The 115,343-nt window shown below is 42.4% G+C and carries 79 protein-coding genes (2 of these 79 only partly in view); 32 read left to right on the forward strand and 47 right to left on the reverse strand.

The genetic code is table 11. The annotated features are described in order from the left end of the window. On the reverse strand, positions 1–549 hold the start of the coding sequence (locus tag HMPREF9448_RS10835; protein ID WP_008862612.1) for a DUF4876 domain-containing protein. The gene continues 741 nt to the left of window position 1, outside the view; only the first 549 of its 1,290 coding nucleotides appear in the window; the start codon lies at positions 547–549; its stop codon lies beyond the left edge, outside the window. A gap of 18 nt (positions 550–567) precedes the next feature. After that, a complete protein-coding gene (locus tag HMPREF9448_RS10840) occupies positions 568–3,348 on the reverse strand; it encodes a TonB-dependent receptor (protein WP_008862613.1) in 2,781 nt (926 codons plus the stop codon). 192 nt (positions 3,349–3,540) lie between these two features. On the opposite strand from HMPREF9448_RS10840, the gene HMPREF9448_RS10845 reads away from it, so the two are divergent. Beyond that, positions 3,541–5,325: a T9SS type A sorting domain-containing protein gene (locus HMPREF9448_RS10845; protein ID WP_008862614.1), complete on the forward strand. Its 1,785-nt coding sequence runs from the start codon at positions 3,541–3,543 to the stop codon at positions 5,323–5,325. Positions 5,326–5,468: 143 nt separating this feature from the next. Here HMPREF9448_RS10845 and HMPREF9448_RS10850 read toward each other — a convergent pair whose 3' ends face one another. The 5 genes from HMPREF9448_RS10850 to HMPREF9448_RS10870 all read right to left on the reverse strand — a co-directional run bounded on the left by HMPREF9448_RS10850 (position 5,469) and on the right by HMPREF9448_RS10870 (position 13,086). Continuing rightward, positions 5,469–6,671 (reverse strand): glycoside hydrolase family 76 protein, encoded by a 1,203-nt coding sequence (locus HMPREF9448_RS10850; RefSeq protein ID WP_232297246.1) that lies wholly within the window; start codon positions 6,669–6,671, stop codon positions 5,469–5,471. Between the two features lie 124 nt (positions 6,672–6,795). Then, positions 6,796–8,160, reverse strand: a complete 1,365-nt coding sequence (locus HMPREF9448_RS10855) for a SusF/SusE family outer membrane protein (protein ID WP_008862616.1) — start codon at positions 8,158–8,160, stop codon at positions 6,796–6,798. Between the two features lie 35 nt (positions 8,161–8,195). Next, positions 8,196–10,694: a glycoside hydrolase family 97 catalytic domain-containing protein gene (locus HMPREF9448_RS10860; protein WP_008862617.1), complete on the reverse strand. Its 2,499-nt coding sequence runs from the start codon at positions 10,692–10,694 to the stop codon at positions 8,196–8,198. 33 nt (positions 10,695–10,727) lie between these two features. After that, a complete protein-coding gene (locus HMPREF9448_RS10865; protein WP_008862618.1) occupies positions 10,728–12,311 on the reverse strand; it encodes a carbohydrate-binding protein in 1,584 nt (527 codons plus the stop codon). Between the two features lie 223 nt (positions 12,312–12,534). Then, a complete protein-coding gene (locus HMPREF9448_RS10870) occupies positions 12,535–13,086 on the reverse strand; it encodes an RNA polymerase sigma-70 factor (protein ID WP_008862619.1) in 552 nt (183 codons plus the stop codon). A gap of 235 nt (positions 13,087–13,321) precedes the next feature. Here HMPREF9448_RS10870 and HMPREF9448_RS10875 point away from each other — a divergent pair, with 235 nt between their 5' ends. From HMPREF9448_RS10875 to HMPREF9448_RS10910, 8 genes are all read left to right on the forward strand, one after another. Then, a complete protein-coding gene (locus tag HMPREF9448_RS10875) occupies positions 13,322–14,347 on the forward strand; it encodes a FecR family protein (protein WP_008862620.1) in 1,026 nt (341 codons plus the stop codon). Between the two features lie 134 nt (positions 14,348–14,481). Further along, positions 14,482–17,814 (forward strand): TonB-dependent receptor, encoded by a 3,333-nt coding sequence (locus HMPREF9448_RS10880; RefSeq protein WP_008862621.1) that lies wholly within the window; start codon positions 14,482–14,484, stop codon positions 17,812–17,814. Positions 17,815–17,833: 19 nt separating this feature from the next. Beyond that, on the forward strand, positions 17,834–19,786 hold the full coding sequence (locus HMPREF9448_RS10885) for a RagB/SusD family nutrient uptake outer membrane protein (RefSeq protein WP_008862622.1): 1,953 nt from the start codon (positions 17,834–17,836) through the stop codon (positions 19,784–19,786). Between the two features lie 31 nt (positions 19,787–19,817). After that, a complete protein-coding gene (locus HMPREF9448_RS10890) occupies positions 19,818–20,918 on the forward strand; it encodes a SusF/SusE family outer membrane protein (protein ID WP_008862623.1) in 1,101 nt (366 codons plus the stop codon). An 89-nt stretch (positions 20,919–21,007) separates the two neighbouring features. Then, complete coding sequence (locus tag HMPREF9448_RS10895) at positions 21,008–22,210, forward strand: glycoside hydrolase family 76 protein (protein WP_008862624.1); 1,203 nt, start codon at positions 21,008–21,010, stop codon at positions 22,208–22,210. Positions 22,211–22,228: 18 nt separating this feature from the next. Next, positions 22,229–24,388, forward strand: a complete 2,160-nt coding sequence (locus tag HMPREF9448_RS10900) for a TIM-barrel domain-containing protein (protein WP_008862625.1) — start codon at positions 22,229–22,231, stop codon at positions 24,386–24,388. A 56-nt stretch (positions 24,389–24,444) separates the two neighbouring features. After that, on the forward strand, positions 24,445–26,508 hold the full coding sequence (locus HMPREF9448_RS14260) for a T9SS type A sorting domain-containing protein (protein ID WP_008862626.1): 2,064 nt from the start codon (positions 24,445–24,447) through the stop codon (positions 26,506–26,508). Between the two features lie 10 nt (positions 26,509–26,518). Then, positions 26,519–29,251 carry a glycoside hydrolase family 3 C-terminal domain-containing protein gene (locus HMPREF9448_RS10910; protein ID WP_008862627.1) on the forward strand — a complete coding sequence of 911 codons (2,733 nt, stop codon included), beginning with the start codon at positions 26,519–26,521 and terminating at the stop codon, positions 29,249–29,251. 108 nt (positions 29,252–29,359) lie between these two features. Here the strand turns inward: HMPREF9448_RS10910 and purT are convergent, their stop codons facing one another. The 5 genes from purT to rpsA form a co-directional block, all read right to left on the reverse strand. After that, positions 29,360–30,550: a formate-dependent phosphoribosylglycinamide formyltransferase gene (gene purT / locus HMPREF9448_RS10915; protein WP_008862628.1), complete on the reverse strand. Its 1,191-nt coding sequence runs from the start codon at positions 30,548–30,550 to the stop codon at positions 29,360–29,362. 220 nt (positions 30,551–30,770) lie between these two features. Then, complete coding sequence (locus tag HMPREF9448_RS14470; protein WP_008862629.1) at positions 30,771–30,965, reverse strand: CDGSH iron-sulfur domain-containing protein; 195 nt, start codon at positions 30,963–30,965, stop codon at positions 30,771–30,773. A 130-nt stretch (positions 30,966–31,095) separates the two neighbouring features. Continuing rightward, complete coding sequence (locus tag HMPREF9448_RS10925; RefSeq protein ID WP_008862630.1) at positions 31,096–31,296, reverse strand: winged helix-turn-helix domain-containing protein; 201 nt, start codon at positions 31,294–31,296, stop codon at positions 31,096–31,098. Positions 31,297–31,475: 179 nt separating this feature from the next. Then, a complete protein-coding gene (locus HMPREF9448_RS10930; protein WP_008862631.1) occupies positions 31,476–32,396 on the reverse strand; it encodes a ribonuclease Z in 921 nt (306 codons plus the stop codon). 124 nt (positions 32,397–32,520) lie between these two features. After that, a complete protein-coding gene (gene rpsA / locus HMPREF9448_RS10935; protein WP_008862632.1) occupies positions 32,521–34,314 on the reverse strand; it encodes a 30S ribosomal protein S1 in 1,794 nt (597 codons plus the stop codon). Between the two features lie 221 nt (positions 34,315–34,535). On the opposite strand from rpsA, the gene HMPREF9448_RS10940 reads away from it, so the two are divergent. Then, a complete protein-coding gene (locus HMPREF9448_RS10940; protein WP_008862633.1) occupies positions 34,536–35,519 on the forward strand; it encodes an acyltransferase family protein in 984 nt (327 codons plus the stop codon). A gap of 2 nt (positions 35,520–35,521) precedes the next feature. On the opposite strand, the gene HMPREF9448_RS10945 is transcribed toward HMPREF9448_RS10940, so the two are convergent. Together HMPREF9448_RS10945 and HMPREF9448_RS10950 are read right to left on the reverse strand one after the other, a co-directional pair. Then, positions 35,522–35,965, reverse strand: a complete 444-nt coding sequence (locus HMPREF9448_RS10945; RefSeq protein WP_008862634.1) for a nucleoside deaminase — start codon at positions 35,963–35,965, stop codon at positions 35,522–35,524. 281 nt (positions 35,966–36,246) lie between these two features. Next, on the reverse strand, positions 36,247–36,951 hold the full coding sequence (locus HMPREF9448_RS10950; RefSeq protein WP_008862635.1) for an SIMPL domain-containing protein: 705 nt from the start codon (positions 36,949–36,951) through the stop codon (positions 36,247–36,249). Between the two features lie 212 nt (positions 36,952–37,163). Between HMPREF9448_RS10950 and HMPREF9448_RS10955 the strand changes: the two genes are divergently transcribed. The 3 genes from HMPREF9448_RS10955 to HMPREF9448_RS10965 are packed head-to-tail and all read left to right on the forward strand — an operon-like array spanning position 37,164 to position 38,649. Continuing rightward, a complete protein-coding gene (locus tag HMPREF9448_RS10955) occupies positions 37,164–37,535 on the forward strand; it encodes a YraN family protein (RefSeq protein ID WP_008862636.1) in 372 nt (123 codons plus the stop codon). A gap of 2 nt (positions 37,536–37,537) precedes the next feature. After that, complete coding sequence (locus tag HMPREF9448_RS10960; RefSeq protein ID WP_008862637.1) at positions 37,538–37,918, forward strand: MmcQ/YjbR family DNA-binding protein; 381 nt, start codon at positions 37,538–37,540, stop codon at positions 37,916–37,918. Continuing rightward, positions 37,900–38,649: a biotin--[acetyl-CoA-carboxylase] ligase gene (locus tag HMPREF9448_RS10965; RefSeq protein ID WP_008862638.1), complete on the forward strand. Its 750-nt coding sequence runs from the start codon at positions 37,900–37,902 to the stop codon at positions 38,647–38,649. Before HMPREF9448_RS10960 ends, HMPREF9448_RS10965 begins: the two co-directional genes overlap by 19 nt. Here the strand turns inward: HMPREF9448_RS10965 and HMPREF9448_RS10970 are convergent. Next, complete coding sequence (locus tag HMPREF9448_RS10970) at positions 38,635–39,528, reverse strand: tetratricopeptide repeat protein (protein WP_008862639.1); 894 nt, start codon at positions 39,526–39,528, stop codon at positions 38,635–38,637. The genes HMPREF9448_RS10965 and HMPREF9448_RS10970 overlap by 15 nt on opposite strands. A gap of 403 nt (positions 39,529–39,931) precedes the next feature. On the opposite strand from HMPREF9448_RS10970, the gene HMPREF9448_RS10980 reads away from it, so the two are divergent. The 5 genes from HMPREF9448_RS10980 to HMPREF9448_RS14265 all read left to right on the forward strand — a co-directional run bounded on the left by HMPREF9448_RS10980 (position 39,932) and on the right by HMPREF9448_RS14265 (position 45,677). Continuing rightward, positions 39,932–41,776 (forward strand): T9SS type A sorting domain-containing protein, encoded by a 1,845-nt coding sequence (locus HMPREF9448_RS10980; protein ID WP_008862641.1) that lies wholly within the window; start codon positions 39,932–39,934, stop codon positions 41,774–41,776. 182 nt (positions 41,777–41,958) lie between these two features. Beyond that, positions 41,959–42,669, forward strand: a complete 711-nt coding sequence (pyrH, locus tag HMPREF9448_RS10985; RefSeq protein ID WP_008862642.1) for a UMP kinase — start codon at positions 41,959–41,961, stop codon at positions 42,667–42,669. 86 nt (positions 42,670–42,755) lie between these two features. Next, positions 42,756–43,316: a ribosome recycling factor gene (frr, locus tag HMPREF9448_RS10990; RefSeq protein ID WP_008862643.1), complete on the forward strand. Its 561-nt coding sequence runs from the start codon at positions 42,756–42,758 to the stop codon at positions 43,314–43,316. Positions 43,317–44,031: 715 nt separating this feature from the next. Next, positions 44,032–44,964: a ribosome small subunit-dependent GTPase A gene (gene rsgA / locus HMPREF9448_RS10995; protein WP_008862644.1), complete on the forward strand. Its 933-nt coding sequence runs from the start codon at positions 44,032–44,034 to the stop codon at positions 44,962–44,964. 56 nt (positions 44,965–45,020) lie between these two features. Continuing rightward, positions 45,021–45,677, forward strand: coding sequence for a C40 family peptidase (locus tag HMPREF9448_RS14265; protein ID WP_157260372.1), 657 nt, complete (start codon positions 45,021–45,023; stop codon positions 45,675–45,677). Here HMPREF9448_RS14265 and HMPREF9448_RS11005 read toward each other — a convergent pair. From HMPREF9448_RS11005 to HMPREF9448_RS11020, 4 genes are read right to left on the reverse strand one after another with little or no spacing between them, the layout of a single operon-like run. Continuing rightward, the gene (locus tag HMPREF9448_RS11005; RefSeq protein ID WP_008862646.1) at positions 45,637–47,106 is read right to left on the reverse strand and encodes a lytic transglycosylase domain-containing protein; all 1,470 of its coding nucleotides are present in this window, start codon (positions 47,104–47,106) and stop codon (positions 45,637–45,639) included. The two genes, HMPREF9448_RS14265 and HMPREF9448_RS11005, sit on opposite strands and share 41 nt — an antisense overlap. Before the next feature lie 12 nt (positions 47,107–47,118). After that, entirely contained in the window at positions 47,119–47,925 is an 807-nt protein-coding gene (locus HMPREF9448_RS11010; protein ID WP_087879926.1) for a DUF5683 domain-containing protein, read from the reverse strand. Positions 47,926–47,947: 22 nt separating this feature from the next. Then, a complete protein-coding gene (locus HMPREF9448_RS11015) occupies positions 47,948–48,826 on the reverse strand; it encodes a ParB/RepB/Spo0J family partition protein (protein ID WP_008862648.1) in 879 nt (292 codons plus the stop codon). Positions 48,827–48,846: 20 nt separating this feature from the next. Then, on the reverse strand, positions 48,847–49,611 hold the full coding sequence (locus HMPREF9448_RS11020; RefSeq protein ID WP_008862649.1) for a ParA family protein: 765 nt from the start codon (positions 49,609–49,611) through the stop codon (positions 48,847–48,849). A gap of 430 nt (positions 49,612–50,041) precedes the next feature. Between HMPREF9448_RS11020 and surE the strand changes: the two genes are divergently transcribed. The 11 genes from surE to HMPREF9448_RS11075 all read left to right on the forward strand — a co-directional run bounded on the left by surE (position 50,042) and on the right by HMPREF9448_RS11075 (position 59,754). Next, positions 50,042–50,827: a 5'/3'-nucleotidase SurE gene (surE, locus tag HMPREF9448_RS11025; protein WP_008862650.1), complete on the forward strand. Its 786-nt coding sequence runs from the start codon at positions 50,042–50,044 to the stop codon at positions 50,825–50,827. A 195-nt stretch (positions 50,828–51,022) separates the two neighbouring features. Further along, a complete protein-coding gene (locus HMPREF9448_RS11030; RefSeq protein ID WP_008862651.1) occupies positions 51,023–51,508 on the forward strand; it encodes an arginine repressor in 486 nt (161 codons plus the stop codon). Between the two features lie 64 nt (positions 51,509–51,572). Next, the gene (locus HMPREF9448_RS11035; RefSeq protein ID WP_008862652.1) at positions 51,573–52,136 is read left to right on the forward strand and encodes a GNAT family N-acetyltransferase; all 564 of its coding nucleotides are present in this window, start codon (positions 51,573–51,575) and stop codon (positions 52,134–52,136) included. Between the two features lie 10 nt (positions 52,137–52,146). Beyond that, positions 52,147–53,349 (forward strand): argininosuccinate synthase, encoded by a 1,203-nt coding sequence (locus tag HMPREF9448_RS11040; protein WP_008862653.1) that lies wholly within the window; start codon positions 52,147–52,149, stop codon positions 53,347–53,349. Between the two features lie 42 nt (positions 53,350–53,391). Further along, positions 53,392–54,360, forward strand: a complete 969-nt coding sequence (gene argC, locus HMPREF9448_RS11045; protein ID WP_008862654.1) for an N-acetyl-gamma-glutamyl-phosphate reductase — start codon at positions 53,392–53,394, stop codon at positions 54,358–54,360. A gap of 9 nt (positions 54,361–54,369) precedes the next feature. Continuing rightward, complete coding sequence (locus HMPREF9448_RS11050; protein ID WP_008862655.1) at positions 54,370–55,494, forward strand: aspartate aminotransferase family protein; 1,125 nt, start codon at positions 54,370–54,372, stop codon at positions 55,492–55,494. After that, positions 55,491–56,279 carry a pyrroline-5-carboxylate reductase gene (gene proC / locus HMPREF9448_RS11055; RefSeq protein WP_008862656.1) on the forward strand — a complete coding sequence of 263 codons (789 nt, stop codon included), beginning with the start codon at positions 55,491–55,493 and terminating at the stop codon, positions 56,277–56,279. Before HMPREF9448_RS11050 ends, proC begins: the two co-directional genes overlap by 4 nt. A gap of 310 nt (positions 56,280–56,589) precedes the next feature. Beyond that, positions 56,590–57,045 (forward strand): single-stranded DNA-binding protein, encoded by a 456-nt coding sequence (locus HMPREF9448_RS11060; RefSeq protein ID WP_008862657.1) that lies wholly within the window; start codon positions 56,590–56,592, stop codon positions 57,043–57,045. 119 nt (positions 57,046–57,164) lie between these two features. Then, positions 57,165–58,484 carry a gliding motility-associated protein GldE gene (gene gldE, locus HMPREF9448_RS11065; RefSeq protein ID WP_008862658.1) on the forward strand — a complete coding sequence of 440 codons (1,320 nt, stop codon included), beginning with the start codon at positions 57,165–57,167 and terminating at the stop codon, positions 58,482–58,484. Positions 58,485–58,516: 32 nt separating this feature from the next. Continuing rightward, the gene (gldD, locus tag HMPREF9448_RS11070; protein ID WP_008862659.1) at positions 58,517–59,119 is read left to right on the forward strand and encodes a gliding motility lipoprotein GldD; all 603 of its coding nucleotides are present in this window, start codon (positions 58,517–58,519) and stop codon (positions 59,117–59,119) included. After that, positions 59,119–59,754 carry a 4'-phosphopantetheinyl transferase family protein gene (locus HMPREF9448_RS11075; protein ID WP_008862660.1) on the forward strand — a complete coding sequence of 212 codons (636 nt, stop codon included), beginning with the start codon at positions 59,119–59,121 and terminating at the stop codon, positions 59,752–59,754. The genes gldD and HMPREF9448_RS11075 overlap by 1 nt, the downstream gene beginning before the upstream one ends. Here the strand turns inward: HMPREF9448_RS11075 and HMPREF9448_RS11080 are convergent. From HMPREF9448_RS11080 to HMPREF9448_RS11145, 14 genes are all read right to left on the reverse strand, one after another. Continuing rightward, positions 59,746–59,946 (reverse strand): heavy-metal-associated domain-containing protein, encoded by a 201-nt coding sequence (locus HMPREF9448_RS11080; RefSeq protein WP_008862661.1) that lies wholly within the window; start codon positions 59,944–59,946, stop codon positions 59,746–59,748. The two genes, HMPREF9448_RS11075 and HMPREF9448_RS11080, sit on opposite strands and share 9 nt — an antisense overlap. 24 nt (positions 59,947–59,970) lie before the next feature. Next, positions 59,971–62,121 carry a heavy metal translocating P-type ATPase gene (locus HMPREF9448_RS11085; protein WP_008862662.1) on the reverse strand — a complete coding sequence of 717 codons (2,151 nt, stop codon included), beginning with the start codon at positions 62,119–62,121 and terminating at the stop codon, positions 59,971–59,973. A gap of 71 nt (positions 62,122–62,192) precedes the next feature. Continuing rightward, positions 62,193–62,558, reverse strand: coding sequence for a bactofilin family protein (locus HMPREF9448_RS11090; protein WP_008862663.1), 366 nt, complete (start codon positions 62,556–62,558; stop codon positions 62,193–62,195). A gap of 173 nt (positions 62,559–62,731) precedes the next feature. Then, entirely contained in the window at positions 62,732–63,745 is a 1,014-nt protein-coding gene (locus HMPREF9448_RS11095) for an aldose epimerase family protein (protein WP_008862664.1), read from the reverse strand. A gap of 10 nt (positions 63,746–63,755) precedes the next feature. Beyond that, positions 63,756–65,744 carry an alpha-galactosidase gene (locus HMPREF9448_RS11100; protein WP_008862665.1) on the reverse strand — a complete coding sequence of 663 codons (1,989 nt, stop codon included), beginning with the start codon at positions 65,742–65,744 and terminating at the stop codon, positions 63,756–63,758. 18 nt (positions 65,745–65,762) lie between these two features. Further along, the gene (locus tag HMPREF9448_RS11105; protein WP_008862666.1) at positions 65,763–67,199 is read right to left on the reverse strand and encodes an arylsulfatase; all 1,437 of its coding nucleotides are present in this window, start codon (positions 67,197–67,199) and stop codon (positions 65,763–65,765) included. A 22-nt stretch (positions 67,200–67,221) separates the two neighbouring features. Beyond that, positions 67,222–69,651, reverse strand: coding sequence for a glycoside hydrolase family 2 TIM barrel-domain containing protein (locus tag HMPREF9448_RS11110; protein ID WP_008862667.1), 2,430 nt, complete (start codon positions 69,649–69,651; stop codon positions 67,222–67,224). A 38-nt stretch (positions 69,652–69,689) separates the two neighbouring features. Continuing rightward, on the reverse strand, positions 69,690–72,047 hold the full coding sequence (locus HMPREF9448_RS11115) for a T9SS type A sorting domain-containing protein (protein WP_008862668.1): 2,358 nt from the start codon (positions 72,045–72,047) through the stop codon (positions 69,690–69,692). Positions 72,048–72,149: 102 nt separating this feature from the next. Continuing rightward, complete coding sequence (locus HMPREF9448_RS11120; RefSeq protein ID WP_008862669.1) at positions 72,150–74,033, reverse strand: T9SS type A sorting domain-containing protein; 1,884 nt, start codon at positions 74,031–74,033, stop codon at positions 72,150–72,152. A gap of 93 nt (positions 74,034–74,126) precedes the next feature. Continuing rightward, positions 74,127–75,686, reverse strand: a complete 1,560-nt coding sequence (locus HMPREF9448_RS11125; protein ID WP_008862670.1) for a RagB/SusD family nutrient uptake outer membrane protein — start codon at positions 75,684–75,686, stop codon at positions 74,127–74,129. Positions 75,687–75,705: 19 nt separating this feature from the next. After that, positions 75,706–78,765 carry a SusC/RagA family TonB-linked outer membrane protein gene (locus HMPREF9448_RS11130; protein ID WP_008862671.1) on the reverse strand — a complete coding sequence of 1,020 codons (3,060 nt, stop codon included), beginning with the start codon at positions 78,763–78,765 and terminating at the stop codon, positions 75,706–75,708. 41 nt (positions 78,766–78,806) lie between these two features. Then, complete coding sequence (locus tag HMPREF9448_RS11135) at positions 78,807–80,984, reverse strand: alpha-galactosidase (RefSeq protein WP_008862672.1); 2,178 nt, start codon at positions 80,982–80,984, stop codon at positions 78,807–78,809. Positions 80,985–81,004: 20 nt separating this feature from the next. Further along, entirely contained in the window at positions 81,005–82,399 is a 1,395-nt protein-coding gene (locus HMPREF9448_RS11140) for a sugar porter family MFS transporter (protein ID WP_008862673.1), read from the reverse strand. 28 nt (positions 82,400–82,427) lie between these two features. Then, complete coding sequence (locus tag HMPREF9448_RS11145; RefSeq protein ID WP_008862674.1) at positions 82,428–85,763, reverse strand: DUF5107 domain-containing protein; 3,336 nt, start codon at positions 85,761–85,763, stop codon at positions 82,428–82,430. A 93-nt stretch (positions 85,764–85,856) separates the two neighbouring features. On the opposite strand from HMPREF9448_RS11145, the gene HMPREF9448_RS11150 reads away from it, so the two are divergent. Together HMPREF9448_RS11150 and folB are read left to right on the forward strand one after the other, a co-directional pair. Beyond that, a complete protein-coding gene (locus HMPREF9448_RS11150) occupies positions 85,857–86,813 on the forward strand; it encodes an AraC family transcriptional regulator (protein ID WP_232297247.1) in 957 nt (318 codons plus the stop codon). A gap of 20 nt (positions 86,814–86,833) precedes the next feature. Beyond that, complete coding sequence (folB, locus tag HMPREF9448_RS11155; RefSeq protein ID WP_008862676.1) at positions 86,834–87,187, forward strand: dihydroneopterin aldolase; 354 nt, start codon at positions 86,834–86,836, stop codon at positions 87,185–87,187. A 14-nt stretch (positions 87,188–87,201) separates the two neighbouring features. Here the strand turns inward: folB and rpiB are convergent, their stop codons facing one another. The 14 genes from rpiB to HMPREF9448_RS11225 all read right to left on the reverse strand — a co-directional run bounded on the left by rpiB (position 87,202) and on the right by HMPREF9448_RS11225 (position 113,867). Further along, positions 87,202–87,657, reverse strand: a complete 456-nt coding sequence (gene rpiB / locus HMPREF9448_RS11160) for a ribose 5-phosphate isomerase B (protein WP_008862677.1) — start codon at positions 87,655–87,657, stop codon at positions 87,202–87,204. A 360-nt stretch (positions 87,658–88,017) separates the two neighbouring features. Next, positions 88,018–89,901 (reverse strand): GxGYxYP domain-containing protein, encoded by a 1,884-nt coding sequence (locus tag HMPREF9448_RS11165; protein WP_008862679.1) that lies wholly within the window; start codon positions 89,899–89,901, stop codon positions 88,018–88,020. Positions 89,902–89,928: 27 nt separating this feature from the next. After that, the gene (locus HMPREF9448_RS11170; protein ID WP_229033613.1) at positions 89,929–92,409 is read right to left on the reverse strand and encodes an alpha-L-arabinofuranosidase C-terminal domain-containing protein; all 2,481 of its coding nucleotides are present in this window, start codon (positions 92,407–92,409) and stop codon (positions 89,929–89,931) included. A 54-nt stretch (positions 92,410–92,463) separates the two neighbouring features. Next, complete coding sequence (locus HMPREF9448_RS11175; RefSeq protein WP_008862681.1) at positions 92,464–94,983, reverse strand: glutaminase family protein; 2,520 nt, start codon at positions 94,981–94,983, stop codon at positions 92,464–92,466. A gap of 19 nt (positions 94,984–95,002) precedes the next feature. Continuing rightward, positions 95,003–95,884, reverse strand: coding sequence for a T9SS type A sorting domain-containing protein (locus HMPREF9448_RS11180; RefSeq protein ID WP_008862682.1), 882 nt, complete (start codon positions 95,882–95,884; stop codon positions 95,003–95,005). Continuing rightward, positions 95,871–97,850 carry a GxGYxYP domain-containing protein gene (locus HMPREF9448_RS11185; RefSeq protein WP_008862683.1) on the reverse strand — a complete coding sequence of 660 codons (1,980 nt, stop codon included), beginning with the start codon at positions 97,848–97,850 and terminating at the stop codon, positions 95,871–95,873. Before HMPREF9448_RS11185 ends, HMPREF9448_RS11180 begins: the two co-directional genes overlap by 14 nt. Before the next feature lie 11 nt (positions 97,851–97,861). Continuing rightward, a complete protein-coding gene (locus tag HMPREF9448_RS11190) occupies positions 97,862–98,644 on the reverse strand; it encodes a DUF3823 domain-containing protein (protein WP_008862684.1) in 783 nt (260 codons plus the stop codon). Positions 98,645–98,658: 14 nt separating this feature from the next. Continuing rightward, positions 98,659–100,458: a RagB/SusD family nutrient uptake outer membrane protein gene (locus HMPREF9448_RS11195; protein WP_008862685.1), complete on the reverse strand. Its 1,800-nt coding sequence runs from the start codon at positions 100,456–100,458 to the stop codon at positions 98,659–98,661. Between the two features lie 11 nt (positions 100,459–100,469). Further along, a complete protein-coding gene (locus HMPREF9448_RS11200) occupies positions 100,470–103,598 on the reverse strand; it encodes a SusC/RagA family TonB-linked outer membrane protein (protein ID WP_229042501.1) in 3,129 nt (1,042 codons plus the stop codon). 142 nt (positions 103,599–103,740) lie between these two features. Then, positions 103,741–105,027: a T9SS type A sorting domain-containing protein gene (locus HMPREF9448_RS11205; RefSeq protein WP_008862687.1), complete on the reverse strand. Its 1,287-nt coding sequence runs from the start codon at positions 105,025–105,027 to the stop codon at positions 103,741–103,743. Positions 105,028–105,058: 31 nt separating this feature from the next. Further along, complete coding sequence (locus HMPREF9448_RS11210; RefSeq protein ID WP_008862688.1) at positions 105,059–107,326, reverse strand: GH92 family glycosyl hydrolase; 2,268 nt, start codon at positions 107,324–107,326, stop codon at positions 105,059–105,061. A gap of 153 nt (positions 107,327–107,479) precedes the next feature. Further along, positions 107,480–109,996, reverse strand: coding sequence for a GxGYxYP domain-containing protein (locus tag HMPREF9448_RS11215; RefSeq protein ID WP_008862689.1), 2,517 nt, complete (start codon positions 109,994–109,996; stop codon positions 107,480–107,482). A 171-nt stretch (positions 109,997–110,167) separates the two neighbouring features. Continuing rightward, positions 110,168–112,462: a GH92 family glycosyl hydrolase gene (locus HMPREF9448_RS11220; protein ID WP_008862690.1), complete on the reverse strand. Its 2,295-nt coding sequence runs from the start codon at positions 112,460–112,462 to the stop codon at positions 110,168–110,170. A gap of 364 nt (positions 112,463–112,826) precedes the next feature. After that, the gene (locus HMPREF9448_RS11225; protein WP_008862692.1) at positions 112,827–113,867 is read right to left on the reverse strand and encodes a glycoside hydrolase family 43 protein; all 1,041 of its coding nucleotides are present in this window, start codon (positions 113,865–113,867) and stop codon (positions 112,827–112,829) included. Between the two features lie 221 nt (positions 113,868–114,088). Between HMPREF9448_RS11225 and HMPREF9448_RS11230 the strand changes: the two genes are divergently transcribed. Continuing rightward, a protein-coding gene (locus HMPREF9448_RS11230) for a hypothetical protein (RefSeq protein WP_008862693.1) crosses the window boundary here: on the forward strand, positions 114,089–115,343 show its start. It continues 1,319 nt past the right edge of the window; the window shows 1,255 of its 2,574 coding nt (coding positions 1–1,255); its start codon is at positions 114,089–114,091; the stop codon falls past the right edge of the window.

The following is a 115,343-nucleotide window of genomic DNA, read 5'->3' on the forward strand; positions in this document are numbered from 1 at the left end:
ATAATCGAATTTTTGGGTCGTAACAAATTTCGACTCCATCAAAGCGACCCCATCGGCATATAGCATGTGATCGGTATTGTTATAGATTTTCACATAACCATCTCCATAGTATTGTTTTCCAGAAGACTGCAATGTCCCGGTAAAAAATATTTCCTCTATAATGAAGTCGTCTTTATTCTCTACCTGATAACTACCGATAGAAACACTTCCTTGTGCTCCCATAAGCTCCAATGACCTAGCATACCCGGATAACGAAGTATGAATTGTGCTATCGGCAGTCTGATAAGTTATCGCAGCTTCATAAGAACAATCGTATAATCCCTCGGGCAATGTAATTCCTTTACGGGTCGTAAAACTGGTAACCATACCCGACGTAATATTTCGAAATTCAAAGGTTTCACTTTCCACAGAAATCCCCGACAAATCCGACGGATACTGGACATCGATTTCGACAGTCGTCCAACGTATATCCCGTTCCTCGTCGCAACTGCAAAACAAAGCCAACATGCATAAGGAAACATAGAGTGTAATTCTATTCATATATTTCATAATCAAAAATTTAATCTATCATAACGTAAAATTAAGTTCCATACCGAAATAAGGATCCACATTGCGCCGTATGAGCAGACCATTCATCTTATATGAAGGAAGATAATCTAGAATACGATTAGCGAACAATGACAATCTCAACCATTTGCCTATCGTTTTGGTCGCTTTCAGGTTTACATAAACGGCCGTGGGTATTGTCTGTTTTTTATACAAATCGTCGTTATATGTCTTTATAAGAAACTGCAATTTAGGATCGGCAGCTGACTCCTCGGTATAGGGATATAACTTTCCGTCGCTTGCTGCCATATAGCTCACCGGGACTCCATTTTTCCACATTACCCGAGTCGAAACAAACCACATGCACTGTACCGATGTGGAAAAAATCAACCCCCATTCGGGTATTTGAGTATCTAACTGAAAATTAGTATTAAACTGTTCGTTTACTCGACCGTCGTTCCAATCGTACAAACCCACGTATTCTTCCGAAACCGGACGATTGTCCACTACATCGGCCACAGTCTCGAACATAGGACGACTATTCGTATATACCGAACGGAACCAAGCTCCGTTTATAACGACGGCAGTCCTCAGTGCCGATATACGTTGTGAAGTAAATTGAAACTCGATACCCTGTTTATCGATGCGGCTCCCATTGGCCGACTGTCTATAACCGTTCAACGCCTTCATATCGGTATAAGGAATGTCTTCCAAAGCAGGAGGCCCTTGTAACCCAGAGGCATCGACTGCCGAATGGTCATACTTCCGATAACTGAACGGAGCATAAAAAGAGGAAGTCCGAAATCCCGATGTAAGATTTTCATGAAAATAAGTTACCGACAACCGGTTTCCCTCAAATGAAATATCGCCTCGTACTTCCCACTTATGATTACGAGCCGGTTTCAAATCATAATTGGTTATATCTTCGATATAAGTAATTATATTTACCCGACTATATTCGAGCGGTTTATTCACATCGTAATAATTGAGTTGCACTATGTCGTTATACCACAAATCGGGATAAAGATAGTCGAGCGTAGGCATCTTGGTCGTCACACCATAACCTCCCGAAATCGAAATGTGCAAGTCTTTCCCAGCGACGGGAATCGCAGGGAAGCTCCATTGTGCATTCGCACGAGGATCTATATAAGGCTTTCCTTGTAACAAATATCGCTCGCTCATTCCTATCTGTGTCACAGAACGAGCTCCTACTTGCAGTTCCAATTTATTCTTCCCCAGCAAGAACAATGTATTTCCTTCCAAAAAGAACGACAGATTCTGCAAGGCCGGAATATCGCTATAAGCCCGAGGGCGAGCCCCCCAGCTCGTCGAAATAGGGTGGGATAAATCATAAACTTGCCCCTTCCCGAAATTTTTGGAATAATTCCATTCTCCACCGGCTTTGGCGTTCAACCGATATTTTGCGCCTTCCCAGCCGAACTCCCCTTTGGCTTTCAGAAAAGCATTCACCGGTTTCCCATCGCATAAATAATCTGCCACATACTCCGAAAAAAGATAAGTACCGTCATGAACCCCGGGCTCTTTACCGGTAGGTGCAACCGTCGCTCGCTGAGGACTAATAAGCTTCGTCCTTTTCAACTGATCGGACTGAGCGCTCACCGACGCATCGAGATTTACCGTTTTTATCCATTTTAACCAAGGAAACGTCCATTTGAAATTGTTTGTCAAAGAAGCTCTGTTATACGACGATTTATATTTGTCTATTTTTTGATAGCTCAAATTGGGATCTGTCTTCACGTTATCGAAAGATCCCGTATAATCCGCACTCGGTGTCCATGTCATCTCCCACTTATCCCGCCTCCATAACTTCGAAATGCGAACAGAAAAATTCACTCGCTTATAATTTTCAAGATTATTCCGGGGATCTACTTTCGAGTCCAAAAAAACGCCGTCGACATTCAATGTGAAATCATGGTTGGGAACTGTAAAACCTTTCCCCACCGAAAACAATTTGCTATATTCATCGGCTTTAAAACGAGCTGTAAGGGGTGTCGCCTTTCTCACTCTCTTTATATTTACCATACCACTGGTAAGATTTCCGTATTCGGCCGAAGGTATACCCCGCACAATCTCGACACTTTCTATATCGTCTGTTGTCAGCGTGCGCATATCTACCCCTTTGTTCGTCATGTTTCTGAGCGATTCCGGCGAGGTCCCGTCCGAAGAAGTTCCCCCGGGAATATATTGCAGATTCGCATCACCGTTAAGAGGAGCCCCATCTACTAAAAAAAGAGTACCCAACGATGTAATGGCATAATCGGGATTGGAATATTGTTCTCCCGATGAGTTCAATGTTCCCGTTTCTCTCAACTGTATGGAATTGACCTGTCCCATCGAAGGGGTCTTGGATATATTCCCCGGAAGCAGCTCCAATAAATCGCTAAAACTGGTAGGCTGCAAATGGGTCATCATTTCGCGATTTATCTTCGACGAGCTTACCAGCCCCTGCGACTCCCGCGCCGTCACGACAATTTCGTTCAACGAATTTCCCGAAGGGGCCATTTTTACGGTCAGCTTCGTATCCCGTTTCAGTGTAACCCGTTTTTCATAACGATCGTATCCCACATAAGTAATACGCAGTATATAGTCGCCCGGATGCACAGAGGGAAAAGAAAATACTCCATTATCTTTGGACAATACCGAATGGACCTCATCTCCATGCAGTAATTGTACCGTTGCAAACGATAACGGGTCTTTCGAACCTATATCCGAAATTACCCCCTCGAAAGAAACCGTAGCTACTTGCGATACATTCACAGAGTACATAGTCTCTATTCCCACATAACTTATTAATATAATGAAAAATAATCGAAGTCGCATGTCTTAATTTTTGTGGACAAAAATACAAAATGCATAAATCTCGCACCCTCACCAAAAATGGCTATTCTATGTCTAAAAAATACCTATATATTATTATTGTAGCCCAATTATGCAGAAAATAACTTTGCGGTGTCGAATTAAAAAAAATTTGTTATGAAAAAATTCTTACTTTCTACACTCCTCTTTATCGGAGGAATTTTAGGATCGATACAGGCAGAGGGTCCTGTATTTCAATGGGCGAAATCCTTAGATGGAAATCCCGGGAACGGAGGTGACAATGCTCACAGTTTGATAAAGAGCAGCGACGGAAAAATTCTGGCGCTCGCACAATTCGGGTCGATGAAAGACAACGATCCTGTTTACTATGGAGATGACATTGTCGGCTACGGTTGTGCTACTCAGGCAAACTCCGACAATTGTAATATCGTTCTTCTCAAATTAGATTCGGACGGGTCTAAAATATGGAGCCTATATAGCTTCTCCGGCGATGTAAGCATCTCTTCGAGTTCCATTGCCGCCACTTCTGACGGAGGTGCTGTCTTAGCATTAAAAATGAGATATGCATCCGGTATGACCGATAAAACCCCAGCATTCAAGGATGCCAAAAACAACACCGTGACCATACAAAACTGGAATACCGGTTACCGTACATACTATGCGGTTCTACTAAAAGTCAGCTCGGAAGGAGTTATCGAATGGAACAAATACATCGAAATAGACAACAGCCCCGAAGCCGCCGCTACTTATTACACAGAAGGTACACCAGACGGCATTTACCCTTATGCTACCACCACCGACGAGAACGGGAACATCTATTTAGCCGGGAATTATCGTAAAACCATGACTTTTTACACGGCAGAAAATTCGCCTGTACAACTAATCCCTCACAACACCGTAAACTGGAACGGTGATTCTCAAAAGACAGTAGGAGACTTGTTTATCGTAAAACTCGACGACAAAGGGAATTATTTGGGCCACTTTACAACCACAGTCTCCGGCACAATCGAAAGAGAACAAATAACCCATCTCATCTACGACAACGGTAAACTCTATTTCTACGGAACTGTAAAAAACAGTAACGAAGGCTCGATCAATTTAGGCTCGATCAACCTCATGCCTTCGTCGTTCGACGACATTCTCATCGGGGAAATCGATACCAACTTAGACGTGAAATGGGCAAAATTAATAACAGCATTCGGAGCCAGCGACAGCAAGCACACAACCCAGACCAAGAACATGGACTATATAAACGGAAGTCTTTACCTTTCGGGAATGATGAAAGGAGGGTTCGCCCCTTATGGAGAAGAGAAAGCCCGAATAGCCTCTAAATCTACTCCGCTCAATGGGTTTGTAATCAAATGCGATGCTTCAAACGGAGAATGGTTAGGAGGTGTCTCTGCCGACGAACAAGGTATCGGTGGTTATTTCGGAGTAGCCAAAGGGAAAGAAAACAATCTCTATGCCTACGGGTATAGCTGGGCAACCCCTAATAAAGGTATTTGCCTAACCACGATAGATGAATCCAGTTGGGAAAAAACAGAAAAGATAGCCCTCATAACCGAAACCGGTATGGGTACAGCTTGGAGCTGTTTGGCAGACGGTACAAATTTCTACTCCTTTTCAAGAGGTAATAAAGCCGTCAATTTCTATAATTCCGAATTTACCTTACCTGCACCCACTGGTTGGGGAATGTTCATATCGAGCTGGAAACTCGACGATATAGCCACAGGGATAGAAACTCCAAATTTAGCCGGAAACGATACACGAATATACGGAGTGCAAGGAGGAGTAGTCGTCAATACCGAAGAACCTATCGATGTGTATATCTACAACATCACCGGCGCACTGGTTAAACAAATAAAAGTAACCGGCAACGAAACAATAGAACTTCCCAAAGGTATATATATCGCCAATAAGCAAAAAGTCATGGTTTACTAAATCATGGTTTATGAAATGTTTATATTTATAGAACGGTGGCGCATGCCACCGTTCTTTTTGCATCAATCGAACAAACCAAAAATCCCGAACAGAGGAAACCTCTGCCCGGGATTGGGATCACATATCCTACCTATCTAACAACTTTATCGATTATTCTCTTTATCGATTGCGGCTAACCGTGCATACATTTCTACCATAGCGAACTGTGTCAACAGCCACTTCGAATCGTTTTTCGTTTTTCCGCTCCAATCATCGTTAAACAAGCCGTTTTTCTCACGCATTTCCGTCCAAGCGAAATCCAGATTTTCTCTAAAAGCATCGATATACAAACTATTATGATCTATACCATACAGCTCAACGAATCCCCTAAACATAATAGCGGTAAACCAAACATCACCCCGATTCAGTACTTTATATTTACGCCCCGACTGCGAATCGTGGCTAAAAAAACGATTGTAACAGGCGGCGGCCAGCCGTTGGGCCTCCTGCAAATATTTTTTTTCACCTGTAATTCGATACAAAAGCGCTGCCGATTGCATCATTTGTCCACTGTTATAAGCAAACTTCGCCCTACCGATTTCTCCGTTCAAACTCTTATTATCGAAATATAAACCGTCTGCGGGATCTTGCAGATTTTCTTTCGTCCACTCATACAATCGAATTCCTGCTTGTAAGTAGGAACTATCGCCGGTCGCTAAAAAGAGTTTCGAAGCATACACCGACCCCGGAGCATTGGAACAGGTATTTTTCCCGTTCTTTTTCTGCTCGCACCAATATATGCCATATCCCAATTTATCATCGGTTCCACTTTCTATAAACCGCCAAACCATCTTGGCTTGCGAGAGATATTCTTTTTTCCCGGTCAATAAATACAAGTCGGTAAAATCGAGCCCTATCCAAATATTATCGTCATAGAATCTATCGGAAACCGGAGCCGTGTTTATATACGAAGCATACGCTGTCGGAGTTCTCTGCGTGTCGAGATACATTTCCAGCCCGGGACGAACCGTTTTAGTCAATACCTTTCGGAAATCGGACTTCGGTTTTACTTCCAGAAGAGCCGTAACGGCCGACAGGCTCCCCGAAAAAGGCCACAGATAGGAATATAGTTTCTGTTGCTCGGCCTGTTCTTGATTAGAAAGATAGGAGACTTTCAAATGGTTGTCAAAGGGATAAGTCTCCCTGAATAAAGGGACATCTTCAACTCCATAAAGTTTTTCAATGGCCTTGAACGTATCGGCCGCACGAGTATAGTTATCGTTCCCTGCAAAACTTTTTCCTGAAAAGAACAAAAGAAAAGCGAGCGCAAAGCAACGACCAAGCATAATTGAGAATAATTTCTTCATACGATTTTACAATTTTCCTTTCGGGGAAATTTCTGTTTCCCGGCTTTTTCCATCGATATAAAAACGAGCAAAAAAAATCACCGAGCAGAGGACACCCCCCGGCCCGGTGAAAAACAGAAAGATATTATTTAACTATTACTTTATTGGAATACACAGCGTTACCGCAATTTACCCGAACAATGTACACGCCGCCATGAGCCATATCGAAAGAACAATCGGAAACCATCGCTGTCGAAGCGACACAATTGCCCAACAAATCGAACACCATAACGTCATCGACAACAGCGCCATTGGTCAAAACCTGAATAGTCGACCCACTGACTGTCACAACGGGCTTAACAGCTGCCGAAACTTCCTCAATGGCAGTAGGATCGCCTTGTTCTACCAACAGAGTCAACGCATTGAGATCGACCGTCAACTTGTAATAGCCATCGGAGGGAACGGTAAACTTATTGTCATGGTTACCGGCAGTAAAATAGGAAATCGTATACGTTTCACCTAACGTAATGAGTTGATTTCCCTCTTTTGTTTGATCGAATACAAAACAGTTTTCCCAATTTCCGGCAATGAGTTGATTGATAAATTTGAATTCCGTATCACCGTCTTCGGTGTTCTTGGCATACAAAAATCCATTCCATGTAAACACGCCTTCGCTTACTCTTGTCATTTCAATTCCGTCCTCGGTTTTCCAAGCTCCCGGTTCTCCTTTCATGGCACTACCGATCAGATATAAATGATCATAGTCGATTTTTGTAACCTCCATTTTCACGGTATTCAAATCGATCGTAATCGTATAAGTGGCCGTAGAAGCAATTTGGTATTCCGCAGTGGCGACTCCATCGGCACTGAAAACCGGTGTATAAGTGCCCGATTTAACCTCCGATGCATTCGCAGGATTCAAAGATTGGCTATTGTCGTTACTTACGATATAGAAACCGGTCACGGGTTCTCCCACTTCAAGTTTTCCTTTCCATGTATAAACGCCGTTCGCTTCTTTCGTCATAGCGACTCTTTCGGGGAATGCGCTACCGGCTAAATAGGCCTGTCCGAATTTCTCGACATCAAGAATGTCCAAAGAACTTTCTGTCAAAGTCATCGTTTCTGCATCCAAGTCGATCGTAATCGTGTATACCCCGGTTTTTTCTACTTGGAAAGAGGTGTCATAACCTCCGTGTTCGCCTTTGTCATACAACTTTGCGGGAACACCCGGAGTGACAATTTCGTGATCGGGCACATCGGGATTAGGTGCAAGACAAGGATCCCAGCCTCTTCCTACCAAGAATTTGAATCGACGGTCTCCCGTTTTATCCAATAACTCTCCCGTCCATGTAAATTGGCCGTCTCCGACCTTCGTCATTTCAAGAGCATCCTTAGGGCTCCAACCTGCTGCACAAGCATCTCCGACAACATACAAATTGTCATAATGATTGATAGCCGACATACCGAATACGGCCAACAAACACGCGATTAAAAATGTAATCTTTTTCATAATTTTTATTATTAAGTTTAACAAAAGAATCTACTTTACCGACCTATCAATACCTTTTTGGTAAATACCTTATCCTCAGTATGCACCTTTACGAGATAAACTCCTTTCTCATCTACCGACAAAGAAGCCCGACCACCGTCGAAACTGCCTTCTTTAAGGATTTGTCCGAGCGAATTATAGACCCAATAATCGGTAGAAGAAGACTGCTCGATAACGATATGTTTGTCAAGAGCATAAACCTTCCCCACCGGCTCGGCGCTCTCAGGGGTCTCGATAGCGGTAGTACCATCGGCATATTTCGACAGAGTCATGCGGTCTATATTAGGGCCATACTCCGAATTATTCCCGATTTCCACCGTATTGCTTGCCGTGTGATCGAGGTCTACCCATATAGTTTTATGGGCCAAATTACCGCCGCTCGTTCCTCCTGTACCGACAAATGAGACCTCTTGCCAAGAATCCATATTACCGTTCATCTTTACATAGGCCGTACAAGGGGCATCGGACATATAGTAAACGGTCATCGCATAAGTGCCCGATTCAGGGACTTTTACATCGTTGAAAGTAATGGAACGTCCATTTCCTATCGAAGCCACATATTTCCCACCCGAGCACAAACTATCTGTATCGGTCTTAACCGGTACACCGAACGGAATCGTATTGCCATCGGCCTCAGCCTCATATTTCATGAAAATAGGTTTAGGAAGTTGCGAAGACGTAGAGAACAAAACAGCCGCTCCCCCATGTTTTAACAAATCGATCGACACCGTATCTTTCGATGTCAAATTTCCTTTCCATTCGAATTGAATTTCCGACGGACATTCACCATCTTTATAAATGTACGCATTGTATCGTTCACCGGAGGATAAAAACGAAAGAGGCACGGACACGGTGCGGGCATCGTGTGTCAGCGAAGCGAAATACCACTCATTGCCTTTGCAGCGTACGATACTTACATATTCGTCGGGAACAGCTTCAAGGCAGCGGGTATCGTCCCATGCAGCCGGTACAGTCTTTAAAAATTCCCGGGCAATGTTATATTCGATATTTTCGGGAGCGTCGCCGATATGTTGTACTCCCGATTCAAAAACTACCGATAAAGCCAACTGGTGCGCTGCTGTCGTCTTTTGATGGATGCACCCGTTTTTATCGGCAAAATCTACCGGGACATAATCGGTCGACCCGATAGCCCCTCGGATAATCGCCGAGTTTATATTGTGGATATCGGGAAAAGTCGTAAAAACCGTATTCTCCAACACGGCCTCAGATGTCAGCAAATGCGGCCATGTTCTCCTCAAACCGGTCGGTTTAGTACAGGCATGTAAATTAAGTAACAACTGCTTTTCGGCCGTTACCTTCAAAAGCAAATCGTATTTCTTCATCATAGCCTGATCGTCACTTTCCCAAAAATCGACTTTCAACCCTTTAACTCCTTGTGCCTTCCAATTCTGTACCATAGAAGCCATCGCCGACTCATCGGAAGGAAGCGAGTTTTGATTCACCCATACGAACACTCCCACCGATTTGGAGGATGCATAATCCACTACCTCTTTCAACGAAACACCGTTCTGCTCCCAGCATTTGTCCAATGTGAAATATTCCCAACCTTGCTGTTTAGCCCAATCTATATATTTCTTAATGTTACTCATGCTAAGATAATCGGAGTGGAAGTCTTCTCCGCCGAAATTCCATACAGCACGTCCGGGTTTTACCCACGACAGATTAGTCAAGGCCGTTTTATCGTTCAAATTTTCCAATATAACCGACTCTGCTATCGATTCTAAGGAACCCACCATGAGAACTCTCCACGGCGTATACAAGGGAAGGGTAGCAGCGACATTCCCAACCAGCCGGTAACCGTAGGCTTTCGTCTCTTCATTCACAAACAACGAGCTTCCACAATAATTCCCATTGACCATCGCTTCGGTCAACAACAGATAATCGCTTCCCGTATGAACCAGCAATGGCAACGGGGTATATAGTTCACATGCCATAAATTCTGTATCGTTCTCTTCATAAAGAGCCTGATTATTTTTGGTATATTGCTGTGAATAAACTTTTTCCTGTCTTACCGGCAAACATTCGCTATTTTCGGCATAAACCGAAATGTCTCCGCTACCGAGAATCGCATAGCGGTAAGCCACGCCATCATCATACACCCGAAAAATAAATTGTACGGTATGTCCGTCTTTATTACATGAAACTGTCGCCTCTTTATATGTATTATCATATCGACTGCGCTTTCCCGACGGTAAGCTATACGAATCGTCCACCAAACGTTCGGTAAAAGAGGGTTCGCTCAATCCCGTTGAAAAATCGCCTACCGAAGTGGTAATTCCCAAAGCCGATTTTTCCACAATAGAGGTAACCCCTTTCACGACCTTATAATACAAAGCATCGTTATCGCTCACGACAACAAGTTTTATAGAATCGGAGGGAGAGACGGTTTCTCCGACGACAGTCTCACCCCATACCGGGCAGGCTCCTGCCATCATCGCGCCGACCAAAAGACCATATATACATTTATTTTTCATTGTCAATATTTACTTCCTGTTTCTACAATAAAGCTACTTCACGATTACTTTTTGCACGACTTGTTCTTGCTGTACAATTATTCCCACCAGATAAGCACCGGGCGGAACAGGTATTCTATTCACACGACCTGTTATCTCGCTCTCGTACACAATTTGGCCGGACAAGTTCACTACTTTACAAAATCCATCGGAATCCATAGTAATTACAATCTCGTGATTCTGCGTAGCGACATCGATTCCTTCGGTTACCGGTTTTGTAACAGAAGACGGTTTGTCACTGCCGAACAACTGCCATTTCAAAAGCTGAAAGGAGTCGGCTCCGTTATTTTCGACCGTTCTCAAACGATAGCCTTTATATAATTTAGTACCATTTACTGCGAATTTCATAGTTGCATACCGGCAAGGGAATACAAATCCATTGACTTCGCTTACGGCTTCCCAGTCTTTGTCAAAGCCTTCGACGACCCAACTCTTAGGGTCTCTCTCAGGATAATCCTGACACGAAGTCAACGTATAATAGTCCAATCGATACGGTTTATCCAGTTCTACCTCGACATTGAATACCGGGCTTTCGTCGCTATAATACTTCCGTTGCATATCCCGGTCGAAAAGATTAAAATATCTTTCGTCGGCAATCGTAAAGGCTCCGAGCGGAGAACCTATCACATTGGAAAAGACATCGACATTTTCGGTAATATCTGCCGGGAAATTTTTATGATCGGCCGATTCGTAATAAGGTATCCCGAACAATTGTATTTCCCCGACATTCCGCCCTTTCGTATCGATACGATAATATCGGGCTGCCTTGCCTGCATCCGCATGGGGTTGACGGCTTATCGTAAACAAGGTAGCCGCGCTGTAACGGGTAGAGCCTCCGGAATTCAATTGCGAGTAATTTCTCCCGTCGACCGAATATTCAAGGCTCCATGAATCGACATTTTGAGATGTCACTTCTCCCTCGGAAAATAGATAACCCGTAACCAGACAAGGGTCTGTACAGGTAACATATATGTAATCCGAAGCAGCCTGTAAATCATAAACCGTGTATTCATCGTTATCATTCAGGGCAGACCCGGAAATATCTTTTCCACCAATCGTGATTGCAGCATTGTCGGTAAGGTCGTAAGCGTAAGCTGCTTTCATCTTTTCGGGCTTCGGCATTTTAACCTCGGTCTCCCAGATTTCAAATTTATCTATATTAGGGCCACCGCCATTGTAAGGAGTGATTTTTATCGTATTATCGCCCTTATCGAGATAAATATACGAAAGCATCATACCGACCGGAGGGCGGTTCCAATCTTCTGTCGTCTCCGTCATACCTATCACCACCGGTGCATAAAATCCCGTTTGGACGGCTATGGAACGTATGAACATGCTCGTGTAATAGGTACGGAACTCATAAGTGCCCTCCTTATCGACATAGACATTCCTAAACAAAATCTCGGATCCATTGTCGTTGTCCCCCACATAGGCATCTCCCGAATATCCATTCACATATTTGACCTTTACCGGAGGTGTGAGAACCGCATCCTCTGCTTCCAAGACTAAAAGCGGATTTTGAGCGCACAAGCCGGCAGCAGGCAACAAAGAGAGTAATAAAATCTTAAATTTTTTCATTCCTTCGCAAACTACAATTAAGCATAAGAACCACTTAGAATCTTTCCTAAACCAAAGACTCCAACAAGGATACTTCACAGTCGAAAAGGATAGAGAAACAACCGTTGTCCGAACAATATCTGTACTTACACGAGTTTTTCATGTTGGTAACATTCCAAGGGTTTTACATATCTATGACACAAAAAACATCATACACCCTTATACCAAATGAAAAAAAATTTTACTACCACAAATAGCTGTACTGATCGCCTAAAAATTTTTTGATTTTTTTCAAGGCCGTGGTTATCTGACCCTCAACGGTTTTTACCGAAATATTCAACCTCCGAGCTATTTCCTGATTCGTAAGATTCTCACTTCGGCTAAGCAAAAAAATGTTCCGACATTTGTCCGGTAAAGAAAAAACAGCCTCCTGAATCAAACGATATAATTCCTCGGTTTCAAGAGTAGACACACTGGTATTGATCGTAGAGACTTCCACTCCGTCGAGACCTACCGTCTCTTTCTTTTTTCTCAATTCATTCAAACACTTATTTTTCGCTGCTTGGAACAAATAGGCTTTCAGTGAAAGCTGTATCTGAAATGTCTCTCTGTTTTCCCATAAATAAATAAAAATATCCATCGCCAACTCTTCTGCCACATTCTTATCGTCCAAATGGAGATATATGAAACGGCACAAAGGAGTAAAATATGTTTCAAATAAAGATTTGAACGCATCCTCATTTCCTTCACGAATCTGCCTAAGCAATGATATGTCATTAGTGATATTCGCTACCATTATTACAGGAAAACTATGCAAAGAAAATAATATTATTCAAGATAAAAAAATAATATTCACAGCAAAAATAAAAAAATATAAAAGCCTCGAAAGATTTCTACTTATTGATTACAAAGTAATTATAAAATGGATATCTATACCAATCAGACATTTTTTCTTTTTTATTATCTACACATATAAGGGTCAAGCCCGATTTTTGTGTCTAAGTAATTGAAATCTTAAAATTCCATCAAACATGAATAATAATCTTCCGTGGGATATAATCATCGCTAAATTCGAAGGAATCTCCCTATCAGAAGAAGAGCAATCGCAGCTACAAAACTGGTTAGCGGCCGATAACAAAAACAAACTTCTTTTCGATGAACTGAAAACCCTTTGGGATAGCATCCAAGCAAAATCTGCCAACTACAATCCCGATGTAGATTATTATTGGAAAAAATTCCAAGCCTATATTCACAAAGATACTATACAGAAAGAACCTATAAAGGTAAAAAAGATTGTTCCCCGGTTACATTTCGGCAAGAAACTAAACCGCATTGCCGCAGCTATCAGTTTATTATTAATCGTTTCGGGGATAGGGTATTATTTCTTTTCCAGCAACAAATCTTTGAACAGAGAGACAATTGTCCAAACTTATTCGACAATTACAGGAAAATCGAAATTCATACTTCCCGATGGCAGTGAAGTATGGTTAAATTCACATTCGAAGCTGGAATACAAAAATCTTCATGCCGACATGCGAGAAGTCGAATTGAAAGGCGAGGCTTTTTTTAAAGTTCAGCACGATGAAAGGCCGTTCATTGTCAAGACCAGCGACATAGCGGTAAAAGTACATGGTACACAATTCAACGTAAGCGCCTACCATACTGACGAAAAATCGGTAGTGAGCCTATACGAAGGTTCGGTATCGATGCATGTATTGGGCGACGATAGCTCGAACTGTTATCTGAAACCGGGGGAAGAAGGCTTTCTCGATAAAAAAGACAAAACAATTCGGGTTGAAAAAGGAGACGTAGAATTTGCAAAAATGTGGACTAACGAAAAAGTCAAACTGGAAAACAAAAATCTTCATGAAGTTTGCAAATATCTTTCCAAATGGTATAACGTGAACATCATCATCGACCCGGCTTTGCCCGACGATCAATCTTACACGTTTACCCTCCATGACCAAAGTCTCGAAGATATCATTCGTATCATGTCGAACATATCTTCGATAAACTACTACTTTACAGAAGACAACACATTAATGATAACCCTTTAACACATTATTGCCTATGACGATACATTAAAGACAAACCACCTATGTAGAATGAATGATTAAAAATTTTTATTCTTAAACCCAAAAACAAAAAAAAGAAAGAGAACTTATTAAGTTAACTTTAATATACCCATGATATGAATCTAAAGAAAAAATTGGCTGTATTTCTAGCCATTTTATTCTCCTTGAACTTGTTTGCTCAAGCACCGGGAGAAACCATAACAATTTCTTTTCAAAACATTCCATTATCCGAGGCTATCAAAAAAATAGAAAGTGTAAGTAAATACACGTTCTTTTACGATGCCTTAAAATTGAATGTCGATCAAAAAGTATCGCTGAACGCCCAAAAGACACCTATTCAACAAGCAATATCCCAAATGCTTGGAAATTCGGGTATTAAATTTGAAATTAAACAGTCTCAAATCATCTTATATAACAAAAACGTATCCTCTGATGAAAAAAAGATTTCCATACGAGGAAACGTTACAGATGTCAACGGCGAGCCGCTTATCGGTGTAACCGTCTCGGTAAAGGACAATCCCTCTATCGTGACTATCACCAATGTAGATGGTATCTATGACATAAAAGTGCCCGATAAAAGTGCCATACTACAATTCAAATACATCGGGTTCGCTTCTCGTGAAGAAGCCGTGAATAGCCGGAAAATTATCAATGTGGTGTTACAAGACGCAGCGACCCAACTCGAAGACGTCGTAGTCGTTGGATACGGAGTACAGAAGAAAGCATCGGTAGTCGCAGCTATCACCAGTGTGAAACCTCAACAATTACAAGTAGGGACGACTCGTTCGTTGAGCAACGACCTCGCTGGTAACATCGGGGGTATCATCGCCGTTCAACGTTCCGGGGAACCGGGTTATGACAACTCCGAATTCTGGATTCGCGGTATGAGCTCTTTCAAGGGCAGCAACTCCCCGCTCGTACTTGTCGATGGTGTAGAACGCTCCTTGAACAACCTCGATATTTCGGAAATAGAATCGTTCTCGGTACTGAAAGATGCTTCGGCAAGTGCCGTGTACGGTGTACGTGGTGCGAATGGTGTAATCCTTATTACAACCAAACGAGGACATTCCGGTAAGACGAACATCAACGTATCGGTAGAACACTCTATCACTCGTCCGGCCAAATTACCCTCGTTCCTTAATGCGGCAGATTACCTTACGCTCTTGAACAATATCAATATCCAAGAGACGGGGACAGAACTTTATTCGCCGGAACTAATAGATAAATACCGCAGCGGATACGATACCGAACTATATCCCGATATCGATTGGATAGACGCAATTACAAAAGACGTCGCTCACAACACGAGGGCCTCGTTCGACCTTTCGGGAGGTAACGAGAAATTGCGTTACTCTTTCGTCGGCGCATACTATAACGAAGCAGGTATTACCGAGAGCGACAAAACTCAAAACTGGAACTCCAATATCTCGGTGAATCGATTCAACTTGCGTACCAACGTAGACATGAACGTCACCTCCTCTACATTATTGACATTCAACATCGGCGGATACCTTCAACAGAGAAACGCACCGAAAGATGGTATCGACGATATTTTCGGCGCTGCATTCAAAGCTACGCCGTACATGGTTCCGCTGATTTATGAAAACGGGGCCCTTCCCAAACCTCGTGAAAATGAAAACCCGTGGGCCAAACTGACACAATCGGGTTTCAAACGTGAGGCAGAAAGTAAACTGGAAACCTTGTTCGCCGTGGAACAAGACTTAAAATGTATCTTACCCGGTTTGAAAATAAAAGGTATATTCTCTTACGACTACTATTCACGAAACGGAGTAAACCGGGGCAAAGCTCCCCGTTACTATTCGCCGGCCACGCAACGCGACCCGGTGACCGGAGAGTTAATACTGACGGTTCTGAGCGAAGGAGACGAATTCTTGGGCTACGAAAGATGGGAAGACTATGGCAATTATAGCACCTACTTAGAAGGAAATATCACCTACGACCAACGATTCGGAAATCACTCGGTAAGCGCATTGTTGTTGTACAACCAACGCAACTACGACGACGGTGACCAAGTGCCCTATCGTACACAAGGTTTCGCCGGCCGTGCGGCATATACATACGCCGACCGCTATATCGCAGAGTTCAACTTCGGTTATAACGGTTCCGAGAACTTTGCAAAAGGCAACCGTTTCGGTTTCTTCCCGTCTATCGCTGCGGGCTGGATTGTTTCGGAGGAAGAATTCATGCGTCCGGTACAAAACTACATCAATAAATTAAAACTGAGAGCTTCTTACGGTTTGGCCGGGAACGACCGCTTTTATAACGACGACGGTTCTCAAAAACGTTTTGCCTATATCACTACTATCGGCACGACCGACGGATACAAGTGGGGTAATTCCAATGCATTCTACGATAAAGGCGGTTTGCGCGAAGGTGATCCCGGTGTTGAGTCCCTGACTTGGGAAACCGTGAAAAAAGCCAACGTCGGAATCGAATTGGGTTTGTTCAAAATGGCCGAATTGCAAGTAGACTTCTTCCATGAAAGAAGAGAAGACATCTTCATGCAACGAAAGAACATTCCGTCATCGGCCGGCTTCCCCTCCGCTCCGTGGGCGAACTACGGTATCGTGACAAACAAAGGTTTCGATATTTCATTGGATTTGAACAAACAAATCAACAAAGACTGGTTTATTTCGGCTCGGGCAAGTGTTACCTACGCCAAGAACAAAATCATAGAACAAGACGAAGATTTAGGTGTACTCGGCACTTACCGTTCGAGTACCGGCAAACCGGTAGGCCAGATATTCGGTTTGGTTAACGACGGCTTATATACCGAAGCCGATTTCGAAGACGTAACGACCGGTAAGCTGAAACCGGGACTACCGGTTCCAAAATTCTCGGATAGAGTTTATCCCGGAGATATAAAATACGTGGATTTCAACGGTGACGGAGAAATCACAGAAACCGATAAAACCGCCATCGGAGGTACGGTCAATCCCGAACTCGTATATGGTTTCGGTATTAACCTGAGCTATAAAAATATCGATTTCGGGGCTTTCTTTCAAGGAAACGGCCGCACCTATCGTATCATCGGAGAAAACCAAAAGAACTTCTTACCCGGTTCTACTATCGGTGCCGAAGGTAACATATTTACCAATGCCTCGGATGCATGGACAGTCGACAACCCCAGTCAAGACGTATTCTATCCGAGACTCCACATGGGCTACAACGCCAACAACGCCCAAGTATCGGATTGGTGGTTGAAAGATATGAGTATGTTGCGGTTGAAAAATGTAGAATTGGGATATTCATTCTCAAAAAATCTTATCAAAAAAGCTGCAATGGAGTATGCCCGTATATTCGTTCGCGGAACAAATCTTTTGCAGTTCTCCAAGTTCGACCTGTGGGACCCCGAACTGAATACCAGCAACGGTTTGAAATACCCCATCATGGCCACTTATTCTATCGGACTACAAGTAAGATTCTAAACCTATTAATATAAAAATTATGAAACATACAATCGTTAGATATACATTAGCTATCATCGGTCTGTTTTCGGTCACTTCCTGTACCGATTATCTGGACAATGCTCCCGACGATATTTTAACATTGGATATGGTATTCAACAGTAAGAACCGTACCGAGGAATGGTTGGCCGGTATCTATGACGGAATCCCCGACCCCTACACGCCCATGATGCGTAATTACGATGCCTATGCCGATGATTTCTCGCCTTCGCAAGACTGGCGGGCATTCTCCGACTGGGATTGTATCGACAAAATCTTAGGTAACTGGACTCCCCAAAGCGAGTGGAAGGGGAATTTTTGGAGCGACTTTCCGGTGAGAATACGCGAGGCTTACATTTTCTTAGACAACGTCAAGGCTCTGCCCGAGCAAGAGGTCTATCAAGCCGATGTGGACAACATGAAGGCCGAGGCACGTTTCTTGATTGCTTACTACTATTATCTGTTGGTGAATACCTACGGAGCCATACCGTTCCAAACCTCACTGGTCGACATGAACGACCCCATCGACAAGATATTGATAGGACAAACACCTTACGACCAAATAATCGATTGGCTCGATAAAGAGTTCAAAGCCGTATCGGAACTGTTACCACCCTCTTATACCGAAGAACGTAAATACGGACGAGCAACCTCGGTGATGGCGTTGGCTATCCGTGCCCGTATGCTTCTTTTCGCTGCAAGTCCGTTGGTAAACGGGAACGATGACCCCGATTATGCCGCTTATACGAACAATAAAGGTGAAGCAATCTTCAACTCTACCTACGACCCCAAGAAATGGGAACGTGCGGTAAACGCTTGCAAAGATCTTTTGACCGAGGCCGAAGGCAACGGTTATGCCTTGTACAAAGAGTATAACGGAGATGGTTCGATCGACCCCTTCATGTCCTATTCCAATATGTGTTACAAAGAATTCAATCAAGGTAACAAGGAAATTCTGTTCGCCCGTCCCGATGTAAGTTACGACCTTTACTCTCAACACTCGGTTCCCCGCGGATCCCGTGGACAAGGCGGTTTGGGAGTTACTCAGGAATTGGTCGATGCGTTCTTCATGAGCAACGGTCTGCCCGCTATCACAGGGTATGAGCCCAACGGCGAGCCTATCATCAACAAAGCCTCGGGATACAATGAAAGCGGATTCTCTACCCAGCCCGATGTCAGAAAGACCAAATGGATCGAAGGAGACAAAGATGCCAAAGAATCCAACACCGAAAATACAATCGCTCCGGCCGGAACATTCAACATGTATGTCAATCGCGAGCCTCGTTTCTATGTATCGGTGCTTTACAACGGTGCTTGGTATCGTCAATCGAGCCGTTATGTGGATTTCTATTACGAAGGAGAAGACGGCCGGCCCGCGTCCGGTTCTTTATGGGATGCTCCGCAAACAGGTTATCTGTTGAGAAAACGCGTACACCCCGAAACGAATATCCTCAACTACTCCATTCCCTATCGTCCCGGTATTATCTGCCGGTTGGCAGAAGCCTATCTGAACTATGCCGAAGCTCTCAACGAATGGGCTCCCGAGCAAACCGACGAGATACTGAAATACGTGAACCTCGTAAGAGAGCGCGCAGGTATCCCCCAATATGGAACAGGGAAAGACAGCAACGGATTAGACAAAATCCCCGCACCGGCCGATCAGACCGCTATGCGTGAAGCGATTCGTCGCGAACGTCGGGTTGAGTTCAACTGCGAATATGCGATCCGTTTCGATGATATCCGCCGTTGGAAACAAATCGATATTCTGCGCGGTGACTTCTACGGCATGAACAAGTTCGGGACAGAAAAAAGCTGCGACAAGAACAACGAGAATGCCTACTTCAAACGTCGCGTCGAAATCACACGCGCTTTCAGCGAAAAGAACTATTGGTTCCCCATTCATCAAAATCAATTGGACAAGAACCCCAACCTCAGACAATTACCCAAATGGTAAATTCAATTTTGAAATCTAAAAGTATAAATGTATGAAAACGATATATCATATATTATTCTCACTTCTGTTCGTACTGGCTTTTGTCGGCTGCGACGATGACGACGATAAAGTCATAGAGCGGAATCAATTGAAATTGACAGCCTCCGCCCAGTCGGCGACTCTTACTCCGGATGCGACAGACGACAAGATTATTTCGTTCTCTTGGAACGAAGCGACCAGTTTAGGGGCAGACTACACTTTCTCCTATCTGTTTCAAATAGATATAGCAGACAACAACTTTCAGTCGGCAACCGATGTCCGCACATTCGGACCCAATGAATCGATCAGCTACTCATCGGCCGAACTGTACGACCTTATTGTAGAAAAATGGGGAAAGACAGCCGGAGAAGCAGTCTATGTGGAGGCTCGGGTAGCCGCCAAAGTGGAAGGTCCCAAATTCAAATATCCCGAAATAGCGACCACGAAAGTGCAAATAACCACTTATAAGCCTACATCGCAACCGCTCTATATTACGGGTACGGCTACGACCGGCGGTACGGATCTGAATGCCGCTGAGAAAATAACCGAACTATCTAACGGTCGTCTGTATAATTGGAGAGGCCAGTTGAAACAAGGCGGATTCAAATTCATCACCACGCTGGGGCAAGCCTTGCCTTCTTACAACAAAGGAGCGGACAACAGCTCTGTCGTAAAACGTACGAGCGAAACGGAAGCAGACGACCTCTTCCAGATAAACGAGGCTGGATTGTATTACATCTACCTATCGCTTAAAGATATGACTATCTCATACAAGAAACTTCTATATGAAAACTTATATCTTGTAGGTAATGCGACTGCTGCCGGTTGGGATATAGAAAAGATTATCGCCATGACTCCCGATAACTTGAATCCTAACATCTTTACTTACCAGGGGGCTTTGCAAGAGGGAGAATTAAAAATCCTCGCCCAAAGGAAGTTCGACGGAACCACGTTCAAGCCACTTGTCGAAAACGGGTCTATCGAAAGTACCGATGTACAAGTGACCCCGGGAGAACAGCCCGACTACAAGTGGAAAATAACCGCCGAGCAAGCAGGTCTTTACAAGATCACGCTCGATACGGAAAAAATGGAAATCAAATTTGAAAAGCAGTAATCATGATCGCGCTACTATTCGGAAAATTCCGAATAGTAGCGTCGACCAATGAATCTCGTCAAATTCGTTAAAACATCACACAACTCATCATGAAAAAAAATTTATTAGTTCTCGCTTTCCTTGTAGGACTACTGACTTGCTGTAAAAGCGAAGATGCTCCCATCAAACCCGTGAAACCCACTGATCCGGGAAGTATCAATAAGGAATACATGTCGCGAGCCGAAACGACTTTTGCCAATATTTTCAAATATTATTGGAGCGACAAAGTGCGAATGATGTTCGGTTCATATCCCAATACATTAGGAACTCCTCAAGAACCTTCCAGCCCCGACTACGACAGTCACGCTTTCTTATGGGGATTGGGCAGCGTCGTTTCGGCCTTCAACGCTATCGTACAAAATACCGATAACGTAGATTTCCGAATGACCTACGAAAGCCGGTTGAAAGAGACACTGCTCAAATACTACAATACGACAAAAGAACCCATGTGTTTCGGCTGTTTTGTCAACCCTCACGATCAACGTCTATACGACGACGCTATTTGGGTGGGTATAGATTTAGCGGATCTTTACAGCAAAACCAAAGATAGCTGGTATCTCGACTATGCAAAAAGCGTATGGAATTTCGTACTCTCCGGGAAAGACGATGAACTCGGAGGCGGAGTTTATTGGGACGAAAATGCCAAAGACTCCAAAAACACTTGTTCCAACGCTCCGGCCGTGGTTCTCGCTTTGAAACTCTATCAAATCACCAACGATGCAGCGTACTTGGAGAACGGTAAAGATATTTACAAATGGACAAAATCGAAATTACAAGACCCCTCCGACTACCTCTACTGGGATTGCATCAAAACGAGCGGTAAAATCGAAACCAGCAAGTTCTCTTACAACTCGGGACAAATGTTGCAAGCAGCCGTGTTGCTCTACAATGCGACAGGCGAGGAACAATATCTCACCGATGCCAAATTGCTCGCAGAGGCTTGCTATAATTATTTCTTCGAAAACTTCATATCCAACTCGTCGGGAGAGCAATTCCGCATTCTCAAAGACGGAAGCCGCTGGTTCAATGCGATCATGGTCCGCGGATTCCTTGAACTGAACAAAGTCGAGAGCAATGGAACTTATATGATCGCCATACGCAAATCGGTCGACCACGCATGGAAATACACCCGGGATGCCGAGACCGGACTTTTCTTCAAACAATTCAGCGGGAACGACATAACGGACAACCCGGGAGATATTCTTGCACAAGGTGCTATGGTTGAATTATTCGCAAAATTAGCAGTTAACTAATAATTAAAATTTTTATCCATGAAATTAAACGGAATTATAGTCGCTTTATGCTCGGTCGGAATCCTCAATGCACATGCCGAAAACGTAGCTATCGCCAAATCTTCTCTCGTGGGAGACGGGATAGTAGAATTCGTTCCGCAAGGATTCGACCAAACGAAAACCCCCTCTTTAATTCTTAAAGAAGAACCCACGGCAAAAGGGTCTGTACCCTCCGATTGGGAATTATATCCACAATTCACCGTCGTGGACGGAAAAGCCAATGCCTCATTGAGCCTGACCGGTGAAATAAGTCTGTATGGCGGTGGCGAAGTTACCGGGCCTCTATTGAGAAACGGCCAATACATAAAACTCTGGAACACCGATACAGGAGCCTACGGCGTCGATGGCGGTAAACGACTGTATCAATCACATCCGTGGGTATTGGGTGTGAGAAGAGACGGTAGCGCTTTCGGTATTTTGTTCGATAGTAGCTGGAAATCGGAACTACATACCAATTCCGACAAAATCGAATTTAACACAGAAGGAGCTCTATTCCGCATTTACATCATCGACAGGGAATCACCCAAAGATGTCCTCAAAGGCCTTGCCGAATTGACCGGGACCATCACGATGCCTGCCCGTTGGACTCTGGGATACCATCAATGTCGTTTCTCCTACGGTAGCGAGCAGAAAGTACGGGAAATCGCAGACAATTTCCGTAGCAGAAATATCCCTTGCGATGCTATCTGGATGGACATCGATTACATGGACGGCTACCGTATTTTCACATTCAACGAAACTAATTTCCCCGACCCCAAAGCCTTGAATGAGGAACTTCATCAAAAAGGATTCAAAGCCGTATATATGATCGATCCCGGAGCCAAAGTGGACAAAAACTACCACGTTTACCAATCGGGAACAGAAAACGATGTGTGGGTAAAACGCCCCAACGGTGAAATTTACGAAGGTAAAGTATGGCCGGGATATTGCGCATTCCCCGACTTTACCATGCCCAAAGCCCGTGAATGGTGGTCCAATTTGTATAAAGATTTCTTGGCATTGGGAATCGACGGCGTATGGAACGACATGAATGAGCCGGCCGTTACCGACGACGATATTCCCGAAGAAAACCGCATTGGAACCATGCCTTACGATACTCCTCACCGAGGAGGCGGCAATTTACCCGCCGGCTCTCACCTGCTCTACCACAACGCTTACGGTCGTCTTATGGTCGAAGCCTCGTATGAAGGGATTATGAAAGTCAACCCCGAAAAACGCCCCTTCCTTCTTACGCGTGCCGGCTTACTGGGTTATCAACGATATGCAGCAACTTGGACAGGTGACAACTGGGCTGGCTGGGATCACTTGAAACTTTCCGTACCTATGTCTATTACATTAGGCCTTTCAGGTCAAGCATTCAACGGTCCCGATATCGGAGGATTCTTAAATAATACGGATGCCGATTTATGGGCTCATTGGTTGGGATTCGGAGTATTTTTACCTTTTGCCAGAGGTCATGCTTGTGCAGGAACCAACGACAAAGAACCGTGGGCTTTCGGCGAGGCCATAGAAAACACCTCTCGTATTGCCCTCGAACGTCGTTACCGATTGCTTCCCTATTTCTACACGTTGTTCTACGAAGCTCACAAGACAGGTGTTCCGGTTATGGAACCTGTATTTTTCGCCGACCCCAAAGACCTGAGATTGCGCAGCGAGCAACAGGCTTTCCTATTGGGAGACAATGTCCTTGTTATTCCCGCTTTCGCCGAGAATCCCGTATTGCCTTACGGAATTTGGGAAAATATGACACTGATCGATGGAGAATACAGCGATAAGTACCAAGCCAAATTGAAAATCAAAGGCGGAAGCATCGTTCCGGTCGGAAAGGTTATACAAAGCACCACCGAAAATTCGTTCGAACCTCTTACTCTTTTTGTATGCCTCGATGAGAACGGAAAAGCTCACGGTCAACTCTATTGGGATGCCGGAGACGGCTGGAATTTCCAATGCGGAGATTATAGCTTGATGACATTCTCTGCCGAGAAGAAAAACAATCAAGTAAAAGTCTCTCTCGCTTCCAAAGAGGGTAAACGTAAAATAGAGAAAGAAATCAAAGCTCTGAATGTAGAATTAATGATGAACGGGAAAGTATATAAAGGTTCCGGTTCGTTGAAAAAAGGTGTAACAATAAATCTTTAAAAAATGAAGAGAGTGCATCGGTCGATGCACTCTCTCTTTACTAAAACTTTTTTATCATGAAAAACAGATATTCCATCTGGCGACTAATGTCGTTAGGAGCTGCTTTAATGACAGCTCCGTGGCTACAAGCCCAAGACGTGCTTGTAACGCTCGAAGCAGAAAAGGGAATAATCACACTGCCTGCAAAAGTAAAACCTGTCGACGGTAGTACCGTAGAAGGAATCTCGGGCGGTAAATATGTAGGTGATAACGACCCCGGTAGCTCCATAGTTTTTAACGATATTGAAGTGCCCGAAGCCGGGACTTATGAATTCAAGACTTATTACATGAGTATGCAGAATAGGTCTATTGCCGTTAAAGTCAATAACTATTCCGAATACATATCGACGGTCTCCAATACGACACCGGGTTGGGACGTACCTCCCACAAACGAAATGAGTACCTATATCTACATGGATAAAGGGAAAAATACGATAAAAATTACTCCTATGGGAAGCGGTGGCCCTAATATGGATAAATTCGAAATCATTACAACCGACGTAGAGCTTCCGAAACCGGGAGAGTTTCCTATCGTTCTCGAAGCCGAAACCGCTCAATTATTCGGAAACCTGAAAGTAAAACCTACCGACGGTTCTTCCGTTGCCGGTCTATCGGGAGGCAAATATATCGGAGACTTCGACTTAGCCGCTAACTCCTATTTACGGTTCAACAACGTCGAGATACCCGAAGCCGGGACTTACGAATTGAAAGTCTATTCGATGGGGTCGAGCCGAGCTCTCACCATCAAGGTCAACCACTATCAAAAGAGTATCATTCGTACGAAAGACTCCCCCAACTGGGACAATGCCCCTACCTCAATGGTATCTACCTTGATATATCTCGATAAGGGAACAAACACCCTGACTTTCGGACTACACGAGGACAATGGCCCCAATATCGATAAATTCGAGATATGTACAACGACCGAAGAAATAGATAAACCAGAAGTCGAGAAAATCGCTTACTCGTATGATTTTACCGACGAGGCCGAAATTTCTTCTACACAAGAAAATTCTACGCTGAGCTTGTTGACCGATAATGATGAATACACTTATTATGTTCCCGAGACATCGAATGTAGAAATCGTAGCCAAATGCCAGCAACCGGTACTCTTGACGGGATTTTTACTCTCAGCAGGTATCGACAGTGAAATCGACGTTGACACTTGGAAATTATATGCTTCGGCCAATGGCTCTACATGGAAAGAAATTTCTTACGATAAAGTAACCGATCTCGACGGAGCCCACCTATATGAAATAACCCGATATCCGGGAACCGCAGCAGCAGACGCCGCACAATATTACAAATTAGCGGCAACCCACGAAAATCTCGAAATTGCAGAATGGCAATTGTTCGGTCTGCCCTATGTCGCTTCGGGAGACAAAAATTTTCCGACTGACCTGACTGAAAATATCGATGTTCACTCCAATGTATCGGCATATCCTATCGGAGAATCGGGTGATAATTTCTCCGAAGAATTTTACAATCTGTTCGACCGGAACATGAACACCAAATATTATGCACATGAAGCAACGAGTTTTTATGTAGAAATAGATTTGGAAAAGCCCTATACGATCGAATCTTATGCCCTTACAAACGCTCATGATTATCCCGACCGGGATCCTCGCAAATGGATTTTAAATGCTTATAACGAAGAATTGGGCTGGGTAGAACTCGACCGTCAGACAGACACATACTTCCCCACCCGGTATTCTACTTTGAAATATAACGTAAACTCGTCCACGGGATTCACCAAAGTCATGCTCGACGTAGAAGCTAATAATGGAGCAAAAGACATTCAACTCCTTAAATTCCAAATCTTCGGTAAAGAATTTAACGGAGCCGGCATCAACGCCGCCCAGGACAAAACACTTTCCATCATTGCGGATCAAGGGAAAATCATTATTTCTCAAACAGAGGGCAAACCGGTAAACTACACGGTATATAACCTGTCGGGAACAGTGATCGAACAAGGTACGACTGATGTTTCATACCGAGAAATCGTACTGAATGCCGGAGCATACATTGTATCGGCTAATGACGGAAGTAAAAATAAAATAGAAAAACTAATTGTTAAATAAACATTGAACCATGAAATCCAGAAGATATAAACTACCCTTGATAGCCTTATCGCTATCATTAGCATTACCGGCTTTCTCCCAATCGTGGTTTACTCCCGAAGTAGAAAAAAGAGCCGAGGATATTTTAAAAAATATGACAGTAAAAGAACGCCTGACCTATATCGGTGGTATAGATTGGATGTACACCCGCGCTATTCCCCGATTAAATGTTCCGGCTATAAAAATGTCCGACGGACCGCAGGGCGTAGGTACATGGGGAGCTTCCACGGCTTATCCTTGCGATCTTTTACTGGCAGCCACATGGAATCCGGATATGGCCTATGCGTTCGGCGCAGCTTTGGCACAAGACTGCAAGGCTCGTGGTGTAAATATTCTATTAGGTCCTGCCGTAAACATCGCAAGAGCTCCTTTCTGTGGTCGGAACTTCGAATATATGGGAGAAGACCCTTTCTTGACGGCAACGACTTCTACCGGATATATCAAGGGATTACAAGAAAACGGAGTGATGGGAGTAATCAAACACTTCACGGCCAACTTCCAAGAATATGACCGTAATTATGTGAGTTCCAACATTGACGAGCGAACCTTACATGAAATCTATTTCCCGGCATTTAAATCGGCCGTCCAGAATGCAGAAGTCGGTGCTGTCATGAGCAGTTATAACTTGCTCAACGGCGTATGGACAACCGAGAATCCCTGGTTGCTCAAAGAAGTACTACGGGAACAATGGGGATTCAACGGACTCGTGATGTCCGACTGGGGCTCCACTCATAACTGTGTTCCGGCGGTTAAAAACGGACTCGATTTGGAAATGGCAGGAAATGAAATCGAAAACGAGGAAGCTCTGCGCCATTATCTCGAAACCGGAGAAATAAATATGAGCGAAATCGATTTGAAAGTCAAACATATCTTACAAACGATGATCGGATTCGGATTCTTCGACAAAGAACAATTAGATCCGAGCATTCCCCTCGACAACCCCGAAACGGCAAAAGCCGCATTGGAAATTTCGAGAGAAGGAATCGTGTTGTTGAAAAACGAATCGAACATTCTGCCATTGAACACCAATACGATTAAAAACATTGCCGTAATCGGTAATAACGCTACAATTTATGCGGCCGGCGGCGGAAGCGGACTGGTAAGACCTTTCCATTATGTGTCTTACTTCGACGGATTGAAAAAGTTGGCAAATGAAAAAGGCATCAACGTCACACTCGTGGATCTCTATGATCACATGGAAGATGTCCTGTATACAGCTGCCGGCTCGAACGAACATGGTCTCAAAGCCGAATTTTACAACAACGAGAATCTATCAGGAACTCCTGTAACTACCCGTGTAGACAGTCGTATCAACTTTGAATGGACCTCGGGACCCGATGCTGCCAATGTCGAGAAAAACTATTTCTCGGTCAAATGGACCGGTGAAATTCGTCCCCAAGAAACATCGAACTATACTTTCATCGTGAAAGGAGATGACGGTTTCCGTTTAATTCTCGATGGAAAAACGGTCATCGATGAATTCAAATCGGGTTCCACTCGTGAAAAACGTTATACCATGAAAATGGAAGCAGGGAAAGCCTACAAAATTCAACTGGATTATTTTCAGGGAGGAGGCGGAGCCTGTATCGATTTGGCATGGCTCAAAGACGGAGATGAAAACCGGTTCCAAAACGAATTGGACAAAGCCGACATAATCGTCGCATTCATCGGTCACAATTCAAGTAGCGAAGCCGAAGCCGGAGAACGGTCCTTCGGATTGCCCCAAGATGTAAAGGACCTCGTCCTAGCCGCCCAAAAGAGCTCCAAACCGATGATCGGAGTCGTTAATGCCGGCGGAAACGTAGAAATGCAAGACTGGGAACCTAAAATGAAAGGTCTTCTTTGGGGTTGGTACGGCGGACAAGAAGCCGGAACCGCGATGGCCGAAGTGTTATTCGGAGAGTACAACCCTTCGGGAAAACTCCCTGTAACATTTGAAAAAAGATGGGAGGATAATCCCTGTTACAACAGCTATTATGATAATGGGACCAAACAAGTGAATTTTACCGAAGGTATCATGATGGGATATCGTGGATATGACAAAGCCGGTACAGAGGTCCAATATCCGTTCGGTTTCGGATTATCCTATACGACATTCAATCTTTCCGATATGCAAATCACGGAATCTTCCGACGACAAATATTTAGTCGAAGTTTCTTGCAAAATAAAGAATACCGGAAAGGTTGCCGGTGCAGAAGTCATTCAACTGTATGTAGGCAAGAACGGCAGCAGCCCTGTCGAACGCCCGATAAGGGAACTCAAAGGCTACCAAAAAGTATATCTTGAACCCGAAGAAGAAAAATTCGTGACTTTGTACCTTTCTAAAGATGCGTTTTCTTATTACGATGTCAATCGGAAAAATTTCGTTGTCGATAACGGGGAATACAACATCGAACTTGGATTTTCATCTCGCGATATAAAATTGAAAGACCAAACTCAAATCAATGTTGTTTCGGCTATTGACGAAGCCCGCCAAGATACCGAAAAAGGTAACTTAATTCCCTCGGTGGTTAAACAAGGTGAAATTATCAGAATTGCACAAGGCTGTGCTTCCGAATTAAACATTTTCGACCTTACGGGTCAAATGTTACTCAAACAAATTGATAAATGTACAATCGATACCTCTTATCTAAAAAAGGGAGCCTATCTTGCTTTGTATAAAATAGATGAAAAATTTCATACGGGTAAATTCATCGTTGAATAGCTTTTAAAACTTCCAGACAACAAAGAGGCCCGGAAATTAAATTTCCGGGCCTCTTCATTTTAATTCGTTCGTTATTCAACCGCCCAAAGCAGTTTCTCAAACTGGCATTTATCTGGGCAATAATTTTACTTTCAGTTTCTTGTATGCACGATCGGCCTTCGCTCGCGCCTCCTCCACCGTATCGGCTGTCGCCAAAATCACACCTAATCGACGGTGTCCGACAACTTCCGGCTTCCCAAAAATTCGCATTTGTACTCCTTCTTCCGAAAGAACCTCATCGAGGTTACCAAATACAACTTTATCCGTATCTCCTTCTACAACGATAGCACGAGATGCCGATGGGCCATAGAAACGAACTCCGGGAACAGGTAACCCTAAAACAGCACGGGCATGCAAGGCGAATTGTGACATGTCTTGCGAAATCATAGTCACCATTCCCGTATCGTGCGGGCGCGGAGAAACTTCGCTGAAAAGGACATCGTCCCCTTTAATAAAAAGTTCTACTCCAAAAATACCATATCCACCCAAAGCATCCGTAACTTTCCGGGCTATATCCTGAGCTTTTTGCAATGCTTTCTCCGACATAACCTGTGGTTGCCAAGATTCCCGATAATCACCATCTACTTGTACATGACCTACCGGTTTTAGAAAAGTCGTCCCGGCAGAATGACGAACAGTAAGTTGAGTAATTTCATAATCGAACTGCACGAATCCTTCCACAATAACCCGACCGGCTCCAGCTCGTCCCCCTTCCTGAGCGTAGTGCCACGACTTATCGATATCATCGGCCGTACGCACGACACTCTGTCCGTGTCCCGAAGAACTCATGATAGGTTTCACCACACATGGCATGCCTATTTCTTTCACGGCCTCCTCGAACTCTTCTCGTGTAGAGGCAAATTTATAAGGCGACGTAGGCAATCCCAGTTGCTCTGCGGCCAAACGACGTATGCCCTCCCGGTTCATAGTCAGGTAGGCGGCCGTCGCAGTAGGTGTAACCGAATACCCCTCTTTTTCGAGAGCCACCAACGTATCTGTAGCAATAGCTTCTACTTCGGGAATGATGTAATCTGGACGTTCCGTTTCTATCACTTCTCTCAACTTTTTGCCATCGAGCATAGACAAAACATGACTGCGATGAGCGACCTGCATAGCCGGGGCATTAGCATACTTATCCAAAGCAACCACCTCCACACCATAACGTTGCAGCTCTATTGCTACTTCTTTACCCAATTCTCCACTTCCGCAAAGCAAAGCTTTCTTACCGACAGGAGTTAGTACCGTTCCAATTTCTACCATATATAACTTGATTTTGTATGTGTTATTCATTTATACAAATGTCTTATGCTAACCGAAAAAATGCAGGCTGTCCTCAACTATATACCGAGACATAACCTTTCTTTACATCTTATGCAAAGATACAGGAAAAATGAATGGAGTACAAATGAATAAACAGACTTCCTACCAACAAAAAACGGGCTCTCGTTTTCGAAGTCCGTTTCAATTCTTTGGAACACCTTTAATCTTCGACATGGGAACCGTCGCAAAAGGGCTGATTCGACGATTTTCCACAACGGCAGATAAACGCCCGTTGTTTAATAACCATACTCCCATCGGAGAACATAATTCTTACATGCCCACCAATACGTAATGGACCGCACTCGATAACCTTTACGACCACCTCGGGTTTTATCGGCACAATAGTTCCTTTCATAGCTGCTTCTTTTTTAGTTTTATATTCACTTAAACAGCAAATCCGGTTCTTTTGTTTATTGTACCGTTAAACGATCGAGGCGTAGAAAATAATTTCTACGCCTCGATCTATAAACCTACGTATCACTTTATTAAAGCAACACTACCTCTATGTCTGCATCTACTTCATACATGCTCACTTTACCTTCGCGAGCCAACCAGCCAAGGGCCGCATACAATTCTTTTTCTTTCAGTTTCGTTGCTTTTTTCAACCCTTTTACAGTTAATTTTCCGGACTCATTTAAAGCATTCCAAACCTGTCCTGCCCATGTTCCAATAACTTCTGCATTCATTCTTTTTTACGTTTAAATTAAACAACTTGAAAACACATTGTTTTAATCTGGCACAAAGTTAATACATTTTTCTTTAATTTTAATGCTTCAATGTGTTTTTTCATATTATCTACCCCCCTACAAAAGAAAAATAGACATTATAAAAACACTCTACGGGTGATTTTGTTTGCCCCAATCATCTATCTCCCCAGTATAATTTTCAGTTCTTCTCTTGCCAAAAAAGAAGGAGCAAATTCTTCACGCGCTTGCTCCAATAACTGTTGCTCATTCTCATATCGAGCCGAGAAATGCCCCAATAACAATTGCTTTACACCTGCTTTACGAGCTATAATAGCCGCTTGCCGAGCCGTCGAATGGCAGGTTTCCTTCGCAAGAGCTTCGGCATCGTCCCCGAATGTAGCCTCGTGATACAACAAATCTACACCTTCTATGATCGGTAACAAAGCCTCGTTATAAGCCGTATCGGAACAATAGGCATAACGTAACGGAGGGTCTGCCGGCGTCGTCAAATATGAGTTGGGAATAATTCGACCATCGGAAGTAACAAAATCTTCTCCCGCCTTTATCGCAGCTCTACGGTAAACCGGAACGTTATAAAAATTCATCATATCTCCCAATAAATGTCGCATTCCTACTTTCTCTTCAAAAAGGAAACCCGAACACGGAACCCTGTGTATCATCGGTAAGGAACGAACTCTAATAGATTTGTCTTCATAAATCACCTCCGTTCTATTCGGCAATACAGGTTCGAAACGAACAGTAAAAGGCAAGTCCCGACAGAAAAAATCGAGTTGAGGCCGAAACACCTGCTCTGCCTGAGGATGGGCATGAATCACCAGTTCTCCGGTCCTACCTACTAACGCAAAAGTCGAAATCATTCCGATCAAACCGAAACAATGGTCTCCATGAAGATGACTCAAAAAGATATGCCCCAATCTCGTAAACTTCAATCGCATGCGACGAAACTGTATCTGAGCCCCTTCTCCGCAATCAATCATAAACAAATTGTCGCGAATATTCAGAATCTGCGTACTCGGATAGTGACGTGCGGTGGGCAAAGCCGACCCACACCCCAAAATATTTACCTCAAACTTTCCCATTTCAAAGCTCCTTTGACATTTACAAAGATATGCATTTCCTCACTTTAACCTGCACTTTTCATAATCAAACAAAAAGACCGGCAATCTTGCCGGTCTTTTCTTTATAATACGCTTTTAATGCGCCTTATTTTTTCTCTGCGTCGAGTTTCTCTTTCAAAGCTGCCAATGCATCGATATCGCCCAAAGTAGTTTTTTCCATTTGAGGAGTTACGATAGCATCGTCTGCCTTAGCGGCTTTTTTAGCGGCTTTCTTAGCAGCATTTTCTTTCTTAGCCTCAGCCTTAGCTTCATCTTCGAAAATACGGCTGTGAGACAAGATGATACGTTTAGCATCTTTGTTAAACTCTATAACCTTGAACGGAAGTTTCTCTTCCAATTGAGCCTGAGTTCCGTCTTGTTTTACCAAATGTTTGGGAGTAGCGAATCCTTCAACGCCATAAGGCAAAGCAATTACAGCGCCCTTATCGAGCATTTCGATGATAGTACCTTCATGGATAGAATCGACGGTAAAGATACCTTCGAATACGTCCCACGGATTCTCTTCGAGTTGTTTGTGACCCAAGCTCAAACGACGATTTTCCTTATCGATTTCCAATACTTGAACTTCGATGTCGGCTCCAATTTGAGTAAATTCAGACGGGTGTTTGATTTTCTTCGTCCAAGAAAGGTCTGAGATATGAATCAAACCATCTACGCCCTCTTCGATTTCAACGAATACACCGAAGTTTGTAAAGTTACGAACTTTGGCATGATGACGAGAACCGACAGCATATTTGGTTTCGATATCTTCCCACGGATCCGGTTTGAGTTGTTTGATACCGAGAGACATTTTACGTTCTTCACGGTCAAGAGTCAAGATAACGGCTTCTACCTCATCGCCTACTTTCATGAAGTCTTGTGCACTACGCAAGTGTTGCGACCAAGACATTTCGGAAACGTGGATAAGACCTTCGACACCCGGAGCTATTTCGATGAATGCACCATAGTCAGCCATTACGACAACTTTACCTTTCACTTTGTCACCCACTTTCAAATCGGGATCCAAAGCATCCCATGGATGGGGTTGCAATTGTTTCAGGCCCAACGCAATGCGTTTTTTCTCATCATCGAAATCGAGGATAACTACATTGAGTTTTTGATCGAGAGAAACTACTTCTTCGGGGTGAGATACACGTCCCCAAGAAAGGTCGGTGATGTGAATCAATCCATCTACGCCGCCCAAATCGATGAATACACCATAGGAAGTGATATTCTTGACAGTTCCTTCGAGTACTTGTCCTTTTTCGAGTTTGGCAATAATTTCTTTCTTCTGTTGTTCGAGCTCGGCTTCGATAAGAGCTTTGTGCGAAACAACCACATTCTTGAATTCTTGATTGATTTTAACAACTTTGAATTCCATAGTTTTACCTACGAATACATCGTAGTCACGGATAGGCTTAACGTCGATTTGAGAACCGGGCAAGAATGCTTCGATACCGAATACATCGACAATCATACCGCCCTTCGTGCGACATTTGATATATCCTTTGATGATTTCGTCGTTTTCAAGAGCCGAGTTAACACGATCCCAAGAGCGAGTAGCACGAGCCTTCTTGTGCGACAAAACCAATTGTCCTTTTTTATCTTCCTGATTCTCGATATAAACCTCTACTTTATCTCCTATTTTCAAATCGGGATTGTAGCGGAATTCGCTCATCGGAATGATACCGTCCGATTTGTAACCGATGTTTACGACCACTTCACGTTTGTTCAATGCGATTACCGTACCTTCGATTACTTCTTTGTCTTTTACCGTATTCAAAGACTGGTCATAAGTATTTACCAATTCATCATGGCTCTTATCACCATACACTTCGCCTTTTTCAAAGGCATCCCAGTCAAAATTTTCTACCGGGCTGTTTTTTAGTTCTTCACTCATGTTAATTAAATAATTGATTTTTTGATTAATAAGTTAGACATTATATGGTCTTGTTAAAATCGGTGCGAAGATACAAAATCTTTTCCTCTCTGCAAATTATTTCAAGAATATAATCTCCTAACACCCTTTGACATAAACATATATTCATCTCTACAAAAGATTCCGCCATGCAATAAACAGAGTATAATTTTGTTTTATTTAAAGAGAATATATACCCACCCATGAATAGACAAAAGATAACATGGTTGCAAATACTCCAAGGTTGGAGTATGTTATTGGTCGTAATAGGACATGTTACCTTAACCGGTATTTTCGAGAATCCTCAAACTCCGGTGAGCGCGACGATAGAGCGTGTCATATACAGTTTTCACATGCCTCTTTTCATGTTTATCTCCGGTTTCCTTTTTTATTTCACAAAAATCAGCCGAGACTTAGCCTATAAAGAAGTTGTGTTCGATAAGCTCAAACGGTTGGGAATCCCCTATTTGTTCTTCACCTTTTTCACCTTCGCCGTCAAGTTTATATTCTCACCATTCATGAAACGCCCGGTAGAATTGTCTTTACGACAATTTACCGACAGTTTTCTATATCCCGGCTCCAACCCGTTGAGCGAAATGTGGTTCGTCGCCACACTCTTTATCATCATGCTATCTTATCCTTTGCTGAAATATATGATAACGGGGCATTTCAAAATCGCGGTATTAATTATCGGAAGTGTCGTACTCAACTTATTTTTCCCTCCCGATATATTCTTGCTTTGCCTTTCCAACGTGGCATATATGTTCCTTTTTTTCTGCTTAGGCATACTTTTCTGCAAATTCGATATACAACGTTTTTTGAGTCATTCCGGGAATCTCCTACTTTCGCTCCTTCTTTTCATCGCACTGAATCTGATTCCCGACTGCCCGATTTTACTGTTAAACCTCACCGGAATAATCTTTTCCGTCTCATTGTGTCTGAACTTAACCCCGATAGTATCGGGACTATTCTCCTCCTTCCGAGACTATACGTTTCAAATTTTTCTATTAGGAATTTTTCCACAAATAGCCATCAGAATACTCTACTCCAAGATACCACAAAACGAATTGTCCTATTGGAGTCTCTATATCATTAGTATTCTATTAGGGATTTACCTGCCTGTTTTCATAGCAAAAATCGTAGAGAAGATTCCCAACAAACTTATCCGCCGTTGTTTCGGACTCTGATTCTATCGTTTTTTCGCAAAAAAATCTTTCATCAAAGCGATACACTCCCCGGCCAAAACACCACACTCGACCTCTGTTTTAGAATGCAATACATGAGGAGCGAAACGCCGGTAACCTCGTTTCTCATCGCCGGCTCCAAATACGACCCGAGCGAGCTGAGCCCACCCTATCGCACCGGCACACATCACACACGGCTCCAATGTCACATACAAGGTACAGTCGGTCAAATACTTACCGCCGAGCGAAGCCGCAGCCGAAGTAATCGCTTGCATTTCGGCATGAGCCGTCACATCGCCCAGACATTCGGTCAAATTATGTGCCCGAGCCACAACCCTATCTTTACAAACGATGACAGTTCCCACCGGTATCTCATCGGCATCGAATGCCTCTTTTGCCTCCTGCAAGGCCATTCTCATAAACCGTTCGTCCTTTGCTCTATCAACCATATCTTCTCATAAGCTTTGTGGGAAACACTATCATTTCTCATACAATCCTGACAATATTCCCCACATAGTAGCTCTTGTCCTTTTTCTTAGAAGTTGTTTTAAATTTATTCCGAGACAGATTGAGACCCATGTTGAAGCAGATTGGAGTCCGAGATATGCAGTCAATAGCGGGCTATTGACAAAAATCAAGGGATTCAAGATGCGACACAGGGGCTCAATATGGCCGGAACATACCTGCTTGAAATGATAATATTATTTCTCAATAAATTTAAAACAGCTTCTTAATTCTTCAAATAATATACCACCGAGGTCACGACCCGCACATGCTTCAAATAAGGAGTATTGGCATCCCTATCCTCGATAGAGAATTGTCCTTGATATGCCGATGATATTTTGCCCAATTTACTATCGGAGTCTTTGGCGAATTTTTCGGCGGCAACTCTCGCATTTTGAGTGGCTTCGGCAATCATCTCGGGTTTTAGTTCATTCAACTTGGTAAACAAGAACTGAGTGTTATACTGATAATCCCCGGAAACGATAGCCACCCCCTTTTCCAACAAGGAGGCTTGCTTCACGATCAACTCTCGTACTTTCTCTACTTGATTCGAAGATACCGTTATTACCGAAGTAACATTATAACGATACGGGACACTTTGGTTTCCATACCGTTCGGCCTGCATATCTACGATTCCGGGAGCCGCGATAGAAATTTCGGCGTCGGATATCCCGTTAGCTTTCAGAAAATTTATCACGATTGTATTCTTAGTATTGATCGTACGGTAAATCGTGCCTAAATCATTCCCCAACTCCTTATATACCAAAGGCCAGATAACTTTATCGGCCGGGACCTCACGCTCTGACAAACCTTTTACCGAGACCGTACGCACAGCCTCCTTCGAACGAACGATACCTTGTTCGATTCGTTGCCCCAATAAAAACAAGCCTACTGCTATGATAATAGCCGGCACAATCCATTTGTTTTTCATAATCTTCCATATTTTATTTCTTACAAAGAAAATGCATGCCAGACTCAAAAGCAAATTTTATTTGCAATTTTACCGAAGACATAGACTATTTTCACATCTATTGTCAGGAACTGTTCCAAAGATAATTATTCGCCGTATCTATCAGACTTTTTCTCACTCCGATTTCTTTTTTCATCGAATCTTCGTATATTCGCTTTTCCAAATTCGTACTTATGGCGCAACACAACCAATTGGGAAAAACAGGAGAGGAACGAGCCGCAGAATATTTGATTTCCAAAGGATACATTATCCGAGACATAAATTGGCGGAGTGGAAAAATGGAATTGGATATTGTAGCCTATCGTGACAAAACGTTGGTTGTCGTAGAAGTCAAAACACGAAAAAACAACGAATTTCTACGCCCGGAAGAAGCCGTTACACTCCGCAAGATAAAAAATATAATCCAAGCCACGGATGCCTATATTCGTATGTTCGATATACCTTTCGACATACGATTCGACATCATTACCTTAGTCGGGGAAAATGAAGACTTTCAAATAGAACATATAGAAGATGCCTTTCTTCCTCCATTAAACTGTCGATAAACATGAACGTAGAATCTTTGCGTGAATTCTGTCTGTCACTACCACAGGTAACCGAATGTTTCCCATTCGATGAATGGGTGCTGGTTTTCAAAATCGAAGGTAAAATGTTTCTCTTCTGTGATTTGTCGGCCGAAGAGAAACGAATTTCGCTCAAATGCGACCCCGAACTTGCCATAGAATTACGGGAACGATATCCCGAAATAGAACCGGGCTACCACACGAATAAACGATTGTGGAATTCTATTTGGCTAAGGCCTTCCATCGACGATAAAGTCATTTGCGATTGTATCGTCCATGCTTATAGCGAAGTGCTAAAAAAACTACCCAAAATCAAACGCGAACCTTTATCGGAACTACTCGAAGCATGGAAACAAAAGAAATAAAATTCCAAAAAACTCACTTAAAGGAGATCGGCTCGACCAATACATATCTCCAAGAATCGGACAAAGACAGACTTCTACCGGAAGGAACCATCGTTTACTGCGACATACAACGGTCTGGGCGCGGCCAACGTGGAAATTCATGGGAATCTGAGCCCTTCAAAAATTTAACATTCAGCCTTTTACTCAGGCCAGAACATATCCCTGCCAATCGGCAATTCTTACTTTCTGAAATCGTATCGCTGGCAACTGTCGATGTTCTGAACCGATACGCCACTGGATTCTCTATCAAATGGCCGAATGACATCTATTGGCACGACAAAAAAATTGCCGGTATTCTCATCGAAAATGTACTGAGCGGGAGTACATTCTCACGGGCTATTATCGGAATGGGGCTGAACATCAATCAGAAAAATTTTTACAGCGATGCTCCCAACCCGGTTTCATTATATCAAATAACAGGTCGCACCTACAAGATAGAAAAAATATTAGACGAATTCACAGAGGCTTTCGGAAAGCGATATACAGACACATTTACAAACTCCTCCGACCGTATCCACAAAGAATATATAGCGGCACTCTACCGAAACGACGGGGTATATCCGTTTTATAGCGACGGCAATATTTTCCACGCCTCTATTGCCGATGTCGAACTTGACGGTCATCTGCTTTTATCGACGGAATCGGGAGAGAAAAAACGCTTCGCTTTCAAAGAGGTTTCATTCCTGCTTTAAACGTTTCAAGAACGGACGAATAACCCCGCTGCTTTGAGGCAACTCATCGGAAAGTCCCGACAGCATGGAAAGTTGTTCCAAAAGATATTTATTGCTACGAACCCGTGCAGCAATCGTAAAATATTTTTTAGCACAAGCTATATCGCCGTTGATCACTTGCCTTTTTTCCTCTTTATATACGGAAGCAGAGATAGAAAGACCGTTCGAATCTTCAAGATACTGTTGATCTATCGATTTCAGTTTTTCCTGTCCCTTTATAGCATAATAGCTTCCCAAAAACAAGTTTGCATCAAAATTAAGAGAGTCTATATCCAAAATAGTTTTCTGAACCTCGACCGCTGCAGTATCGTTTCCAAGTAACAACAAAGCATCGGCTTTGGCTTTCAAATAATTAATTTGCCCGGGCATCACCGACAACAATTCGTCAGCAACGGCAAGTATCTTTTCAGCATCATGCCGAAACACATAATACCCCAATAAATAATTATTCGTCACCCGAGTAAACCACGGCTGTTGTTCTTTCACCAACAAAAGTACCTGTTCATAAATGCCCGACTGTCCGATAGATCGCGACAACACGTCTATGCCGGTAAACAACGAATCCAAAGATAGTCCTTGCATTTCCGAACGAACCACATATTGCATAATAGACGAAGAATCGTTCATCATGGCCGATGCGACAACCGCATCCACATACGTTTTCACCCTACCGGGACGGCGTTCCAACAATACGTCATACATAGTAACAGCCTCTTGCCACTCCTTATTGGCAAAGTGATCATCGGCTTTTCTCAACACAGTACGATACGGCATCTCGGCAAAAGCCGAAAAAGCGATACTACAAAAAAGGAAAAATCCTATTATCCGTCTTATATACATTTAATTGTCACCCATTATGAACAGACAAAGATAGCGAAAGGTGAGTGCAGAGACAAACGGAAATTTTATTTCCGATTTGACTATGCCGAACCGCATCCTATTTTCGTACTTACAAAGATAACAAATCAACTCTGTAATATAGGCAATACTGCCGACAAAAATAAAACAGATTCCCCGCGAAACTTGCAGCAATCCGGTAAATAGTCCCGATGAATTAATTAAACATAAACTTTGAACGAGCTTCATTCTAAAAATAAAATAAATTAATATTATATTTATAAATAATAACTTTATACATAGCATTATTCCCATATCTTTGTAACAGTAATTAAAACAGTCCATTAAGATAAAAAGGCTCGTCTTCCTGTACTGTTATTTTCAATCCGAGCCGAAAAATTCCATCATGAAAAAACTTTACTCAAAACTATTGACGTTAGTCACTATCGGTTTTTACAGTCTATCTGTCTGGGCACAAGATGCTCCCGTCATTCAGAATTACAGCGACTATACCGGAGACTCATTCGTAGCCAACTGGGACAAAGTATCGGGAGCAGACAAGTATTTCCTCAATGTCTACACGAACGGGACCAACGTTCAAAACGTAAATGAAACCTTTGGCAACATCAACCATTCCGATGGGAAAATAGACCAGCAATCGCCCAATTACCCGAATGGCTGGGAGATAAACGTGAGTGAAAACGGCAGTACCGATATGGTCGTCTACGAAGGTGTAAATAAAATTATCCTCGATGCGACAGACGACTACATAAGCACCGAACAAATTATCGGAACCGGCGTGGGGAAATATATCGTTAACGCCAACCTCATCAATGCAGAAAATATCACCCAAGAAAATTCAAGCTTATTCAAGATTGAAATATTCGACAAAGCAGGTATACTTCTTAGCACCGGAACAATCGAAACTTTACTTTTTGCCCAAATAACCGAATTCAATATTTTCGACGGCTTCGGATACACACAAGCAAACATCGGGCGCATAAAAATATCTATCGAAAAAGGTGACGGAAAAATTGGAGACCTCATGATAAACTCTATCTCTTACTCTTGTACCGAGCCTTCGTATATTCTGAAAGATCAAGCAACGGCCGAAAATTCTTATCCTGTAACCAACCTCGACCCGGAAAAGGAATATTACTACTACGTCGCTGCTTCGGTGGAAGGAAAAACGACAGACGCATCGAACATCATCAGAGTAAATGAATTCCTCACTCCCAAAGCCTTAGACGCAACCGGCACATCGGAAAACTCGTTCACGGCAAATTGGGAAAGACTGCCCAAAGCAAAAGGATACATCGTGCAAGCGTACCAATATCACACCGCAACACAAGACAGTGAGAAGAAAATACTCGACGATTCTTTCGAAAAATCGACAGAGGGTACTATGGACGATCCGATCTCTGTTACCGACCCGGACTTATACACCGCAGTTCCGGGTTGGAGCGGGAAAAACATACTGGCAGCCAACGGTATGCTCGGAGCCGACAACGGAAGATTTCCCGTAAGCCTCTCTTATTTATGGACTCCCACAATGAACCTGTCATCGAATAACGGTAAATACAAAATCCACATCAAAGCCCGTGGAACAGCCGGAGATTATCTGTCGATTTATCGAATAGGTTATATGATAGACAGCAACGGAGACGGAGAACCCGATGCCCTTAACATACATAAAGTAACAGCTTTCGACGAAAACGGATACGCCGAAGAAACTTGGGAAATGGAAGACGGTGCTGAAAACATGCAACTCTCCATCGAAGAAAACAAACTAAAAAGATTTTTCATCGACGAAATCACCATCATACAAGAAAGCAAGGCCGGAGAGGTTACGAGAATACCTCTCGTTCCGGCAACCATTTCGGACGGTTCTCAAACGTCTTATACTTTCACAGATCTCGAAACGAATGGAAACTACGGCTACGAAGTGACCGGTATGCGTTACAACGACTATGAGGAAGAAGAATATTCCGAAACGTCTAACCTTATTACCGTGCAGTTAATACATTCGGGAATAGAAAGTAGCACAACTCAAAACGTAAAAGTAATCGCTTCTGAAAACTCAATCAACATAGTTCTATCGGAAAGGGCACTCATACAAATATTTACTGCCAACGGACAACTTGTAAAAACCATAAATGGAACCTCGGGAGAAAATATCGTTTCTATCCCTGCTGCCAATATTTATATCGTAAAAGTCGGAAGCAAGATATTTAAAGTCATCGCCCGATAAATCATCGGAAATAGGAAATCACCTACACAATCGAGACCGACAAGGTAGACTTACTTTGCCGGTCTCGACTTTTCTCATAATCACTAATCGGATATTATTTTCTCTTCAAAGGCTACGTGAACCATAAAAATTGATTATTTTTGCATAAATGCGACTGTTTAATTAAAAGAACGAATCTGATTATGAATAACCAATACAAAAGGATTCTCCTGAAACTGAGCGGTGAATCGCTCATGGGCGAAAAGCAATATGGCATCGATGAAAAAAGAATAGCCGAATATGCCACACAAATTAAAGAAATCGCCGACATGGGCATAGAAATAGGTATCGTCATCGGCGGCGGAAACATATTTCGCGGATTGAGCGGAACTTCCAAAGGGGTAGACCGTGTAAAAGGAGACCAAATGGGCATGCTCGCAACTGTAATTAACAGTTTGGCATTAAGCTCCGCATTGGAAAAAATCGGACAAAAAGCCCAAGTCTTCACGGCAATCAATATGTTCCCCATCGGCGAATATTATAGTAAATGGAGAGCTATCGAGGCCATGCAAAACGGAACCGTAGCCATTATATCGGGAGGGACGGGAAACCCATTCTTCACGACCGATACAGGCTCGGCCCTAAGAGGTATCGAAATAGAAGCCGAAGTCATGCTGAAAGGGACACGTGTCGACGGTATTTACACGGCCGATCCAGAAAAAGATCCTACCGCAAAGAAATTCGACAAAATCAGCTACGACGAAATCTATACCCGTGGATTAAAGGTCATGGACCTCACGGCGACCACCCTCTGCAAAGAAAACCATCTGCCCATTATCGTATTCGATATGGATACGGTCGGAAACCTGAAAAAAGTATTGTCAGGAGAGAACATAGGGACTCTGGTATATTAAACCCGGTCTTATATGGCTATTCTTAAAAAAAAGAGTACATTTGTTCACGAAACTAATTATACAGAAAAATTTCAACCTTATTCATTATGGACGACGTAAAGACATACTTGAACTCTGCCGAAGAAAAAATGGCTATGGCCATCGAATTCTTAGATGAAGCATTAGCTCACATTCGGGCAGGTAAAGCCAACCCCCGAATTCTCGACGGCATACGGGTCGATTATTACGGAAGTTTGGCCCCGCTTTCCAATGTAGCTAATATTTCTGTCCCCGATGCACGTACCATCGTTATTACCCCCTGGGAAAAATCCATGTTCAAAGTGATCGAGAAAGCCATTTTGGATTCAGAATTAGGCATCACTCCCGAAAATAACGGCGAAATCATCAGACTATCAATTCCCCCGTTAACCGAGGAGAGACGTAAAGCACTCGTCAAACAGTCGAAACAAGAAGCCGAAAATGCCAAAGTGAGCGTGCGCAATGCGCGCCGGGATGCCATCGATGGGCTGAAAAAGGCTCAAAAAGAGGGAATGCCCGAAGATGTCGCCAAAGACGGAGAAACCTCGGCACAAAAACTTCACGACAAATACATGAAGAAAATCGACGATATGTTTGCCGAAAAAGAGAAAGAGATACTCACCGTATAAAATAAAATCTAAAATATATTCAAAAGGGCTTTCATTATCGAAGGCCCTTTTCTTTTTTCTCGATTCAAAAGTTTCTACTGTTTCTAAGGTTCAGTAGAAAATCCGTGGGGTAAGCATGAATTTTAACGATAAATCTCTCGTCGGCACACACATTCCGGTCTCTTCGGAGAGAGGTTGGAAAAGATAGCATAGGAGTTTTTGATTGTAAGGCTTAACCCCTCCGTCACTACGTGACACCTCCCCTATATTTTGCGCTGCAAAACGCCCCGTAAGGTTACGGGACACGGCAGGGGGAGAGAGCCAAAATGCAGTTCAAAAAAACAAATGCATTCGTTGTTATCCGACTCTCGTCTTTTTGTATATTTGTAGAATATCGGAGGCGGTTCGGCATAGTCAAGCCGAAAATGTAATTTTCGCTTGCCTCTGCGCTCACCTTTCGCTATATTTGTGGAATGTAAGAGTGGAGTGGCATAGCTGGAAATATGATTTCCTCTTGCCTCTGCATTTCACTTTCACTATCTTTGAGTTGAAACTCGAAAATACTTCTGCTCGGCAGAATAAAATTAAAGCAAGCTTTGTTTTGCTCAGCTCTCGCTTATACGTATCTTTGTCACTACGAAGATAGGATGCGGTTCGACATAGCCAAATCGGAAATGAAATTTCCGTTTGTCTCTGCTCTCACCTTTTGCTATCTTTGTTCATTAAATTTCATTGCATGGAAGGTCTTGTCACAAAAAATACGGGAAGCTGGTATATCGTCCGCACAGAAAACGGAGATTCGATACGCTGTAAAATCAAAGGTAATTTCAGGTTAAAAGGAATACGCAGCACCAATCCCGTATCAGTGGGCGACCTTGTGGATATAGAGTTAAATCCCGACCAAACGGCTTTTATCACTCGCATACACGAACGAAAAAACTACATTATCCGCCGATCGTCCAACTTGTCGAAAGAGTCCCATATCATCGCCGCCAACATAGACTATGCCTTACTGATCGTAACGGTCAATACGCCTCCGACCTCGACCACCTTTATCGACCGTTTTCTTGCCACAGCCGAGGCGTATCGCATACCTGTATGCATCGTTATCAATAAGAGCGATACATTTACCGAAGAAGACCGGGAATATGCCGAAGCACTTCGCTACCTTTACACCTCTATCGGGTATGACTGCCATTGTGTATCAGCGATTACCGGTGAAGGATTCGATTTCATAGACTCATTTATCGCAAACAAAATTACCCTGTTATCGGGGCACTCGGGCGTAGGAAAGTCTACGATTATCGACCGTATTCTACCGAATGCCCATGTAAAAATCGGAGCCGTATCCACTTCTCACCACAAAGGCATGCACACGACCACTTTTTCAGAGATGTACCCTTTGCCACAAGGTGGATACATTATCGACACTCCGGGTATAAAGGGCTTCGGAACTATCGATTTCAATCCCAACGAAGTGGCACATTTCTTTCCCGAAATTTTTGAGATTTCCCAAAACTGCCGGTTTAACAATTGCACCCATCGACACGAACCCGGTTGTGCGGTATTAAAGGCGTTGGAGAACCACCAAATAAGCGAATCGAGGTATACAAGCTATTTGAGCATTATCGAAGATAGTTCGGAAGGAAAATATCGGGAAGCATTTTAAAAAGATTGAAGCGAATCGGCGCAATGAGATACAAAGGCATCGGAATTTTATTTTTCATGATGGCAAATATCCTATCGACAAATGCGGAGGGAAAAGACTTGCTTGTACCATCGAAGACCGACACCGTTACCATCGATACGCTTTCGACAAACAACAGGGTTTCACTACCCCTACCCAACACACTTGTCAACAAACAAATCGACCGTCTCGTCGAATATGCCAGAAAATACATCGGGACACCTTACAGGCGAGGAAGCAAAGGCCCCAACCGATTTGACTGTTCGGGTTTCATGCAGTATATTTTCAACCATTTCTCCTATTCCCTCAATGCAAGTTCCGCTTCTCAATATTTACAAGGAATCTCTGTTAAAGACGAAGAAATCTGCCGGGGAGATTTGGTATTTTTCAAAGGTAGAAATTCCCGGCGGTCGAATGTAGGACATGTAGGCTTGGTTACGGAAGTATATCCCGACGGACGATTCAAATTTATTCACGCATCCACATCACAAGGGATACGGGAAGATTGGAACTTCTCTCCCTATTATGCTCAACGATATGTCGGAGCCCGACGCATTTATTTCGTTCAAATCGACAAACGACTGATTTTAGATGCTATTCTCGAATTGGAAGACATCGATGACAACACTCCTTTTACCGAAACGGAAAAGAGTATTACGCCGCAGGAATTTTCAACTTTTGTCCGGGCTGAATAGCATTTCCTTTCAAATTGTTCGCCCGTTTAATATCTTCGGCCGAAACCCCTTTATATTTTTGAGAAATCGTCCATAGGTTCTCGCCTTTACGAACCGTATGATATTGACCTTTTGCTGACGAAGCCGTAGACGAAGCCCCGCTTTTACTTGTCGTTGTCTTGCTACAAACCGCCAAACGTTGCCCGATACGCAAATATGAATTTTTTCGCAAATTATTCCAAGAGCGCAAGTTACTTACCGACACTCCATATTTTTGAGCTATCCCGGAAAGGGTCTCTCCTTTACGAACCTTATGATAAACTGTTGTTCCGGGAGCCAACCCTGCCGGCTCAACGGCAAACCGTCGTGCATACAGCTCCTGATTATGCGCAAAAATAGCATCTTGCGCTTCGATAAAAGCATAGACCTGTTGCGATGGCAAAATGAGCGCATAAGGCCGGATATTACCCGGTATGATGTCGCGACGATATTGAGGATTCAAACTTCGAATCTCCTCGATCGGAATCTGTAATACATCGGATATCTGCTGCAAATGGACTCGACGTGTCACTTGTACGGTATCCGTTAACAAAGGACGCCGGGTAAGTACCGGACAGATATTGTGGTCGCTATAATAATTCATCACATAATTGACTGCGATAAAAGCCGGAACATAGCCTCTCGTTTCACGAGGCAAATAGGGATAAATTTCCCAATAATCGGTTTTACCTCCCGAACGGCGAATAGCTTTACTTACATTCCCCGGGCCACAGTTATACGATGCGATAGCCAATGCCCAATCGTGATAAATACTATATAAATCTTTCAAGTAACGGGCCGCCATCGCCGAAGATTTAATAGGATCCCGCCGTTCGTCTACGAGGCTGTTCACCTCCAAACCCATACTCTTTCCGGTCTTGACCATAAACTGCCACAAACCGGCTGCTCCTACCCGAGAAGTAGCATCGGGACGCAAAGCAGACTCGATAATCGGCAGATATTTCAATTCCAAAGGCAAACCTTCCCGTTCAAGAGCTTCCTCGAAAATGGGCATATAATATGTACTCAATCCCAAAAGATTCTCAACAAGCGCTCTCCTTTTCTGTACATACATGTCTATATAACGGCGAACGACACTGTTATAAGGCATCTCGATAACAGTCGGCAGTTGTGATAATTTACGGATATAAACCGAATCGGGATAATCCACATTAACGCTATTCACCAAACAAGAATCATCTACAACAGCATATTGCTGCATATACCAGTCGGTCAAAAGATTATTCAAATCGGCCTCCATACTTTCGGGATACACGATAGCATTATCTATCGTATCCGACAAGGCAACCTCTATTGTGTCGGTATCTACGATTTCCTCGTCCGTTTCTATTTGGGAAAAACTATATAAAGATATTCCCAAGCCCATAAAAACAAGCCAAAATTTCTTCATAGCAAATAAGCATTAAAATGTAATCGCACATTGTAATCCGATCGATGGCAATACCGTACACCCGGTAGGAATAATCGCCGGCTGCCACTTCATCGAAATATCGGGGCTGACATCAAAATGATACAACTGAGCATCGACATAAGCATCTATCATACAAACAGCATAAAGCCCTATCATACAAATAATACATAGGTCACGATTCTGTCTATAATAGTCTTTCCTCTGCTTCAATACACGGGTTAACCATTCCTTGTCTATATCTTCCTCGCGATACGACGACGAAAAAAAATCCATATAACTGTTCGTACCCGGATCACTGTCCATAATATCCAAATAGGCTCGTTGATAATCAGACAGCATACGGCTATTCCATGTCGTGGCATAAAAAAGCCCTACATATCCGCCCACGACGATAGGCAATTTCCAATACCTATGGTTATAAATTTGACCCAATCCGGGGAACAGAGCCGATAGCCATACGGCTCTCATTGGGTCAGGATTGAAATCGGAAGGTCTCCACGATTTACGTGAAGCCGCTTTCATTCCCAAAGAATCGGACGGGACAAGCCCACCCAGAGAATCGGTAATCATCACCGGGACCGAATCTTGAAATAAAGCTCCGACACTATCTCCCGAAATAACCGAAATAGAATCGGGACGATTATATCTCGCATTCTCCATTTCCACCGTATCGGCAGAATTAACTTCTACCTCTACTAATTCCTGATATCCAATATTCGAATCGGCCTTGACTTCAAGAATAGACAATGGTAATAACGCAATTATAAAAATAATAATCACGGCACGTCTCAATCCCATGTCACCCGATATTCCCAAAATCTTATTTCAATTTATCGAACAAACCGATAATCCGTTCCAAATCTTCTTCGTTCTTAAATGGAATAGATATTTTCCCTTTCCCTTTTTCATCACAGGTAAACTGAACCTTAGCGTTGAAGAAATCGGACAAATGCGATTTCAGCACATTATACTCTTGTCGCATCATAACTTTCTTCTGTGCTTTCTTACGGGCTCGCTCTCCTCCGGCAGATAAAGTTTTAGCCAAGTCTTCGACACTACGCACACTCAATCCGTCGGACAATATACGCTCGTACAACTCCAACTGTAAAGCAGGGTCGGCAACAGACAACAACGCCCGAGCATGCCCCATATCGATACGTTTATCCCGCAATCCTATCTGTACCTCGGCCGGAAGTTTCAGCAAACGCAGATAGTTGGCTATCGTCGTCCTCTTCTTCCCGACCCGCTCACTCAGTTTTTCCTGTGTCAGTTGATACAACTCTATCAATTTCTGGAAAGCCAATGCAATCTCTATGGAGTTCAAGTCTTCCCGTTGAATGTTCTCAATAAGAGCCATCTCCATCAACGTTTCGTCCTCTACCGTTCTCACATAGGCGGGAATCGTTTCCAACCCGGCCATTTGTGCAGCTCTATATCGCCTCTCTCCGGCAATAATCTGATAATTTCCACCATCTACCTGCCGCAACGAAATAGGCTGTATAATACCCAATTCCCGAATAGAGCTTGCCAATTCTTCGAGAGCTTCCTGATCGAATTCCCGACGAGGTTGATCGGGATTAGGCACAATCTGGGATAATTCTATTTCATGAATAGAAGATGTGCCGCTGGTTACAATGTTATCCATCGAAATCAACGCATCCAAACCTCTACCCAATGCACTTCTTTTAGGAGTTGCCATAACTTATCGATTTTAGCCGCTTATCTATTTTTCATTATCAATTCTTTCGCCAGTTCCATGTGATTGACACTACCCCTCGACTCACAATCGTATAGCAAAGCCGGAAGCCCGTGACTCGGAGCCTCGCTCAAACGGATATTCCGTTGAATGACCGTATTAAATACCAAGTTCCCGAAATGCCCCTTCAACTCTTCATAAATCTGATTAGCCAAACGCAAACGGGAATCATACATCGTTAACAAAAAGCCTTCGATTTCGAGCTGAGGATTCAATTTCGATTTTATGATCTTGATCGTGTTCAACAACTTGCTGATACCTTCCAAAGCGAAATACTCTGCCTGTACGGGAATAATAACAGAATCGGCCGCCGTAAGAGCATTGACCGTAATCAATCCCAACGAAGGAGAACAGTCTATCAAAATATAATCATAATCGCCTCGCGCTTCGCTCAACACATGAGATAAAACCCGCTCCCGATTTTTCAAATTCATCAATTCGAGTTCTGCTCCAACCAAATCGATATGAGAGGCGACCAAACCCAATCCCTCCACACAAGTTTCGACAACCGATTCCTTGATCGAGGATTGCCCCACCAAACATTCATAAATAGACGACTTCACCTGTTGCGGATCCACTCCCAAACCAGACGAAGCATTTGCTTGGGGATCGGCATCAATGAGCAAAACCTTCTTATCCAGAACCGCCAACGAAGTGGCCAAATTTATAGAAGTCGTTGTCTTTCCGACTCCTCCTTTTTGATTTGCAATAGCGATAATTTTACCCATACTGTTATTTTTTCTTCACGAAGACAGTGTAGCCGGAAGCAAAACGAAATCCCATTTCTTGCGCCGAGATACCCTTTCTTCACGAGTTTCCCATCGCAAAGGAATATCTTTTAATTTGTATTTCATTCTCTCGGATGCCCGAAAATATCATAATTGTTGATAAGTGACCCTTTTTGTTGATAAATCAGCAGAATCACTTCTCCATTTTCTGCGTAAAGATACACTTTTTTTACAAGAATCCTATGAGGATAAAATCTGTCTTTTACCTATTTTATGACTCCATATTATCCGTTAAAACATAAAAAACGAGTATTATTCATTATCTTTGCATAAAGCAAAAAATGAAATGAGCCTCGGTATATCCGAGTGAACTTGTTTCGATTCACGTCTTACCCTATCTTTGTAATAGTCAAACATATTTTCTCTTTATATGAAAAAAATAACACGTTCTCATAAACCTCTCATTCTCATCACTAATGACGACGGCATACAAGCCAAAGGTATCCGCGAAGTTGCCGATTTTCTAAAACCCTTAGGAGATATTCTCATAGTCGCTCCGGATGCGCCCCGCTCGGGACAAAGCTCTGCAATTACCGTAACTTCTCCCCTTCGCATGAAAGTCGTCGAAGAGCGAGATGGGTTTCTCGCAATCCGAACCAACGGGACACCGGTCGACTGTATCAAGTTGTCGATGAACATTCTTTTAGACGAACGCCCCGACTTAATCGTATCGGGTATTAACCACGGCTCCAATTCGGGAGTAAGTGTCATCTATTCGGGAACAATGGGGGCTGTTTTTGAAGGAGCCTTATTACATATACCTTCTATCGGATTCTCCCTTTGCAATCACAAAGCCGATGCCGATTTTTCACACTGTCGGGAACTCATTTTGGACGTATGCCAAAAAGCATTGACCCATAACCACTGGCCCCAAAACATAGGACTTAATATCAATATTCCCGATGTGCCCCAACTCAAAGGCTCGAAGATTTGTAGAGCCGCACAAGGTCATTGGACCGAAGAATATGATTGCCGGACAGATCCTCACGGACAGGAATATTACTGGCTAACCGGAAAATTTAAAAATGCCGAACCCGAAGCAACCGATACAGACGAGTATTGGTTGGAACGTGGATATGCGACGATTGTTCCCTGCACAACAGACAACTCCGCCCTCAATATCCTCCCCGAACTATCGTCGGTTCTCGGAATATAAAAAGACTATCCAACACGACAATACAGATAAAAAAAGGCGGAAAACATTTCCCGCCTTTTTTATGAATACAAATTGAATGCACATGCAATAATGGTTTAAATATCACCCTATATTGTAAAAAATATACAAAATCTATTCTACCATTTTCATTTTTAAACTATATTTGCCGCATAATTATTCAAATATATCATAGGCATGAAAAATAAAGTTGCCCGCTTACAAGCTATAAGAGAAATTATTATCCATTCAAGAGTAAAAAGCCAAGATGAAATCTTGAAAAAATTACACGAATTAGGATTTGATTTAACACAGGCTACTTTGTCCCGAGACCTGAAACAATTGAGGATTGCCAAAGTTCCCGGCAATGACGGTTCATATGTATATATTATGCCCGAAATAGGGAGTATAGGCAAATTGATGCAGGAAAAACTATCGGAGAATCCCGAGCGACAAATACCCGGAGGATTCATTTCCATTAATTTCTCAGGAAATTTGTCTGTAATTAAAACAAGACCGGGATATGCAGGAAGTCTCGCATACGATATAGATAGCAATACTCCTCCCGAAGTATTAGGAACTATTGCCGGAGACGATACGGTTTTGGTAATTCTGGAAGAAAACATATCCCATCAACAGGCCATGTTGGCTCTTTCGCCCTTTATCCCGGTTTTACATGACTAATTTTTTAACTGATCCTATAACAACACCTACAACACCTCTTTTAAGGAGAAGAGGTTTACACATCATGGAAGAAATAAAAGTATTTGTAGCCGACGAACGACACATTAAATACGTCGACACGATTCTCGACACAATCGAGAGAGCTGCAAAAATAAGAGGAACCGGAATTGCAAAGCGTTCTCCCGAATATGTAAAACAAAAAATGCTGGAAAGAAAAGCAATCATAGCATTGGACGGAGACAAGTTCGCCGGCTTCTGTTATATCGAAAGTTGGAGCAACAAACAGTTTGTAGCCAACTCGGGATTAATCGTCGTCGATACTTATCGGGGACACGGTTTAGCCAAAAGAATCAAGCGCAAGGCTTTCGAGTTATCCCGCGAACGATTTCCGGAAGCCAAGATATTTGGGTTAACGACTGGCGAAGCAGTCATGAAAATAAATAACGAATTAGGATACAGACCCGTAGCATTTGCTTCGTTAACCGACGACCCTGCCTTTTGGAAAGGGTGCGAAAGTTGTGTGAACTTCGACATCTTGCAACGAAACAATCGACGCATGTGTCTCTGCACAGGCATGCTTTACGACCCTCACGAACATGAAAACAAAGACAACCAAGAACTCAAATAACAAAAACATCATGGCAAAAAAGAAAGTAGTATTAGCTTTTAGCGGAGGCTTGGACACCTCGTTTTGCGTTAAATATCTATCGGAAGAATGCGGATACGATGTATATACAGCTATTGCCAACACCGGAGGTTTTAATCAAGAAGAATTAAAATCCATCGAAGAACGAGCCTATAAATTGGGTGCGGTACAACATGCTACACTCGATATAACACAAGAATATTATCAGAAAAGTATCAAATACATGGTATTCGGGAATATTCTAAGAAACGGGACCTACCCTATTTCTGTCAGTTCCGAACGAATCTTCCAAGCCATAGCCATCATCAATTATGCCAAAGAAATCGGAACCGATTATGTAGCGCACGGTAGTACCGGAGCCGGAAACGACCAAGTACGGTTCGACCTTACATTCCAAATATTGGCTCCCGAAATCGGGATTATCACTCCGACCCGAGATATGACATTGACTCGTGAATACGAAATAGAATATCTCAAAAAGCACGGATATACAGCCGACTTCAAAAAAATGGAATACTCTATAAACAAAGGTTTGTGGGGAACGAGTATAGGAGGTAAAGAGACGCTAAAAAGCGACCAAACCCTGCCGGAGTCGGCCTATCCGTCACAAATGACAGCTACTCAAAGCAAGACTATCACGCTCGATTTCGTCAAAGGTGAAATCGCCGGGATCAATGGAAAAGCATACGACAATAAAGTCGCTGCGATCCAAGACCTCGAAGCGCTCGCCGCTCCCTATGCCATAGGACGCGATATGCACATCGGAGATACGATCATCGGTATTAAAGGCAGAGTCGGATTCGAAGCAGCCGCACCCATGCTTATTATCGCCGCACATAAGATGTTGGAAAAACACACCCTCACCAAGTGGCAACAATATTGGAAAGATCAAGTAGGCACGTGGTATGGAATGTTTTTACACGAAGCTCAATACCTCGAACCAGTCATGCGCGATATAGAGGCTTTTCTCGATAGTTCGCAACAAAACGTTACCGGACGTGTAATCATCGAACTACACCCTTATCGCTATGTTTTAGTGGGGGTCGAAAGCGATTACGATCTCATGAAATCGGACTTTGGCGAATACGGCGAAGTAAATAAAGCGTGGAGTGCCGACGATGTAAAGGGCTTTACCAAAATTCTGGGCAACCAAATGAAAATTTTCTATTCCGTACAAAATAAAAACAAAAAATAAATTGTAGATTAGACGCTGAATTAAACTATTAAACCCGTAATTATGATAAAAGTAGGTATCATCGGAGGGGCCGGCTACACCGCCGGAGAACTTATAAGACTATTGATCAACCACCCCGATGTAGAAATCATTTTCGTTCACAGTGAAAGTAACGCCGGAAACAAAATTACCGACATACATACCGGCCTGTTCGGTGAAACCGATCTCATATTCACCAGCGAAACTCCTTTCGACGAGATAGACCTGCTTTTCTTCTGCACGGCACACGGAGATACCCGTAAATTCATAGAGAGTCACAACCTTCCCGAAGAACTGCGCATCATCGATTTATCGACCGACTATCGGCTCGATGCTCCCGGTAATGACTTCATATACGGTCTGCCCGAATTGAACAGGAAATACATCATTCGTTCTAAACGAGTGGCCAATCCCGGCTGTTTTGCTACGGCCATTCAATTGGCTCTGCTGCCATTGGCAAAAAATCTGCTGCTGAACAATGAAATCCATGTGCACGCAATCACCGGATCGACAGGAGCCGGACAAAAACCGTCGCAGACGTCTCATTTCAGTTGGCGCAACGACAATATTTCCATTTATAAACCTTTCACTCATCAACATTTGGACGAAATACGCCAGAGCCTGTCCAAACTGCAAAACAGTTTCTCGGCTCCGATCAACTTTATTCCGGTCAGAGGGAATTTCTCTCGGGGTATTTTCGCTTCGCTGTATCTCGACTGCCCTGTCGAAATAGAGCTATTGAAAGATTTATACAATTCATATTACGACGATCATAATTTTACATTTCTCACCGACAAAATGCCCGACTTGAAACAAGTTGTCAATACCAATAAATGTCTGTTGTATCTCGAAAAACATGATAACAAACTGCTCATCGTTTCTGTGATCGACAATTTATTAAAAGGGGCATCGGGACAAGCTGTGCATAACATGAATCTGCTTTTCGGATTGCATGAACGGGTTGGCTTGCATTTAAAACCATCGGCTTTTTAACAAAAAGATATGAAACTTTTCGACGTATATCCCCTGTTCGATATAGAAATAAAATCGGGGAAAGGCTGTTATACTTACGATACAGAAGGGAATGAATATCTCGACCTCTACGGTGGTCATGCCGTCATTTCCATCGGACACTCGCACCCTTATTATATAAACAAAATCACCGAACAGGCACAAAGACTTACATTTTACTCCAACTCGGTCAAAAACAGTCTCCAACAGCAATTGGCAGATAAATTAGGGAAAATATCGGGATACGAAGACTATTCCCTATTCCTCATCAATTCGGGAGCGGAAGCCAATGAAAACGCTTTGAAGCTGGCCTCGTTCCACACGGGAAAGAAAAAGGTAATAGCTTTCTCCAAAGCATTTCACGGGAGAACCTCTGCCGCAGTGAAAGTAACCGACAACCCCAAAATAGTCGCTCCCATCAACGACACTTTTGAAGTGGCTTTTTTACCGCTCAACGACATCGAACGAGTGAAAAAAGAAATTTCGAAGGGAGATGTCTGCGCCGTTATTATCGAAGGCATACAAGGTGTAGGAGGAATACAAGTACCCGACACACAATTTTTGAAAGAACTTAGAAATATATGTACACAAAATCAGGTCGTTCTCATTCTCGATGAAGTACAATCGGGATATGGTCGAACCGGAAAATTTTTCGCACACCAACACTCCGGCATACGCCCCGATTTGATTACTGTCGCAAAAGGAATGGGCAACGGATTTCCCATCGGCGGGGTCCTCATCAGCCCTGCTTTCACACCGGTCTACGGTATGTTAGGAACCACCTTCGGAGGGAATCATTTAGCCTGCACCGCCGCTTGTGCTGTCCTCGATGTCATGCAAAAAGAAAATTTAATCGAGAATGCAGCCACTGTCGGAGAGTATCTCATATCCCAGCTCAAAACAATACCGCAAATTAAAGAAATAAGAGGTAAAGGCCTAATGATAGGACTCGAATTCGATTACCCGGTCAAAGAACTTCGGAACAAGCTACTCTTCGAGCAACATGTATTTACGGGAGCTTCGGGAACGAATGTCATTCGACTGCTTCCGCCCCTGACGCTATCCAAAGAACAAGCAGATAGTTTTATCGGCAAACTTAAAAACATACTCTCATGAAGATATCAATTATCGGAGGCGGGAACATGGGGGGAGCCATAGCCCGCGGATTATCTCAAAGTTCAATCGTTGCCCCGTCGGAAATCACAGTCAGTAACCGAGGAGAAGAAAAACTAAACGAACTCAAATCTTTTAATCCTTCGATTCATACGACCACCGACAACAAAGAAGCCGTCAAAGAAGCCGATGTTATCATTTTGGCCGTTAAACCCTGGATACTCGACAGTGTGGCATACGACATACGTGAAGTGCTGGACTTTCCCCGGCAAATCATCGTTTCGGTGGTAGCGGGTATCACATTGGAAAGATTGTCCGAATTATTCTCATCGGAAGATGCGGCTCCGGCTATTTTTAGAGTAATACCCAATACGGCCGTCTCTATTCGACAAAGTATGACTCTCATTTCGCCCTACAATGCCGTACCGGAACAAATAGATTATATTCGGTCTCTATTCGACAGCCTCGGGAAAAGCCTTCTCATCGAAGAGAATCTGATGACAGCAGGGACAGCACTCTGCTCCTGCGGAACAGCTTTTGTCATGCGTTATATGAGAGCGGCCATCGAAGGTGGAATAGAAATGGGAATTTATCCCAAAGATGCGGCTTTACTCGTAGAACAAACGGTCAAAGGTGCAGCGGAATTATTATTGACTAACGGCTCCCACCCCGAAGTCGAGATAGACAAAGTAACTACTCCCGGCGGTATTACCATAAAAGGTCTGAACGAAATGGAAGCCGCAGGATTCTCCTCCGCAGTTATCCGAGGATTGAAAGCCGCCAAATAACAAAATCGGGTTCTATTCTCACTACCATCATAAGCCCCGTTAGAGCAGACTAACGGGGCATTTTTGTAAACCATACAAGGAGTCGTTTGTTTTCTTTTCGATTATATTGGTTACCAATCAAAGATAAGATACACCTTAACTCAAAAAAAACGAATAGACCTGTCTTGTTCTATGCGTAACTTTCACTATCTTTGACGCTACGAAGATACGATGCGATTCGGCATAGCCAAGCCGGAAACAAGATTTCCGTTTGCTTCTGCTCTCATCTTTCACTATCTTTGAAAATTAATTTTACAATCACTCAACGACTATGTCAGTAAATAAGGTTATTCTGATAGGGAATGTAGGGAAAGACCCAGATGTTCGATACCTCGAAAACAATGTATGTGTCGCCAATTTCACATTGGCTACGACCGAGCGTGGATATACGACCCAAAGCGGTATACAAATACCCGATAAAACAGAATGGCACAACATCGTAGTTTGGCGCGGATTAGCCGAAATAGCAGAAAAGTATGTCCGCAAAGGGACTCAACTATATATCGAAGGCAAAATTCGCACTCGTTCATGGGAAGACCAAAACAAGATTCGTCGATACACAACCGAAATTTATGTCGACAATATGGAATTATTGGGCCGACGCGACGGACAATCATCACCGAGTTCTGCACCGGTAATGTCCCAGTCGCAAAATAATCCCTCTCCGGCAAACACAAGTTACAATTCCCCTATTGAAAATAGTAGCGATAATGATTTGCCTTTCTAATATAATATTGTAATTTTGCGAGAAATTAACTGGTATCTATGTATTTATAAACTGGAAAAATACGGCCGAAATAGATAAAATTCGGCAGATACCCATTGTTTAACTAATCCCACTGATTCTTGGACCCAGATTCGTATTTATCGGTATTCTCCTCAGCCATAGAAATTACAGTTCCGTCAGGAGGAGCTATTTTAGCAATCGTATTGGCCGGATTATTTTTGTGTGTTTCTGCATTTGTCTCAGCTTCTGAAATAGCCTATTTCTCCCTCACGTCCGAAGAGTTACAAGAATTCGACGAAGAATCCCCTCGGGATCGTTTAGTCAAACGATTACTCGCCCACCCCGAACACCTTTTAGCTACGATACTTATATCAAACAACTTAGTCAATGTAGCAGTCGTTATCCTTTGCAATTTTTTCTTCTCAGATATTCTACACTTCAATAGTGAAGTATTGGACTTTATTTTCCAGACAATCCTGCTCACCTTCCTCCTTCTCTTATTCGGAGAAGTGATTCCTAAATTTTATGCAAATCTAAAACCTGTCGTTTGGGCTAGGAAAAGCTGCAAAGGATTGTCTTTATTAGGAAAAATATTCTCCCCGCTGGCCAATTTCTTGGTTCGTTCAACCCATATCGTAAATAAACGTATCGTACGAAAAAACACCAACATTTCCATGAATGAACTTTCGCAGGCTCTGGAAATGACAAATGTCGGAGCTAACGACGAAAAAGAAATGCTCGAAGGGATTATAAAATTCGGAGGTAAAACGGTCGAAGAAGTCATGACAGCCCGGGTCGACATCACCGATATTGAAATGCGGACAGATTTCAAACAACTCCTCGACACGATTATCGAAACCGGATACTCCCGGCTCCCGGTCTACGATACGACCGAGGACGACATTAAAGGAATCATATACAGTAAAGACCTATTACCCTACATTGGTCAAGAGGCATCGTTCGATTGGCACAAATTAATGCGCCGAGCTTATTTCGTTCCCGAGACGAAAATGATAGACGATTTGTTAGAAGAATTCCGCACGAAAAAAATACACATGGCAATCGTTGTCGATGAGTTCGGAGGCACATCGGGAATAGTGACTATGGAAGATATTTTGGAAGAAATAGTCGGTGACATCAGCGACGAATATGACGAGGAAGAGAAAAACTATACGAAGATAGATGAAAACACCTATATATTCGAAGGGAAAATACTTTTAAACGACTTTTACAAAATCACAGGACTAGACGAAAATGAATTCGGTGACAAAGCAGAAGATGCCGAGACGCTGGCCGGACTTATTTTAGATATCAAAGAAGACTTCCCCAAAATAAAAGAACAAATCGATTATGGAAGATGCCAGTTCATCGTACTCGAACTAGACAAACGGCGTATCGGTAAAGTAAAAGTGATTATCAATTCCCCTTCGGAAGAGTGAAGCAAACCATCGATTCATATCCACACTTTCACATGCGATTGAATAAAGCCATACTATATACGACCCTCTTCATAACTATGGGACCGGTAATATTTTCCTGCCACAGAAAATATACACCTCTTCCAGACGGATACTTTCGTATAGACCCATACCCCGAAGAATATAAAGAAATGACTTTATTATCCCCTTTTATTTCTTTCGAAATTCCAGACGGGACAACAGCTACCCTCGACAAAGACACCACATTACACAAAAACGACGTTAAATGGCTAAACATAAGATATCCTCGTTATAGAGCCACTATTTATTGCAGTTATCACATCTTGCACAAAAATCTCGAAAGCCTGCTGAACGAAAGTAAAGACTTGGTTTACAGGCAAAGTATTCGTCCGGACTTCATAAAAGCAGGGAATTACGAAGATCCTGAACGAAAAATCTATGCAACCTTGTATAACCTCTCTGCCGAAAGTGCTACGCCTTTACAATTTGTAGTTACCGACAGTACCCGATACTTGCTGAGAGGAGCTCTTTATTTCGATGAATCCGGCAAAAGCGACTCTATCGCTCCGGTCATCGACTACTTATCAGATGATATTATTCACCTAATCGAAAGTATCGAAACTCGTGCCGAATAATGCCTTTTCACGAACACATATTGACAAAATTCGGAGCAACAATCGTTTTGTGGCAGCTCACAGAAAATGAACAGACCATAGCCACCCTGCTTTCAGAAAAAGAGCGAAGCCTCATAGACTCACAAAATCTTTCCCCCAAGCGATTCTGCGAACGAGCTGCCTCCCGATTATCGCTAAACAGAATAAAAGAAACTCTAAACGACGATATAACCTACACCGCCGAGGGTAAACCCCACTTACTCAGGAAGTCCGGTCACATATCGATTTCACACACAAAAGAATGGGTAGCTGTGGCTTACCACCCTTTCTTACCGATAGGAATAGACATCGAACGAATCGGCGAAAAAATAGAAAAAGTAGCCCCACGCGTATTTAACGCCCCTGAATTGAATATATCATCAGAGAATCGGGGAAAATGGTTACACATCTGCTGGTCGGCAAAAGAAGCCCTTTTCAAAGCTATACCCGAGACCGGGATAGACTTTCGGGAACACTTGCATATCGTCCCCGCCCTCCTTACAGAAGAAGGCTACCTATCGGCGTGGGAGACTCGTACCGAAGCCACAAAAGCCTACACCGTTTGGTATCGCATATACGATGATTTCGTACTCGTCTGTACGGTCCCTTTACAATAATTCGGCCTTAAACCCGGCGGCACGCACAGCCTCTACAACTTTCTCCGCAGGCACATCGGCTTTCACCGTCAATAATTTATCGGGAGACGACAAATCGATACTCCACTGCTCAGGAGTCAAAAACGTATGTAGCTGTTCCGCTATCTTGGCAACACAACCGGCACACTTGGCCGAAGTTTTTACTTGTATCATTTCACTATATTTTTTAATTATTCTTTATCGTAACCTCAAACTGTTGAGTATCACCGATACCGAGCTGAATGCCATAGCAGCACTCGCCCACATGGGAGACAATAATATCCCTACGGGATAAAGGACTCCGGCTGCAATAGGGATGCACACTACATTATAACCGAAAGCCCAAAAAAGATTCTCCCGGATAATTCTTACGGTCTTTCGCGATAGCTTTATCGCTCTCGGCAACAAAGCCAAGTCCGAGTTCATCAAAGTCACCATAGCTATATCCATAGCCACATCGGTTCCCTTTCCCATAGCCACACTCACATCGGCCCGTGCCAATGCCTGTGAATCGTTAATGCCATCGCCGACCATAGCCACACATTTGCCCCGACGTTGCAAATCCAAGACAAAACGTTCCTTATCATCGGGCAAAACACCCCATTCATAATGGGTAATTCCTGCTTGACGAGCGATTTCGGAAGCCGCAGACTCTTTATCACCGGTAAGCATACAAACCTCTACTCCGTACGACTCCAATTGACGTACTGCCTCTTTCGAATTTTCCTTCAAAGCATCTTTTACTTCAAAAGCAGCTACCAACGAATCTCCTTTACCAAAATAGATAGAAAACAAATCGGGTAATAAAACACCCACATTCTCTTCCGCCAATGCCTTGCTTCCAATCCAGAATTTCTCACCTCGGTATTCACACATTACACCTTTTCCCGTAATACTTTCAAAAGCCGATATTTCGACAGGCTTGACCCCCTTCTGTCGCAAATACTCCGAAAGCGACACTGCCAAAGGGTGCTCTGAACGCATTTCGGCTGCCAACAATACCGACACATACTCTTCGAAACCAGAGTATAATTTCTCGCCGACCACCTTCGGCGTTCCTTCGGTCAAGGTTCCGGTCTTATCCAGAACAATTGCATTCACACGGCACATGTTCTCCAAAGCAAAGGCATCTTTGATGAGGATATGCTGTTGCGCCGCTTTACCGATACCTACGGTTAAAGCGGTAGGCGTAGCCAATCCTAATGCACACGGACAAGCGATAACCAATACCGAGACTGCGGTTAATAACGCATAGGGAAACATGTTCCACCCGGCAACCGAAATCCAAATCACAAAAGTAAGTATAGATAACAAAATAACTACCGGTACAAAAACAGACGAAACCTTATCGACCACCCCCTGAACAGGAGCCTTACTCCCCTGCGCCTCCTGAACCATACGAACCATACGGGCAAGTACGGTATCGGCTCCCGAAGCCTGCACGTTCAACCAAAAAGCGCCACGCTGGTTCAACGTTCCGGCCAAAACCCTATCCCCGGCTTGTTTCTTCACGGCCTCAGACTCCCCGCTGATCATACTTTCATCTACATAAGAACCACCTTCCAAAACAGTCCCGTCCACCGGTATTTTCTCACCGGGGCGAACACTCACTGTATCCCCGGGGCGAAGCATAGCAATAGGTACATCTTTTTCTTCCCCGTCCTTTCCGACCAGCCTTGCCGTCTTGGGCTGCAATCCCATTAAAGAACGGATAGAAGCCGATGTGCTCTGCTTAGCCCTCGCTTCCAATAATTTCCCCGACAAAACAAAAGCTATAATCATAGCAACCGCTTCGTAATAGACATGCGGAACAAGTCCCAAAGAAAGCCAAAAATACGGATAAATCGTACTGAACAAGCTGAACAGAAAAGACACGGCAGTACTCAACATTACCAAAGTGTCCATATTGGCTCGTCCTCGTTTTACAGCCTTCCAACCCGATACATAGAACGAACGCCCCCAATATAACACCGGAAGAGTCAGTGCGAGCAATATCCAAGTAAGAATCTGTGAAGGAGAATGAAAAATCATCGACAATACCATCACCGGCAATCCGAAACTCCAAGCACCAATGGTTCTTCTTCGCAAATCGAGATAAAGACGATGTTCGGCATCAATAGCATCAGCCTCCGCATTTTCCGAAATAACCAAGTCATATCCTGCGGCACTTACCGCAGCCTGCATATCCTTCAACGAAATCTTATCGGGATCATAAACCACCTGCAATGTATTAGCCGAAAAATTCACACTTGCCTCTTCGACCCCGGTCAACTCCCGAACAGTCTTCTCGACTGTTGCCGCACAAACGGCACAACTCATTTCCAAAACGGGTATTACTCTTTTTTCCATACTATCCCTTTAATTAGAAATTAACACCCTATCCTCGATTTTGCTCACCAAATCGAAAAAAAAACAACCTTTCAGGCATCGCCTCCATCATCAAGCTGCTGCAACATGGTGCACTTTCCGTTCAACACGGCTCCGGGCTCTATCGCCAACCGTCGAGCCTGTATATCGCCCTCCAAAGAAGATGTCGCTTTCAACACCAACATCTCGGCCACCATTACATTACCCGTTATACGTCCTACCACTTCGGCATTCACAGCAACAATATCCCCTATCACCTGACCGGTCTCCCCGATGACAACCTTACCCTGACATTCCAATCGTCCCTCCAAAGTCCCGTCTATGCGAATATCTTTTTGCGAAACTATCTTCCCGACAATCGTAGTCTCCGCTGTCAGAGCATTATGCGCCATACCCGAAAAAGTATTATCCTTTGCCATAATATAATCTTATTTATTGACTCCAAAGATAACATAAACCAAAGGTAAAAACAAGTTTACCAGATTTTACGAGATACAGTCCATCTCCACATCTCATACAAAAATAATGAGAATAGGCCGAAATGTCATAGATTTCGGCCTATAATATTCAGAAAGAGATTTCAATTTTAAAGCTATACGACAGAAAGCTTATATAATGTAGTGTGGTGATAAGGTTTCTCAGGAAACACAACCCCTTGTGGGAATTCTGAATGATTCGGAAAATCTGGGAAGTATTGAGTTTCAAGACAAAATCCACACATAGGAGTATACTTATACCCTTGCTTCCCGACAATCTGCGATGATAAATACCCACTAGAATAAAATAATACTCCCGGATATGTAGTAAAGACATCGAGTTTTCGCCTCGATTTAGGTTCATACACGCTTGCTGCCCATTTCATCTTTCGCTCATCATACAAGGAGAAAACATAACAATGGTTATAACCTCTGTTCCATTCGAGTTGTTGCGTTTGTTTCTCAATATCCTTACCTATATTTTTTCCATACCGAAAATCGAATTCCGTTGCCTCTACCGGAAGAATACCCCCAGAAGGAATAAACTCTGCATTTGTTTCAAGAATATAGCTCGACGGTATTGTGACTCTATGTTGTAGTATATCTCCTTTGCCAGCAAGATTGAAATAAGCATGATTGGTCAAATTAAGTACAGTAAGACGATCCGACACTCCATCGAAATCAATAGAAACCATTCCGTCAGAAGTAAAACTATAAGAGACCGTCACCTCGACATTTCCCGGATATCCACCTTCTAAATGAGCAGAAGACAAACGAAATACAATTTTGTTTCCCTCATAACTTCCTTTCCAAATTTTAGAATGGAAACCTGAATACCCTCCATGATTTGTATTCGCCCCATCGTTTTTCTCCAATGTATATTCATGATCCTCCAAAGAGAAAGTCGCTCCTGCTATACGATTGGCAAATCTACCCACAATAGCACCCATATAGCAATCATCTTGCAAATAATCCAACACAGTGGGGTATCCCAACAAAATATCGGAATACTTTCCGTTCCCATCAGAAACAACCCACGACAACCATCTCGCTCCCAAATTGCTTACTTCAATATAAGAGCCATCAGAATGGGCAATACGAAAAACTTGTATTTGAGGTTCCCTATTCATTTCAATCAGATCAACGCATTATACGAAACACCAGAACATCTTTCTTGGGTATACAAACCCGCACATTTTTCTTGAATTTCACCTCTTTTCCAGACCATAATTCTTTGGCCTTATAAGTAGAAAATTCCCTTAACCCGAGACGAGACAATGGCAAATCATAAGTGAGATCATAGCCCGAATAATTAAACGCAGCTAAGTAAACCTCTTTTCCCGTATCATACATAAATAGGAAATCTGCTCCGTCCATATTTCCATTTACCGGACGGAAACTTTTCCCCATTTTAGCTATCGCATTTATATCCTCATTTGTCAAAAATTTACGAGCCTTATCCTTAGCCACTTGAATCCCCGAAATATAACTCAAATCATCTCCATTCATAAAGATCCCAGTAATAACGCCTGATGTTATACGAGCTCGATTTTCCCCATCGGAAACTGGTTCTAGCAACAGATGATCTGGATCGTTATAAGTATATACTTGATTAAGCCACCACCCATAAGTCAAAGAGTTCAACGTGTATTCTGTATCTCCTATTCCGGCCCAAGCATCGCATGCGATACGACGAGAGTGAGCATACTGCGATGGGAACAAAGGTGAAATAGCCATAGTAATATACATACCCTCCATCTGTTCAAGTAAATAGGCCATTCCTTTGTTATACGCCTGCATACCGGTTTGAACCTCTGGATCGTAATAATAATCGGCTTCGGCACAACCATGCGTTAAGAAATCAATTTTAATGTATTCATATCCCAATCGTTTAAATCGCTCTGCTGTTTCACGGATACGTTCTTTAATTGCCGGATGTGTAGGATCCATAGCCAACCCACCGGCAACCATATTCTGAGTTTTACCGTTAGCATACAAATAAGCATCTTTACACTTATATCCTGAATTACCGTTGATATAGGCCTCGGGATCTTTCCCCCAATCCGAGAAAGGTGTAAAATATATACCAGCTTTTTGTCCATTTGCTTTACAATGTCTCGCAATATCAGCCAACTGCTCATCACTCATTTTGGCCCAACCAGCATCCATTCCGATATATACAATACCATTATTCTCGAAATTATTGTTTTGCAGATTCTCCTTAAAGAAATCGGATACTTCAAGTACTTTTTCATAGGATAACCGGAACTCCATCTTAGCCCAACTATTCCAACCGAAAGGTGTTCCTAAATTCCACGGTAACGGAGGTGCTATTGTCGCACAAGCCCGTCCGAACTCTTCCATACCATCACGCCAATCTTCAAAATATCCGAAAAAGGTTTTCGACGAACGAACAGTTTTCCCTTTTACCTTGCCATGAGGGAGCACATCTCTTGTCCCTTCTCCCGACGCTCCAGTATAAAGTTCAAGACGAGATATGATACCGGGTTCATCGGACTCTATGCGAACACCGCTCTTCCATGTATCGTGTTCCACCGATCCGATAACGATTCCCCTGCGAGTATCTGCATTATAAACAGCACTTACTTCAAAGCTGTTTACCCCGCCTCTCAAATCGGAAGAACGATAGCGTACCCATTTGTCGTTATCAAACGGAACGATAAGAACACGATTATCGCCCTTTCCCAAAATATCACAACGGGTGTCGGGTTCAGTAGAAATAGGACGCAGATAATTGGTTTCAACACCTTTTTCGTCGCTCAGCGCCACATCGGTAAGGAAATAATCTTTCCCCTCATATAAGAAAAAACGCTGTATGACAGAAGGTAAATTTTCTCCCGATCTCGTCACAGTAAAACACATTCCCGTTCCGAAACCGTCCGTTATTTCTTCCTGTCCAATCTCATATTCAGTATACGTTCCTGAAACACCCGTACCCACTTTATCGAACACCGTTTTACCTTGATATATGTATTCGGCACTACCCGTAGAAAGAGTATATTTCAAATGCCATTTCCCATATTTGAAATCGGCCGTATTCCCACCGGCCATAACTATCTGTCCGATAAAGACCAAAAACAATGTGACTACACAAATTTTTCTTCTCATATTCAAAAAACGATATTTTTATTTTTCAAACGGATAGGGGAAAAGGTCCGATTTCACATGAGCCTGCTTTATGAAAATTTCCATTTGCTCCACGATATCGGGGTGCTGTTCAGACACATCGCAATCTTCATGAACATCGTTTTCAAGATTGAAAAGTTGCATAGGAGCTTGGGGATTCTTACCAAAATTTAATTTAACTCCTTTCCAATTTCCCATTCGTACAGCAACGCGTCCGCCTCTTTCATGAAATTCCCAATACAGATATTCATGTTGTTTTTGGCCTTTCCCGCCAAATAATGTAGGAGCAAAAGATATACCGTCACACTCACCTTTTATTTCGCCACCAGCAATATCGGCCAAAGTGGGCATAACGTCCCAAAATGCCGAGATATGGTCGCTACAAGTTCCGGCCTCCACTTTCCCCGGTGCCCAAGCAATCAAAGGGACACGGATACCACCCTCATACATATCTCTCTTAATACCACGAAAAGGACCATAACTATTGAAAAAATCGGGATCTGCCCCGCCTTCTTGATGAGGGCCATTGTCGCTAGCGAAAAATACGATAGTATTCTTATCCAATCCTAATCTTTTCAATGTTTGCATAATTTCGCCGACATAAGCATCGAAACGAGTCACCATCGAAGCGAAATCGGCATGTGGGTTTTCAGAAGAACAATACCCTCCGTACTTATAATATGGATTCTTTATGTCGTCGACACCTTCATAAGGTTTGCCTTCCTCGATTTTACCCTTATACATGGCAAGAATGGAATCTTCGGGCGACACCAATTCGGCATGTGGCAGAATATAAGGCAGATACAAAAAGAAAGGTTTCGATTGATTATCAACGATAAACTGCAACGCTTTTTCCTGTATCAAATCCTGAGCATAAGTTTCGGTTTTACTCCCCTCATTTCCGGGCAGCATCACTTTCTCTTGATTATGCCACAAATGATAAGGATAATAGTGATGAGCCTGACGTTGGCAATTATACCCGAAGAACTCATCGAATCCGAGATTGGTTGGATCACCCTCTGAACACGGATAGCCCAACCCCCATTTACCGAATGCACCGGTCGCATACCCGGCATCCTTCATCATACGAGCAAGCGTATAGGTGTTGCCCGGCAGTGGTTCTTCACCCTCAGTACCATGACTTTGATTTCCCCGAATATAGGTATGTCCCGTATGCTGCCCCGTCATTAGACAAGAGCGCGAGGGGGCACTTACCGTACAACCCGAATAATGCTGCGTGAACAACATTCCTTCCTCAGCAAGCCTGTCGATATTAGGAGTTTTTATAATCTTTTGCCCATAACACCCCAAATCTCCGTACCCGAGGTCATCGGCAAGTATATAAATAACATTCATTTTCTGCTTTTTGCTTTTGGTCGTGCAAGAGCTGCTTATCAACACCCCCAAAAGAGCGACACTCAAAAATACTTTTTTCATATATAGTAATTAGAATATAAAACTATATAACATTTATCTCGACACTCGATGATTTCAAGCCCGGGCTTTTCGCCTGTATCCGCAGTCTGCCGGCATTGTCGGTCGCTTGTAATATCAATAACGCTTTACCATTGAAGGTTTTTCTATGAAGCACTTTATGAGGTGCAATATCCAAGACATCTCCATTTTCAACTCCAATAAGTTTATAATCGCCTTTCACCTCAAAATCCACGTCCACATTGGCATAGGGTACAAAATTCCCTTTCTTATCGGTTACATCGACGGTCACAAAAACTACATCCTTACGATTGGATTTCATTGTTTTTCTATCTGCCGTCAATTTCAAGGAGTAGGCTTTTCCGGCAGTCTTGTGAGAGCATGAGGCGATTACCCGCCCGTCTTTATAAGCTACTGCCTTGATGGTTCCCGGACGATACGGCACATTCCAAACAATCTGCAAAGAATCTCTATGCATATCTTTCCTCCCCAAAGATTTGCCATTATAGAACAGTTCCGCTGCATCACCGTTAGTATAGACAACCACCGGTATTTCTACTCCTTCTTTACCCGGATGTGTCCAATGAGGCAATACATGAACCATAGGCTCATCGCTCCACAAACTCTGATACAGATAATAATGATCTTTCTCAAAACCGGCAAGGTCTATGATACCATAGTTATTGGTTCTTCCGGGCCAACCCCACGATTCTCCCAGATAATCGAATCCTGTCCAGACAAATTGTCCTATAAAAAAGTCATTGTCACGAGTCTGTTTCCATTGCTCCCTTACCGATATACGGCGGGTCTGATTGTCATAACTCGAAGCATAACGAGTATCTATACCATCGAATACCTCTTCGGTCGTAAAACTCGTAAGAGGGAATACTCTGGCAGCATCATGCTCGTTCAACACCTCATCTTTATCCCACGGTTTACGAGTTCCAATCGTGCGGTACACCCCACGAGTCTGCCGAGTATGAGGGATCTCGGTTCCCACAGCCAATTTAAGCGGTTGCTTTTTATGGAAATCCGATATATCTCCTTTACACTCGCCATTGGCATTAAATCCCGCAATATCGATATAAAGGTCTGTACAATAGGCCTGCGTTGTAGGACGAGTAGGATCCATATCATGGAAAATCTTATTCATCTTATACTGCAAATACATATGCCTATCATATCCCCAAACCTCATTTCCCAAACTCCACATCACCACGCTCGGGCAATTTCGGTCGCGTTTTATAAAATCGGGAAGATCTTTTTCCCACCAATCAAGAAAGTCATTGCTGTAATCATAAGGCACTTTGTGACAACCATACCAATGGAACCAGCCGTCCCACGGTTCGTCTATCACCATAAAACCAAGTGTGTCGCACATGGCATAAAACTCGGGAGCATAGGGATAATGCGATGTACGTATGGCGTTACACCCCATTTTTTTCAACTGTATTAAGCGTTTATGCCATATATCTTCTGCCAAGGCCGTTCCCACAGCACCCATATTTTGATGCAGGCACACACCTTTCATTTTTGTCGGTATATCATTGAGTCTAAATCCCTTTTCGGGTATATATTCCAGTCTTCTGATACCAAAACGCGTCGTATAATTGTCTACGATCTTACCCTCTTTCTCTACAAAGCTCTCCATATAGTAGCATTCGGGAGTATCAGGACTCCACAATCGAGGATTTTCGACACAAATCGTATCAAACGACGTCAATTGATAACAACTGATTTGCCCATTGCGTTGACTTCTACCGACTTCACGGCCTCGGCTGTCCCGAATGACAGAAATTAACTTGATAGGAACCTCACAAGCCTCTGGACTATTCACCTCGGTCTCTATACATATCCGAGCCGACTCGGTCGAAATCTCCTCGGCTCGGATACACGTTCCGAATCGAGCTATATGAACCGGATCGGTCGTCACCAAATTTACATGACGATAAATCCCTATGCCCGAATACCACCGCGCACTCGGCAATCTACTGTTATCCAATCGTACCGACAGAACATTAGTTCCTTTCACTAAATAAGGAGTGAGATCATAGGAAAATCCAAGATAACCATTAGGATAGAAACCTAGCTTATAACCGTTCAGCCAAACCGTACTGTTCATATAGGCTCCATCAAACTCGATAAATACCTTCTTACCTTCCCACAAAGGATTCCATTCGAGCTCTTTTTTATACCAAACGACACCGCCACCCGGCAAAAATCCGTTTTCACGGCCATTTTTCTGATCATAAGTTCCTTCGATACTGTAATCATGCGGGACATCGACTTTTCGCCAAGATAAAAAACGACTATTATCCATCTCACAACCTTGTATATCGGCTGGGTAGAAATACCAATCGAAATCTATATTCTGTATAACCCTCGCCTCTGTTGCCCTCAGGCAAAGAGGAGAAAGGGTTAAAATCAATAATCCTAAAAGCGATAATCTTCTCATCACCTTTTTTGTGTGTTTATCGGTAACTACTTTACGGTTTATTCTTTAATGAACGAAGCAACAAATCTATTCCTCGTGACGGTATCGGTAGATACCAGTATATAGCTGCCCGGGGCGAGAGGATTCACATCAATCACGTCTCCACCGAAATCGTCCAAAGAAATCAGTTTCTCCCCGGCAATAGAATACACGTCATAATCGCAGTTATTTTCGTTATTCAATTTATTTATATACAGTTCATCATGACAAGGATTGGGATAGATTTTAGTATCTTTATCTGCCACAGCCTCTTCTACCGAAGATATGGTTCCAGGATAAATCTTAAATACTCTGGCATCGGAACGAGGCACTTTCAACGTCAATATATTTGCTGTTTTATCTGTCATTTCTTTTTTATCTGTCCAAAGTTCATGTACAGTGTAAACCACGCCTTCGGCAAGCCCCAAATCACTATATTTCAAATTAAAAACTTTTTGAGTCGGAGACGTAGTAAAGTGATATGCGGCCACATAAAGGGTATCGGCAACTCTATGCATAAAAGCATCGGCTTGACCCGTTCCCCAATAATCGTTCACGATAGGACGAAACGACTTCCCTATTTTACCGATACGATTTATCTCTTCATTCTTGACAATCGACTGTGCACGAACACGCGCTTCCTCTGTACAGTTCAAGAAATCGTCCCCCAACAAACATAGTCCCGTAGTTACCACCGAAGTGAACCGAGCTCGGTTTTCTCCCGGCGAATGCAATGTATAAGTTCTGCCCGACGGATATTCCCCATTACCCGTAAATTTACCGAAGACCATGTAATCGGGGTCGTTATAACAATAGAAACGATCGGTCCACCAACTATGTGTCAATGCGTTAAGCGCATATTTCGTATCGTTCATCGTTCCATATGTATCACAAGCAAAACGACGCCCATTGGCATACTGCGCCGGGAAAAGAGGTGCGATAGAAAGGTTCACGTACATCTTATCACCTATTCTGTCCGAAAGATATTTCATTCCCTGATTATAAGCCTGTATTCCCGTAGTCACCTCTGGATCATACCAAGAGTCGGCCTCGAACGTTCCGTGTGTCATAAAGTCTATTTTCAGGAACTCATAACCATCTTTAATCCATTGGTCTATATAATAATCTATACGCATCTTCGTGCCGATGTGAGTAGGATCTAATGCCCAACCTTTATTTCCACCGGGAAACTGCGCTGGTTGTCCATTGATTTTCAGTACAATATCCCCATATTTATATTTACCGTTAGTTCCTTCCACATCTTTATTCATGTTGCCTCCCCAATCAACGAAAGGAGTCCAATAAATACCCGGTCTCTGTCCACGTTCTTTACACTCCTTAATAAAACGACGGCGATTTTGAGCCGTGATATTTGTCCAATAAGAATCGAGACCGATATATACGGTACTGTCATTGGTAAATTCGGGAGCCAGTTTATCGGCAAAGAAAGCCGATACACTCGAAGCAATCGCATACGAAACATCAGACATCGCATTTCCCCAACTGTTCCAGCCGAACGGCGTTCCTTTATCCCACGCACGTTTAGGTGTCACAACGGCATTCAACTCGCCATAAACCTCCATTCCATCTCTCCAATCGTCAAAATAACCGATCATCACCTTCGGTGACTTCACAGTTGTACCTTTCACTTTGCCATGAGGCAGTTGATCTCGGGTAGTAGGGGTCTTTCCACTGTAATTGTCGCTAATACCGCCATAAACAATAAGCGACGTAATAGAATTGGGAGTATTGACTTTCGACACGACTCCGGTTTTCCAATTATCATGTTCGATAGAGCCTAATACCAAACCATTGTTATTTTTCGTGCTATACAAGCAGCCTGCTTCATAGCTCGTGTAAGTCGCCCCTACTCTAAACACCTTAGAGTCGTAAGCTACCCAACAGTCATTGTCATAAGGAACGATCAAAGCAACGTTCGTTCCGTTCTCGGCGGGAAGAAAAGCCGTTGGCTCAGTCGTCGTCAAAGGCGACATATAATTCGATGCTATCACATCGGGAGCCTCTACTTTCAATTCAGTCAACAAATAGTTTTGACCCGAATAGAGGTAATAAGTATGTGTAGCTTTCAGTTTAGGATTTTCATTCGTATACACAAGGTCTACACGCTTACCCAAACCAAATAAATCGGAATAATCACTAACAGTTGCTCCGGTAAATGTCAACGAGGGAGCAGAATATTCAGATTCGTCTATCTTAAATACAGCATGGTTTTTGGAAATCAACAATACTTCGTTTCTGTAAATATCCGTTTGCCCATCTGTATCCGAAATATTTAATTTCAGCATTCCTTCCTGTACTGTGATAGCCGATACAGAAAGGGGGATAACACAAAATAAAAGGGAGGTGAGTCGATTCATATTATTGGTGTTTTTTTAATCGTCGGGAAAATAAAAATTTCCCCGACGACCTGATTAAGATTTTATTATACAAATTTCATGCAACAAACCATGTAAATCCTATTACATGCCTACTATTATCTTAGATACAGCTTGTTTGTTTCCAATGGTAACTTTTACCAAATAAACTCCTTCGTTTACATCGAAATTCATGTTCTGACTAGCAGCCACACGATATTGTGCCAATGCCCTTCCATCTATACCCAAAATTTCAAATATGGCAACTTCGTTCGAGGAGTTTTGCAAATACACGGTTTGTCCGGCAGCATACACTTTGTAATCATTTCCGCTTAAAACATTTTCAATGCTCGAAGTAGAACTTATTACGAAAGGACTTGCCAACCAGCCGTTATCCACAGCAGATACCGCAAATTCCACACCTTCGGTTTTAGGCATATACAAGTCATACCGATTGGTCGGAACCAACGGATATTGCGTTCCATATACTTTCAACGCACCTGTGGTTTTATCGGCAGGAAGTATGAAATTTATTTTACCATCGGGAGTCTTGACATAGATATTATATCGAATAGCCTCAGCCGGAGTCGTATCGTCAGTAGCTTTTTCCCATCTCAACTCATAGCAACCTTTGTCTTCATTGTAAATGGCCGTAAAGTTCTTAGGCGCAGCAGGTGCGGCATTGGCAATAACACCATCGTTGCCTCTATTAAATAAGATATAATCGGGCCAAGAACCCAATCCATCACCATCTGCCCCACCACCATCACGATAACCGAAGATACCCATATCGAGGAAACCGTCATTATCAATATTTACAAAAGTAGCCGATCCTCCGCGGCAACGAGCATCGTCGGGAATAAGCTCCTGCTTTGTAAATGAATTATCTCCATTATTATACATAAAGGTGGCATTGGTATTCCAACCCGTCATGAAATAATCATTCAACCCATCGTTATTCACATCGCCAATCGCCAAAGCACAGCCCCCACCGAAGAAATTGGTCTCGGCTTCCTCATGACGAGTAAATGTACCATCTTGATTATTGATATACAACTTTCCAAAAGCGGCCCAACCATTATTCACATCACGACCGATCTCAATGATATCGGCATATCCATCATTATTTACATCGATGAAAGCAGTTTCTCCTTGTTGATGTCCCACAAAGTCGATCCCCGTAACTTCGGTAAACGTATCATTACCATTATTTTTATATAATTTCGTTATCGATTTATACTCATCATGATATCCTGTAACCAAAATATCCATCCAACCGTCATTGTTGAAATCGGCCACATCAATAGAACCACCGTTAACACCGATGAAATTTTCTGTTCCATCTACCGGATTCTTTAATAGTTCAAACGTTCCATGATTATTTTTCATAATAGCACATACACGACCTTGTCCTGTTCCTCCCGTAATTTCTTCCCACACACCACCGGCGCTTCCGTTGATAAGCAAGTCGGTCCAACCGTCATTATTGTAATCGAAAGCGACAAGTAGCTTAGAGCCATTGTCATTCGATTCGGAACTAAGACCGGGAAAAGCCTCTATCATATCCCAGTCGGCCACGAATTTATAATCAGGAGCACCACTGTTCATAAATATGTCGGTAAACGCATCGCTACCGGATTTCCCGACAGTAATCAAATCGAGATTACCATCATTATCGATATCAATGAACACCGCAGAAGCTTGGCTTTTGGCATACAAGTCTTCCGACTCCGCAGTAACATCGGTATACGTTCCATTGGCATTGCCTTTGAACAAGCCCATACTGGGGTCAGCTTGTCCGGCAATAATAAAATAGTCCATAATGCCATCGTTGTTAAAATCGACAAACAACTGACGACCAGAGGCAGTCATTGGGAATCCACTTTCCCCATCTACCGGATTTCGTAAAATTTCCCAATTTACCGAATTTACGGCAAAACTCGGAATTACAGCTCCTACAAGAGCCAAAGAGAATAATAATTTTTTCATATTCGATAAGTGTTTTTATGGCGAGGTCTATTTTTATTTCTCTATCGGCAGAACAGACCTCTTAATCCTGCCGATAGAGAATATATAATCAATTTAATTCAATCCAGGATTTTGATCACCTTGCAAATGCGGGTTTTGCTTTATTTCCACCATAGGCACAGGGAATAAGCGATGTTGAGTTCCAATAGTCGGAGCCAAAGCCTGCCAACGGTTTCTCACTTTTACATACTCTTCAAAATGTCCGGTCCTCACAAGGTCCATACGCCGCCAACCCTCGCAAGCGAGTTCACGCATACGCTCATCGAGTATTTTCGTGCGGAATTCTTCGGCAGACATACCCGTGTCCCAAACATATTGAGCCGGAACCGTTCCACCGAAAGCACGAGAGCGAACAGTCGTATTCACCAATGTAACAGCACCTGACGTATTTCCTGTCTCGTTCATACATTCGGCCAACATCAACAACGCATCGGCATAACGGAAGTAGTACATATTTCCACCCGTATAATAAAAAGACTTAGTTCCATCGATACGCACATCTTCAAACTTTTTGAAATGGGGCTTCAATTGGTCTTCTCCAAAACCAGCAGATGGAACAGGCTGTTTGCCCTTATAAATAAAATCGGAGCGTATGCTGGCATCTTTTCTCAAGTCTCCCGGCTCGTATATATTCACGCAATAATCAGTCGGTAAAACAAAATCATATCCTCCATACATGCAATTGGGATCTCCGGAACAAGCACGAGTGCCTGCATACCATTGAGCCTCGTTAGAATCGGGCCATACATTATTGAAATAAAACGTGAATATTTCTTCTGTACTGGCCTGAGACGGTAAATTTCCCATTACTTTGTTGGCATCGAACAAATCGGCATAATTGTTTTCAAGAACAAATCCGCCTCTGCTTTTCAAATCTTCCAGCAAAATCTGCGCTTCACCGAAATCTCTATATCCTGACTCCACAGGAGCCGACATATATACCTTCGCCAACAACATTTTTGCGGCCCAAATCGTAGGGATACGTCCATCGGCCGCTCTTTTTTCCGACAAGTAAGTAAGAGATACCTTCAAATCATCTGTAATCATCTTGTAGACTTCTTGCAATTCTTTGCGCGGCCCCAACTGATTCTGGCCGTCTACGATATTGGGCAATGGTAATTTGCCCCAATATTGAGTCAACTCAAAAAGAATACATGCCCGATAAAAAGATATCTGTCCCAAGAACACCTTATACTGCTCGGCTTCATCGGCAGAAGCAGATTTCAACAATCGATCGATATGCCATAACCCCTCACTTGCTTGCACAGCCACCGGCCAACGAATATTCCAAGCCTCTGCAATAGAAGTATTTTCAGAATCATAATATCCGTCATATTTATCGAACGCCGCCTGCATAGCATTTGTCCTTACCTGATACTCACCCTGCTGAGCCTCATCGGTTCCTAAAATCGTGTAAAAACCTTTCCGATTCACACGAGTCGCACGCCATTGATAGTACAGCCCATAAACAAAAGCTTGCACATTCTCTGGTTTTTCAAAAACCTGTTCGCTCGACAAACTGGTTTGCGGATCTTGCTTCAAAAAACCGTCTTCGCAAGACGATACAAAAATCGACAGAAGCAACGCTATAACGATATATCTATTAGTTTTCATATTCCTAACTTTTAATTTCTTAGAATGATATATTTAGACCGACAACATACATACGCGTATTGGGATACCAATCCCCGGTTTCAGGATCGAATCCTTTGTATTTCGTCGCAGTAAAGAGATTACTTCCCGTAAAATAGATGCGAAGATTGTCAAGGTAAATCTTATTGATCAATTTACGAGGGAACGTATAAGCCAACGTAGCCGAACTTAACCGGAAGAACGAGGCATCTTGCAAACATAGGCTCGTACTGCCGTACCCAAATCCGCTAAACGCATGATAAGCTCTCGGTATCAATGTATTCGTATTCTCCGGTGTCCAACGATTCAATATATCTTTATGAGCTGCACTTCTTCCATCACTGGTAACCAATGAATTATACAAGAAACTCGTTTTCTTGGCTCCATACGAATAATTCCCGACAAGCGTCAATTCCAAACCTTTCCAACTTACAGTCGTATGGATACCACCATAGAATTTAGGGTCTTTAACCCCCACGACCGTACGGTCCTTATCATTAATAATGCCGTTATGATCTCTATCCAACGGCAAAATATCTCCGGGTTGTGCCGTTCGAGAACCCAATTCGAGAGAGTTCACATAATCCATATCCGACTCCTGTATAATCCGGTCGAACAGATACATATAAATCGTATTCAACGACTCACCCACAAACAAGTTACCCTCGGTCTGTATCTCGTTATTCGACATACCACCTAATTTATAGATTTCCTGAGCCTGCCCGTCCAATTTGATAATCTTATTGCGATCGGCAGAAATATTAAATCCGATATTCCAATTCCAGTCCTTTGTACGAATAGGAGTGGCATTTATCGAAAATTCAATACCTCTATTCCGAAGCGTGCCTACATTGGCTAATTGATCAAGGTATCCCGAAGACGGCGACTTACTAATGGTCATCAACAAATCCTCGTTATCAATATGAAATAAATCGAGCGTAAAGCTCAAGCGATCGTTAAACATGCCATAGTCCAATCCCACATTAATTTGTTTCTGCTTTTCCCAGCGTAAATCGGGGTTACCATACCGTCCCCAGTTAATCAACGCACTCGTACCAAGAGTAGCTCTTACATCATAAAGCGTTTGGTAACCATAGTTGGGAATATTTTGATTACCAGCCAAACCATAGCCTACCCGAAGTCTTAGGTTATTAATGACATTCTGCGACTGCATGAACTCCTCTCCTGTAATATTCCACGAAGCAGATACCGAAGGGAAGAATCCCCATTTATTATTGGTTCCGAATTTAGATGAACCATCATAACGACCTGTAAACGTGACATAATAGCGACTATCGTATACATATCCCGCACGCAAGAATACAGAAGCCATAGAGTAAGTCCAAAAATCTGAATTAACGCCGAAATCCTCTTTCTTCGAAGCTCCGGCTATTGCCTTATATGAGAAAAAGTCATTACCAAAACCCTTCACATCAAGACTATTCCAATTTTGACTGTAATAAGACATATTAGCACCCAAAACAGCCGATATCCTATGCTTCTCTTTAATTAATGTTTTGTATGAAACCGTGTTATCCCACTGCCAATTCAACATTTTATCCTTACGATGTTTAGCCTGCCCATCGGCTGACGCTTTATAGGACTGTGTCGTTTCGGTAGAATAGTAGGTATAGTCTTCTTTACTCATATAATCAATAGAAAAGGTCGAACGTATATCAAGTCCTTTTATTGGATTGATATTGATAAAGTTAGAACTCATAAGACGAGCTTGATTCGCATCTCTGACCACATTCAAGTCCCTGATAGGATTATTATTGCTCTGGCTCTCTTCTGTGCCATATTTCATATACCAATATTCACCTGATATCGGTAACAGAGGATCTGCTCTAAGCGCCACAGGAAAAGTATTGTCATCTGCAACAGGATGTCCCACCTGATAAACGAAGGTTGTATTAGTTCCTACCTTCAACCAAGGCTTTACCATCTGATCGAGATTGATTTTACCTGTGTAACGCTCATAGCTTACATTTTTCATTAAGCCCTCTTGCTGATTATAGTTAAAACTCATGAAGTAAGAACCCTTATCACCAGCTCCAGAAAAACTTACCGCATGATTTTGCTGATATGCATTTTGAGTAACCGCATCAAGCCAATTATACGTTTTTCCCGACAAGTAAGCCTCCATTTCATCTTCTGTAAAAATCGTATTAGGTGGAACCGTTGTCGATAAGAAATTATCCTTTATGTATTTTTCTCGTCGGGCAGGCGGTAAATTAGTCGTATTATTAAACTCATTGATATATGCCTCTACGCGGAGGTCATGCAATTGAGAGCCATTGATCAATGGCATCTCTTTGCTGAAACTTTGCGAGCCATACCAACCGTCATAAGTAACACGAGCCTTACCTTTTTGCCCTTTTTTAGTGGTAATTACAACAACCCCATTTGCGCCGCGAGCTCCATAAATAGCAGTCGCCGAAGCATCCTTCAATACGTCGATAGTAGCTATATCATTGGGATTCAGCATCTCGAACCCTTGATCGACCAACAAACCGTCTATGACATAAATAGGAGAGGTTCCATACTGTATCGAGTTATTTCCCCGAATCTTAATGCTGGCAGCCTCTCCGGGTTTTGCACTATTCTGGATAAATACACCAGCAACTTTCCCTTGCAATGCAGTATTCAAATCGGCGGTAGGGATCTGTTGTAAGGTTTTATCGGTCACCCTAGCGACCGATCCTGTCAAATCGCTTTTCTTCATGGAAGCACCTACAACGATTACCTCGTCCATCGCGATTCCCACAGGGTTCAATTCTACTTGAATTTTGGCATTTCCTTTTACCCCATACTCCTGTTTCTCATATCCGATAAAAGAAAATTCAAGCACAGAACCCTTTTGAACGGTAATAGAGAACGCACCGTCGATATTTGTCATTGCACCGATAGACGCTCCTTTTACCATTACATTAACACCCGGCAATAGTTCATCTGTTTGAGAATTTCGAACCGAACCCTCAATTTTTACACTTTGTGCCATCGAACCGAACAACGGTAGGACACAAAGCAAAGTGATAAAACATAATTTCAACCTGTTCATAATGTAAAATAATTAGTGTTATTCATGCTATATATTTAGTTTTATTCAGCCGTAATGCGTATCACCTTACTATCGTATTCATTATACATCGTGAAGCGAAGGCCATATTTCATCAGATAGTCGCCCGAAAATACCTTTCCGTCCAACGGCGTAAACCACGAATATCCTTTGGTCTCTTTATTCAATTCCGTTACCCGATAATTTTTATCAGGGTCAAGACCTTCGAGAATCAAAGGTTGTGTATTCCCGTTGATACTTTTCTTCAAAAGATATGTGAACAATACAGCATCATTTTGGTCTTCGGTAACATACATCATAGCCGTACGTTTATTCTCATATGGAGAAAGTAGGCGATACAAATCACCGAACTGTACAATTGAGCGGATACTGTAATAGTCTTTAATCGCATTTTTCGAGAACTCTTTATCCTCGGGGGTCATATCTTTGGGTTGCAAATCCATACCCAATTTGGCAGACATCGCCACATCGAAACGGAACTTCAAGGGAACGATACGACCTGTGATGTGATTGGGAACAACCGATACGTGACTGGCTAGTGCCATAGAAGGGAAGAACTGAGTAGTCCCCCATTGTATAAAAATACGGTCGAGGGCATCGGTATTATCACTAATCCAAAACTCATCGAAATAGGGAAGAGTCCCATAATCTATACGACCGCCTCCCCCAGAGCAGCACATCATAGAAACATCTTTATATTTGGCACGTACCCTATCGAGAACCGAGAATAATCCCCGCACATAACCGATCCAAAGATGAGACTGTTTCTCGGGGGATAAGAAATAAGAACCCGAATTCGTAACAAAGCGATTACAATCCCATTTGATATAGGCAATACCGGGATTTTCGCTCAGCGTTTTATCTATCACCCCGAAAACAAAATCTTGCACTTTGGGATTAGAAAGATCGAGAATCAACTGATTACGACTTAAATCGAGCGGTCGATTCGGTTGCCCGATTACCCAATCGGGATGCTTTTCATACAATTCACTTTTGGGATTAACCATTTCGGGTTCGAGCCATATACCGAATTTAATACCTTTTTTCTTCGACTCGTTCACCAAATAGCCCAACCCATGGGGAAGTTTCTTTTTGTTACAATCCCAGTCACCTAAACCGGCTTTGTCATTATCACGAGGATATTTATTAGCAAACCACCCGTCATCGAGCAAGAAAAGTTCGAATCCCATGTCTGCCGCATCCTTAATAATACCACTCAAAACCTCTTCATTAAAATTGAAGTAAGTTGCTTCCCAATTATTCAACAAAGTAGTTCTGGTCTTATCGCCCCGATATATACCATATTTTTTCGCCCATCGATGGAAACGTCTCGAAATGTCTCCTGTACCCTTAGACGAATAGGAATACAGCAAAGCCGGAGTTCTGAACACCTCCTTAGGATTAAGTATATATTGTGAAGCATAAGGATTAATTCCCGATATAATATGTAAATTCTCACGATGATCGACTTCGAATGAAAGACGATAGCTACCCGGCCATGCCAATGTTCCTCCTACGACCCGACCTGCCTTTTCCTGAGCTTTACCATCGAGTGAAAGATAAAAACAGGGATGCGAATGCTGATTGGAACGCACACCCAATTTCGATTCAAGATTTTTCACCCCTCTCGATAATTGAGTCTCGACCATGTTCATCTCCATTGCCCACTCACCACAGAATTGAGTGAGATGATAAGACGGTTCGTTGAAAAACAAGTGTGATGAAGCATAGTTATAAAGTGTCACCGGCTTTTTCTCGGTATGACTGATTTCGCTCCATTGCTCTATCACATCATTTTGAGCATACGATTTGAAACAAAGTTTCACCGTGAACGGGAAATAACCATCTTTAAGCGTAATAATCGTTTGGGTTATATCATCGCTCAATTTATTTTGTTCCACACCCTCGAAATAGAGTTCAGTAGAAGTATTTCCGTCACCATGCACTGCACGTAAAGCCGCTTCATTGACATAAGAGGTTCCGAAGGTAGGATAAGCCTCGGCTTTCGTAACCTGTGTTGCCTCTGCCTCTTTCGCATCTAAAAAAGATCCAAAATAGACTTGTCTCAGTTTTTTATCCTTATCTACTTTATAAATTAACGAGGTATTATCCGTATTTATGGATATCGTCTCCTCGGCATAAGTTGTTACTGCAAAACAAAGCAGCAAATAACACAGCATTTGTCTTCTAAGTGTTTTCATGTCTAGTTGATTTTATCGCTTTATTTAACTAATTCTTTTTCAAGATCTTCAAGTGATTTACCCTTTGTTTCGGGAATATATTTGAGTGTAAAGAGGAATCCCAATAGGCAAATAAAGGTGTAAAGCAGGAATGTTCCCCCTGTTCCTAATCCCGAATTGAGGAATGGGAAGGTGTAGGTCAATAAGAAACTAGCTACCCACAACGCGCCTGTACAAACCGCCATAGCAACCCCACGCACGGCATTGGGAAATATCTCTGAAAGCAACACCCATGCAATAGGACCTAATGACATGGCATACAATCCTATCGCACACACAACCAGTATAATCATGAATATACCGCTTGCATGAACGAAATAACACCATGCCAGAATGCTATAAATAAATAATAAACCGCCAGAGCCTATCAGTACCAATTTTTTACGACCGAGCTTCTCTACCGTAAAAATAGCCACGAATGTAAATATAAGATTGGCGATGCCTGTAACAACGATATTCATCAAAATATCGGATACACCATAACCTGCCGCTTGAAATATCTCTTGTGCATAGTTAAATATGACATTGATTCCGCACCATTGCTGAAATACGGCAATAACCAACCCTATGGATAGCACAAGACGCATTTTTTTCGAAAATAGCTGTTTGACCGCTCCCTTACCATGTTTCTTCGCTTCTGCATCCGATTCGCGATAACCGGCACACTCAGCCAATGCATATTCTCGATTGCCTATCCGTTCCAATGCAATCATGGCCTGACGCTCATTTCCTTTTTGAATCAGCCAACGAGGGCTTTCAGGAATAAAAAAGACTAAAACAAAAAAGAGGAACGAAGGAAAACAGACCGCATAAAACATCCATCGCCACCCCATTGTTCCATTCCAAGAGGCTGCAATATCCGCTACGGTAGCATCAGGAGCGACTGATTCTGCGATAAGCATATTGACGATTTGAGCTGACAATATCCCCAGCACAGTAGTTAACTGATTGAGTGAAACCAGCTTGCCCCTCACACTTCTCGGTGCAATCTCGGCTATATACATAGGAGAGACATCGGCTGCGAGCCCAATAGCTATTCCTCCGATAAAACGCGATATGACAAAAATCACAAAATAATCCGCCATGCCGGTACTTAGCGAAGAAAAAAAGAATACCAAAGCCGCAACTATCAACAGACGTTTCCGTCCATATTTATCGGCCAGTACCCCTGCTATCATAGCTCCTACAAGACACCCCAGCAGAGCCACACTCATCGCCACGGCCCGCATCGTGTTATCATCGGTAATTCCAAAATACGGTTCATAAAACGGCTTCGCCCCGCCTATTACTACCCAGTCGTAACCGAATAACAATCCGCCCATTGCGGATACAAGGCATATAAAATAGACAAAACCTTTCTTATATTGTGCATTCATGTGTATAAATTTTAAGAGTCAGTTTCTTTCACAGCACATTCAATCCTTGATGGTTGATATCGAGCTCTCTCACTTTTCCGAGAAATCTTTCTGCTGTCTTTCTATCGTTCAAGCCCAAATATCCAAGCCCCATCACCAAATTACAATGTATCTGGTTGCGCAGATTGAGATCGTCCTCCCAAATCAACAAATCGGGTAGAGAAACAGCAAAGTAATCGATTTTCACATGGTCGAAGAGATGCTGTTCCCCATGATTGATAAGCTTATTGAAACGGCTTCGAGCTTTCTTTTCGTCTCCCAACTTACGCCAAGCAAGTCCTTGATAATATATCTTGTCAGGTTGTTGGTCGTTATAGAAGAATGCAATCGCAGGTTCGGCTGAACCGACCGTAGCCTTTCTAAAATAAAGTTCGGCATTTTCCTTATCACCCAATCCTTCATAGGCACAACCCATAAAATAATGTATATCGTTTTCTTCGGCCCCCGCGAGTTTTCCTTCTCCAAGATTGAAAGGATAGTATTCTGTCTCTCTAAGTAAATCGATAGCATCTTGATAACGTTTTTCGGCAATTGCCTTTTTCGCCAATTCAATGCGGCAGATTATATACTGTCCAGAAATCTTACCCTCTCCGCCTTCCCACGGATGGAATTTTCTCGAAGCAATCAAAGATTTGGCTTTTTCATACTCGCCCAATTGATTATATAAGGTAACACGCTCTACACTAAGGTCGTCGCGTCTCTCCACCAAATCGAGATGCTTTTCAAGGAATGCCAAACGTTCTTTATGCGGACGACGCAACTTCTTATAGAGTTGATCCAATTCCATCAAAATGCGATCGTCGTTCGTATCGAGAGCAAACGCTTTTTCAAGACAAGCCAACGCATCTTCTTTCCTGTTGCGTTTGTTGTAATATCCCAATGCAAGATTACGCAAAACAGTAGGGAATTGATCGTCAAGTTCTACCGAACGTTCCCAACAAGCGATAGCTTCATCGTGCTGACGAGCTCCATACCAAAAGTTTCCAAGATAATACCATGCTTTGGAATCATTCGGTTGCAATCTATTTGCATCTTGCAGCATAAGAACTTCTTCCAATTTATTAGGGAAACAATAGTCGGGAGCCATCTGAGACGCTTTCTTGTAATAATCGATAGCTTTAAGCACATCGTCCGATTTCGATGCAAAGTAACCAAGTGCATAATAAACCATCGGATATACTATTCCATCGTTTTTGTTTACCCACAAAAGGAGAAGTCGCTCAGCTTCCGCATAAAGTCCGGCATTGGCAAAATCCAACGCATACTCGATATAAGAATGTACCGATGTCGTCTCGTTCATCAAAGCCATCATCTCGTCGAGAGCTTGTTGCGCAGATTCCCCACCAAGCAAATAAAGCTCGAATCGGCATCCCATATTAAACTTATCTATCGAGAGAGACTCTGCTATGAGCGTAGCCGCAGCTTCTTTTTTACCCAATTTGCGAAGAATACTTGCTTTCAACTGACGTGCTTTATGATTGTGCCAGTTACGCACCAATGAACGATCGATATGTTCGAGAGCTTTCTCGAAATCATTTCTAATACAATCAATTTGGGCAAGAGCGTAATATGCGGAATCTTGTTGGGCAGCACCCCAAGTCGCTTTAAAAAAAGCATCATAAGCTTCGTCAAACTTACCTTGCATTTTAAGACTCCAACCCAAATTGTAATGAGGTTCTCCGTCAATCGGGTTGGGATTGCGTTCTATCAATGTGGCGATGGCAGCCTCAAAATAAGATTGAGCTTTTGCAAACTGGCCTCTACGCATCAAGAACAACCCCATGGCATTATTACAACGCACATCACCCGGTTCACGAGACAAAGCCTCCATATAGTAATCGGTAGGATTATACGTAGCATGACGATACTGTTCCAAATGTAACCCGGTCAGATACAATTGTTCTATGCTTGCGATATCTTTGGGATCTTTGGCTGCTTTCGCAGGATCGGGGATAGGTTTGATTTCCTTTTTTTCGGCCTCGTATTCTACCAACACCTTACCATTATTATCGTATACGCATAACTTTAAAGAATCAAATTCGACACCATTTAAAGCGAACGATTCTTTTACCGGTTCGGCAGGAGACATGTCGTGAATGCTGTCCAAATAGACTTTTCCACCGCATGTCACCAGAATTCTCACACTTTTATATATACTTGTCGTGTAGAGGATTACTTCTCCTTTATCCTCATTCTTTTTTAGTGTAACAATCGCCTCTTTTGTCGCATTTTTCACCATACCGACAGCACTGTAAGGCATGAAATATTGCTTCCACTCTTTCTCCTCATACGGTTGCAACCATGTAAAATCGGGCTGATTATCACAATACATACCCGTCATAAGTTCTATATAAGGGCCATCTTCATCGGTCAAGTTTCTATCCCATGCCTGTCCGAAATCCCCACACCCCCATGTCCATTGCTTCTTACCCGCATTGACATGATGATCGGCCACATGCAACAGTCCGGCCTCTACGTTTTCCTCGTATCCTCCCACAAAATCATACTTGGAATTGATTGCCATATAAGAGGTAGGAACCGGAATATTTTTATACTTCGAAATATCCACACCCGAAGAATAATCCTGTTTATAGTAAACTCCGGTAGCAATAGGGAAACTCGATACCGCACGTTTACCATGGTCAAACACGGCATTCACATCGGGCGGAAACACCGAATAATAATCCTTATGGACTACAACCGCAGGATTCGCCCACCACAAGAACGTTTGCGGTAACGAGGTGCGATTATATACTTTCGCTTTTATTTCAAGATATGCTTTTCCCGGATATAGGGTAAACCCAGCCATTCCTTTTGTGCGAAACATTCGTTCCACCTCAGAACACCACACCGTAACACTTCCATCAGGAAATTCCTCTATCGTACATTCCGTTGGCAAATATGTCGAAGGACGGTGATGTTGAGGCCAGTTAAATTCGATACCACCCGAAATCCACGGACCAGTCAACCCCACGAGTGCCGGCTTGATTACTTGATTATAATATACGAAATGACGTTGTTTAATTTTATCGTACGCCATTTGAACCCGACCACCAAGCTCGGGAAGAATCATTATTTTCAGATATTCGTTTTCCAAGAAAACAGCACGATAAGCTTTCTCCTTCTTTTCATCACATATTTTTTCCACTACCGGATAGGGATATACCACTCCCGAACTGCCTTGATAAACTCTCTTTTCTATAAAAACCGGATTTTTCTCCTCTTTACCGATCTCATAAGTCGGCAACATAACGGTTTCTTCCCAAGCCTTTACTTCGCTTTTCTTTACAGTACTTTTGATAAGATATTTTGTGATATTTTCCATGATATAAACATATCTTTTTGAATATTCTTTTTAATATTACAAATATATGGCAAATATAAACTTGAAAGCAAGGGGAAAAAATGTATGTAATATTTGAAAATATGTATATTATATTCTTATATTTGCCATATAATATCTAATAATATGAGTATCAAAACTTTTATTCCATCTGGATTTCCGGGAGAAAGGGAGATTATCATTCCTGCTGATTTATTGGATTCTATAATAAACAACCCCGTTACAGAACAATTGTATGTCACTCATATAGGATATTACCCAAATGCCAAATGTCATTATAGAGAACGACCTATCGGAGCAGAACAATACATATTTATATATTGTGAAAACGGAATTGGTTGGGTAGAATACAATGGAGAACGCATGACATTAGCCAAAGACCAATTCATTATACTACCACCCTATGAGAAACATGCATATGGATCGGGCGATAAGAAATCATGGAGCATATATTGGCTTCATTTTAAAGGAACAAATGCGCCTTTTTTCAATTCAATCATGGGGCGCAGCATTGAAATAAAAGATGCCGACAACAGCCGTATCCAAGATCGACTCATATTATTCGCCGAGATATATCGTAACATCGAACACGATATATATGACCTCGAAAATCTTCAATACGCATCTTTCTGTCTAATGCATTTTTTAGCCTCTCTAAAATATATAAAATCATTTCGGGAAATAAAAACCATCGGGAAAATCGACAATATCCAAAAATGTATACAATTCATGAAAGATCATTTAGAAGAAAAAATTACCCTTAGTGATATTGCCGATTTCAGTGGTTATTCCATAACTCGAATCAATGCCCTTTTCAGAACGGAAACCGGAGTAACACCTATGGAATATTTTTCTAATCTAAAAATCCAAAGAGCCTGTAAATACCTCAGAGATTCTGATTTAAAAATTAAAGAAATCGCTTTCAAATTAAATTATTTTGACCAATTTCATTTTTCAAAGAATTTCTATAAAAAAATAGGAATACCCCCATTAAAATACCGCAAAATGGTCCAAACAAAAGATACAATTTGACTCAATAAAACCACATTTGTATGAGAACCTCCATTCACATTGGGACCCTGCGCTTCTACGCCCATCACGGAGTACTGCCCCAAGAACAAAAAGTAGGGAACTATTTCAAAATAGAGACCACTCTTTATACGGACTTCTCCCGAGCTCTCGTTACGGACGAACTGACCGATACACTCAACTACGCAGAAATCTGTAAAATCATTTCTGACGAAATGGCCATACCCTCTCGCTTACTTGAACACGTTGCAGGGCGAATCATCAACTCGCTTCGTTCTCATTATCCACAAATAACAGGAGGTCGATTAATCGTTACCAAAGAAAAGCCTCCAATCCCCGGCGACATTCGCGATGTGTCGGTCATTGTCGAATGGTAGACTTTCTTCCCCAACTAACGGTCAGCAGGTATTTTATCGATTCTCCTTTGATGGCGACCTCCCTCGAAATCGGTATTCAAAAATACGTCGACTATCTCTCGGCAAAGTTCTCCCGAAATAAATCGGCCGGGCATAACTAACACGTTAGCATCATTATGTTGACGAGCCAATGCTGCAATCTCAGTCGTCCAACACAATGCCGCACGGATTCCCTGATGTTTGTTCAGGGTCATATTTATACCATTCCCACTACCGCAAATAGCGATACCCGGATAACATTCACCCGCTTCCACAGCCAAAGCCAAAGGATGTGCGAAGTCGGGATAGTCGCAACTATCTGTCGAATATGTCCCAAAATCCTTATATGCGATACCTCGAACATCAAGTTCCTGCATAACAATCTGCTTCATCTCATAACCGGCATGATCGCATGCTAATCCCACCGGCTTTCCCTCTTTTAATATGCTCATAAATTTTACAGTTCAATTAAACTATAATAGGGAATAAAAACACAAAGTCGGCATCTTGATGTCCAAACACCCCTGTTTTTGCATCCCACGGATACAAAAATACGAAATATTTTGAGATATAGACCGATTCAAATATAATAAAGTAGGGAAGTACAAGTCAATGGTATAAGGTTTTGTCGGGCAACATTCTTCCTCTCTGTCGAAAAAACAGAGAATTGACGGGTTGAAAAGTGCCCTCGCTTTTTGCTTACCCATAGCTTTTTATCTCACTTTCTATATCTGTCCGGCACAGCAGAAGCCACGAAAATCTCTCACATATACAATCTTTCTATATTACTCTAAGACAAATTCAAACAGCTCTTATTCTATCACCGAACCATGTTCTTTCAAATAGATACGCAACAATTCGAAAAATGCAGGTGCATCTAACAATACAATACTATCATCTTGCGCTTTCACCTCATTCATCACCTCACAATACCAAGTAGGTTGTTTCAGAATATTACGAAACCAATGGAACGGTAATGCAGAACGCTCTTTTACACGTTCCACGATTCTTTTGGCGGCAACTTTCGGGTCACCGTCATTGATGTCCAAATCGGCTCGTATTACAGGCATATTGCCATGTAACAGGGCGGTTGCAATCTTCTGAGGCACAATACCATTCGGGCTAAAAGAAGCATAACAGTCCAAACCCTCTTTATTCAATCCCGGGGCATGTCCGTCAATAACAAAACCGGTAATCGACAATCCCCATTTCTTATAATACTTTTTACAGTGCTTACCCCATGTTTCCAAACCGGACGGAAGCCCAGACTCTCGCGGTTCTTGCAACATACCAGGCATGATATATCCCGCTCCATTATCGGCCGCAGCGAAATAATCATTTTCAGTGGCCGTTGTGCGGAAGTTATGCATAATATGGGGCACGCGCTCAGCCAATACGGGACTGATACACCACATCAGAGGCAATTTTCCACGGTTCGGGTCGTCCCATATAGAAGGTGTTCTTTGTGATATCCATGCGGAAGCATCATAATCGCCGACATAAAAAATAATAAAATTCCTGCCATCTACATTTACTTTACCGTCAGCCGTCAACAACCCTCTTTCTCTTAATTCTTTATGAGAAATCCAATTTTGAGTATATTGCTTTTTGGTAGGGAAATGTTGCCAAAAAGAGGCATTCGCCAATGCGCCATAGCCAATAGCATCTGCATCCTTAAAAGCATTGTATGCACTGATGATACGGCTGAACTCCCATTCCGTAGGCACATCATCGTGGCTACCAGAAGCATGCATTGTGTATTTATAAGCCCACGCAGGAAAACCTCCTATGTAGCACATCTTTTCATTGTTATTTTGCCGATAAGCCAACAGCAACATTTCTTTCAGTGTATTCAAATCAGTGCCAACAGCTTGGGTAGGATCATCAGTGGCCGGTTCATCTCCCCACGGAGATAAATCGAAGAAAAAGGCTCCTTTACTTACAAAAAAATCGTGGTTGCACAAAGTGTGGTGATTCCTTACGGTGGCAAAAGGTTTCTGCTTCCAATACTGATCAATGTAATAAGCGGCAAACTCCGTATTGCACTTTCCGGTTTTCATATACTTCTCTATAAACCAAACATAAGGATCGTTCTTCAAGGATCCGGTAGAGTAGCGTTCCGTTCCCGGAATCTTTGTCCCTTTCTTACCGGTAAACATAGAAGTGCCATCAGGGTTCAACAACCATCTTTTTACCGGCAATTTAGGCCCGTGCAATACAAGACGATCATACAAACTTCCCGGAGTTTCATCATAACGAATAGCCACCAAATTTTCAATTCCTGCTACCGAGGATGCCACATTACTGGTAGAGGCGATGTTTCCATCATAAACGACTACCCCCTCTATATAAGGAGCATATACCGTGAATAAATCCTCCATTGTCTGGTATGTCCGTGTCTCACGTCCATACAACCATTCACCTTTCTGACGATATTTATTCCACCAATAACCATCGATATCGTGATTACCCTCCATTACAAAGTAAACATACAACCGGGGAGCATCCCTGTTTACCACTCCTTGCAAAGTAGAGACCGCATGAACATCGTCCCAAGCTACATCGAGTCCTTCTTTGGTATTCAAGTCGGTATTGAGTGTATAACGTAGATCATAAATACCGATTTCCGCATTGGCAAAAGCCGTATATATCATCAACAATAATACAGCTACGATTTTTAAATATCTATTTATCATTTTTCTATGTTTTATTTTTGTTATCTATTATTTTTCACACGGTATTCTCAATACAGTCAGCGAATTGGCCTGACAATCAATAGTAAATTCACTGCTAATTCCCGATAACTCGGTGACGTTCGGAACAATTTTCAAAGGATCGCTGAAACTATTTTCATCAAATCTGTCGTCTGCACCTAATACAATTTTAGTTCCTTTCGATGCCAGATTTTTCGCCTTATCCAATTGTAACCTGACTTTCCAGTTACCGGCCTCGGCATTTACCAATTTAACAATAACTTCTTTTCGCTCTCTGTCATAACCCGATACGACATAATGTTTTTTCTTAGGAGCATAAGTATATTCATATTGTAGCTCATCGTTAAGAAAACATTTCCAATGAGCACCCTCGATTTCGATTCTCACCGTATACCATTGATCAGTCTTAATAGATGCCGTATTTCGATAATCAAATAACGAAATAGGACCTTCATTATTCACCTCTCGAAAAATAACAGACTCATTAGTGTGGCTTCCTATGTCCGCCATAAAATAATTATTCGAATCCGTGCCGCCAAACACAATTCTGAATCCTTCTGTTCCAGAAATTTTTTTGGCCTTCAACTCAATCGTACAATCATCAAACTCCCTATCTTCAAGGATAGCCAAAGCATCTATTCCTTTCTGGCTCTGAGACAAAAGATTTCCTTCCATTTTCCAATCGCCGCGAATTATAGTCCATTTATCCACGAAATCACTCCACCCCGAAGTATATATTTCTTCGCCATTTACAATGACTTTCAAATCTTTAAATTGAGCTTCCGTATTATTCGTACCCAATCCGATAAATCCATTTGTGCGGAATACCGGCTCAGGAGAAGCAGGTTTTAAATCTGTGTGTAAATTCACATCAGGGCGATTCTCCGAGAACATTTTTAACACATAGTAATTCGTACGGCCATAAACTGAATCATTTTTCAGCACTAACAAATGATCTTTTCCGTGAGCCGCATTCTCTATCAACGGAGCATAAGATACCATTTGAACTTTATCCGCATTCCTTTCAACCCCCGTCAGATAAGCAGCCTCTGCCAAAGACGAATAGAGAGAGGGTCTGCCGATAGCCGCATATTCCCCCACATAGATTTTATACGGAATATCATCGGGCAACTTATCATAAACATCTGCATTATTATAGAACCAACCAGCCGTCTCATAATAATGGGGATCCAAGATATCTATTTTCTCCGCCTCTTGAATATAAGGGCTGAACATGAGAGCACATACGACCTCTATCTGAGGATATTTTTCTTTGATGGCTTTATAAAAACGATTATAGTTTTTCACGTAACGAAGCCCTACATTTTCGTTTCCCACCTCTACGTATTTGAGAGGGAAAGGGGCTGCATGACCATTCTCCGCTCTTCTCTTTCCGTAAACGGTGGTCGTATCGCCCAACGCATACTCGACAGCATCCAAAGCATCTTGAATCAAATTATCAATCCGATTCTCTTCTTCCCAATAGTCACCATTCCGAAACAGGCAAGACATACCGGCATTACAAACGAACAGACCATCGGCATCAATATCTTCACAAAATTGTAAGAATTCATGATAACCGAATCCATAGGTACTACGATATCCCCACAAATTATATTCTCCGGGGCGTTTCACAATATCACCTATCGTTTCTTTCCATTTGATACGGTTATCCATAGTTAACCCTTCGACTATGCATCCGCCCGGCCAACGAACAAAATCGGGTCGCAAGTCTCGAAGCATCCCGGCAACATCTTCTCTCAAACCATTTTTATGTCCGCAAAAAGTGTTCTCGGGAAACATGGATACAAAATCGATATATACTTTCCCTTTATGAGGTAACAGCAAAGCAAAACGAAGATCATTCGCTGTCGTGTCGACTGTAAAAGCTCCCTCATAATGATTCCACGAACCATCACGTTCTATCTGGAAATTCTTAGAAACAACTATCTGTTCTTCGCAATCCAGCAAGGCCGCCGTCACTACCGTATTCTTCAATTCTTCCGTAAACAGATAAAATTGGAAATTATACCTTTGTCCCTCTGTAACGGCTATTCCCCAGTAACCGTCATTCACAACCCATACATCGGATGCGGACGCACCCAAATCGATAAATAAGGCATGGGGAGTAGCGTTATTCAGTGGCTTAACCTCGGTTATCTCATAAAAAGGAGGCCTCGTATCGGAAACACACTTCACTTCCCAGCTTTCCATAAAAAGCGAATCGTTCCAAGCGATACTAAAATGGTTAATGGAATCATTGGAATAGCAATGCAAAGGTTTGGCAACTGCCTTTCCATCTTTCAACACCGTGCCGGAAGGTAAAGTACCATCTTCAAAGCCACGATTTCTTATCATTTCTGCATATAAACCGCCATCTCCAGAATGAGTAATCTCTTCAAAAAAGATACCATACAAGGAGGGAGGTATCTCGGCCTCTTCCCTTGACAAGTCGATCGTTACTACATCGACGGGCTGATTGCAGGACATAAAGAGGAATAAACCTCCAAATTGCATTATTTTTTTGATCCACTTTTCCACAATCTATTTCCTTTTATTTCTAAGATAATAATCCAATGATTTCATAAAGACACCTCCGACCACCGAACGCGCCCGAAAGTTTATATAGTCGGCATTCAATGTTTCATACCAATCGCCCAAAGGGACTCTCGAAGAAGTCTCATTCACATATTTCCAAATCGGTCGTATCAACTCTTGAAAATCACCTTCCGAGTCGGCCATTGTGGCACTCCATACGGTATCGTCAGTTTTACCCCATGTAAAGCGATTGTCCAAAGGCAACCCGTATTTGTTCTGGGTTTTCAGATAGAAAGTGACTTCCTTTTTCATTATACGGTCTGGCAATATATTAAGGCCCAAAACTTTATCCCATACAAAATTATACTTCTGGCTCCAAGTACCCGGCATATCGAAAGCTAACCGATAGTGGTCTCCGTCATCGGCTCTCCGTTCCCACTCAATGGCCATTCTTTTAGCCATTTCGGTAAATTTCTTGGCCTCCTCCGGCTTATTCAACATTTCGGCCAAGCGACCATAACCGGCAATCGCCATAATGGCTTTGGCCGAAAGATTGGCATTGTGCGCCAAATGTCCCGCAAAATCTTCGGTGCACAACTGATTTTCAGGATCCATACCTGCCTCGGCCAAATAATTGCTCCAAGCCGTCAAGATTTCCCAATGTTTTGCCGCATAGTCTGCATTCCCATCGACAATAGCGATCGCAGTCGTCATAATCAACATATTCCCCGTTTCTTCCACAGGCATATCTCCTTGATAAGTTTGCCCATTTGCCAAAGGATATGTACCGACATCGTGTGCAGCAAAAGGCTTTTTCCAACGGCCCGACTCGCTATAATCGAAAATGAAATCCAGCATAGCTTTCATTATTTCTGTATTATACCGAATAAAAATAGGACAAGAAGGATATGTCACATCAACCGTACCGATAGACCCGTTGCTGTTATTTTCCTTAGAAAAAAAGAACAACTCACCGGCGGGGCCACAAACCAGTTTATGAGCCGATATAGCTTGGCGATAAGAGGCTGCACAAAGTTCGGCATACTGCTGTCCTCCGGCTTCAACAGCGTCTTTCATAACCTTATAATCCCACTCGTCACATCGCTGCATGTTTTTTTTATAATTCTTTCGGGCATCGGCCAATGCGGCGTCCATCGTCGGATATTTTTTCTTCCAATACGCTTTCAGGTTTTTCCCGAAATATTGTACAGAGGCAATATCGTCATAACCGATCATCAAATATCCTTCGGATTTCCGTTCTCTCACATTGCCCAGATTTTCGCTATACGCTAAAAGAATTTCTTCCTTATCCAAACGTACCGATGTCCGAGATATTTTTGTATCCGGCAGTATTCCTTTTCCTGCAAAACTCTCTTGAATAGAGCGGGGAGTTCCCACAGACATATCAGAAGATTCAGATAGGTTACCGGCCAGATAAAAGTATCCCCAATCGATACAAATAATATCACCGCTTTTACCTAAAACATTCTGCTCTAATGTCCCCGTTTTCAGAATATGAATGTCGGAAGATCGATAGTTTTCTACACTTACTTCTTGATCCAAACTGTTAACCGCCCATCGGGGAGTCGCAGAAAAATAAATCTGCACATCGTGAGCGCATTTATCCAATGACCGGACTTCATAACTAATATAATTAACCGGGCTACTCAATAAATCCAAATCATTCAAGACCAATGGACTCGTAAATTTCAAGTCCAATTGGACAGGACCACAATAAAAAGAATAATAGGTCTGGGTAGGTAATACGCTTACCTTTGTCTGTTCGGCTTCCGTACCGAAAAAAGACTCCATTTCATCATCGGTAAATAGGCCGAAATCGACATAAGCTCCTCCCTTCGTATTGTGACAATGGGCTGCAATGAGATTATCTTCTGCGGTTAGCGATTTCACTTGTTCTGCATCCAACGGTTGCACGACATAATTCCGCCACTTGTATCCCGTGCTCACTAACATCTGCCCATTCAGATACAGTTCAAAAACATCATCGTGCGAATAAACGAGATATAACCGTTTCTTCGAGATATTCTTATCTTCGATCGAAAACTTCCTACGTATCCAAATATCCCCCTGATTCCACTCGGTTTTAACATGAGGCATATCGGCGCTCCCGAAAGCCCCCGCACCTTCCTGCCATTCCGTATCATTATACTCTTTTGTATACCAATCGGCATAAGGCATTGTATTCGTATATCTGGCTGTCCATTCCTCGTCTCGGGCATCTTTCAAAATTGAAGTTAAAGCCTGTTCGCCTTTTCCCATGAACCGATAGCATTTACCATCGACCCTTAAAACGCCTGTCAAAGAATGTTCTGTTCCTGTCCAATGCCGAACTTCATCTTCATACAGCTTATCGGTATGTGACCACGCCGAAATGTAAGGATCGATGGTAACCAAAGGATAGGCCGGAACTCTCAAATTAGAAACGGGCACTTCCTTGTTATTCCCGGCTTCCACAAAGACACCCCAAAAAGTAGTTAATAGCAAAAATAAAATACCTCGTTTCATAATCCTGTTTTTTGTTTGGTCATTCTGTTACTAATATTTTCTTCACGACCGCACCACCATTCCCTCTTGTTATCCTGACAATGTAAAATCCGGGAGCGACCGATACGAATGCCGAACAATCGGAAAGCCTCAATTCTTTCACTTTCAATCCTTCGGGAGAATAAACCTCGACATTACTTATAGGTGTCGCAGAATTAATTCTAAAACCCAATTTACCGCCAACGACAATCAGTTTTTCCTCCTCTATATCCATCACGGAAACGACATCACTCTTATCCAGATAAACATTAGCCACGTTCGCACTATTCCCGCGCCAGACCATTTTCAAACGATGCTTACCGGATAGTTCTCCCAAAGTTCCTTTGCCAAATTCATACTTCGTCAAAGACCCTGTACGAATCAGTTCTACGCTGGCAAAAGGGACCAATTCATTTGCCCCGAACGTTTTCAGACAGGCCGAATGGTTTCTCCACCGGACATATATGGCATGAGAACCAGTAATGTTTACACTTAACGGAGCCGACGCTTCTTTATACTCTCCCTCTTTCGTCTGTTCCACAGGAATCGATGCCACAGGGACCGCCGTATCTTCTATATAAATATCAAAGAAGCCGTCCTCGCAATCTCCGGGGTGCGTGTATTCCACCATAAACCGGTTATACAAACCATACCTTGCATCCCCGAAATCAATATCTCTGATACGTATCCTCGTTCCCGAACTCGTATTAATTATAGATTCGGTCTTTCCATCATACTTAGCGCCTTCTGTACCCTTATTGACGATAACAACTTGATAAAGGCCTCCTCCTTTGGCCGGAATACGAATATCCCCGGCATATGCAGGCTTTGCGGCAACAAGGAACGACAGAAGTAAAAACAGAAAGAATTTATTCATGCCCATTTCCTCCATTCTTTTCAATATACTCTTTTAGCGTAGCACAAAGATCCATGGGCAATAAAAACTCATATGTATTCGGCAAATAACTTTCGACACGCTGTAATTCACGAATCAACCGTTCATATCCTCCTACTCCGCCGTAACTGGCCGCAATCAGATAAACATTCCGAAAAACAGGCTTTTGCCCGTTGGGTTTTACACTTATCAAATCTTTATACACATCGCCCTCTTCCCAACAATGAGCTCCTTGTAGAATACAGACAACACCTTCGCCGTCTTTACCAACCTCATAACGTTCCTTATTATTTTCAAAACCATCAAAAACGCCCTGCAAGCCACAAGTTTGCATATATCTCCCAAAACGTTCTTTATTAGTTGTATTCCACAGGCAAGCAGTATGGAAGCCGGCTGTTTCCAACCATTTTTGATTGGTTTCCAGCCATTTCTCATAATTATTTTCATTGTATTTATCGCCATAGATAAACTGGAATCCAGAGGGACCGGCGACTAATTCATCATTGGGAGTCAGATTTTTATAAAAATACTCCAACAAAACGGGATTCAACTCTTGCAAAGATGCAGCCATTGTCATACCTACCGGAACCTTTCCCCTACCCGGAGCATTCTTAAACATATTGTACATTTGATTGGAGTCGAATTGCACGTTATCTCCATCACTCCATATAAGACTCACATAGATTTTGCCGGGCAATGCCTCTATGGCTTGACCCTTACGCTGTTGGAAAGCTTTCCTCGGGAACGAGCACCAAAAACTTCCGTTTGCATAATAATCACTAACCATAAAACCTACATTATACGGATTGGTTGCATTATTCAGAGCATCCCCGTCTTTTCCTGCCCCATAACCCATTGTGGAAGAACCCGGTTGATAGTCTATTTTATCACAAATCTTCTGGATCATGGCAAACTCATCGGGATCCGAATCGCTTAAAAAAAATACAAACCCTTTGGAGGCTGCTGCATAATCATATATCTTCCACGGATTGGAAACATAGTCACTACGCAAACCGGCAGAAAAGCTCAGAGACTTATGACATCCGTCGGCCAAGTTATCGATAGCCCACTGATAGGCCTCCAATTTAGTGGCCCAATTATTCGAAATGTCTTCACATTCTATATTCCAATCCAGTTCATTGTTAAAAAATTCCTTTATCTCCTTAGTAACTGGAATCCCTTTTTGCTGTGCACAAATCATTTGTGCCAAGCACCAAGTCCATTCCTTATCAGGATCCCAAAGGACCATCTTTTTAAAACGATCTTTATACTTATCGACCAACGTAGCTAATCCCGCATATTTTTCTTCCGAATAATTTCCCCGTAAGAGGTTCCACGTTTCCCCCTGTTTCCCATAAACGTCTTCGAACTGTGTCTGGTGATGATCTTCATACACCAAGTAAACCTCCGCATTGCTCTGGTTCAACACGCCCTGAGCAACGGCCGCCGTTATTTTACCATAACTGTCATCACCCCTAACATCAATTACCGAAATCTGGCTTAAAGGCACATTCTGATTTTTGAAAAAAAGACCTTCCTGAGGTTGTTTATCGGATTCATAAGAATCGAGATGGGGAAGTTCCTGTGCAATTGTAAAATCGGTCTTAGGTTCCAAAAGCATGTCATCTAAATAAAAATCGAATCCGGTCTGCTCCGTCGGTTTCATAACATTTGCCATCTCGACCCAAACACGATCATAGTCCCCCGAACCGAAATCGATCTCTCCCAAATCCAATGTCAAACCATCGCTTGTCCCTTTTATTCCCTCATCTGTAAAAACCACCGAGGTCTTGGGGTCATAAACGACCGACACCTTCGATTCTTCCATAGGCAGAATCATAGCATCCTGTGAAGGAGAATCGATATCCCCATTCGTTAAAGGAGCAGCCTGTGACATGACTGCCACAGTGCTGCTCAAACCAGATGCCAATATTATAGCATACTTTACATTCATATTTTATAATTTTATTTTTCAACAGTTTGTGCCGGAACAACAATTTCTTTTATCGTACTAAAATTATATCGTTTTTGAGGATTAGCGGTACGGACTCCAATACGCACCCAATATTTCCCCGGATCCAAATTTCTTACATTCTTTTCTACCACTTGGAAAGGTACTCCGGGTTCATAATCGCCACGTTCAAATTCCTTTTTAGCTCTTATCGTATACTTGGTTTCCGAATTATTCACTCCCACATTAGGAGATTTGCTGGAAATAAAAACTTGGGCTTCGCTCAAAGTATACAACCCCTCGTCCAAACCTTCCGTATTGACTTCCTTCTCTGTATCTTCAATCGTATATTTGATCTCCAAATTATTCTGTTTGCTACCGGTCAATGTGATTTCATCTATATTCACACGAGCATAAGGTATAACGGAATAATCCAATCGGGTCAAACGATTCTCTTTCAAATACACGACTTCCGGTTCGGGAGCGTAAAATGCGCCTTCTTTCAAAGTAATCCGATATTTCCCGGCAAAAATTTTCGTATTCAAAAAAGTGCCATCGGCTTTCCCCCAAAAGAATCGGGACTGGGTATTGGCGTGTCCCGCCTCTTCCCAACTTAACTCATAATATTCGACTTTATAGCTATTTGCCGCTTCTGCCTGCAAAGACTCGTTGGTCTTACGGTCGACAACAGTCCCTTCCAAACCGGAATTCGGAGCTTCATAATTGTCATATTCAAAATAGTTGCAGGACGAGAGAAGCAATGCCGACAAACCAAATATATAATATAACCTTTTCATATTTTATTACGCTTTTAATTATAATACGGATTTTGTTTCAATTTCTCATTCTTGGCAATTTCCCCATCAGGAATTCTCTCATAATACATTTTTACATCGAATGTATAATAGTATTTATTGGCAACGACTTCCTCGAATATATACTTCTGTTTGTTAATATCGAAATATGGACACAAACCCGTATACTGCTTGGTCTCGATTTCTTTATCGGCAATTCTCCAACGTCTCAAATCCCAATACGTGTGATTTTCAAAAGCCAGCTCGATTCTGCGTTCGTGTCTAACCTTATCTACGGTCAAATCGCTCAAAGAAAGTTGCTTAATATCTGCACGACTGCGGATATCATTTATCCAAAGCAAGGCATCGTCCAAATGCTGCCCCATTTCTACCGCCGCTTCGGCTCCATTCAAGAGAGCTTCTGCATATCTGAACTCAATCCAATGTTGTTCCGAATAATTTTCGATGACTTCTGATTGCGGCATATTCTCGTTCAAGTACTTGCGCATAAAGAAACCAGTCATATTACCCGAATAATTTCCACTTCCGCTTTTCCCTACAATATGATAAACCTGTCCGTCATTGGCCGTATAAACAGCCTCCTCATAATTCGTGGCATTTTCCTTCTTGCTACCATCTTCTATGATCAATCCCTTTTGTATAGAACAAGGCTCTCCCTTGAAAATAGCATTCGGATAAATGATCGAACCGCCAAAACGGGCATCCATATTTTGAAACAGCTCCGAAGGATCATCGAAATAAGTGTCCTTCGCTCTTTCTGCGAAATTTGCAGGAGTACCGTCTTTGTGTTCAAACATTTCAACAAATTCCAATGTAGGGTTCATATTGGAAGAAAAACCGTTTCCACGGTATTGGTAAGGAACGAAATAAACATCCCAGCCATGTGCGTTTACATTGCGTTGGAAATATTTACAGAAAATATTCTCTGGGCTGTCCTCGGCAAGGAACAGCTCGGCAAAATTTTTCTCTTTATCCGAGTTCTTCCTATACAACGAAAATCTCTTCGATTTTTCAAGTTCCTTTACAGCTTTATAAGCTAATTCGAAATAATCGTTTGCCAAAGCCTTATCGATACCGACCAAACCATTCAAATCAACGGTTCCATAACGCGCGATACTACCGGCATACAGCATAGCGCGAGACTTCAATGCCAAAGCAGCATATTTGGTGGCACGTCCTTTTCCCAAAATCTCCTCATTATCGGGCAACAGACGGAAAGCCTCGTCTAAATCTTCCGCAATAAAATCATAGCAGGCCTTTTCCGTATCTCTCGGTACTTTCAGCGATTCAATATCGCCTACATACTCTTGCGGTTCTCTCAATATAGGTACACCACCATATCTTTTCACCATTGCAAAATAGCAGTAAGCCCGGATAAAATGAGCCTCTCCCATCCATGCATCAGCAAGAACCGTATTCTGGAAATTGGATTTATAGGCCGGGAAATTTTTCAAAAAGTAATTCACCCGACGAATTTTTCCATAATCCCAACAGCCCCACCAAGTTCCATCACCGATGGTCGAAATATCATCGCTGGAACTACACATAGCCTCACCCGATACATTCGGTAAACGACCTTGCCCTTTACCCGATACATTGAATCCTTGTTGTGTATAGCGAAAGTCCTCTATGGGTAAGTCATAGTAAAGAGTCGTCATATAAGACGTTATACCCGATTCTGAATTAAAAATCGCATCATCTTGTATAATATTAATGGGCGGCACATCTAAGTAATCACACGAATAAAACGATAGGGCCATCACCAATGCCGATACTAATATCTTATTTATTCTCATCGTATTTCAAATTAGAATGATAAATTCAATCCAAAGTTAAAGTTTCTCATAATCGGATACAGGTATCCATAATTCCCTTCCGGATGCTCGGGATCGACGAAATCCAAATTAGATAGCGTAAATAAATTATAGCCATTTGCAAATATCCTCAAACGATCCACTTTGAATTTACGAGTGATATGCTGGGGTATTGTATAGCCAATTTCCACGCTTTTCAACCGTAAATAAGAAGCATCGTATGTCGTCTGTTTACATCTTGCATAATTCACGCTATAAGATCCGGCATCACGGGTCGTAGGCCATTTTCCGGGAATCCAGTTCCCATTTTCGTCCTGACGATATCTGTCATAAAAATGAGCCAAACCGTTTCCACCGAAACACAACGGGTATTGCAATTGCTCGAAATAGATCACATTGAATCCACCACCGCCTTGGAACAACAGGTTCACATCAAACCCTTTCCACTCGGCAGCGATAGTAGCACCGAATGTCATTTTGGGATTTCCGTTATCATTGGTGTGCTCGTACACGTTCGGATAAACATCACTGTCATCGATGATTCCGTCGCCATTCCAGTCTTCATATTTCCAGTCACCCGGCAACTGGGTAGCACCACCCTGACCGTCTTGAATAGGCGACCGCCAAATATCCTCCATCGAAGTAAATTGTCCGTTTGAGCCATAAGCCCACCCCATATCGGAATATCGGTTTGAATATTTATTTCTCCATCTATCATAGGAATTCACTGCATCCCCTTCCTCCAAATGTCTGTTCTGACGACGAGTCAATGCAAAATTCAAACTTACCGAATAGTTGAAATCATTAATCTTATTGCGATGTCCCAATACGATTTCAAAACCTTTATACAAATCTTGATTCAAATTTTCTTCCGGCAATTCAGCACCTATAGTACCGGGAACTTCACCACTTCTCTTTCCTAACAGACCATCTCTGTATCTCCAAAAGAAATCTACCTGTGCAGACAGCATACCATTCCAAAGATCAAGATCGGTTCCCACGTTCAAGGTCTTCGACTTATACCAAGTTATCAGTTCATTCGGTAGACCTCTGAAACCCAATCCTTTATAGACAACATCGCCGAATACATAACTGGCGCCCGGATAATCATATCCCGACAAATATTGATAGGACGAGGAACCATCGTCACCCATAGCTCCATAAGATGCTCTTAACTTCCAATTCGTAATAAAGGACAGCGGAGCAAATTCTTTGATAAAGCTCTCTTCCGAAATTCTATATCCGACAGAGGCCGATGGGAAAAATCCCCAACGATGTCCTTTGGCAAACTTGGAAGAACCGTCATAACGGAAGCTAACTTCTGCCAAATATTTGGATTGATAATCGTAATTGACACGTCCGACTAGACCCATATTCGTTACACGATAAATCTGGCCAGCATCGGCATTACCGATTTGCTCTTCTTCGGAGCCTGCAAAAATCTCGTCTACGGCATCCATCTCGAAGTTTCTTTTTGCCCACAAGTTATCCTCTTCCTTTGCACTTTGTTCGTACAAAAACAAGACTTTCAAGTTATGTTTCTCTGCAAAAAGACGCTCATAGTTCAAAGAAGCCTGTAATTGATTCTGTGCTCCCTCCCATGATTTTCTGTAAATAGAAGAAGGCGATGAATATATCTGAGAATTATAAACATCTTTCTCCCTATCGTATTTATATAATGTATATTGTTTTTGAAATTCTTTCTGTTGATAGTTCTTATAATCATAAGCATACAAAAACTTAGCACTTAATCCTTTCAAAAAAGGAGCTTTATAAGTCAATGTAAATGTAGTATTCAAGGTTCGGTTTATCCTACGCTTATAACCGGATTGATCGGCATCGGTAATCATAAGCGGATTCAAACCATACATCACGTCATTAGGAAAACTCTCATTATTATTGGCATACGGAGTTTCCGTAGGTTTAAGCATCCAAATAGCTTTGAACTGTTCCCAAGTATCTTTATAAGGTTGATTCTTTTCATCGGACATCGCACCGATCAACAATTCGGCTTTCAAATCTTTTGTAACATCGAAACTCAAATTGGAACGGATATTATAACGATGGTAATTTAAATCGCCGGTTTTCCAAATACCGTCTTCGCCATAGTAACCAAAAGAAAGGAAATATTGTGTACGCTTCCCGCTTCCGCTGGCCGTTACATTGTGATGGGTTTGAGGGACCAAATTTTTCATAGCCAAATCATACCAGTCGGTTCCTCCCTCCCGGCGGAAACGAGCTACATCTTCTTCCGTGAAAGTGGTATTAATACCTCTACCCATATTTTTATCAGCTTCACGAACAAGCTCGGCATATTGAGCAGCATCCAAAACATCAGGCAAGCCCGACGGATTCTGGAAACCGAAACTTCCGGTATAATCAATTCGGGTCTTACCGCTCTCACCCTTACGAGTCGTCACCAATAACACGCCATTCGATGCACGCATACCATAAATAGCGGCAGATGCGTCTTTCAATACAGACACGCTCTCGATATCGTTAGCTTCCAACCGCTGGAAATCTGACACCTCTCTTACGACACCATCAATAACGACCAAAGGAGTACCCAATCCACGGATATCCATCTTGGCATCATAACTACCCGGCTCTCCCGTACGTTGTTGAATACGCACACCCGGCAATTTACCGGCCAACATATTTTGGACATTCGAAGTGGGTGTAACGGTCAGTTCATCTGTTCCTATCGTACTGACTGCTCCTGTTAAAGTAGCTTTTTTCTGTGTGCCGTAACCTACGACCACTACTTCATCTAATATCTGATCATCTTCACTTAAAGTCACATTCACTACGGTTTTTCCCTTCAAGGCAACATTTTTCGAAGCAAAGCCGATCAATGAGAATTTCAATTCCGCTTTGTCCAATTTGTCACCGGATACATTCAAATTGAAAACACCGTCTATATTCGACATCGTACCGGTATTAGTTCCCACCACTACGACATTAACCCCGGGTAAAGGTTCCCCGGACTGATCCCTCACTACCCCTGAAATTTTCTGCTGTTGATCATTTTCTGCTAAAACCGTAGCGCAGCCTACCACAACAAAAAATAAAAATAGGAATGAATGAGAATAATGGGAAAGCATTGAAACCGCCTTTTCCATATAAAAGAAATTGTTTTTTTTCATGCGTCCTGTTAGATTATTGTTATTCAACCATTTCCTTAACAAGCAATTGCAATTTTAGAATTTAAAAAAGATAGGAAAGGAGAGGACCGACTAAGCGAATCCTCTCCTATTTGATTTTTTATTTTACAACCTTAAATGCTTGGGAAGCTCCGGTTGAAACGATATTGACTACATAGATACCTTTTCCGGTCAAAGAAATATTCTCTATTGTATTTTCAGCTATTTGTTTAGCCACCAACACACCATTCGTCGTATAGACATAGATCATTTCATTTCCATTCAAACCTTCTGCTCGGATACCGTCGGTAGTCACATAAACGTTATAAGCGGCTTTTTCGACATTTGTAACTCCACTTGTGCTTGTTTGCCATTTAAATACCGGATAAGGAGAGATAGTGGGATCTATTGTCCATATTTCATCAAAATCCCAACCCATATCGTCTGCATAAAACGATTCGGTCAGTTCCTCTACCGTTTCTCCATTATCGGTATCGATTCCCGTTCCCTCTGTTACGGCTTGACCATTCAATAAAACCGAAGAGTGCGCATAATTATCAGAAACATCTCCACCGTTTCTCTTTCCTACAACACGATGTGTCACTTCGACTTCGCCTATAATATCCTTGTTCAAAGACAAACAGGAAATAACCGCGCCACCATCATTAGCACCGACAATACCACCGACATTGGTTTTACCTTCGATAGTAGAAGTCGAATAACAATACATCACTGTGGCATTTCCAGAACTAACGATTCCACCTACGGCATCCCCGGTCTCACCATCAGTAGACTTAGCCATTACATTACAATCGGCCGTATAACAGTCTGTGATTACAGTAGTACCGGCACAAGGCCCAACGAGGCCGCTGGAATTAGAACCTGTTCCAATGTTCGAACAAGAACTGTTGATAACTCCCACTTGCTCAATCGTAGCATTACGAGTTAATCCCGTCAAGATACCTAAACGCCCGCCACCAATGACAGTCACATTATCAAGCAATAAATTTCTAATCGTACCACCGTCAACAACGCCGAAAACACTCATATCATGCGCACCGGTATCATCTCCATGCTTAGCCATCAAATTGGAAATCTTATGCCCATTACCATCAAACGTACCGCTAAAACGTTGGTCCGAACCATCTCCGCTTCCCCATTCTCCTAACGGCCACCAACCGCCTTCTTTTTCATAAGAAGCAAAATCCAAATCGGCCATCAATTTAAAATAGGAGCCCCGATTCTCGCGTACAGCATCGAACTGAGCTTCCGTCTCAATCAAATAGGGATCTGACTTTGACCCAGTACCCCCGGCATACAAATCACTTTCCTGTGCCCAAACACTCGAAACCAGCATCATGCTGCAAAAACAAGATGCTACAATCTTTTTGTAATCATTCTTTTCCATGACATTAAAACTTTAAATTATTAATAACACTTTATTTAATAGCGGATTTCGGACGACAATCCATATTCGCCCCAAAATCCTTATTCGGTTTATTTCCCATTGTAATAACCAATGTTCCCCCATTCACTATATCGGCATGAGAGATGTAAGACTTATCATACGGTCGACCGTTCAACTGAACCGACTGAATATATTTGTTCTCTCTTGAATTATTGACCGTCCTTATTTCAAACACCTTATTTTCTGGCAATTTCAAAGCGACCTTATCAAAAATCGGTCTTCCGAAAACATAGATTCCATTAGAAGGATTGACCGGATAAAAACCTAAGGACGAAAACACATACCACGAAGACATCTGCCCGCAATCCTCGTTACCCTGTAACCCGTCGGATGAATCATGATACATTTGTGACAATATATAATCGACTTTCTCCGCCGTTTTCCACTGCAACCCAGCATACGAATAAAGATATACGGTATGATGTCCGGGTTCATTGCCATGTGCATATTGCCCTATCAGACCGGAAATATCAGGAGATGCCGCATCGCCCAAATCGGCATTAACCGAAAACAAACTATCTAATTTCGAAACAAAAGCGTCATCACCACCCAACAAAGAAATGAGACCTTCCACATCATGAGGGACTAACCATGTATATTGCCAACCATTTCCTTCGCAATAAGCATCGTTCCGATGAGTTGAATGAACAGGATTAAACGGAGTAAGCCAAGAACCATCTTGATTTTTTCCTCTGAAAAAGCGGGTGTCCTTGTCCCAATATTTTTGATATGCCAAAGCTCTCTTCGAAAAATATTCATAGTCATCTACCTTACCCAGCTTTCGAGCCACTTGTGCCACTCCCCAATCTGCAATGGCATATTCCAATCCCTTAGCTACCGATTCCTTCTCTTTATCTGCCGGAATATATTCAAGTTTTGTCACATACGATAATCCCTTATAATCAGACATCATTGAAGCCTTCATTGCTTGATAAGCCCGTTCGTAATTAAAACCTTTCATATTTTTCAATATAGCATCCGCTATAACAGGAACCGACTGAATACCTATCATTTCATTCGTGTCCGAGCCATACAAATGCCAAACCGGCAAACGTCCTTGTTGCTCATAAATAGCCAACATCGAATTAATAAAATCGGGAACACGCTCCGGCTGCACCAACGTATATAATGGGTGAGCCGCACGATACGTATCCCACAATGAGAATACGGTATAATTGGTGAAACCCGGATCTCCATACACATTTTTGTCGGTACCTCTATATTCCTTGTTACAATCATTGAACATAGCCGGTTGTATAAACGCATGATATAAAGCTGTATAAAAAATACGTTTGGCTACTGTATCCGTAGTCGATACTTGCAGTTTGGACAATTCGGCATTCCATTTGGCAGTCGTCTCATCTACAACCCGTTCAAAATTCCAATCGGCGATTTCTTGCCGAATATTAGCCGCCGCATTTTCCATACTCACCGGCGATATTCCCACTTTCACATCAAGTCTCTCGACATCAGATGCGACAATTACATTTCCCTTCACGTCGATGCCTTGTAAAACATTTCCTTGTACCGGTATCGAATCGTGAAACAAAGCTAAACGTATCGGTTCGGAGAAAACAGCCGTAAAATAGATTTGCTGTTGCTTCGACCAACCAGAGGAACAACGATAACCACTGACAGTAGTATCGTTTACTTGTTCCAGATATGTATCGGTAGGACGATCATCGCCATTGGCATCCTTTAAATTAATCATCACATACTTTTCGACATTCTTCGGGAAAGTGTATCTGTGAAAGGCAACTCGGTCCGACGCCGTCAATTCTACTTTTGTACGATGAGTTTTCAATACTACTCCATAATATCCGGGTAAAGCCGTTTCATCGCTCTTAGAATAATAAGAAGCATAACCCGATAAGGGATTATCTTGGGTTCCCGGCTGCGTACGCATTTTCCCCGTATATGGCATAAATAACAAATCGCCCGTGTCGCTACAACCGGTTCCATTGAGATGCAAATGTGAAAATCCTATTACAATCGAATCGGAGTAATGATAACCCGAACACCAATCCCACCCTTTATTTATATTGTTAGGACCGATCTGCACGGCTCCGAATGGAGCAGCGACTCCTAAAAACGTATGACCATGTCCGCCGGTTCCTATATACGGGTCCACATAATTTACCGGAGCAAATATCGCCGATTCGATATTTTCGTCTTTTACTCTACACGATACAAGTAAAAATAAAATAGAAATGAATACAATTAAAGGTTCTTTTTTCATTACAGCATTTTATGTGTGTGAGACAAAAGTAAGATTATAATATTAACAAAAACATTAATAATACATTAAGAATCCACGATTCAAGCATACATAAAGTAGATTTTTTACTACCGAAACATTAACAAAACATTAATATTCGAGAGGTATCATTTTTCAATTCACTTTTCCCGTTATTCCTCCGACATTCGTAATTCCTTCTATCCGACAAGTCGAGTAACAATCGATGATTTCGCTATCTTCACTCATGGAACTGGATATACCACCCGCACAATCCTTCGCATAAACATTTCCACCCTTCACAGAACAGTTTTTTACCACCGACCGGTAAAGTGGTCCTGTCAAACCTCCGGCATTCGATCCATGATCCGATAATCGATTTTCACATTGGCTATCGAGTATATCGACCTGTTCTATCTTTGTAGAAAAGGTAGCGCCTGTCAGAACTCCTAAACGCCCCTCTCCAATGATGCTGCAATTTTCAACTTTCAAGTTGATAATCTCTGCACCTTCTGTCACACCAAAAATACTCAGGTCATGAGCTTTTCGTTCCACCGACAAATTCCTAATCGAATATCCACCTCCATCAAAAAAGCCACGAAAACGCTCCATAGCATTATCTCCACTTCCCCATTCGCCCAAAGGCCACCAACTTTGGCCATCTTCTCTGACATAATCAGAAAAATCGAGGTCGTTAATCAATCGAAAGCATTGGCTTCTATACTCCCTTATATGGTCGAACTGTTGCGGAGTAGAAATAAGAAACGGATCTTCCCTACTCCCCGTACCACCGGCAAAAGGAGCAGTTTCCTTCAAATAAATCCGCAAAAGCTCAAAAAAAGACGGGGCATCCAACAAACAGATACTATCATCTATTTTTTTCAGTTCCTCGACTACCTCTACATACCACGTAGGAGATTTTATTATATTTCTAAACCAATGAAAAGGCAACCCCTCTCTTTCTCTTATTCTATTGACGATAGCTACCGCAGCATCTTTGGGCTCGACATCATTGATATCGTAATCGGCCCTCAACACAGGCATATTTCCAAAAAGCATACTCCACGAAGATAGTTTCTGAGGAACGATTCCATTGGGACTAAACGATCGATAACATTCCATTCCTTCCCAATTCAAACCGGGAGCATAACCGTCGACAATAAAGCCGGTAATGCTCAATCCCCATTTCTCATAATAGGGCTTGCAGTGTTCCGCCCACGATTGTAATCCAGAAGGTAATCCCGAAATAGGTCTGGGTTCTTGTAACATTCCGGGACTCAAATATCCGGCTCCGTTGTCCGATGCGACAAAATAATCATTCTTAGTAGCCGTTTTTCTAAAATTATGTAACACATGAGGCACGCGCTCCTGTAATACCGGACTTATGGCCCACATCATCGGGACTTTTCCTCTATTGGGGTCGTCCCAAGTAAGCGAGGTAAATTGGCTCACCCACGATGAAGCATCATAATCCCCCACATAAAATATCAGAAAGTTCCTTCCTTTCACGTCGACTTTACCGTCTTCGGTCAACAATCCTCTTTGCTTCAACTCTTCATGAGTAACCCACGGTTGCGAATACCGTTCCTCCAAAGGGAAATGCTGCCAAAAAGAGGCATTTGCCAACGCTCCGATTGCAATTGCATCGGCATCTTTAAAAGCGTTGTAAGCGCTGATAAGACGTAAAAACTCCCACTCCGTAGGAACATCGTCGTGGATACCGCCGGCATGCTTCGTATATTTAAATGCCCATGAGGGGAACCCTCCTATATAGCAATACTTTTCACCTTTATTCTGTTGGTATGCCAACAATAGCATTTCTTTAAGGGTAGCCAAATCAGTCCCTACCTTTTGAGTCGGTTCGTCTGTTGCCGGTTCGTCTCCCCACGGTGATAAATCGAAAAAGAAAGCTCGCTTGCTAATGAAAAAATCATGATTAGAAAGCGTATGATGATTCCGTACCGTAGCACCGGGATTTTGCTTCCAATATTGATCCAAATAATAAGCGGCATATTCCGTGTTGCACTTGCCGGTTTTCATATAATTCTCTATATACCAAATGTACGGATCGTTTTTTATAGAGCCTGTACTGCCTCGATTCGTCCCCGGAATCACCCCCGATCCCGTAAACATAACACTTCCATCTTCATTGATCAATCTACGCTTTACTTTCAATCGGGGACCACCCAAAACTAAGCGGCTATACAAACTCTCGGAATCAAGATCATAACGGATCGGCAAAAGGTCTTCCGCACCCGCAACGGCAGAAGCGACATTGCTTGTGGACGGAACTCTCTCATCATAAAGTACCACCCCCTTTATGTATCCGGCGTAAGCCGACACCAAGTCTTCAATGGTATTATACGTCACCGTTTCCTTTCGATACAACCACTGCCCTTTCCTACGATACTTATTCAACCAATATTTATCAATATCCAATTGATCCCTATCCACAAAAAAGACATATAATTGCGGAGCATCCCGATTGACGATTCCTTGCAAGGCCGAAACGACATGTACATCGTCCCAAGCGACATTGCGTCCCTTTGGTGTCGACAAGTCGGTTTCCAAAGTATAATGCAGGTCATAAAGCCCTATCGCCTCTTGGCCGGCTACCTTATAGCAACCCAATACCCAAAACAGCACTCCATAGATAAGAACTCTCTTCATCATGCGACTCACCTCTTAAATTTTCAGACTTTTTATACCACGCCATCAAGATCACCTCCACCGATTTTACTTTTCATCAAGCAGTAAAAAGTAGTTTTCATGAGGTCAAAACATAGTCACCTCCGGTTTATCCGAACCGGAACACCTCGAATGTACATGGGATTTATTTGATTCTTACTTATCCTCGTTAGTCAAAGAATACGGGAAATCTTCATCGTTTATTCCGCGCTCTGTATTAGGCATATGACTCATATCGAAATCAAGAACAGCGCCGTCCATCAACTCCTCGTGTTTCAACCAATTGTGGTTATACTCTTTCCCGTTCATTTTCAGAGAACGTATATATCTATTTTCGTTCGTGTTGTCGGGAGCATTCAAAACGATCTGCTTTCCATTTTCCAACGTAAGAATCGCCTTTTTAAAGAGCGGAGCTCCCATCACATACTCCCCTGAGCCCGGACATACCGGATAAAAGCCCAACGCAGAAAATATATACCATGCAGAAGTCTGACCATTATCTTCATCTCCACAATAGCCGTCAGGATAAGGAGTATACAGCTTATCCATCACTTCCCTTAACCAATATTGCGCTTTCCAAGGCTGCCCGGCGTAATTATAAAGATAAATCATATGTTGGATAGGCTGGTTGCCATGTGCATAATTGCCCATATTCATAATCTGCATTTCCTTTATTTCATGAATGCACTGCCCGTAATAACTATCGTCATAAATAGGAGGAACCACAAAAACAGAATCCAACATGGAGACAAAGTTCTCCTTCCCTCCCATCAGATCGATGAGTCCCTGCACATCATGAAACACGCTCCATGTATAATGCCAACTGTTGCCTTCGGTAAAAGCATCGCCCCATTTATACGGACTGAAAGGAGACTGAAATGTACCATCTTCGTTTTTCCCGCGCATCAGATTGTTCTCTTTATCGAAAACGAACCGATAGTTTTTACTCCTTTCCCGATAAAGATCGATTTCTTCCTGCGGACGGTTCAATTGTTGCGCCAGTCTCATAATACACCAATCATCATAGGCATATTCCAATGTGCGCGCCACATTCTCGTTAATACCTACATTATAAGGTACATATCCTTTTTGATTGTAATATTCATATCCCAATCTTCCCGTCGAAGGAACTTGGGGGTGCACATGATTCGCTCCGTGCAGAACAGCCTCATACAACAAATCGATCTTTTCTGTCTGGCATCCTTTCAAATAAGCATCAGCCACAACAGATGCCGAATTATTACCCACCATGCAGTGACGGTGTCCCGGGCTGGCCCATTCGGGTAAAAATCCACTTTCTTCATAACTGTTTGCCAATCCTTCTTGAATTTCTTTGTTGACAGAAGGATACATAAGGTTCAAGAAGGGAAATAAAGCGCGGAACGTGTCCCAAAATCCGGTATCTGTATACATATATCCTCTCCTCACTTCTCCATTGTAAGGACTATAATGGACAATATTTCCATATTTATCTACTTCATAAAACTTACGGGGAAACAATAAAGAACGATACAAGCAAGAGTAGAAAGTACGTAGTTGTTCATCAGTTCCCCCTTCTACTCTCACTCTATTCATTACATCGTTCCAAGCATTTCGAGCAGACTCTTTTACCTCGTTAAAATTTCTACTGCCCAGTTCTTCCAAATTCAACCATGCCTGCTCTTCACTGATAAAAGAAGAACTTACCTTTACACCAATCTTTTCACCTTTATAAGTCTTGAATCCCAACACAGCACCGACATGATTATCTTCTACCTCTCTTTTACCTTTTATAATTTTATCTCCGCTCCATACTTCTGCCGAGGCAAAAGGCTTATCAAATTTCATCACGAAGTAATTTCTAAAATTATCCGGTACTCCCCCGCTATTTTTAGTCGTATAGCCGGTTACCGTGCCATTTTCCTCATCTATCTGAACAAAAGACCCGTTATCGAATGCATCTACTACGATATACGACTCTTCACTTTCTGGGAAAGTAAACCTAAAATAAGCCGAACGTTCCGTCGGAGTAATTTCTGTTTTCACATCATGGTCAGCCAAATACACACTATAATAATAAGGCTTTGCCGTCTCAGCTTTATGAGAAAACCAGCTTCCTCGCTCATTTTGCAAGAACTTTTTACCCCCGGCCACCGGCATCAATGCAAACTGCCCATAATCATTGATCCACGGACTGGGCTGATGTGTCTGCTTAAATCCTTTTATCTTATCGTCGGTATAACAATAGGCCCAGCCATTTCCCATATCTCCCGTTTGCGGTGTCCAGAAATTCATTCCCCACGGTAATGCGACAGCCGGATAGGTATTGCCCGTAGACAAGGTAAACTTAGATTGAGTTCCCACTAACGGATTCACATAGTCAACCGGTGAAAAAGAAGTAGAAAGCACCTCTTTACCTCCGCACGATATAAGTAAAACAGATAAAAATACAAGTAAAGAAACTTTTTTCATGGAATCGTTTTTTTTTATTTTTTGTGACAAAAGTAAGCCGGGGCAATTAATAAAACCATTAATAGAATATTAATTATCCATATGCAATACTTATTTCCGAATCAAAAACATTAATAAGGCATTAACAATTCTCATAAGAAAGGGAGCGACATAACAAGATTAATAACAGGGGGAACCACTCGACAATCAGCATAAAAACAATTCTTTCAAATAAAGCTATCGAGGTCAACGTTATTGCCTCATATCTTTCCATATATTTTACCGCAAATAGTCACGTGTAGAAAACAACATCGCCTCAAACAAGAAAATTTTCATTGAGTTGTTTTTCTTGTTTGAGGCGGTGATACATTTCTGATACTATTCGCTAATCCGTAAGCCTATTGACACCGACACCGTCGAAAGTCATCTTCACCGGTTTAATAAAACCATTTTCGTCAAAATACATACGGTCGATACAAATCTCTCTATGATTTGGAATCGTATCGCCCAATGGGTGGCGATGATAAACAATATACCACTCGTCTTTCCCCGGTATCTGAATGACCGAATGATGTCCCGCACCTGTACCCACACTCTCGTCTTGTTGCAATATTTTCCCAATACGCTCGAAAGGGCCGAACGGAGAATCGGCAATGGCATAAGCCACACTATAATCCGAACCTCCCCAACTGCCTTCCGACCACATAAAATAATATTTGTTATTCCGTTTCAACATAAAAGGTCCCTCCACATAATTCTCAGGTGTGACAGATTTATAATAAGAACCATCGTCAAAAGGAACGAGACTCAATAAATCCGAACTCAATTTTACCATATTACAATGATGCCAGCCTCCATAATACATATAATAACTACCGTCGTCATCTTTAAAAACGAACTGATCGATCGGCTGAGCGCCGTTCACAATCTTATCGATCAAAGGTTTCCCCAAAACGTCTTTAAATGGGCCTGCCGGGTTATCAGCCACAGCGACACCGATTCCACCATATTGCTCATCATTCTGGATATCATTCCCTCCGAAAAACAGATAATATTTGCCATTCACCCGAACAATAGACGGAGCCCATAAGGCAAATTCCAACCACTTTATATTCTCAACAGACAACACTTTGGGATGCTTAGTCCAGTGAACCATATCTTTTGATGAAAAAGCATCCATATAAGTCTGTATATTATAGACCTGATGAATGGCCCGCGTTTCTTTTTTCAATTCGGGAAAATCTGCGCTATCGGCTCCGAAAGGAATATCGGACAACGTAGGATATATCCAATATTCATCATCGAAGACAACCCCTTCTGGATCGGCATACCAACCCTCGACAATAGGATTGCCACTATACTCTTTCTCATGCTTACACGCCACCAACAGCAGCGCCAAACTCAATACAATAATACTTCTCATCATGTGTCATTTTTAATTAATGTAACAAAAATAAACGTCGGCCGTTAACGGAAATATTAATAAACCATTAACAAACGAACTTCGGTGCACAGTAAAAACACCCTGTACATTAATAATATATTATTTTTACAATCAATTCCATAAAAAGATTCCATAAATATAATTTTTTTCTTTGTAACCCTCCTAAACCATATTATCTTTGCAAAAAACAGTTATAAGTATTCATGCAAAAGACGCTTATATTTCTGCTCTTAATGTTGGCCCTGATACCGGTTGAAGCACAAAATATTTCATCTGGATTATATTTTGCTGCCCACACCTCCATTAAAGAAGAAAGAACATCGCTTATCCTATCTCCCGAGTTCGACGCCTCAAAAGGTCTAACATTAGATTTCGATATTAAATTCAGACCCGAAGAACATAACTACGGATATGTCTTTCGAATCATAATCGACGATGAAAAGAGTTTCGATTTGATAGCGAATATTACACCCGAAAAAAGAGCGTTGAATTTGATAGAAGGGAACAACGTCTATCTGGCTTTCGATGAAGAACTCCTTAATCAATACTCATGGAATAAATGGGCGCATATCCGGTGCTCAATCTATCCGGATAGTTTACGGCTCATCTTCGACAATCAAACATTGCAAAGCCAGTATAAATTCATCAATATCAAGAACGTGAAATTCTACTTCGGATACTCCGATCATGAAAAGTTTCATTCTTCCGATGTCCCTCCGATGTCTATACGCAACATAAAAATCACAGACAATAAAAATAAAACAATTGCATATTGGCCTTTAAAAGAACATCTGTCACATTCCTGTTTGGATAGTCTGTATCAGATTCCGGCGACAGTCACCAATCCTACATGGGAAATAAATAAACACACCAAGTGGGTAAAAGAAAAAACATTAGCATTACCCATATATACACAAATCTGCCATGCTCCGTCAAAAGGGAATATTTATTTTGCCAACAGCTCATTTGTACTCGTTTATTCGACTATCGACAATACATTAGATACGATTTATCCTGCTCATGGAGCTCCATACACAGAAATAAACAATCAACTCATTTACCAGCCTTATTACGATGAATTATGGTCATACGATTTCGATCCCTTGAAACAGATGTCTATATTCAATTTCAAGGATAACACATGGACAAACAATGACCGTGAAATAAAAAATCCGGAATATTCTCAACACAATACGTTTATATCGCCCAATGACTCGTGTCTGTATATTTTTGGCGGATATGGTAATTATCAATATAAGAACTTGATACTTAAAAAAGGACGGACACAGGACGACTGGATTCCGGTATCGTACAACGAAGAAATACCTCCGCGTTATCTAAGCGGATCGGACTACAAAAACAGAGACACGATATTGGTGTTCGGCGGCTGTGGCAACCCGCAAGGGAAACAAGAATTAGGAGTCATAAATTATTACGATCTTTATGCGATAGACATCA

The sequence above is a fragment of the Barnesiella intestinihominis YIT 11860 genome (genome assembly GCF_000296465.1).
Taxonomy (GTDB): Bacteria; Bacteroidota; Bacteroidia; order Bacteroidales; family Barnesiellaceae; genus Barnesiella; species Barnesiella intestinihominis.

What these genes read in the sequence shown, in the direction of transcription:
- HMPREF9448_RS11205 (WP_008862687.1), bottom strand. Translation starts at nt 105,027, where the DNA reads ATGGAAAAGAATGATTACAAAAAGATTGTAGCATCTTGTTTTTGCAGC.
- HMPREF9448_RS11125 (WP_008862670.1), bottom strand. Translation starts at nt 75,686, where the DNA reads ATGAAAACTAATAGATATATCGTTATAGCGTTGCTTCTGTCGATTTTT.
- HMPREF9448_RS10940 (WP_008862633.1), top strand. Translation starts at nt 34,536, where the DNA reads ATGAATAGACAAAAGATAACATGGTTGCAAATACTCCAAGGTTGGAGT.
- HMPREF9448_RS11215 (WP_008862689.1), bottom strand. Translation starts at nt 109,996, where the DNA reads ATGATGAAGAGAGTTCTTATCTATGGAGTGCTGTTTTGGGTATTGGGT.
- HMPREF9448_RS11145 (WP_008862674.1), bottom strand. Translation starts at nt 85,763, where the DNA reads ATGGAAAATATCACAAAATATCTTATCAAAAGTACTGTAAAGAAAAGC.
- HMPREF9448_RS10925 (WP_008862630.1), bottom strand. Translation starts at nt 31,296, where the DNA reads ATGAATGCAGAAGTTATTGGAACATGGGCAGGACAGGTTTGGAATGCT.
- HMPREF9448_RS10950 (WP_008862635.1), bottom strand. Translation starts at nt 36,951, where the DNA reads ATGAAAAACAAATGGATTGTGCCGGCTATTATCATAGCAGTAGGCTTG.
- HMPREF9448_RS11015 (WP_008862648.1), bottom strand. Translation starts at nt 48,826, where the DNA reads ATGGCAACTCCTAAAAGAAGTGCATTGGGTAGAGGTTTGGATGCGTTG.
- HMPREF9448_RS11195 (WP_008862685.1), bottom strand. Translation starts at nt 100,458, where the DNA reads ATGAGAATAAATAAGATATTAGTATCGGCATTGGTGATGGCCCTATCG.
- surE (WP_008862650.1), top strand. Translation starts at nt 50,042, where the DNA reads ATGAAAAAAATAACACGTTCTCATAAACCTCTCATTCTCATCACTAAT.
- HMPREF9448_RS10845 (WP_008862614.1), top strand. Translation starts at nt 3,541, where the DNA reads ATGAAAAAATTCTTACTTTCTACACTCCTCTTTATCGGAGGAATTTTA.
- HMPREF9448_RS11110 (WP_008862667.1), bottom strand. Translation starts at nt 69,651, where the DNA reads ATGAGAAGATTATCGCTTTTAGGATTATTGATTTTAACCCTTTCTCCT.
- HMPREF9448_RS11010 (WP_087879926.1), bottom strand. Translation starts at nt 47,925, where the DNA reads ATGGGATTGAGACGTGCCGTGATTATTATTTTTATAATTGCGTTATTA.
- rpiB (WP_008862677.1), bottom strand. Translation starts at nt 87,657, where the DNA reads ATGAGCATATTAAAAGAGGGAAAGCCGGTGGGATTAGCATGCGATCAT.
- HMPREF9448_RS10945 (WP_008862634.1), bottom strand. Translation starts at nt 35,965, where the DNA reads ATGGTTGATAGAGCAAAGGACGAACGGTTTATGAGAATGGCCTTGCAG.
- HMPREF9448_RS11095 (WP_008862664.1), bottom strand. Translation starts at nt 63,745, where the DNA reads ATGAATAGGGAACCTCAAATACAAGTTTTTCGTATTGCCCATTCTGAT.
- HMPREF9448_RS10870 (WP_008862619.1), bottom strand. Translation starts at nt 13,086, where the DNA reads ATGGTAGCGAATATCACTAATGACATATCATTGCTTAGGCAGATTCGT.
- HMPREF9448_RS11135 (WP_008862672.1), bottom strand. Translation starts at nt 80,984, where the DNA reads ATGAAAACACTTAGAAGACAAATGCTGTGTTATTTGCTGCTTTGTTTT.
- rpsA (WP_008862632.1), bottom strand. Translation starts at nt 34,314, where the DNA reads ATGAGTGAAGAACTAAAAAACAGCCCGGTAGAAAATTTTGACTGGGAT.
- HMPREF9448_RS10865 (WP_008862618.1), bottom strand. Translation starts at nt 12,311, where the DNA reads ATGAAAAAATTTAAGATTTTATTACTCTCTTTGTTGCCTGCTGCCGGC.
- HMPREF9448_RS10980 (WP_008862641.1), top strand. Translation starts at nt 39,932, where the DNA reads ATGAAAAAACTTTACTCAAAACTATTGACGTTAGTCACTATCGGTTTT.
- HMPREF9448_RS11080 (WP_008862661.1), bottom strand. Translation starts at nt 59,946, where the DNA reads ATGATACAAGTAAAAACTTCGGCCAAGTGTGCCGGTTGTGTTGCCAAG.
- HMPREF9448_RS14265 (WP_157260372.1), top strand. Translation starts at nt 45,021, where the DNA reads ATGATGGCAAATATCCTATCGACAAATGCGGAGGGAAAAGACTTGCTT.
- HMPREF9448_RS10910 (WP_008862627.1), top strand. Translation starts at nt 26,519, where the DNA reads ATGAAATCCAGAAGATATAAACTACCCTTGATAGCCTTATCGCTATCA.
- HMPREF9448_RS10965 (WP_008862638.1), top strand. Translation starts at nt 37,900, where the DNA reads ATGGAAACAAAAGAAATAAAATTCCAAAAAACTCACTTAAAGGAGATC.
- HMPREF9448_RS11100 (WP_008862665.1), bottom strand. Translation starts at nt 65,744, where the DNA reads ATGAGAAGAAAAATTTGTGTAGTCACATTGTTTTTGGTCTTTATCGGA.
- HMPREF9448_RS10860 (WP_008862617.1), bottom strand. Translation starts at nt 10,694, where the DNA reads ATGAAAAATAAATGTATATATGGTCTTTTGGTCGGCGCGATGATGGCA.
- HMPREF9448_RS11060 (WP_008862657.1), top strand. Translation starts at nt 56,590, where the DNA reads ATGTCAGTAAATAAGGTTATTCTGATAGGGAATGTAGGGAAAGACCCA.
- HMPREF9448_RS11030 (WP_008862651.1), top strand. Translation starts at nt 51,023, where the DNA reads ATGAAAAATAAAGTTGCCCGCTTACAAGCTATAAGAGAAATTATTATC.
- HMPREF9448_RS11175 (WP_008862681.1), bottom strand. Translation starts at nt 94,983, where the DNA reads ATGAAACGAGGTATTTTATTTTTGCTATTAACTACTTTTTGGGGTGTC.
- HMPREF9448_RS10955 (WP_008862636.1), top strand. Translation starts at nt 37,164, where the DNA reads ATGGCGCAACACAACCAATTGGGAAAAACAGGAGAGGAACGAGCCGCA.
- HMPREF9448_RS11040 (WP_008862653.1), top strand. Translation starts at nt 52,147, where the DNA reads ATGGCAAAAAAGAAAGTAGTATTAGCTTTTAGCGGAGGCTTGGACACC.
- proC (WP_008862656.1), top strand. Translation starts at nt 55,491, where the DNA reads ATGAAGATATCAATTATCGGAGGCGGGAACATGGGGGGAGCCATAGCC.
- HMPREF9448_RS11115 (WP_008862668.1), bottom strand. Translation starts at nt 72,047, where the DNA reads ATGAATCGACTCACCTCCCTTTTATTTTGTGTTATCCCCCTTTCTGTA.
- folB (WP_008862676.1), top strand. Translation starts at nt 86,834, where the DNA reads ATGAGAACCTCCATTCACATTGGGACCCTGCGCTTCTACGCCCATCAC.
- HMPREF9448_RS10960 (WP_008862637.1), top strand. Translation starts at nt 37,538, where the DNA reads ATGAACGTAGAATCTTTGCGTGAATTCTGTCTGTCACTACCACAGGTA.
- HMPREF9448_RS11170 (WP_229033613.1), bottom strand. Translation starts at nt 92,409, where the DNA reads ATGTCCTGCAATCAGCCCGTCGATGTAGTAACGATCGACTTGTCAAGG.
- HMPREF9448_RS10970 (WP_008862639.1), bottom strand. Translation starts at nt 39,528, where the DNA reads ATGTATATAAGACGGATAATAGGATTTTTCCTTTTTTGTAGTATCGCT.
- argC (WP_008862654.1), top strand. Translation starts at nt 53,392, where the DNA reads ATGATAAAAGTAGGTATCATCGGAGGGGCCGGCTACACCGCCGGAGAA.
- purT (WP_008862628.1), bottom strand. Translation starts at nt 30,550, where the DNA reads ATGGTAGAAATTGGAACGGTACTAACTCCTGTCGGTAAGAAAGCTTTG.
- HMPREF9448_RS11200 (WP_229042501.1), bottom strand. Translation starts at nt 103,598, where the DNA reads ATGGAAAAGGCGGTTTCAATGCTTTCCCATTATTCTCATTCATTCCTA.
- HMPREF9448_RS10930 (WP_008862631.1), bottom strand. Translation starts at nt 32,396, where the DNA reads ATGGGAAAGTTTGAGGTAAATATTTTGGGGTGTGGGTCGGCTTTGCCC.
- HMPREF9448_RS11005 (WP_008862646.1), bottom strand. Translation starts at nt 47,106, where the DNA reads ATGAAGAAATTTTGGCTTGTTTTTATGGGCTTGGGAATATCTTTATAT.
- HMPREF9448_RS11190 (WP_008862684.1), bottom strand. Translation starts at nt 98,644, where the DNA reads ATGAAAAGGTTATATTATATATTTGGTTTGTCGGCATTGCTTCTCTCG.
- HMPREF9448_RS11140 (WP_008862673.1), bottom strand. Translation starts at nt 82,399, where the DNA reads ATGAATGCACAATATAAGAAAGGTTTTGTCTATTTTATATGCCTTGTA.
- gldD (WP_008862659.1), top strand. Translation starts at nt 58,517, where the DNA reads ATGCGATTGAATAAAGCCATACTATATACGACCCTCTTCATAACTATG.
- HMPREF9448_RS11180 (WP_008862682.1), bottom strand. Translation starts at nt 95,884, where the DNA reads ATGGGCATGAATAAATTCTTTCTGTTTTTACTTCTGTCGTTCCTTGTT.
- HMPREF9448_RS10885 (WP_008862622.1), top strand. Translation starts at nt 17,834, where the DNA reads ATGAAACATACAATCGTTAGATATACATTAGCTATCATCGGTCTGTTT.
- HMPREF9448_RS11035 (WP_008862652.1), top strand. Translation starts at nt 51,573, where the DNA reads ATGGAAGAAATAAAAGTATTTGTAGCCGACGAACGACACATTAAATAC.
- rsgA (WP_008862644.1), top strand. Translation starts at nt 44,032, where the DNA reads ATGGAAGGTCTTGTCACAAAAAATACGGGAAGCTGGTATATCGTCCGC.
- HMPREF9448_RS11050 (WP_008862655.1), top strand. Translation starts at nt 54,370, where the DNA reads ATGAAACTTTTCGACGTATATCCCCTGTTCGATATAGAAATAAAATCG.
- HMPREF9448_RS14470 (WP_008862629.1), bottom strand. Translation starts at nt 30,965, where the DNA reads ATGAAAGGAACTATTGTGCCGATAAAACCCGAGGTGGTCGTAAAGGTT.
- HMPREF9448_RS11090 (WP_008862663.1), bottom strand. Translation starts at nt 62,558, where the DNA reads ATGGCAAAGGATAATACTTTTTCGGGTATGGCGCATAATGCTCTGACA.
- pyrH (WP_008862642.1), top strand. Translation starts at nt 41,959, where the DNA reads ATGAATAACCAATACAAAAGGATTCTCCTGAAACTGAGCGGTGAATCG.
- HMPREF9448_RS14260 (WP_008862626.1), top strand. Translation starts at nt 24,445, where the DNA reads ATGAAAAACAGATATTCCATCTGGCGACTAATGTCGTTAGGAGCTGCT.
- HMPREF9448_RS11220 (WP_008862690.1), bottom strand. Translation starts at nt 112,462, where the DNA reads ATGAAAAAAGTTTCTTTACTTGTATTTTTATCTGTTTTACTTATATCG.
- HMPREF9448_RS11085 (WP_008862662.1), bottom strand. Translation starts at nt 62,121, where the DNA reads ATGGAAAAAAGAGTAATACCCGTTTTGGAAATGAGTTGTGCCGTTTGT.
- frr (WP_008862643.1), top strand. Translation starts at nt 42,756, where the DNA reads ATGGACGACGTAAAGACATACTTGAACTCTGCCGAAGAAAAAATGGCT.
- HMPREF9448_RS11210 (WP_008862688.1), bottom strand. Translation starts at nt 107,326, where the DNA reads ATGAAAAAAGAACCTTTAATTGTATTCATTTCTATTTTATTTTTACTT.
- HMPREF9448_RS11225 (WP_008862692.1), bottom strand. Translation starts at nt 113,867, where the DNA reads ATGATGAGAAGTATTATTGTATTGAGTTTGGCGCTGCTGTTGGTGGCG.
- HMPREF9448_RS11120 (WP_008862669.1), bottom strand. Translation starts at nt 74,033, where the DNA reads ATGAAAAAATTATTATTCTCTTTGGCTCTTGTAGGAGCTGTAATTCCG.
- HMPREF9448_RS10900 (WP_008862625.1), top strand. Translation starts at nt 22,229, where the DNA reads ATGAAATTAAACGGAATTATAGTCGCTTTATGCTCGGTCGGAATCCTC.
- HMPREF9448_RS11165 (WP_008862679.1), bottom strand. Translation starts at nt 89,901, where the DNA reads ATGATAAATAGATATTTAAAAATCGTAGCTGTATTATTGTTGATGATA.
- HMPREF9448_RS10855 (WP_008862616.1), bottom strand. Translation starts at nt 8,160, where the DNA reads ATGAAAAAGATTACATTTTTAATCGCGTGTTTGTTGGCCGTATTCGGT.
- HMPREF9448_RS10890 (WP_008862623.1), top strand. Translation starts at nt 19,818, where the DNA reads ATGAAAACGATATATCATATATTATTCTCACTTCTGTTCGTACTGGCT.
- HMPREF9448_RS11075 (WP_008862660.1), top strand. Translation starts at nt 59,119, where the DNA reads ATGCCTTTTCACGAACACATATTGACAAAATTCGGAGCAACAATCGTT.
- HMPREF9448_RS11185 (WP_008862683.1), bottom strand. Translation starts at nt 97,850, where the DNA reads ATGAATGTAAAGTATGCTATAATATTGGCATCTGGTTTGAGCAGCACT.
- HMPREF9448_RS11105 (WP_008862666.1), bottom strand. Translation starts at nt 67,199, where the DNA reads ATGAAAAAAGTATTTTTGAGTGTCGCTCTTTTGGGGGTGTTGATAAGC.
- HMPREF9448_RS10880 (WP_008862621.1), top strand. Translation starts at nt 14,482, where the DNA reads ATGAATCTAAAGAAAAAATTGGCTGTATTTCTAGCCATTTTATTCTCC.
- HMPREF9448_RS10875 (WP_008862620.1), top strand. Translation starts at nt 13,322, where the DNA reads ATGAATAATAATCTTCCGTGGGATATAATCATCGCTAAATTCGAAGGA.
- HMPREF9448_RS11020 (WP_008862649.1), bottom strand. Translation starts at nt 49,611, where the DNA reads ATGGGTAAAATTATCGCTATTGCAAATCAAAAAGGAGGAGTCGGAAAG.
- HMPREF9448_RS10850 (WP_232297246.1), bottom strand. Translation starts at nt 6,671, where the DNA reads ATGAAGAAATTATTCTCAATTATGCTTGGTCGTTGCTTTGCGCTCGCT.
- HMPREF9448_RS10895 (WP_008862624.1), top strand. Translation starts at nt 21,008, where the DNA reads ATGAAAAAAAATTTATTAGTTCTCGCTTTCCTTGTAGGACTACTGACT.
- HMPREF9448_RS11130 (WP_008862671.1), bottom strand. Translation starts at nt 78,765, where the DNA reads ATGAACAGGTTGAAATTATGTTTTATCACTTTGCTTTGTGTCCTACCG.